The sequence below is a fragment of the Halosimplex halophilum genome (assembly GCF_004698125.1).
GTDB lineage: Archaea > Halobacteriota > Halobacteria > Halobacteriales > Haloarculaceae > Halosimplex > Halosimplex halophilum.
Genome location: NZ_ML214297.1, coordinates 605,451 through 717,469, shown reverse-complemented (window position 1 = coordinate 717,469; position 112,019 = coordinate 605,451). Strand labels below are relative to the sequence as shown.

104 protein-coding genes and 1 tRNA gene (2 of these 105 cut by a window edge) are annotated in these 112,019 nt (G+C 70.3%); 36 read left to right on the top strand and 69 right to left on the bottom strand.

Annotated features, from left to right (window positions below; translation table 11 throughout):
• On the top strand, positions 1 to 966 hold the 3' portion of the coding sequence (locus tag E3328_RS03625) for a mannonate dehydratase (RefSeq protein WP_135363260.1). It extends 120 nt beyond the left edge of the window; only the last 966 of its 1,086 coding nucleotides appear in the window; its start codon lies off the left edge, out of view; its stop codon occupies positions 964 to 966.
• Positions 967 to 1,319: 353 nt separating this feature from the next.
• Positions 1,320 to 2,093: an IclR family transcriptional regulator gene (locus E3328_RS03620; RefSeq protein ID WP_135363259.1), complete on the top strand. Its 774-nt coding sequence runs from the start codon at positions 1,320 to 1,322 to the stop codon at positions 2,091 to 2,093.
• A gap of 78 nt (positions 2,094 to 2,171) precedes the next feature.
• Here the strand turns inward: E3328_RS03620 and E3328_RS03615 are convergent, their stop codons facing one another.
• Both E3328_RS03615 and E3328_RS03610 read right to left on the bottom strand, forming a co-directional pair.
• Positions 2,172 to 3,254, bottom strand: a complete 1,083-nt coding sequence (locus E3328_RS03615) for an LLM class flavin-dependent oxidoreductase (RefSeq protein WP_135363258.1) — start codon at positions 3,252 to 3,254, stop codon at positions 2,172 to 2,174.
• A 128-nt stretch (positions 3,255 to 3,382) separates the two neighbouring features.
• Positions 3,383 to 4,003, bottom strand: coding sequence for a histidine phosphatase family protein (locus E3328_RS03610; protein WP_135363257.1), 621 nt, complete (start codon positions 4,001 to 4,003; stop codon positions 3,383 to 3,385).
• Between the two features lie 168 nt (positions 4,004 to 4,171).
• On the opposite strand from E3328_RS03610, the gene uxaC reads away from it, so the two are divergent.
• Both uxaC and gfo6 read left to right on the top strand, forming a co-directional pair.
• Positions 4,172 to 5,539 carry a glucuronate isomerase gene (uxaC, locus tag E3328_RS03605; RefSeq protein WP_167837287.1) on the top strand — a complete coding sequence of 456 codons (1,368 nt, stop codon included), beginning with the start codon at positions 4,172 to 4,174 and terminating at the stop codon, positions 5,537 to 5,539.
• 89 nt (positions 5,540 to 5,628) lie between these two features.
• Entirely contained in the window at positions 5,629 to 6,696 is a 1,068-nt protein-coding gene (gfo6, locus tag E3328_RS03600; protein WP_167837286.1) for a D-xylose 1-dehydrogenase Gfo6, read from the top strand.
• Between the two features lie 154 nt (positions 6,697 to 6,850).
• On the opposite strand, the gene E3328_RS03595 is transcribed toward gfo6, so the two are convergent.
• Positions 6,851 to 7,390, bottom strand: a complete 540-nt coding sequence (locus tag E3328_RS03595; RefSeq protein WP_135363254.1) for a GrpB family protein — start codon at positions 7,388 to 7,390, stop codon at positions 6,851 to 6,853.
• Between the two features lie 125 nt (positions 7,391 to 7,515).
• Positions 7,516 to 8,499, bottom strand: coding sequence for an endo-1,4-beta-xylanase (locus E3328_RS03590; protein WP_135363253.1), 984 nt, complete (start codon positions 8,497 to 8,499; stop codon positions 7,516 to 7,518).
• Between the two features lie 165 nt (positions 8,500 to 8,664).
• On the opposite strand from E3328_RS03590, the gene E3328_RS03585 reads away from it, so the two are divergent.
• Positions 8,665 to 11,133, top strand: coding sequence for a glycoside hydrolase family 31 protein (locus E3328_RS03585; protein ID WP_135363252.1), 2,469 nt, complete (start codon positions 8,665 to 8,667; stop codon positions 11,131 to 11,133).
• Between the two features lie 521 nt (positions 11,134 to 11,654).
• Positions 11,655 to 12,662, top strand: coding sequence for an LLM class flavin-dependent oxidoreductase (locus tag E3328_RS03580; RefSeq protein WP_135363251.1), 1,008 nt, complete (start codon positions 11,655 to 11,657; stop codon positions 12,660 to 12,662).
• Positions 12,663 to 12,696: 34 nt separating this feature from the next.
• On the opposite strand, the gene E3328_RS03575 is transcribed toward E3328_RS03580, so the two are convergent.
• Complete coding sequence (locus E3328_RS03575) at positions 12,697 to 14,451, bottom strand: glycoside hydrolase family 9 protein (protein ID WP_135363250.1); 1,755 nt, start codon at positions 14,449 to 14,451, stop codon at positions 12,697 to 12,699.
• Positions 14,452 to 14,628: 177 nt separating this feature from the next.
• On the opposite strand from E3328_RS03575, the gene E3328_RS03570 reads away from it, so the two are divergent.
• Entirely contained in the window at positions 14,629 to 15,378 is a 750-nt protein-coding gene (locus tag E3328_RS03570; RefSeq protein ID WP_135363249.1) for a ThuA domain-containing protein, read from the top strand.
• A gap of 41 nt (positions 15,379 to 15,419) precedes the next feature.
• Here E3328_RS03570 and E3328_RS03565 read toward each other — a convergent pair whose 3' ends face one another.
• Both E3328_RS03565 and E3328_RS03560 read right to left on the bottom strand, forming a co-directional pair.
• On the bottom strand, positions 15,420 to 15,662 hold the full coding sequence (locus E3328_RS03565; protein WP_135363248.1) for a DUF8074 family membrane protein: 243 nt from the start codon (positions 15,660 to 15,662) through the stop codon (positions 15,420 to 15,422).
• Between the two features lie 74 nt (positions 15,663 to 15,736).
• Positions 15,737 to 17,893: a periplasmic substrate-binding domain-containing protein gene (locus tag E3328_RS03560; protein WP_135363247.1), complete on the bottom strand. Its 2,157-nt coding sequence runs from the start codon at positions 17,891 to 17,893 to the stop codon at positions 15,737 to 15,739.
• Between the two features lie 88 nt (positions 17,894 to 17,981).
• Between E3328_RS03560 and E3328_RS03555 the strand changes: the two genes are divergently transcribed.
• Entirely contained in the window at positions 17,982 to 19,685 is a 1,704-nt protein-coding gene (locus tag E3328_RS03555) for a glycoside hydrolase family 2 protein (protein WP_135363246.1), read from the top strand.
• 345 nt (positions 19,686 to 20,030) lie between these two features.
• On the opposite strand, the gene E3328_RS03550 is transcribed toward E3328_RS03555, so the two are convergent.
• Both E3328_RS03550 and E3328_RS03545 read right to left on the bottom strand, forming a co-directional pair.
• A complete protein-coding gene (locus tag E3328_RS03550) occupies positions 20,031 to 21,185 on the bottom strand; it encodes a Gfo/Idh/MocA family protein (protein WP_135363245.1) in 1,155 nt (384 codons plus the stop codon).
• A gap of 3 nt (positions 21,186 to 21,188) precedes the next feature.
• The gene (locus E3328_RS03545; RefSeq protein WP_135363244.1) at positions 21,189 to 22,154 is read right to left on the bottom strand and encodes a sugar phosphate isomerase/epimerase family protein; all 966 of its coding nucleotides are present in this window, start codon (positions 22,152 to 22,154) and stop codon (positions 21,189 to 21,191) included.
• Between the two features lie 232 nt (positions 22,155 to 22,386).
• Between E3328_RS03545 and E3328_RS03540 the strand changes: the two genes are divergently transcribed.
• The 4 genes from E3328_RS03540 (at position 22,387) to E3328_RS03525 (ending at position 26,799) form a co-directional block, all read left to right on the top strand.
• Positions 22,387 to 23,247 (top strand): fumarylacetoacetate hydrolase family protein, encoded by an 861-nt coding sequence (locus E3328_RS03540; protein WP_135363243.1) that lies wholly within the window; start codon positions 22,387 to 22,389, stop codon positions 23,245 to 23,247.
• Positions 23,248 to 23,340: 93 nt separating this feature from the next.
• The gene (locus tag E3328_RS03535) at positions 23,341 to 24,105 is read left to right on the top strand and encodes an IclR family transcriptional regulator (RefSeq protein WP_135363242.1); all 765 of its coding nucleotides are present in this window, start codon (positions 23,341 to 23,343) and stop codon (positions 24,103 to 24,105) included.
• Positions 24,106 to 24,487: 382 nt separating this feature from the next.
• Positions 24,488 to 26,419, top strand: a complete 1,932-nt coding sequence (locus E3328_RS03530; protein WP_135363241.1) for a DEAD/DEAH box helicase — start codon at positions 24,488 to 24,490, stop codon at positions 26,417 to 26,419.
• 68 nt (positions 26,420 to 26,487) lie between these two features.
• The gene (locus tag E3328_RS03525) at positions 26,488 to 26,799 is read left to right on the top strand and encodes a CGCGG family putative rSAM-modified RiPP protein (RefSeq protein WP_135363240.1); all 312 of its coding nucleotides are present in this window, start codon (positions 26,488 to 26,490) and stop codon (positions 26,797 to 26,799) included.
• Between the two features lie 33 nt (positions 26,800 to 26,832).
• Here E3328_RS03525 and E3328_RS03520 read toward each other — a convergent pair whose 3' ends face one another.
• On the bottom strand, positions 26,833 to 27,060 hold the full coding sequence (locus E3328_RS03520; protein WP_135363239.1) for a hypothetical protein: 228 nt from the start codon (positions 27,058 to 27,060) through the stop codon (positions 26,833 to 26,835).
• Positions 27,061 to 27,203: 143 nt separating this feature from the next.
• Between E3328_RS03520 and E3328_RS21735 the strand changes: the two genes are divergently transcribed.
• From E3328_RS21735 to E3328_RS21730, 3 genes are all read left to right on the top strand, one after another.
• On the top strand, positions 27,204 to 27,371 hold the full coding sequence (locus E3328_RS21735) for a hypothetical protein (RefSeq protein WP_167837285.1): 168 nt from the start codon (positions 27,204 to 27,206) through the stop codon (positions 27,369 to 27,371).
• Between the two features lie 355 nt (positions 27,372 to 27,726).
• A complete protein-coding gene (locus E3328_RS03515) occupies positions 27,727 to 28,035 on the top strand; it encodes a hypothetical protein (RefSeq protein ID WP_135363238.1) in 309 nt (102 codons plus the stop codon).
• Between the two features lie 134 nt (positions 28,036 to 28,169).
• Positions 28,170 to 28,310 carry a hypothetical protein gene (locus E3328_RS21730; RefSeq protein ID WP_167837284.1) on the top strand — a complete coding sequence of 47 codons (141 nt, stop codon included), beginning with the start codon at positions 28,170 to 28,172 and terminating at the stop codon, positions 28,308 to 28,310.
• Positions 28,311 to 28,400: 90 nt separating this feature from the next.
• Here E3328_RS21730 and E3328_RS03510 read toward each other — a convergent pair whose 3' ends face one another.
• Positions 28,401 to 30,152, bottom strand: a complete 1,752-nt coding sequence (locus tag E3328_RS03510) for a MutS-related protein (RefSeq protein WP_135363237.1) — start codon at positions 30,150 to 30,152, stop codon at positions 28,401 to 28,403.
• A gap of 122 nt (positions 30,153 to 30,274) precedes the next feature.
• Here E3328_RS03510 and E3328_RS03505 point away from each other — a divergent pair, with 122 nt between their 5' ends.
• Positions 30,275 to 31,027: a zinc ribbon domain-containing protein gene (locus tag E3328_RS03505; RefSeq protein ID WP_135363236.1), complete on the top strand. Its 753-nt coding sequence runs from the start codon at positions 30,275 to 30,277 to the stop codon at positions 31,025 to 31,027.
• Position 31,028: 1 nt separating this feature from the next.
• On the opposite strand, the gene E3328_RS03500 is transcribed toward E3328_RS03505, so the two are convergent.
• Both E3328_RS03500 and E3328_RS03495 read right to left on the bottom strand, forming a co-directional pair.
• Complete coding sequence (locus E3328_RS03500) at positions 31,029 to 31,934, bottom strand: PLP-dependent cysteine synthase family protein (protein WP_135363235.1); 906 nt, start codon at positions 31,932 to 31,934, stop codon at positions 31,029 to 31,031.
• 218 nt (positions 31,935 to 32,152) lie between these two features.
• Positions 32,153 to 33,091, bottom strand: coding sequence for a hypothetical protein (locus tag E3328_RS03495; protein WP_135363234.1), 939 nt, complete (start codon positions 33,089 to 33,091; stop codon positions 32,153 to 32,155).
• 156 nt (positions 33,092 to 33,247) lie between these two features.
• Between E3328_RS03495 and E3328_RS03490 the strand changes: the two genes are divergently transcribed.
• Together E3328_RS03490 and E3328_RS03485 are read left to right on the top strand one after the other, a co-directional pair.
• Positions 33,248 to 33,685 carry a DUF488 family protein, N3 subclade gene (locus E3328_RS03490; protein WP_135363233.1) on the top strand — a complete coding sequence of 146 codons (438 nt, stop codon included), beginning with the start codon at positions 33,248 to 33,250 and terminating at the stop codon, positions 33,683 to 33,685.
• Positions 33,686 to 33,768: 83 nt separating this feature from the next.
• Positions 33,769 to 34,155 (top strand): thioredoxin family protein, encoded by a 387-nt coding sequence (locus tag E3328_RS03485; protein ID WP_135363232.1) that lies wholly within the window; start codon positions 33,769 to 33,771, stop codon positions 34,153 to 34,155.
• A 91-nt stretch (positions 34,156 to 34,246) separates the two neighbouring features.
• On the opposite strand, the gene E3328_RS03480 is transcribed toward E3328_RS03485, so the two are convergent.
• Both E3328_RS03480 and E3328_RS03475 read right to left on the bottom strand, forming a co-directional pair.
• Positions 34,247 to 36,442 (bottom strand): thioredoxin domain-containing protein, encoded by a 2,196-nt coding sequence (locus E3328_RS03480; RefSeq protein ID WP_135363231.1) that lies wholly within the window; start codon positions 36,440 to 36,442, stop codon positions 34,247 to 34,249.
• A 107-nt stretch (positions 36,443 to 36,549) separates the two neighbouring features.
• Complete coding sequence (locus tag E3328_RS03475) at positions 36,550 to 37,962, bottom strand: NAD-dependent succinate-semialdehyde dehydrogenase (protein WP_281275778.1); 1,413 nt, start codon at positions 37,960 to 37,962, stop codon at positions 36,550 to 36,552.
• Positions 37,963 to 38,073: 111 nt separating this feature from the next.
• Between E3328_RS03475 and purD the strand changes: the two genes are divergently transcribed.
• Entirely contained in the window at positions 38,074 to 39,483 is a 1,410-nt protein-coding gene (purD, locus tag E3328_RS03470; RefSeq protein WP_135363229.1) for a phosphoribosylamine--glycine ligase, read from the top strand.
• Positions 39,484 to 39,517: 34 nt separating this feature from the next.
• On the opposite strand, the gene E3328_RS03465 is transcribed toward purD, so the two are convergent.
• From E3328_RS03465 to E3328_RS03455, 3 genes are all read right to left on the bottom strand, one after another.
• Positions 39,518 to 40,033, bottom strand: a complete 516-nt coding sequence (locus tag E3328_RS03465; protein WP_135363228.1) for a plastocyanin/azurin family copper-binding protein — start codon at positions 40,031 to 40,033, stop codon at positions 39,518 to 39,520.
• Positions 40,034 to 40,182: 149 nt separating this feature from the next.
• Positions 40,183 to 42,825: a heavy metal translocating P-type ATPase gene (locus E3328_RS03460; RefSeq protein ID WP_135363227.1), complete on the bottom strand. Its 2,643-nt coding sequence runs from the start codon at positions 42,823 to 42,825 to the stop codon at positions 40,183 to 40,185.
• Positions 42,826 to 42,941: 116 nt separating this feature from the next.
• Positions 42,942 to 43,406 (bottom strand): GNAT family N-acetyltransferase, encoded by a 465-nt coding sequence (locus E3328_RS03455; RefSeq protein WP_135363226.1) that lies wholly within the window; start codon positions 43,404 to 43,406, stop codon positions 42,942 to 42,944.
• Positions 43,407 to 43,990: 584 nt separating this feature from the next.
• Between E3328_RS03455 and E3328_RS03450 the strand changes: the two genes are divergently transcribed.
• A complete protein-coding gene (locus E3328_RS03450; RefSeq protein WP_135363225.1) occupies positions 43,991 to 45,133 on the top strand; it encodes a methyltransferase in 1,143 nt (380 codons plus the stop codon).
• Between the two features lie 24 nt (positions 45,134 to 45,157).
• Here the strand turns inward: E3328_RS03450 and E3328_RS03445 are convergent, their stop codons facing one another.
• The 3 genes from E3328_RS03445 to E3328_RS03435 all read right to left on the bottom strand — a co-directional run bounded on the left by E3328_RS03445 (position 45,158) and on the right by E3328_RS03435 (position 47,206).
• Positions 45,158 to 45,754, bottom strand: coding sequence for a winged helix-turn-helix transcriptional regulator (locus E3328_RS03445; protein ID WP_135363224.1), 597 nt, complete (start codon positions 45,752 to 45,754; stop codon positions 45,158 to 45,160).
• Positions 45,755 to 45,836: 82 nt separating this feature from the next.
• The gene (locus E3328_RS03440; protein ID WP_135363223.1) at positions 45,837 to 46,532 is read right to left on the bottom strand and encodes a metal-dependent transcriptional regulator; all 696 of its coding nucleotides are present in this window, start codon (positions 46,530 to 46,532) and stop codon (positions 45,837 to 45,839) included.
• 107 nt (positions 46,533 to 46,639) lie between these two features.
• Positions 46,640 to 47,206, bottom strand: a complete 567-nt coding sequence (locus tag E3328_RS03435; protein WP_135363222.1) for a peroxidase-related enzyme — start codon at positions 47,204 to 47,206, stop codon at positions 46,640 to 46,642.
• A 100-nt stretch (positions 47,207 to 47,306) separates the two neighbouring features.
• On the opposite strand from E3328_RS03435, the gene E3328_RS03430 reads away from it, so the two are divergent.
• Complete coding sequence (locus tag E3328_RS03430) at positions 47,307 to 47,792, top strand: metal-dependent hydrolase (protein ID WP_135363221.1); 486 nt, start codon at positions 47,307 to 47,309, stop codon at positions 47,790 to 47,792.
• Here E3328_RS03430 and E3328_RS03425 read toward each other — a convergent pair.
• Positions 47,789 to 48,040, bottom strand: coding sequence for an MTH865 family protein (locus E3328_RS03425; protein ID WP_135363220.1), 252 nt, complete (start codon positions 48,038 to 48,040; stop codon positions 47,789 to 47,791). The genes E3328_RS03430 and E3328_RS03425 overlap by 4 nt on opposite strands.
• A 140-nt stretch (positions 48,041 to 48,180) precedes the next feature.
• On the opposite strand from E3328_RS03425, the gene E3328_RS03420 reads away from it, so the two are divergent.
• Positions 48,181 to 49,668, top strand: a complete 1,488-nt coding sequence (locus E3328_RS03420) for a PQQ-dependent sugar dehydrogenase (protein WP_135363219.1) — start codon at positions 48,181 to 48,183, stop codon at positions 49,666 to 49,668.
• Positions 49,669 to 49,753: 85 nt separating this feature from the next.
• Here the strand turns inward: E3328_RS03420 and E3328_RS03415 are convergent, their stop codons facing one another.
• From E3328_RS03415 to E3328_RS03360, 12 genes are all read right to left on the bottom strand, one after another.
• On the bottom strand, positions 49,754 to 50,338 hold the full coding sequence (locus tag E3328_RS03415; protein WP_135363218.1) for a DJ-1/PfpI family protein: 585 nt from the start codon (positions 50,336 to 50,338) through the stop codon (positions 49,754 to 49,756).
• A gap of 119 nt (positions 50,339 to 50,457) precedes the next feature.
• Positions 50,458 to 51,267 (bottom strand): HAD-IIA family hydrolase, encoded by an 810-nt coding sequence (locus tag E3328_RS03410; protein WP_135363217.1) that lies wholly within the window; start codon positions 51,265 to 51,267, stop codon positions 50,458 to 50,460.
• A 104-nt stretch (positions 51,268 to 51,371) separates the two neighbouring features.
• Entirely contained in the window at positions 51,372 to 52,838 is a 1,467-nt protein-coding gene (locus E3328_RS03405) for a hypothetical protein (protein ID WP_209452127.1), read from the bottom strand.
• Positions 52,835 to 53,620, bottom strand: coding sequence for an ABC transporter ATP-binding protein (locus E3328_RS03400; protein WP_135363216.1), 786 nt, complete (start codon positions 53,618 to 53,620; stop codon positions 52,835 to 52,837). The genes E3328_RS03405 and E3328_RS03400 overlap by 4 nt, the downstream gene beginning before the upstream one ends.
• 137 nt (positions 53,621 to 53,757) lie before the next feature.
• Entirely contained in the window at positions 53,758 to 54,681 is a 924-nt protein-coding gene (locus E3328_RS03395; protein WP_135363215.1) for an NAD-dependent epimerase/dehydratase family protein, read from the bottom strand.
• A 43-nt stretch (positions 54,682 to 54,724) separates the two neighbouring features.
• Positions 54,725 to 56,482, bottom strand: coding sequence for a PH domain-containing protein (locus E3328_RS03390; protein WP_135363214.1), 1,758 nt, complete (start codon positions 56,480 to 56,482; stop codon positions 54,725 to 54,727).
• On the bottom strand, positions 56,479 to 56,958 hold the full coding sequence (locus tag E3328_RS03385) for a PH domain-containing protein (RefSeq protein ID WP_394345907.1): 480 nt from the start codon (positions 56,956 to 56,958) through the stop codon (positions 56,479 to 56,481). The genes E3328_RS03390 and E3328_RS03385 overlap by 4 nt, the downstream gene beginning before the upstream one ends.
• 337 nt (positions 56,959 to 57,295) lie before the next feature.
• A complete protein-coding gene (locus E3328_RS03380) occupies positions 57,296 to 58,270 on the bottom strand; it encodes an aldo/keto reductase (protein ID WP_135363212.1) in 975 nt (324 codons plus the stop codon).
• A gap of 120 nt (positions 58,271 to 58,390) precedes the next feature.
• Positions 58,391 to 59,452: an ABC transporter permease gene (locus E3328_RS03375; RefSeq protein WP_167837371.1), complete on the bottom strand. Its 1,062-nt coding sequence runs from the start codon at positions 59,450 to 59,452 to the stop codon at positions 58,391 to 58,393.
• A gap of 106 nt (positions 59,453 to 59,558) precedes the next feature.
• Positions 59,559 to 61,571 carry an ABC transporter permease subunit gene (locus tag E3328_RS03370; RefSeq protein WP_135363210.1) on the bottom strand — a complete coding sequence of 671 codons (2,013 nt, stop codon included), beginning with the start codon at positions 61,569 to 61,571 and terminating at the stop codon, positions 59,559 to 59,561.
• Positions 61,568 to 62,467, bottom strand: coding sequence for an ABC transporter ATP-binding protein (locus E3328_RS03365; RefSeq protein ID WP_135363209.1), 900 nt, complete (start codon positions 62,465 to 62,467; stop codon positions 61,568 to 61,570). Before E3328_RS03365 ends, E3328_RS03370 begins: the two co-directional genes overlap by 4 nt.
• A 498-nt stretch (positions 62,468 to 62,965) precedes the next feature.
• Positions 62,966 to 63,397: a helix-turn-helix domain-containing protein gene (locus tag E3328_RS03360; protein WP_135363208.1), complete on the bottom strand. Its 432-nt coding sequence runs from the start codon at positions 63,395 to 63,397 to the stop codon at positions 62,966 to 62,968.
• Positions 63,398 to 63,533: 136 nt separating this feature from the next.
• Between E3328_RS03360 and E3328_RS03355 the strand changes: the two genes are divergently transcribed.
• Together E3328_RS03355 and E3328_RS03350 are read left to right on the top strand one after the other, a co-directional pair.
• Positions 63,534 to 64,172 carry a DUF8170 family protein gene (locus E3328_RS03355; protein ID WP_135363207.1) on the top strand — a complete coding sequence of 213 codons (639 nt, stop codon included), beginning with the start codon at positions 63,534 to 63,536 and terminating at the stop codon, positions 64,170 to 64,172.
• Positions 64,173 to 64,245: 73 nt separating this feature from the next.
• Positions 64,246 to 64,671, top strand: a complete 426-nt coding sequence (locus tag E3328_RS03350; RefSeq protein ID WP_135363206.1) for an SRPBCC family protein — start codon at positions 64,246 to 64,248, stop codon at positions 64,669 to 64,671.
• Positions 64,672 to 64,704: 33 nt separating this feature from the next.
• Here the strand turns inward: E3328_RS03350 and E3328_RS03345 are convergent, their stop codons facing one another.
• The 8 genes from E3328_RS03345 to E3328_RS03310 form a co-directional block, all read right to left on the bottom strand.
• Positions 64,705 to 64,944: an HVO_2901 family zinc finger protein gene (locus E3328_RS03345; RefSeq protein ID WP_135363205.1), complete on the bottom strand. Its 240-nt coding sequence runs from the start codon at positions 64,942 to 64,944 to the stop codon at positions 64,705 to 64,707.
• Positions 64,945 to 65,139: 195 nt separating this feature from the next.
• The gene (locus E3328_RS03340) at positions 65,140 to 65,865 is read right to left on the bottom strand and encodes a ribosome assembly factor SBDS (RefSeq protein ID WP_135363204.1); all 726 of its coding nucleotides are present in this window, start codon (positions 65,863 to 65,865) and stop codon (positions 65,140 to 65,142) included.
• Positions 65,866 to 65,982: 117 nt separating this feature from the next.
• Positions 65,983 to 66,750, bottom strand: a complete 768-nt coding sequence (gene psmA / locus E3328_RS03335; protein WP_135363203.1) for an archaeal proteasome endopeptidase complex subunit alpha — start codon at positions 66,748 to 66,750, stop codon at positions 65,983 to 65,985.
• A 2-nt stretch (positions 66,751 to 66,752) separates the two neighbouring features.
• Positions 66,753 to 67,229: an Rpp14/Pop5 family protein gene (locus E3328_RS03330; protein WP_135363202.1), complete on the bottom strand. Its 477-nt coding sequence runs from the start codon at positions 67,227 to 67,229 to the stop codon at positions 66,753 to 66,755.
• Entirely contained in the window at positions 67,226 to 67,906 is a 681-nt protein-coding gene (locus E3328_RS03325; protein WP_135363201.1) for a methyltransferase domain-containing protein, read from the bottom strand. The genes E3328_RS03330 and E3328_RS03325 overlap by 4 nt, the downstream gene beginning before the upstream one ends.
• A 51-nt stretch (positions 67,907 to 67,957) precedes the next feature.
• Positions 67,958 to 68,752 carry an RNase P subunit p30 family protein gene (locus E3328_RS03320; RefSeq protein ID WP_135363200.1) on the bottom strand — a complete coding sequence of 265 codons (795 nt, stop codon included), beginning with the start codon at positions 68,750 to 68,752 and terminating at the stop codon, positions 67,958 to 67,960.
• Between the two features lie 7 nt (positions 68,753 to 68,759).
• Complete coding sequence (locus E3328_RS03315) at positions 68,760 to 69,185, bottom strand: RNA-binding protein (protein WP_135363199.1); 426 nt, start codon at positions 69,183 to 69,185, stop codon at positions 68,760 to 68,762.
• Positions 69,186 to 69,193: 8 nt separating this feature from the next.
• Positions 69,194 to 69,376: a DUF1918 domain-containing protein gene (locus tag E3328_RS03310; protein WP_135363198.1), complete on the bottom strand. Its 183-nt coding sequence runs from the start codon at positions 69,374 to 69,376 to the stop codon at positions 69,194 to 69,196.
• A gap of 282 nt (positions 69,377 to 69,658) precedes the next feature.
• Between E3328_RS03310 and E3328_RS03305 the strand changes: the two genes are divergently transcribed.
• Positions 69,659 to 70,222: an NUDIX hydrolase gene (locus tag E3328_RS03305; protein ID WP_135363197.1), complete on the top strand. Its 564-nt coding sequence runs from the start codon at positions 69,659 to 69,661 to the stop codon at positions 70,220 to 70,222.
• Positions 70,223 to 70,283: 61 nt separating this feature from the next.
• Here the strand turns inward: E3328_RS03305 and E3328_RS03300 are convergent, their stop codons facing one another.
• The 5 genes from E3328_RS03300 to E3328_RS03280 all read right to left on the bottom strand — a co-directional run bounded on the left by E3328_RS03300 (position 70,284) and on the right by E3328_RS03280 (position 74,482).
• Positions 70,284 to 71,111 (bottom strand): alpha-amylase family protein, encoded by an 828-nt coding sequence (locus E3328_RS03300; protein WP_135363196.1) that lies wholly within the window; start codon positions 71,109 to 71,111, stop codon positions 70,284 to 70,286.
• A gap of 259 nt (positions 71,112 to 71,370) precedes the next feature.
• On the bottom strand, positions 71,371 to 72,210 hold the full coding sequence (locus E3328_RS03295; RefSeq protein ID WP_135363195.1) for a manganese catalase family protein: 840 nt from the start codon (positions 72,208 to 72,210) through the stop codon (positions 71,371 to 71,373).
• A 106-nt stretch (positions 72,211 to 72,316) separates the two neighbouring features.
• A complete protein-coding gene (gene pyrI, locus E3328_RS03290; protein WP_135363194.1) occupies positions 72,317 to 72,778 on the bottom strand; it encodes an aspartate carbamoyltransferase regulatory subunit in 462 nt (153 codons plus the stop codon).
• Positions 72,775 to 73,689 (bottom strand): aspartate carbamoyltransferase, encoded by a 915-nt coding sequence (pyrB, locus tag E3328_RS03285; protein WP_135363193.1) that lies wholly within the window; start codon positions 73,687 to 73,689, stop codon positions 72,775 to 72,777. Before pyrB ends, pyrI begins: the two co-directional genes overlap by 4 nt.
• A gap of 130 nt (positions 73,690 to 73,819) precedes the next feature.
• Positions 73,820 to 74,482: a helix-turn-helix domain-containing protein gene (locus E3328_RS03280; RefSeq protein ID WP_135363192.1), complete on the bottom strand. Its 663-nt coding sequence runs from the start codon at positions 74,480 to 74,482 to the stop codon at positions 73,820 to 73,822.
• A 196-nt stretch (positions 74,483 to 74,678) separates the two neighbouring features.
• On the opposite strand from E3328_RS03280, the gene E3328_RS03275 reads away from it, so the two are divergent.
• Positions 74,679 to 75,515, top strand: coding sequence for a sugar phosphate isomerase/epimerase family protein (locus tag E3328_RS03275; RefSeq protein ID WP_135363191.1), 837 nt, complete (start codon positions 74,679 to 74,681; stop codon positions 75,513 to 75,515).
• A 30-nt stretch (positions 75,516 to 75,545) separates the two neighbouring features.
• Here the strand turns inward: E3328_RS03275 and E3328_RS03270 are convergent, their stop codons facing one another.
• Positions 75,546 to 76,529, bottom strand: coding sequence for a hydroxyacid dehydrogenase (locus tag E3328_RS03270; RefSeq protein WP_135363190.1), 984 nt, complete (start codon positions 76,527 to 76,529; stop codon positions 75,546 to 75,548).
• Positions 76,530 to 76,633: 104 nt separating this feature from the next.
• Here E3328_RS03270 and E3328_RS03265 point away from each other — a divergent pair, with 104 nt between their 5' ends.
• Positions 76,634 to 77,377 carry an RraA family protein gene (locus tag E3328_RS03265; protein WP_135363189.1) on the top strand — a complete coding sequence of 248 codons (744 nt, stop codon included), beginning with the start codon at positions 76,634 to 76,636 and terminating at the stop codon, positions 77,375 to 77,377.
• 18 nt (positions 77,378 to 77,395) lie between these two features.
• Here the strand turns inward: E3328_RS03265 and E3328_RS03260 are convergent, their stop codons facing one another.
• The 3 genes from E3328_RS03260 to E3328_RS03250 all read right to left on the bottom strand — a co-directional run bounded on the left by E3328_RS03260 (position 77,396) and on the right by E3328_RS03250 (position 81,401).
• Positions 77,396 to 78,280 (bottom strand): NAD(P)-dependent oxidoreductase, encoded by an 885-nt coding sequence (locus tag E3328_RS03260; protein ID WP_135363188.1) that lies wholly within the window; start codon positions 78,278 to 78,280, stop codon positions 77,396 to 77,398.
• A 76-nt stretch (positions 78,281 to 78,356) separates the two neighbouring features.
• Entirely contained in the window at positions 78,357 to 80,612 is a 2,256-nt protein-coding gene (locus E3328_RS03255) for an NADP-dependent malic enzyme (RefSeq protein ID WP_135363187.1), read from the bottom strand.
• A gap of 123 nt (positions 80,613 to 80,735) precedes the next feature.
• The gene (locus E3328_RS03250) at positions 80,736 to 81,401 is read right to left on the bottom strand and encodes a metallophosphoesterase family protein (protein ID WP_135363186.1); all 666 of its coding nucleotides are present in this window, start codon (positions 81,399 to 81,401) and stop codon (positions 80,736 to 80,738) included.
• 252 nt (positions 81,402 to 81,653) lie between these two features.
• Here E3328_RS03250 and E3328_RS03245 point away from each other — a divergent pair, with 252 nt between their 5' ends.
• Complete coding sequence (locus tag E3328_RS03245) at positions 81,654 to 82,091, top strand: DUF1810 domain-containing protein (protein WP_135363185.1); 438 nt, start codon at positions 81,654 to 81,656, stop codon at positions 82,089 to 82,091.
• 58 nt (positions 82,092 to 82,149) lie between these two features.
• Here the strand turns inward: E3328_RS03245 and E3328_RS03240 are convergent.
• From E3328_RS03240 to E3328_RS03225, 4 genes are all read right to left on the bottom strand, one after another.
• Positions 82,150 to 82,224, bottom strand: a tRNA-Glu gene (locus tag E3328_RS03240).
• Positions 82,225 to 82,399: 175 nt separating this feature from the next.
• Positions 82,400 to 82,987, bottom strand: coding sequence for a helix-turn-helix transcriptional regulator (locus E3328_RS03235; RefSeq protein WP_135363184.1), 588 nt, complete (start codon positions 82,985 to 82,987; stop codon positions 82,400 to 82,402).
• Positions 82,988 to 83,072: 85 nt separating this feature from the next.
• A complete protein-coding gene (locus E3328_RS03230) occupies positions 83,073 to 84,125 on the bottom strand; it encodes a DUF7973 family transport facilitator (RefSeq protein WP_135363183.1) in 1,053 nt (350 codons plus the stop codon).
• Positions 84,126 to 84,335: 210 nt separating this feature from the next.
• Positions 84,336 to 87,494 carry an oligosaccharyl transferase, archaeosortase A system-associated gene (locus E3328_RS03225; RefSeq protein ID WP_135363182.1) on the bottom strand — a complete coding sequence of 1,053 codons (3,159 nt, stop codon included), beginning with the start codon at positions 87,492 to 87,494 and terminating at the stop codon, positions 84,336 to 84,338.
• Positions 87,495 to 87,675: 181 nt separating this feature from the next.
• On the opposite strand from E3328_RS03225, the gene aglG reads away from it, so the two are divergent.
• Together aglG and E3328_RS03215 are read left to right on the top strand one after the other, a co-directional pair.
• Positions 87,676 to 88,605: a glucosyl-dolichyl phosphate glucuronosyltransferase gene (gene aglG / locus E3328_RS03220; protein ID WP_135363181.1), complete on the top strand. Its 930-nt coding sequence runs from the start codon at positions 87,676 to 87,678 to the stop codon at positions 88,603 to 88,605.
• A 104-nt stretch (positions 88,606 to 88,709) separates the two neighbouring features.
• Positions 88,710 to 89,861 carry a glycosyltransferase gene (locus E3328_RS03215; RefSeq protein ID WP_135363180.1) on the top strand — a complete coding sequence of 384 codons (1,152 nt, stop codon included), beginning with the start codon at positions 88,710 to 88,712 and terminating at the stop codon, positions 89,859 to 89,861.
• A 42-nt stretch (positions 89,862 to 89,903) separates the two neighbouring features.
• On the opposite strand, the gene E3328_RS03210 is transcribed toward E3328_RS03215, so the two are convergent.
• From E3328_RS03210 to E3328_RS03185, 6 genes are all read right to left on the bottom strand, one after another.
• The gene (locus E3328_RS03210) at positions 89,904 to 90,134 is read right to left on the bottom strand and encodes a PLD nuclease N-terminal domain-containing protein (protein ID WP_135363179.1); all 231 of its coding nucleotides are present in this window, start codon (positions 90,132 to 90,134) and stop codon (positions 89,904 to 89,906) included.
• Between the two features lie 44 nt (positions 90,135 to 90,178).
• A complete protein-coding gene (locus E3328_RS03205) occupies positions 90,179 to 91,177 on the bottom strand; it encodes a zinc-binding dehydrogenase (RefSeq protein ID WP_135363178.1) in 999 nt (332 codons plus the stop codon).
• 95 nt (positions 91,178 to 91,272) lie between these two features.
• Complete coding sequence (locus tag E3328_RS03200; protein WP_209452126.1) at positions 91,273 to 92,031, bottom strand: YqjF family protein; 759 nt, start codon at positions 92,029 to 92,031, stop codon at positions 91,273 to 91,275.
• Positions 92,032 to 92,107: 76 nt separating this feature from the next.
• Entirely contained in the window at positions 92,108 to 93,655 is a 1,548-nt protein-coding gene (locus tag E3328_RS03195; RefSeq protein ID WP_135363177.1) for an alkaline phosphatase family protein, read from the bottom strand.
• Positions 93,656 to 93,764: 109 nt separating this feature from the next.
• Positions 93,765 to 94,847 (bottom strand): lysylphosphatidylglycerol synthase transmembrane domain-containing protein, encoded by a 1,083-nt coding sequence (locus E3328_RS03190; protein WP_135363176.1) that lies wholly within the window; start codon positions 94,845 to 94,847, stop codon positions 93,765 to 93,767.
• The gene (locus tag E3328_RS03185) at positions 94,844 to 95,707 is read right to left on the bottom strand and encodes a polysaccharide deacetylase family protein (RefSeq protein ID WP_135363175.1); all 864 of its coding nucleotides are present in this window, start codon (positions 95,705 to 95,707) and stop codon (positions 94,844 to 94,846) included. Before E3328_RS03185 ends, E3328_RS03190 begins: the two co-directional genes overlap by 4 nt.
• Before the next feature lie 157 nt (positions 95,708 to 95,864).
• On the opposite strand from E3328_RS03185, the gene E3328_RS03180 reads away from it, so the two are divergent.
• Positions 95,865 to 96,941, top strand: coding sequence for a DUF2304 family protein (locus E3328_RS03180; RefSeq protein ID WP_135363174.1), 1,077 nt, complete (start codon positions 95,865 to 95,867; stop codon positions 96,939 to 96,941).
• 81 nt (positions 96,942 to 97,022) lie between these two features.
• Here E3328_RS03180 and E3328_RS03175 read toward each other — a convergent pair whose 3' ends face one another.
• The 3 genes from E3328_RS03175 to E3328_RS03165 all read right to left on the bottom strand — a co-directional run bounded on the left by E3328_RS03175 (position 97,023) and on the right by E3328_RS03165 (position 101,363).
• Positions 97,023 to 98,261, bottom strand: coding sequence for a sulfatase family protein (locus E3328_RS03175; RefSeq protein ID WP_135363173.1), 1,239 nt, complete (start codon positions 98,259 to 98,261; stop codon positions 97,023 to 97,025).
• 2 nt (positions 98,262 to 98,263) lie between these two features.
• Positions 98,264 to 99,412 carry a sulfatase-like hydrolase/transferase gene (locus E3328_RS03170; protein ID WP_135363172.1) on the bottom strand — a complete coding sequence of 383 codons (1,149 nt, stop codon included), beginning with the start codon at positions 99,410 to 99,412 and terminating at the stop codon, positions 98,264 to 98,266.
• A 130-nt stretch (positions 99,413 to 99,542) separates the two neighbouring features.
• A complete protein-coding gene (locus tag E3328_RS03165; RefSeq protein ID WP_135363171.1) occupies positions 99,543 to 101,363 on the bottom strand; it encodes an ArnT family glycosyltransferase in 1,821 nt (606 codons plus the stop codon).
• A 191-nt stretch (positions 101,364 to 101,554) separates the two neighbouring features.
• On the opposite strand from E3328_RS03165, the gene E3328_RS03160 reads away from it, so the two are divergent.
• Positions 101,555 to 102,961, top strand: coding sequence for a lipid II flippase MurJ (locus E3328_RS03160; protein ID WP_135363170.1), 1,407 nt, complete (start codon positions 101,555 to 101,557; stop codon positions 102,959 to 102,961).
• 51 nt (positions 102,962 to 103,012) lie between these two features.
• On the opposite strand, the gene E3328_RS03155 is transcribed toward E3328_RS03160, so the two are convergent.
• Entirely contained in the window at positions 103,013 to 104,344 is a 1,332-nt protein-coding gene (locus E3328_RS03155) for a sulfatase family protein (protein ID WP_135363169.1), read from the bottom strand.
• Positions 104,345 to 104,480: 136 nt separating this feature from the next.
• Positions 104,481 to 105,878: a sulfatase-like hydrolase/transferase gene (locus E3328_RS03150; RefSeq protein ID WP_135363168.1), complete on the bottom strand. Its 1,398-nt coding sequence runs from the start codon at positions 105,876 to 105,878 to the stop codon at positions 104,481 to 104,483.
• 183 nt (positions 105,879 to 106,061) lie between these two features.
• Here E3328_RS03150 and E3328_RS03145 point away from each other — a divergent pair, with 183 nt between their 5' ends.
• Together E3328_RS03145 and E3328_RS03140 are read left to right on the top strand one after the other, a co-directional pair.
• Complete coding sequence (locus tag E3328_RS03145; RefSeq protein WP_135363167.1) at positions 106,062 to 107,048, top strand: alkaline phosphatase family protein; 987 nt, start codon at positions 106,062 to 106,064, stop codon at positions 107,046 to 107,048.
• A gap of 1 nt (position 107,049) precedes the next feature.
• Complete coding sequence (locus E3328_RS03140) at positions 107,050 to 108,390, top strand: sulfatase-like hydrolase/transferase (RefSeq protein ID WP_135363166.1); 1,341 nt, start codon at positions 107,050 to 107,052, stop codon at positions 108,388 to 108,390.
• Between the two features lie 59 nt (positions 108,391 to 108,449).
• Here E3328_RS03140 and E3328_RS03135 read toward each other — a convergent pair whose 3' ends face one another.
• Both E3328_RS03135 and E3328_RS03130 read right to left on the bottom strand, forming a co-directional pair.
• The gene (locus E3328_RS03135) at positions 108,450 to 109,358 is read right to left on the bottom strand and encodes a glycosyltransferase family A protein (protein WP_135363165.1); all 909 of its coding nucleotides are present in this window, start codon (positions 109,356 to 109,358) and stop codon (positions 108,450 to 108,452) included.
• Between the two features lie 87 nt (positions 109,359 to 109,445).
• A complete protein-coding gene (locus E3328_RS03130; protein WP_135363164.1) occupies positions 109,446 to 110,303 on the bottom strand; it encodes a TrmB family transcriptional regulator in 858 nt (285 codons plus the stop codon).
• 89 nt (positions 110,304 to 110,392) lie between these two features.
• On the opposite strand from E3328_RS03130, the gene E3328_RS21725 reads away from it, so the two are divergent.
• Positions 110,393 to 110,569, top strand: coding sequence for a hypothetical protein (locus E3328_RS21725; protein ID WP_167837283.1), 177 nt, complete (start codon positions 110,393 to 110,395; stop codon positions 110,567 to 110,569).
• Positions 110,570 to 110,693: 124 nt separating this feature from the next.
• Positions 110,694 to 111,746 (top strand): S-layer glycoprotein N-glycosyltransferase AglJ, encoded by a 1,053-nt coding sequence (gene aglJ, locus E3328_RS03125; RefSeq protein ID WP_135363163.1) that lies wholly within the window; start codon positions 110,694 to 110,696, stop codon positions 111,744 to 111,746.
• A 15-nt stretch (positions 111,747 to 111,761) separates the two neighbouring features.
• Here aglJ and E3328_RS03120 read toward each other — a convergent pair whose 3' ends face one another.
• Positions 111,762 to 112,019: the 3' portion of a DUF5789 family protein gene (locus E3328_RS03120; RefSeq protein WP_135363162.1), read on the bottom strand. Its footprint extends 72 nt past the window's final position; 258 of the gene's 330 nt are visible here — the last part of the coding sequence; its start codon lies off the right edge, out of view — the gene reads right to left on this strand; its stop codon occupies positions 111,762 to 111,764.

Here is a 112,019-nt window from a genome sequence, read left to right as displayed (position 1 = left end):
GACATCCTGCTGAACATGTACCAGGTCGACGAGCCGGACTACGAGCACATGCCCGACGACGAGCGGGTGCCGCTGACCGGCGACGGCGAGTGGTCCGCGGAGAACCTCCGGGAGCTCCGCGAGCGCGTCGAATCTGAGGGGGTGCGGCTCAACGCCATCGAAAACGTCCCCGTCTCCTTCTACGAGGACATCATGCTCGACGGGCCGAAACGCGACGAGCAGATGGAGAAGATGAAGCGGACGATCCGCAACATGGGGGAAGCCGGCATCCCGATCTTCGGCTATCACTGGGCGCCCGCGGGCGTCTGGCGGACGGGCTGGACGACCACCCGCGGCGGCGCCGAGGTCTCCGTCTTCGACGCCGACGAAGCGGACATCGACGAACTCACCCACGGCCGGGAGTACACGGAGGAAGAACTGTGGGACAACTACGAGTACTTCCTCGACGAGATCCTGCCCGTCGCGGAGGAGGCGGGCGTCAAGCTGTGTCTCCACCCGAGCGACCCGCCGATGGAGGAGCTGGGCGGGATCCCCCAGCTGTTCCGCAACTTCGAGAACTTCAAGCGGGCGATGAACTACCGCGACACCGACCACCACGGGCTGGAACTCTGCCTCGGCTGCTGGTCGCAGATGGGCGAGCCGCTGGACGAGGTGATCCGCTACTTCGGAGGGCGCGACGAGATATTCTACGTCCACTTCCGCGACGTGTCGGGCACCGTCCCCAACTTCTCCGAGGATTTCATCGACGAGGGCAACTACGACGAGTACGAGCTCCTCCGGCTGCTCGACGAGGTCGGCTTCTCGGGCATGATGATCCCCGACCACACGCCCCACCTGGAGGGCGACACCGACTGGGAGCACCGCGGCCGCGCCTACACCGTCGGCTACCTCCGCGGAATGTTGAAAGCGATGCGCGCCGAGCGAGCGGGCCGCGACGCCGGCGTCGGAGCCCTCGCTCAGGACTGAGCACCGACCCCGTCTTTCTACCGCCCGCCGACCCACCTTCGGCAGTCGCCGGAACGCGACGCGTTCCGGTCTCCTGAACGGGAACCGCCCGTCAGCGTCGATGACGGGCCGGGTGTTCGAGAAATGCGTCACTGTTTTACACAGTTCTATCCACTATCGATGGAACGGTAGCGGCACCAATAATTATTATAAACGACCCCGCCACAGACGGGGGATACTTCCCGGCGAGACTCCCGTGTGAGCGTCGATAACACACCAGATACCCGAGTTCGGAATACAGGTATACGACTGTAATGTGAGAGTGTCGTTCCAGCATCAGTGGATTTTATCACCGGCGAATCGAATGAACGGGTATGGGTATCACCGAACCAGGCGCGGACGACAGCGCGATCGGGGCCGTCGAGCGGACGTTCGCGGTCGTCGGCGTCGTGCGCGAGCGGGGGACCGTTCGGATCGACGACGTGGCGACGGCGCTCGACATCCCGACGAGCACCGCTCACTCGCACCTCAAGACGCTCGAATCGGTGGGCTACGTCGTCCAGGGGAGCGACGGCTACCGGTTGAGCTGTCGGTTCCTCCGCGACGGCGTCGCAGTCAGACAGCGTCGGACGGTCTACCGCGCGACCAGGACGGAGATCGACGCGCTGGCGGAGTCGACGGGCGAGGTCGCCAACCTCGGGATCGAGGAGAACGGCCAGCGGGTCATCCTCTACCAGGCCGAGGGCACGGAGGCGGTCTACGACAACGCGCCGATCGGCGAACACACCGAGATGCACTGGACCGCCCTGGGCAAGGCCATCCTCGCCCACCTCCCGGCCGACTACGTCGACGAGGTCGTCGACACCTACGGCCTGCCGCGCGCGACCCAGCACACGATCACCGACCGCGACCGCCTGGGCCGGGAACTCGCGCGGATCGAGGACCGCGGCTACGCCATCGAGGACGAGGAGCGCCGGGAGGGGATCCGCTCGGTCGCCGCCCCGGTCGTCGTCGACGAACGCGTGGTCGGCTCCATCTCGGTCTCCGGTCCGAAGGAGCGACTCGACGACGAGCGCATCGAAGCGGAGATCCTGCCGGAACTCCGGAACACCGTCAACGTCGTCGAAGTGAAGTACGCCTACGACTGAACCCGGGCGCGGCCGTCCCCGCCGCGGACGCGATGCGGTCGCCTCCCCGCCGCGGACGACTGGTTCGGTACGCCGACCTTACTCTCCGCGGAAGTGCGGGATGATCGTCTCCTCGTAGTGGGCCAGCGTCTCCTCGTAGTCGCCCACCGGGATGAGGACGACGTTGTCCAGTCCCGCCTCGACCCAGCGTTCCAGGTCCGCGATTGCTTCTTCGGGCGTCCCGGAGACGGTCACCGCGTCGACTGCCTCGTCGGGGATCCTCTCGGCCGCCGAGAGGAGCCGCTCCTCCTGCTCCTCGTCGAAGGCCATCTCGAACATGATCGGCGTCTCGTCGGCGATGTCCTCGTAGCCCATCTTCGCCAGAAGCGGCGGGCGCAGCGCCAGGCTCGTCCGGTTGCGCTCGATGGCCGCCTCGCGGGCCGCGTCGCCGTCCTCGGAGACCGTCGTCGGGATCATGACCGCGCGGTCGATGTCGTCGGGGTCGCGCCCGCGGTCCTCCGCCACGTCGAGGACCCGCTGGAGGTCTTCCTCGTACTGTTCGGGCGCGTGGATCCACGGGAACCAGCCGTCGCCGAGCGCGCCGGTGAACCCGCGCATACTCGGCCCGTACCCGCCGACCCACATCGGCGGCCGGGGCTCCTGCACGGGCTTGAGCCCCATGTGTGCGGCCTCCAGCTGGTAGAACTCGCCGTCGAAGTCGACGGGGTCGTCGGCGGTCGAGTCCCACAGCCGGTCGACCACCTTGAACGCCTCCGAGAACCGGCCGAACGGGTCCGACCAGTCGATGTCCTCGATGGGCGTGAAGTTGAACGCCTCGCCGGCGCCGATCCCCAGGCCGAACCGCCCGTCGGTCATCTGGTCGAGGGTGACGCCGATGTGTGCGAGTTCGGTCGGGTGGCGCCGCACGGAGTCGGTGACGCCGGGCATCAGCATCGCCTCGTCGGTGTGCTGGGCGACGGCGCCGAGGACGGTGAACGCCTCCCACGGCGGGTCGACGAGGAACTCCTCCGAGCCCGTCGGGTGAAAGAGGTGGTCCGGGACGGTGATGATGTCGAAGCCCGCCTCCTCGGCGCGGACCGCGTCTTCGATCGTTCCCTGCACGTCGCCGTACGTCACGACCTGGCACCCGAAGTTCAGGTCCTCGGGCTCTCTGTCGCTCATGCTCGTGTGGTCGCTCGATCGGAGTAAATATCTGACGCACCGTCCGTTCCGCGTCGGAGCGCCCTCCCACTCGGGGACCGCTGCGCCGTCGGCGTGGCGGTATCGATCCGGACCGCGAGCGCGGAGGGTCAACAGTGACTGGTGTCGTTCTCCCGGACGACCCTCGCGGTCCCGGTCTCGTGGTCGTACTCGACCTCGTTGATCGAGCAGTACCCCTGTGACTGTTCCACGATCGCCGCGACGATGTCGAGGGCGGTCACGTGTCCGAGCAGCAGGCGAATGGGGCCACCGTGCGTCACGACGAGGACAGTCTCGCCCGGTTCGGACTCCGCCAGCGTCGTCTCCCACCGCTCGACGACCCGTTCGCGAACGTCCACGAGGCTCTCGCCGCTCTCCGGGGACCTGTGCGCCGCCTCCGGACCGGACGCCGAAAGGTCGTACTCGGGGAACCGCTCCGGCATCTCGTCGAGCTGCAGGCCCTGGTGGACGCCGACGTCGCGTTCGCGCCACGCGGGGTCGAAGGTGACGGGCGCGTCGAGGTGGTCGCGCAGGACCTCGACCGTCTCCTCGGCCCGGCAGAGGTCCGACGACAGTATCCGGTCGACATCGTGTCGGTCCGCGAGTGTCGCGCCGAGCCGGTCCGCCTGCGCTCGGCCGCGGTCGGTGAGTGGAACGGGAGCCCACCCCTGCAGTCGTCGCGTCCGGTTCCACTCGGTCTCGCCGTGCCGGACCGCGACTATCGTCGTCATATCCGTCGATGGACGGAACGACGCCATGAGGGTTCTGATTCGGCCTGCCTCGACTCGCGTCGCACCGGCGACCGGCCCACGGCGTCGGTCGGAGGGGGTCTCGAACTGGACGCGCCGCGGCATCGGACAGCTACCTTTATGAGCGAATCGGGACTGGATCCGAACGACATGAGGTTCCTCGACGACGAAACCTATCTGCTCGAGACCGACGCGGCCAGAGAGCTGTACGCCGAGATCGCGGACCGGCCGATCCTCGATCCGCACAACCACGCCGACATCGTGGAGATCGTCGAGAACGACGGCTGGGCGGACATCTGGGAGGTCCAGGGCGCCACCGACCACTACGTCTGGTCGATGATGCGCAAGCGCGGCGTCGACGAGGAGCTGATCACCGGCGACGCCTCCAACCGCGAGAAGTGGGACGCCTTCGCCGAGGTCGTCCCGGAGATGGCGGGCAACCCCGTCTACGAGTGGCTCCACCTCGACCTGAAGCGCCGGTTCGGCATCGAGAAGCCCGTCTCCGCCGAGACCGCCGACGAGATCTGGGCGGAGACCAGATCCCAGCTCGAAGACGACGACATGCGCCCGCAGGAGCTCCTGCGGGAGATGAACGTCGAGGTACTGGCGACGACGGACAACCCCACGTCGCAGCTCGGATACCACGAGCGGGCCGTCGACGAGGTCGAGGGCGTCGACATCCGCCCGACGTGGCGCGCGGACCCGGCCGTCAACATCCAGAAGTCCGGGTTCGTCGACTTCGCCGACGACCTGGCCGACGCCACCGAGTTCGACACCGACGACTTCGCGGGCTATCTCGACGCGCTGGAAGCCACTCACGAGTACTTCGACGAGCACGGCTGCGCGGCGAGCGACCTGGGCATCCTCGAACCCGTCTCGCGGCCGGTCAGCGAGGCGCGGGCGGCAGAAGTGTACGCCAGGCGCCGCGCCGGCGAGTCCCTGTCCGAGCGGGAGATCGAGGACTTCCAGGCGTACCTGCTGGAGTTCATCGGCCGGCTGAACGCCGAGACCGACTGGGTCACGCAACTGCACATCGGCGCACTGCGGGACTACCGCGAACAGTTGTACGACGAACTCGGCGCGGCATCCGGTGGCGACGTGTCGACGGGCGACATCGAGATCGCGGAGGGGCTGGACTACTACCTCGACCGCTTCGACGGGGAGGGCGAGATCATCCTCTACTGCGTCGACCCGAGCCACTACCCGACGCTGACGACCATCGCGCGGGCGTATTCGGACGTCAGCGTCGGCCCGGCCTGGTGGTTCAACGACAGCCCGTTCGGGATGGACCACCAGCTCGACTACGTCGGCAGCGTCGATCTCCTGGCCAACCACGCCGGCATGGTCAGCGACTCGCGGAAACTGCTATCCTTCGACTCGCGGTTCGAGATGTTCCGACGCACGCTCGCCAACGTCGTCGGCCGGAAGGTCGAGCGCGGGCAGATGCCCCTCGACGTGGCCGAGGACCTGGTCGACCACGTCGCCTACGAGCGCCCGAAGGAGCTGTACGGGTTCTGAGCGGCCGTCCGGGGCGTGGCGGTGACGGGGTCGGCCCGTCGATGCCGCGACCGGCCCCCTTTTTGTCGGTGGATACAGTGAGTCGTCGTATGGATATCGAAGTCCCGAGTTCGTTCGACGAGCGCGACTGGAGCCGCCCGGTCGACGGCGGGCCCGTCCGGTTCGCCGTCCTGGGACTGGGCTGGTTCGGCCCGGACGTGGCGATCCCCGCGATCGAGGAGTCCGAGTTCTGCGAGACGACGGTCGTCGTCAGCGGCGACCGCGAGAAGGCCGAGCGCGTCGCCGACGAGAAGGGCGTCGACCACGCGCTGACCTACGACGACTACGCCGACGGCGAGGCGAGCGAGGCGTACGACGCCGTCTACATCGTCACGCCCAACGCCCTGCACCTCCCGCACGTCGAGGCGGCCGCGGAACTGGGGAAGGACGTGCTCTGCGAGAAACCCCTGGAAGCCGACGCCGAACGCGCCCGGAAGTGCGTCGAGGCCTGTGAGGCGGGCGGCGTCGAACTGATGACCGCCTACCGGATGCACGCGACTCGCTCGACCCGGTGGCTCCGCGACGTGGTACAGGACGGCGCAATCGGCGACCCCGTCCACACCCGCGGCGCGTTCTCGTACAACCTGATCGCCGCCGGCGAGGACATGGACCAGTGGCGGCTGAATCCCGACCTGGCCGGCGGCGGCCCGCTGATGGACCTGGGCGTCTACCCGCTGAACACGTCCAGATTCGTCCTCGACGCCGACCCGGAGGCCGTCCACGCGACCACCGTCGAGGGTCCCGAGGGCTTCGACGGCCTGGAGAAGTACTGCGCGTTCACGATGGAGTTCCCCGACGGCGCGGTCGCCGAGTGCGACACCGGCTACCAGGTCGCCGGCGACAACTACTTCGAGGTCGGCGGCACCCGCGGTCGGATCCGCGTTGACGTGCCGTTCAACGTCGACGGCGACCGGACGATCACCGTCCGGAAGGGCGGCGAGGAGCAGGTCGTCGAAGTCGAGGAACCCTCCGAGATGGTCGAGGAGTTCGACTACTTCGCGACGGGCGTCCTGACCGACATGGAGATCGGTCCGGACGGCCAGCACGGCTACGAGGACATGCGGATCGTCGACGCCATCTACGAGTCCGGCGAGACCGGCGGCCGTATCGAGCTGTAGCCACCGCCGTTTCGCCGCCCGATTCTCTTCGCGCCCCTCACCACCGGATGCTCAGTGCAGGGAAGACAGGTAACGCTCAATGTCGGTAGTGTCGTCGGTATCTCGCAACTTGGAAACATTCACACGTACACTACACGATGGTCAGACATTAGTCTCATTCGCCGTTCTTCGGAACAGTGATCGAATCGTCGGCACGGGCATCTTCGAGAATGGACTGTAGGCAGTCCGATTTGGCGCTGTTGTAGCTGTCGAGGTCTTCAGGATGGGCTGCTGCCGCCTCTCGTTTAACTGACTCGTACCGTTCTCGAGCTTCCGGATTGTTTCGGAGGTACTCTCGGAAGCGCAGGTTCCGTCGCCACTCCTCACAAGATTCGGGAATCAGATGCAGATTGAATGCCTGTGCGTCCTCATCCTCGCGCTGGAGCAGAAGCCAGTCACCCGGAACGTGGCTGATCTCGTAACCGAACCACGTAGAGAGGTGATCGACGTTCCCGAGCATCCCCTCGGCGTCGCTGACGACAGCCATGCAATCGATGATCGGTTTCGCGGCGAGTCTAGGAACGGAGGTACTTCCGATATGGTCAATCCGTGTCGTGCAGTCCTCAAGGATTGGAGTGATACGATCGCGCTCCGTCTGAAACCGGTCACGCCACTCCGAGTCGTGATCGACAATTTCGATCGGCGTTTCGTCCATCAGTTGTTATGTATGCGATATTATTGAAAAGTACTGGGATGTGGAACAGGCACATCGAACCGAACGGCAGTTTCGGACCGGGAACCGCCGAAAACGACGCCGAAAGACCCGCTACCGCGCCCCAGTTACGCCTCGTAGTTCGCGAGCGTCTCCTTGATGGCGTGGTAGGCGGGCTTGGGGTCGTTGCCCGAATCGAACAGCAGCGGGTCGCCGGTGAGGTCCTCGAACCAGTTGGGGATCCACGAGTCGGAGTCGCGGACGCCCCAGACGATCATCGTGTCGACGCCCTCGTCGAGACAGACCTCGGTGATGTCGCGGTAAAAGTCGGCCTGCTTCTCCCACCGCGCTTCCTGGTCGCCGGGGTCGTCCTCCGGCAGGTACGCCACGTCGAACTCGGTGATCTCTACGTCGAGACCGAGGTCCTTGAACCGGCGGATGTTCTCGGCGACGGAGTCGATACCGGGCTTCTCGTGGAGCGCGTGCATCTGGAGGCCGACGCCGTCGATGGGGACGCCCCGGTCCAGCAGCCGGGAGACGAGGTCGTAGATGGCGTCGGATTTCACGTTGACGCCGTCGGCGCCGTAGTCGTTGTAGTACAGGTCGGTGTCGGGGGCGACCTCGTTGGCCCAGCGGAAGGCCTTGTCGAGGTACTCCTCGCCCATCGCCTCGTACCAGAGGTTCTCGCGCATCGTCCCGTCGTCGGCGACGGCCTCGTTGACCACGTCCCAGGTGTCGACCGTGTCGCGGTAGCGACCCGCGGTCGTGTGGACGTGTTCGCGGGTGAAGTCCTCCAGTTGTTCCGTCGTGTAGTCCCACTCCTGGAACCACTCGGGCGTCTGGTTGTGCCAGACGAGGGTGTGGGCGCGGACCGACTGGTCGTGCGCGCGGGCGTAGTCGACGACCGCGTCGGCGTCGTTGAAGTCGTAGACGCCGGGGTCGGGCCGGAGCGGCCCCATCTTCAGGGCGTTCTCGGCGGTGACGTAGTTGAACTCGTTGCGCAGGGTCTTCTTGTAGCCGGCGTCGGTCCGCAGCGGCCGGGCGGCCACCGCGGCACCGATCTGGAAGTCCCGCTCCTCCGCTACGTCGCGCAGTCTGTCGTCGTCTGCCATACCCGAACAGGCGGGCACTCCCCGATAAAGATACCGGGGACGTTCTCGCAGATGATTCCGAGTCCGCGCAGCTGCGCCGCGGATCCGCCCTGAAACGTCCGGGGGATCCCGGCGCGGTCCGCCGTGAGGGGAACCCTCAAGACCGGTCCGGCTGAGGATGGGCGCATGCACGTGACGGCCCTCCGACGGGACGCCGACGGCCCGCTGTTCGACGCGGGCGACCAGCGACTCAAACTGCAGGTCCTCGCCGACGACATCGTCCGGCTGGTCTACACCGCCGGCGAGTCGGTCCCCGACCCCGAGAGCCCGATGGTCGTCGAACAGGACCCCGACGGCGAGTGGGACCTGGTCGAGCGCGAAGGCGAGTACGAACTGGTCACCGACGCCCTGCGCGTCGAACTCGACCGCGAGACGGGCGCGCTCACGTGGCGCGACGCCGAGGGCGACCTGCTCGTGCGCGAACCGCCCGAGGGCGGGAAATCGATAGTCCCCGTCCCGCCCGAGGACCTCACGGTCGGCGACCACGAGGTAGCGACACCCCGCGACAGCCTCGACCGGGAGGCGTACTCGACGCGGCTTGACCTGGAGTTCGACGACAGCGAGGCGATCCTCGGGCTCGGCCAGCACGAGGGCGGCGTCGCCGACTACAGCGGCGAGGAGCAGATCCTCTACCAGGGTAACACCAAGGTCGCGATGCCGGCCATTCTGTCGACCGGCGGCTACGGGATGCTGTGGAACACGGGGTCGCTGACGACGTTCCACGACGACCAGCACGGCTCGTACGTCTGGACGGAGTGCGACGACTCGCTGGACGTGTTCGTGGTCGCCGGCGACCCCGACGACGTGATCGCGGGCTTCCGCGAACTCACGGGCGAGGCGACGATGCTCCCGAAGTGGTCCTACGGCTACGTCCAGTCCAAGGAGCGCTACGAGACGGGCGAGGAACTCGTGGAGGTGGTCGAGGAGTACCGCGACCGCGAGGTGCCCATCGACTGCGTGGTGCAAGACTGGCAGTACTGGCCTGATACGGAGGACCACCATCCAAATTTCGAGGAGTGGGGCGGCCCCACGGGCGACTGGGGCCAGTGGGGTCAGAAGTCGTTCCACCCCGGCCGCTACCCCGACCCCTCGGCGACGATGGACGCGCTCCACGAGCGGAACGTCCGCCTGATGGTCTCCATCTGGCCGAACATGCTCGCCGGCGAGAACTACGACGAGATGAGCGAAGCCGGGCACATCCTCGACGACGCAGACGTGCCGGCGCCAGGCAACGAGCAACGGTACTACGACGCCTTCTCCGGGGAAGCGCGGGACATCTACTGGAACCAGGCGAAGGAGGGGCTGTTCGACCACGGCGTCGACGCGTGGTGGTGCGACTCGACCGAGCCCTACGATCCGACCTGGACGCTCCCGACGGCGCCCGACCCGTTCGCGCTCGCGAAGCACACCACCGACGCGTTCAAGCGCGTCCTCGATCCGGGCTACATCAACACCTACTCGCTCCACCAGGCGAAGGGGATGTACGAGGGCCAGCGCGAAGCCACGGACGACAAGCGGGTCATCAACCTCACCCGCTCGGGGTATCCGGGACAGCAGCGCTACGGCGCGATCACGTGGTCGGGCGACATCGAGGCGACGTGGGAGCGCTACCGGAAGCAGATCGCCGACGGCCTGCAGTTCACCGCCGCGGGCAACCCCAAGTGGACGCTGGACGTGGGCGCCTTCTTCGTCGGGGACGGCCCCTCGTGGATCACGGACGGCGACTTCGACGACGGCGTCGACGACCTGGGCTACCGCGAGCTGTACGTCCGCTGGTTCCAGTACGGCGCCTTCCTGCCGATGTTCCGCTCGCACGGCACCGACACCCCCCGCGAGATGTGGCGCTTCGGCGAGCCCGGCGACCGCACCTACGACACCCTCGTCAAGTTCGACCGCCTGCGCTATCGCCTGCTGCCCTACCTGTACTCGCTGGCGGGCTGGGAGACCCACCGCGACTACACGATGTACCGCCACCTCGCCGTCGAGTTCCCCGACGACGAGGACGCTCACGACGTGGGCGACCAGTTCATGTTCGGTCCCTCCCTGCTGGTCTGCCCGGTCACCGAACCGATGTACTACGGCCCCGACTCCGAGGAACTCGACGGGAAGGCGGAGGCGCGGGAGGTGTACCTCCCCGAGGGCGTCGACTGGTACGACTTCTGGACGGGCGAGCGCTACGACGGCGGGCAGACGGTTCTCGCCGACGCGCCCCTGGAGAAGTTGCCGCTGTTCGTGAAGGCCGGCAGCGTCGTCCCGATGGGTCCCGAAGTGCAGCACACCGGCGAGAAGTCCGATGCGCCGTGGGAACTGCGCGTCTACCCGGGCCGCGATGGCGAGTTCGACGCCTACGAGGACGCCGGCGACGGCTACGACTACGAGGACGGCGAGTACGCGTTCACCCCGATCCGCTGGGACGACACCGCCGACGAACTGACCGTCGCGGACCGGGAAGGTTCGTTCCCCGAACTCGTGGAAGAGCGCGACTTCGAGGTGGTCGCCGTCGGCGAGGGCGAGGGGACCGGCGTGGAACCGGCCGACCCTGACGCGACGCTGCAATACGACGGCAGCGCGGCCAGCGTCGAACTCGACCGATAAGCGGCCGGTTCGGCTCCGGTGTATCTGAGGGGGGAATTCGGTTGGGTGGAATCTGTTGCGGTGCGGTCGGCGCGCGCTGGAGCGCGCGTTCATGCGCGCGACGACACCGCGCGAGGTCTTCGTGAACGTGTGAACGAAGGCTCGTCAGCGCTTGCTCTGACGGTGGATTCGCGACTCGCGTGTCGCGAATCGGCTGGGGAGGCTCGTGGCCCTCTGCGGTGCCGTGCGGGGTGGTTGCCGTGCGGTGCTGTGCTGTCCCTGGCGGACTGAACGGGCGAGGCGCGCTCGCGTCCACTTTAGTCGCTGAGCGGGCACTATCCGCGGGGTGCGAGGCGCTGTGCGCCTCGAAGCGAACGGCTGTGCCGTGAGCGGGCGGTGCGGAGAGCGCGGATATCCCGCCTCAGCGACCGCGAGCGGGCCGAGGGCTTTCATCGCCCGCTGTCGAGAACGCCCACGGTCGTCCCCGTCCCTCCCACGACATCGACCCCCATACTCAAGTCGCTCGCATACACCGATCCGCTATGCAATTCGACTGGATGGTCGGCTGCTACGCGGGCGCGGGGGTCCACAGGGACACCCCGCTCCTGGAGCACGTCGACCGGGAGACGGTGATGGCGGGCGTCGACGCCGCAGTCGACGCGGGACTGGAAGGGCTGTGGGCGCCGGACCACTTCATGCTCGGGCCGCGACACGAGGAGTTCGAGGTCTGGACGCTCCTGTCGGCCATCGCCGAACGCACGCACGGGACCGACGTGGACATCGGTCCGCTCGTCGGCTCGATCACCTACCGCAACCCCGCGCTGCTGGCGAAGATGGTGACGACCGTCGACCACCTCTCCGGGGGCCGCGCCCGCCTCGGCCTCGGCTGCGGCTGGCACCGCGAGGAACACGAGGCCTACGGCTACGAGTTCCCGCCGGTCAACCAGCGCATCGGCATGCTCGACGAGGGGATCCAGGTGGTCAAAGCGATGTTCACCGAGGCCGAACCCGACTTCTCGGGCGACCACTACGAGATCGACGACGCCTACAACGAACCGAAACCGCTCCAGGATCCCCATCCGCCGGTCGTCGTCGGCGGCGCCGGCCCGCGGATGCTCAGACTCGCCGCCCGCCACGCCGACGAGTGGAACGTCGAGATATCCGGGCGAGCGCGGGGCAAGCCCATCGAGTTCAAAACTCGAAAATTCGACGAGTATCTCGAAGAAGAAGGCCGCGACCCCGGGGATGTCGAACGGTCGTGGCTCGCCCACTGTATCGTCCGGGAGGACCCCGACGAACTCGACCGGCTGTGCGATGAGATCTTCCCGCTGCCGTGGGGCGAGGAGGAAGACGTGGACGACCAGCTCAGTACCCCCGAGGAGGCCCGGGAGAAGGGCGACTTCCTCATCGGGACCCCCGCCGAGGTCGCCGAGCAGATCGAGCCGATCCGCGAGCTCGGCTTCGGGAAGCTCCAGCTCATCTTCCCGGACTTCCCGAGCACGCGCGGGATGGAGCTGTTCGGGGACGAGGTCGCGCCGCGGGTCGACTGACGGGTCGACGCCCTCGCTTGCCGGCGCTCTGCCGTCAGTCCGCCATCGTCCGGGCGTGACCGAGGGGGAGGAAGATCGGGGCGGTGTAGTCGATGGCCCACTCGTTGGCCGAGTACGACGCCGTGGCGTCGACGTAGCACTTCGCGGGCGGCGCGTCGGTCTCCGCGATGTACTCCGCGAGCGTCTCGTCGTCGCCGTTGCGGTTGGCGCCGCTGACGACCATCCCCGGTAGAGAGGTTCCGGTCCCCTCCACAAGGCGGTCGTGGGGGTTGCGCGGCGGGTGGGTGCCCTGGCCGGTCACGTAGCTGTAACCGGTCGGCGTCCGCCCGAGCGCGTAGTGCAACTGGTCGAGCGCGGCGGCGACGTAGCGCTCGTCCGGATCGATCGCGTCGGCGAGCAACAGCATCCCGCCCTTCGAGAGCGCCAGCTTGGTCGACGCCCAGTGGTAGTCGTCGGTGTCGAGCGCGCAGCGGTAGCCGTCGGCCTCGATGTCTTCCACCAGACGGTCCGCGTAGTCGACGAACGCCGATTCGAGGCGGTCGGCGCGGGCGTCGTCGGCGGCGTCGGCAGTCAGGTAGGCCCACTGGCCCAGCGAGAGCGTGTCGTCCCAGACGGGCGCCCGAACCCCCGCGTCGAACAGGTCGGCGAACCGGACCTCCAGGTGGTCGGCGTACCGGGTGTCGCCCGTGGTCTTCAGCAACTCCGCAGTCGCCCAGAAGCGCTCCTCGCGGTCGGTGTCCTTGCGATACGGCCCCGACCCGTCGTCCTGTCCCGGGTCGAAGCGGAACTCGGGTTCGGGGTTCGAGACGAGGTAGTCGTGGGCCGCCCGGGCGTTGTCGAGCGCGCGCTCGGCGAACTCGGGCGCCCAGTGGGCGTAGACGCGGGCGGCCATCGCCATCGCGGCGGCGTACCCCGCGGTCCCGAACGTCGATAGCCCGTAGACGTACCGCTCGCGGTCGTCGTCGGTCGGCGCCTCGTCGATGTCGGGCCACTCGCGGGCGGCGACCTTGTGGTAGACGGCGCCGTCCGCCCGCTGCATCCGTTCGAGCCACTCCAGCTCGAATTTCGCCTCGACGAGCAGGTCGGGCAGGTTCGCCTCGTCATCGGCCGCCGACCCCTCGCCTGTCGGCCGCTCGCCCTCCGACCGCTCGACCGGCAGGTCGCACTGGCCCGCCGCGAACGCGTCGGGATACTGTTCGTACGCCAGCAGCATCTGGCCGACAGTCACCGCGCCCGGGGGGACGTACTTCCCGTAGTCGCCGGCGTCGTACCAGCCGCCGGCGGCGTCAAGCCGGTCGCCCTCCTCGCGGACGGCGTCGCCGAAGTACATCCGGGCCTCGGCGTCCTGCGTGTGGCCGGCCGGCACGTCCAGCCCGGTGACGGGGTCGTCGATGGCCGTGTTCGAGCGCTTCAGCGTGTAGAGCCGGACGGTATCTGCGAGGGTCCCGTCGTACACGTCCGCACCCACACGGAACGGGGCCGATTCACCCGCGGTCTCCCGCAGACCGCCGCCGTCCGCCTCCCCGTACCCGACCGCGACGCGGTACTCGCCCGGCTCGGAGAGCGCCGAGAAGTCGGCGCGCCGGACCGTCTCGCCCGCGTCCGGGTCGTCGATCGGGTCGGAGAGCCCGCCTGAGAGGACGACTGACTCGTCCCCGACTTCACGGACGGCGAACCGCTCGGCGTCGACCGCGACGACGGCCCGTTTCGGCGCCGAGGGGCGGTAGCCGACCTGGTCGACGTGTACCCGCTGGGTGGGTCGTTCGGACCCGGGTTCGAACTCGCTCATTCGTTGACGGCCGTTGCCGACCGCCGACCAAAAGCGCGCGGTTGGTCGGGTAACTCTCCGGTTTCGGCGGTCGTCCGGGCGGTGCGGTAGCGGCCCATACTGCCGGATAAATCGCCCGCCCCCGAACAGTCTCGCCGGGACCCGAACCGGCAAGCGTGCGGGCGGCGAGGATCGAGTATGCCCGACACGCGCGTCACGGTCTGGAACGAGTTCGTCCACGAGCAGGAGTCCGAGACGGTCGCCGAGGTCTACCCCGACGGGATCCACGGCACCATCGCCAACGCCCTCGACGAGCGCGGCTTCGACACCGAGACGGCCACCCTGCAGGAACCGGAACACGGCCTGACCGAGGACACCCTCGAAGCGACGGACGTGCTGACCTGGTGGGGCCACGCCGCCCACGACGAGGTCGACGACGAGATCGCCGACCGCGTCGTCGAGGCCGTCCGCGACGGGATGGGGCTGATCGTCCTCCACTCGGCGCACTTCTCGAAGGTGTTCAAGCGGCTGATGGGGACGACGTGTTCGCTGAAGTGGCGCGAGGCTGCCGAGCGCGAGCGGCTGTGGGTCATCGAGCCGAGCCACCCCATCGCCGACGGCGTCGACGACTGCATCGAACTCGACGAGGCGGAGATGTACGGCGAGCGCTTCGACGTGCCCCAGCCCGAGACGCTCGTGTTCAACTCCTGGTTCGAGGGCGGCGAGGTCTTCCGCTCGGGCTGCACGTACCGCCGCGGGAACGGCCGGATCTTCTACTTCCGCCCGGGCCACGAGACCTACCCGGTCTACCACAACGAGGAGATCCGGGACGTGCTCGCCAACGCCGCCGAGTGGGCGGCGCCCAGCGACGACCGCGCCACCTCCAGCGGCGGCAACACCGAGCCCCGCGAGGACATCGACACCTCCGACGAGCGGACGGTCCACTGAGCGGCGGCCGGTGCGACCCCGACGGGGAGCGCCCCGACCGCCTACTCCTCGGCGGTCGGCGGCCGGGGCGTCTCCACCTCTTCGTCCTCCTCGTCCTCGTCGGGGACGAACTGCGGCGCGATCTTCCACTTGAAGTAGGCGGTCCAGCCCGCAGACGTGACGCCGAACAGGGCGAACACCCAGGCGTTCAGCGGCGGCGTCCCGGGCGTCGAGAGCCAGAGCGCGCTGAACATCACCCCGAAGGTGTAGATGAACACCGCCCCGTCGACCGGTTCGAGTTCCATACGCGCCCTCCGGGGCGGGAGTGCAAAGAACTGGCGTTCGACTCGCTTCGGCGCCCTCCGCGGCCGCGACCGGCTCAGCCGTCCGAGCCCCCGCTCCGGCGAAGCGTCCCCGCCTGGACGTGGTAGTGGACGGGCGCCGTCGGCTCCGCGCGACTCATTCCCAGCGAGCGGTCCTCCTCCGCTGCGACCGCGAACTCGCTCAGCTCCGCCCAGACCCCGACCCGGTCCCCGGCGAAGACGAAGTTCGGGACCGCGTAGTTGTACCAGCGGGCGCAACGCCGGGCCGCCTCGCGGAACCCCGCCTCGTCGGTATCGGCGTCGCGCAGCCGGTCGACCGCCTCGCAGAGCGCGACCGTCTCGCCGGCCTCGTGGTCGTAGCTCCCGCCGGCCTCGGCGTAGTCGACGCCGTCGACCGCGAGCGCGCCGGGCTCGCTCGGGAGCGTCACCGACGCCGGCACCGACGCCAGCGGCGGCTCCTCCCGGCAGCTCCCCAGCGGGTTGCCCGCGACGGCGATCGGCGGCATCGCCATCCAGCTCTCCCCGACGGAGAACCAGTCGCCGTAGTACGGCAGCACCGACCGGCCGGCCGGCACGTTCGAGACGAGGAGGTCGAACCCGCCCGCCTCGACGTTGCCCTCGTAGGAGATACCGCCGGCGAGCAGCTGTTCGACCTCGATCGCGATCCCGAACGACTCCAGCCCGGCGACGAGCGTCTGCACGTCGCCGACCTCCGACGAGAAGACCGAGAGCGTCAGCGACAGCCCCTCCCCGTCCGGCCCCGTCCACAGGCCGTCGACGCGCTCGTAGCCGGCCCGGCGCATCCACCGCGCAGCCAGGTCCGTGTCCGGATCGAGCGGATAGGTGTACAGCGACTCGACGAACGACTCGCCGAGCGCGCGCTCGGCGACCGACCCGAGCGTCCCGGCGTCGGACGAGGGTTCGATCGTCCCGCGACCGTACTGGTTGAACCGCATCCGTTCGAACGGCGCGGCGGCGACGATGGCCCGGCGCACCCACAGCCGGCGGAGGTGGTCGTTCGCCCAGTTGAACGTGAGCTGGCGGCCGCCCCCGGCGGGGTTGGGCCAGGTGGTCAGCTGCTCGATGTCGTCGGGGACCTGCTTCCGGAAGTAGTCGGCCTTCGACTCGGCGATCACGCCCCGTCCGAAGTCGATCTCGTCGCCGTTGACGAAGTCGCGCGGGTCGTACATCGAACCCGACGGACGGCCGCCGCTCCCACCGCCACTGAGGCCCGACATCCGCGGCGCGCTCGTCCCCGCCGCCCCGCAGACGATCCGGAGCGTCGGCCGGTCGGTCGGGCCGGGATACTCCGGCCTGGGTTCGGCGTAGACGACCTCGGTGTTCGTGCGCAGGGCGTGGGGGAGTTCGATCAGTTCGCTCGTCACGTCGTCGGCCGACCCGACCTCGTAGCGACCGGTCCCGTACCCCTCCTCGGCGAACGTCTCGGCACTCAGTTTACCCTGGCGGTAGTCGAGGTACCGTTGCCTGACCGCGTCCTCCGTCGTCGCGTCCTCGAACCGTTCGACCCAGGGTTCACTGTAGGCGGGCGGGAGCGGCGGCATCCCCGGGTGGGCGTTCGCCCGCGCGGCCCACGGGTTCGTCGGGCCGCCGAGCGGCGAGCGCCGGTAGACGGTGTCGCTCTCCAGTTCGCCCCCGAACGGTTCCTCCCGAAAGGCGCCGTTCGTCTCCAGCCACTCGATCCGGTCTTTCAGGTAGTACGCCCGGCCGTCGAGCGGTTCGCCCGACCAGTAGGTCAGCCGGTCGTCGAAGCGGTAGCGGACCGACCCGTCGTCGGCGACCTCGAAGGACTCGACGGCGCAGGGCACCGACAGCTCCGACCCGTCGACCGTCCAGGTGTGGCCGCTCGTGAGCGACCGGCCGGACGGCGCGTGCGTCGGGAGCACCAGGCTCTGGAGGAGCCCCTCGAAGTGCGGCCGGCCGGCCGGCGTGCTCGTGTTCGGCCCCATGTCGAGCGTACTGGGCTGTGCGCCGGTCATCACCGAGACGACCGGCCCGTCGACGTCGCGCCGCCGACCGGCCGTCGCCGTCTCGGCGTCGTCGGACGCGTTCGAACAGCCCGCCAGCGCCGCCCCGGCGGCCGCGCCGGCGAGCGAGATGAACCTTCGCCTGTCCACTCGCCCGGGATCCGCCTGTCTATCACCGCCACCGGCCCCACCGTCAGCCCCGCCGGGGGCGTGAGCGTCGCCAGCCATCGATGGTGGGTGATAGTGACAAATAGACTTAAATTTTCGGCCGGACGGGTAGCAACGTTTATTCGCCGTCGGCGGCCGAGAGACGGGTATGCACCGGACGTTCGAGACGACGACGGAACGGCGCCAGCGAACCCTCGACGGGATGTGGGAGTTCGTCACGGACCCCGACGACGAGGGACGCGAGGACGAGTACCACGAGTCGTTCCCGAGCGAGCGGGCCGACCGTATCTCCGTCCCGAGCTCGTGGAACGCCCACGCCGAGTACGCCGACTACGTCGGCCCGGCGTGGTACCGACGGACCGTCGACCTCCGGGAGCCGGGGTCGCTGCTGTTCACCTTTCACGGGGTCGCCCGCGAGACGACGGTCTGGCTGGACGGCGACGAGGTCGCCAGCCACGAGGGCGCGTACACGCCGTTCACCGCGCTCGGACGCGACCTCGACGCGGGGGAACACGAACTCGTCGTCCGCGCGGACAACACCCGCACGGGAACGACCCTGCCCCACGAGGACGCCGACTGGTTCCCCCACGGCGGGATCCACCGCGAGGTCGTCGTCGAGACCGTGCCCGGGGTCTACCTCCGCGACCTCGCGGTCGAGTACGACCTCTACGGTGACGAGGCCGCAGTCGAGGCGGAGGTGACGCTGCACAACACCGGCGCCCGTCCGGCCGAACCGGACCTGACCGTCTCGGTCGGCGACGCCTCGGTCACCGAGTCCGTCGAGGTCTACGGCATGGACGCCCGGACGACGACGCTCGCGCTGGACGTGCCCGAGGTCGACCGCTGGGACCCCGAGGACCCGACGCTCTACGAGGTCGAAGCCCGGCTGAGCGGCGAACAGGCCGACGAGCGCGAGGACGAGGTGTTTGCCGACGACCTACGCGACCGGATCGGCTTTCGCACGGTCTCGACGAACGGTCGCGAGATCCTCGTCAACGGCGATCCGGTCGAGATCGCGGGCGTCAACCGCCACGAGACCCACCCCGAGTGGGGGTCGGCCCAGCCGCTCCGCGTCCAGGAGCGTGACCTGGAGATCGTCCAGCGCGCCGGCTGCAACGCGGTCAGGTGCTCGCACTACCCGAACCACCCGCGCTTCCTCGACCTCTGTGACGAGGCGGGCGTCCTGGTGATCGAGGAGGTCCCGATGTGGCAGGTCGACGAGTCGTCGGTCGTCGCCTGTCAGGAGCGCGCCCAGCGCGTGCTGATGGAGATGGTCGAGCGGGACCGCCACCACCCCTCGATCTTCGCGTGGAGCCTCTCGAACGAGTGCGCCAACGAGGAGCCGACCGTCGCCGACGCGACCCGCCAGCTGAAGTGGGCCGTCGACGGGGTCGACGGCTCCCGCCTCGTCACGGCCGCCTCCAACACCGACTGGGAGGGCGAGACCGACGAGGTCTTCGAGGTCTGCGACTTCCTGTCGGTCAACGCCTACTGGGGCTGGTACCGCGACGGCGACTGGGGCGAGTTCCTCGACGGGATCGCCGAGAAGTACGGCGAGAAACCGGTCGTCGTCACGGAGTTCGGCGCGGGCGCCGTCCCCGGCGAACGCACCCACGAGGGTCGCAAGTGGTCCGAGTCCTACCAGGCCGACCTGCTGGCCGACTGCGTCGACCTGTTCCGCGAGCGCGACGACGTCGCCGGGTTCGCCGTCTGGCAGTTCTGCGACACGCTCACCGACCCCGACCAGGCGATGACCAGGCCGCGGACGCGCAACAACAAGGGCGTCCTCGACGAGTACCGCCGGCCCAAGGAGGCCTACCGCGTCCTCCGCGAACGGCTGGCCGACGACTGACCGGCCGGCTCGCGCCTTCCCCCGGTCCGCGTATCGGTGGTTCCACTCACCGCTACCGAACACGACCGAGCGCCGCCCCAGCCTCGAAAACATTTACTCGATATCGAGTGAGTATTATTACACTCGTAATCCTGTAATCCCATACCGTTCGAGCGAGGGCGTTCCGGAGAGGACTCCCGGAGTTCTGTCGGGATAGGCGTTCCTGTCGTACGGATACCCGGGACGGTCGTCGTATCACTCCCGAGCGTGGCGGATCTATCGGTGGCCCGGATCTGGGCGAGAGAGAACGGCTGCCGGACTCTGGAAAACGAGGGTGACCGCGACCGGGGACCCCGTTCGGTCCGTCTACACCTCGACCCACTCGCCGGCGTCGTCGGACGCCTCGACGGCCGCCAGCAGTTCCTGGACGCGGTAGCCGTCCTCGAAGGAGGGCGAGTGGGCCTCGCCGGCCGCGGCCGCCGAGAGGAACTCGTAGTTCTCGTGGACGAACGTGTGCTCCCAGCCGATGACGTGGCCCGGGGGCCACCAGTGGTCGATGTACGGGTCGTCGGGGTCGGTGACGTTGATCGTCTGGAACCCGCGGTCGCCCTCGGTGAGCAGTTCCAGTTCGTTCAGCCGTTCGAGCGAGAACGAGAGGCTGCCCTTCGAGCCCTCGATGGCGATGGTGTGGTCGTTCTTGCGGCCGTTGGCGAACCGCGAGGCCTCGAAGGTGGCCATCGCGCCGCTCTCGAACTCGGCCTGGGCCGTGTAGGCGTCGTCGACGGTCACCTCGCGAGTCTCGGTCGACTCGCCGCCCTCGCCCTCCAGCGAGCCCTCGTCGCCGCCGGGGACGGGCCGCTCGTCGACGAACGTCTGGAGGTGGCCGGACAGTCGCGAGATGTCGCCCGCCCGGTCACCGACGAGGAAGCGCGCCAGGTCGATGGTGTGGGCGCCCAGGTCGCCGAGCGCGCCCGACCCCGCCAGTTCCGCGGAGTTGCGCCAGCTCCAGGGCGCTTCGGGGTCGACCAGCCAGTCCTGGAGGTACTGCCCGCGGACGTGGTGGATCTCGCCGAGTTCGCCCGAGTCGATCAACTGCTTGGCGTACTGGATCGCGGGGATGAACCGGTAGTTGAAGGCGATGCCCGCGGTGGCGTCCGATTCCTGTGCAGCGTCGCGCATCCGCTCGGCGTCTTCGAGCGTGTGGGCGAGCGGCTTCTCGCAGAAGACGTGCGTGCCCGATTCGAGCGCGGCGATCGAGGGGTCGGCGTGGACGTTGTTCGGCCCGAGGTTGTAGAACACGTCCACGTCGTCGACGACGTCTTCCCAGTCGGTCGCGTAGCGCTCGAAGCCCAGCTGGTCGGCCGCCTCGGCGAGCGCCTCCTCGTCGCGCCCGACGATCACGTCGCGTTCGACTGCCGGCGCCTCCGGGAAGAACATCGGGAGGCGCGCCAAGGCGTTGGCGTGGGCCTTGCCCATGAAGCGGTACCCGAGCACGCCGACGGAGAGGGGTTCCTCCGACATGGTTCAGGCCCAGTAGGCGTCGCCCGGCGTCGTTTCGAAGACGGAGCGCTGGAGCACGTCGATGGCCTTCTCCAGGCCCTCGTTCGGCGAGGTCAGCGAGTCCTCGTGCTCGATGGAGAGGGCGCCGTCGTAGTCGATCATCCGCAGCGTCGACACCACGTCCTTCCAGAACTCCTCGCCGTGGCCGTAGCCGATCGATCTAAATAGCCACGAGCGGTCCGGTTCCTCGGTGTAGGGCTCGGTGTCGAGGACGCCCTTCACGCGGGAGTTGGCCTCGTAGACCTTCGTGTCCTTGGCGTGGAAGTGGTGGATCGCGTCCTCCTCGCCGAGGAAGCGGATGGCCTCGGTGATGTCGATTCCCTGCCAGAACAGGTGTGACGGGTCGAAATTGGCACCGACGTACTCGTTCGTGCGCTCGCGCAGTTCGAGCATGCCGGTCGGCTCGTAGACCAGCATGTTGGGGTGCATCTCGATGCCGACCTCCACGTCGTGGGCTTTCGCGTGTTCGGCGAGGTCCGACCAGTACTCCTCGGCGACCTCCCACTGGTACTGGTGGGCCTCGTGGTGCTCGTTGGGCCACGGCGCGGTGATCCAGTTGGGCACCTCGCCCGCGGGACTGCCGGCGGGCAGCCCCGAAAAGGTCGTCACGGCGTCGACGCCGAGCTGGTCGGCCAGTTCGATGGCCTCCCGGAGCTCGGTGTCGGCGCGGTCGGCCCGCTCGTCGTCGGGGTGCAGCGGGTTGTTGTGCGTCGCCAGCGCCGAGACGTACAGGTCGTGCTCGTCGAGCAGGGCCTGCAGTTCGGCCTGGGCGTCCTCGTCGTCGAGATACTCCTCGCGCGGGAGGTGGTCGTCGCCGACGAACCCGCCACAGCCCAGTTCGACGGCGTCGACGCCCTGGTCGGCCAGGTACGCGAACGCGTCGTCGAGCGATTCGCCGCCGAGTGCCACGGTCAGCACACCTACGTCCATGTGTGTTCACCTCTCTCGAACGCTCAAAAACTCTTGCGATGGCGGTACCCCTCGCCGCGGCCCCGGGCGGTCTTGGCGGGTGGATACGGCCCGTTCGCGGACGGTCGACGCTCACCCGGACGCCTCGGCGGTCGGGGCCGCCGGCCCCGCGACGGGGTCGTGGTGTCGCGATCCGCGGCGTCGACCGCGGCCCGGCAAAACTAAATACTGGCTGTCCATCACAGTGAGTAGCATGAGATACTTTCGAGTGACGCGCGGGGACGACGAGCGGCTGGTAGTGTCCGACGGAGACGACGCCTACGACCTGACGAGCGCGCCCGACGGCCCGTCGACGGTCGTCGAGCTGCTCGCGGCCGACGAGACGCGCCACGGCCTCGACGAGGCCGCCGAGGCCTATCTCGACGACGCCGAGGAGATCGACTTCGAGGACGACGACCTGGTCCTGCCCGTCGAACCGCCCGAGGTGTGGGCCTCCGGCGTCACCTACCAGATCAGCGAGGAGGCCCGCCAGGAGGAGAGCGACAAACCGGACGTGTACATCGACGTCTACGAGAGCGAGCGCCCGGAGGTCTTCTTCAAGGCGACGCCCAGCCGGACCGTCGGCCCGAACGACCACGTCGGCATCCGCGGCGACTCGACCTGGGACACCCCCGAGCCCGAACTCGCCGCCGTCCTCTACCAGGGGGAGATCGTCGGGTTCACCATCGGCAACGACATGTCCAGCCGCTCGATCGAGGGCGAGAACCCCCTCTACCTCCCGCAGGCGAAGGTGTACGACCGCTGTGCCGCGCTCGGCCCGTGCGTCACCTCCGCGGGCGCGGTCGACGACCCCCACGACCTGGAGATGACGATGCAGATCCACCGCGACGGCGAGGTCGTCTACGAGGGCGCGACCAACACCGGCGAGATGGTCCGCACCTGCGAGGAACTGGCCTCCTACCTGACCCGCCACAACGTCGTCCCCGACCTGACCGTTCTGATGACCGGAACGGCGCTCGTCCCCGAGGGCGATTTCACTCTCCGCGAGGGCGACCTCGTCGAGATCGATATCGAGGACATCGGGACGCTGATGAACCCGGTCACGACGGTCTGACGGCTTCGAAGATTGGCTCGGTTCCGAGTGAATTTCTGAACGACCGTTTGCGATTGCAGAACGGTTATTACCACCCAGTGTATTGGCCCGGGTATGGCGCAGACCGCGCGGAACACGGTGAAATCGGTCGAACGCACCTTCCGGATAATCGGTGGGCTGCAGGAGCTGGGGGGCGCGGGCGTGACGGAGCTGTCGACGCACCTGGACCTGCCCAAGAGCACGGTCCACAACTACCTGAGCACGCTCGAACAGGAGGCCTACGTCGTCAAGGACGGCGACGAGTACCGCATCGGCCTCCGGTTTCTCGAACACGGCGCGTACGCCCGCAACCAGTCGCAGATCTTCGAGATCGCCCGGCCGGAGCTCGACCGGCTGGCCGACGAGACCGGCGAGCTCTGCAACCTGCTCGTCGAGGAACACGGCAAAGGCACCTACCTCTACCGGACCCGCGGCGAGAACGCCGTCCGCGTGAAAGAACACGTGGGCAACCGGGTCTGTCTCCACAGCACCGCGCTGGGCAAGGCGATCCTCGCCCACCTCTCCGAGGAGCGCGTCGACGAGATCATCGACCGCCACGGCCTCCCCGAGACGACCGAGCGCACCGTCACGGACCGCGACGAGCTGTTCGAGAACCTCGCCGAGATCCGCGAGCGCGGCGTCGCGTTCGACGACGAGGAACGCCTGTCGGGCCTGCGTTGCGTCGCCGCGCCCGTCCTCAGCAACGATGACCGCGTCCTCGGCGCGATCTCCGTCTCCGGCCCCTCCCACCGCTTCGAGGACCACCGCTTCCGCGAGGAACTCCCCAAGCGCGTCCTCGAAACCGCCAACGTCCTCGAACTCAACGTCACCTACTCGTAGCTCCACGACATCCCAACTTTCCGTAACTTCGACGAAATAATCGAATCGCAATTACTTCCGCGCTCTGCGCGCTCCGCTGATACGCATATTCCGTAAATCCGCCTCAGACGCCGCTACGATGGTACCTAGTGATATCCGGGACCCGAAGCCGATACCGTCACGGCGTTTCGAAACGCGACCCGGATCTCCGGACGATACGGCGTCGCATCGGCTTTGAGTGGGACGTTCTTCTGTCCGGGTCGAGGCTCGAAATACACGCGGCCTCGGCGTATAACAGTAGCCTGTCTATGACAGTATTTATATGTTTTCGGGGTATGTCGAGTCAACGAGGGTCGCACGCGCAGACGAAACCCCCTTGACCCGCCGTCGCTAACCGGCGAGCGTGACAGACGACCAGGGGGAGCCGTCGCTGGACCGGTTCCACGAGGCGGTCGAGGCGGCGGGCAACCCCGTGTTGACGACCGAGGAGGTGGCCCGCAACGCCGAGGAGCCCCGCGAGGCGGTCGAGTCGTGGCTCGCCGACCTCGAACGGGAGGGGTCGGTGGTGAGCCGGGACGTGTCCCAGGACCCGACGGTCTGGTACCCGGCGGAGTGGACCGACTACGCCGACCGCGAGCGGTTCGTCGTCTTCCCCGACCGCCGCCAGATCGTCGTCGACCGGCCCGCGCAGTTCACCCGCGCCCAGCTCTCGCAGTTCGCGCGACTGGTCGACACCAACGGCGACGGCGGCTACGTCTACGAGATCGACGACTCCGACGTGTGGCAGGCCCCCTACGAGGACCTGGAGGGGCTGCTCGGGACGGTCCGGGACGTGCTGCCCCAGCGGTATCCCGACCTGGAGGAGTGGATCGGCGACCAGTGGAAACGCGCCCACCAGTTCACCCTGAAGACCCACGAGGACGGCTACGTCGTCCTCGAGGCGGCGACGGAGAACCTGATGGGCAACGTCGCCCGGCAGAAACTCGGCGACGAGCACCTCCGGGCGCCGATCTCCGACACCGAGAGCTGGGTCGCCGAGGAGGCCACCGCCGAGGTCAAGCGGATCCTCTACGAGGCGGGCTACCCCGTCCAGGACGAGCGGGACCTGGAGTCCGGGGACCCCCTCGATCTCACCCTCAACCTCGACCTGCGGGAGTACCAGCACGACTGGGTGAGTCGGTTCATGGAGACGAAATCGGGCGTGCTGGTCGGGCCCCCCGGGAGCGGCAAGACCGTCGCCGCGATGGGCATCGTCGAGCGGGTCGCCGGCGAGACCCTGATCCTCGTGCCCAGCCGCGAACTCGTCCGGCAGTGGCGCGACGAACTGCTCGCGCACACGACGCTCGACGAGAGCCAGGTCGGCGAGTACCACGGCGGCAAGAAGGATATTCGACCGGTCACGGTCGCCACCTACCAGACGGCGGGGATGGACCGCCACCGGCACCTGTTCGACTCCCGGGAGTGGGGACTCATCGTCTACGACGAGGTCCAGCACGTCCCCAGCGACGTGTACCGCCGGAGCGCGAACCTCCAGACGCGCCACCGGCTCGGGCTCTCGGCGTCGCCCGTCCGGGAGGACGACCTGCAGGAGGAGATCTTCACGTTGATCGGGCCGCCGATCGGCACCGACTGGGACGCGCTGTTCGACGAGGGGTTCGTCGCCGAGCCGACCGTCGAGATCCGCTACGTCCCCTGGACGGACGACGACCACCGCAACGAGTACGTCGGCAGCGAGGGCCACGAACGCCGCCAGATCGCCGCCTCGAACCCGGCGAAGGTCGAGGAGACGCGGCGGATCCTCCGGGAACACCCCGAGCAGAAGGCGCTGGTGTTCGTCGACTACCTCGACCAGGGCCGCGAGCTGGCCGCGGCGCTGGACGCGCCGTTTATCAGCGGCGACACGCCCCACCACGAGCGCGCCCGGAAGTTCGAGCAGTTCCGCGAGGGGTCGCTGGACACGCTGGTCGTCTCCAGGGTCGGCGACGAGGGGATCGACCTCCCGGACGCCTCGCTGGCTATCGTCGCGTCCGGACTGGGCGGCTCCCGCCGGCAGGGCACCCAGCGCGCCGGCCGGACGATGCGGCCGGCCGGGCGGGCGCTGATGTACGTCCTCGCCACGCAGGGCGCCCGCGAGGAGGAGTTCGCCCGCCGACAGATGCGCTACCTCGCCGGCAAGGGCGTCCAGGTCCGCGAACGCACCGTCGAGGGACCCGACGACGACGGCGACGAGGGGGACTCGGGGGAAGCGGGCGCCGGCGACGAGCCGGAACCCGACGGGCCCGCGGAGGAAGACGACGAACCGCCCGGGGAAGACGACGACCCGAGTCTCGCCTGAGGACCGACCCGGGACGAGGGAACATGTTCGGCGCCAGCGGTTCGCGTGAGCGACCCGTACGGATCGCTATGTCCGTCAGCCACGACGACGTGGAGCCGGTGACCGACCACGTCCACGACAACTCCTGGTCCGCGAACCTGGAGAAGCCCCACCACGGGGAGGACCGCGACCTCGTCGTCTCGCAGGCGCTCGACGCCGTCGAACACACGGCCCCGGGCAACCACGTCAACCTCGTCACCCACGGCGAGCACGGCCACCCGGAGACGTATCTCTACGAGGTGCTGGAGGAGTTTTTCGGCGACGCCGTCCGCTACGAGTACGTCGAACAGTGCGGCTGTGGCGGGCACGTCACCCGCGCACACGTCGAAGAACCGGTCTGAGCGGCGGGCGGCCGAACCGCCCCCTCGCCGCGGTCAGTCGTCGTCGAGCTCCTCGCGCTCGGCGCGTTTCTCCTTGACGTCGTCGATGAACGAGTCGACGGAGACCCGCTTCTCGCCGATCGTCGCGCCGACGATAGCGCCGAGAGCGCCGCCGGTACTGGCGGCGTTGCGGCCGACGAGACCCCCGATCCCGGCGCCGACGGCGGCGCCGATGGCTGCGTAGCGAGCACGGCTCAGGACGCGTTTGATCCGTTTCTGCATACCGGTTACTTCGGCGATGGAGGGGATAAATGTGACCCTCCCGAGGGGTATCGCGTGTCAATGACTGCCATACCTGCAAAAAATTTAATATAAATCCGTGTAGACGTATCGGGTACGCTCCCAGACGAGCGGTGATCCCGACCATGACCGAACTCAGCGCGTATCCGGCGTCCGCAGGGGCCGACGGCTCGGCCTGCCCCGACGCCGGGTCCGCCGTGTCCACCGATGCGCCGGTGGGCAACGGCATGCGGATTCCTGCGCGGGTTCGGTTCGACGGGGTCGACCGCACGCTCGAACCCATCGCCGCGTGAAGGTCCGCAGGCCGCCCGGGCTCCCAGTCCGGTGACGGCCGTCGGTTCGAGCCCATCTGGGCTCTTCCTGTGACAACCGCGTCGTGGCCACGGGTCCGTCCCGCCTGACGGCAGGCTCCGAAGTCCCGACGGTCCCGTCCCCGCGACGCCGCAGTCACGATACGCTCAGCCCCCCAGACTCGCGCCCGTCCGGCGGTCGTCGATCCGGCGGTGACCGGACGCGAGCCGGTCTCGTCGGCTCGCCGGTCGGGCGCGAGGGTGAACCAGCGCCAGCTGTGCCGGCCAGAGGCATCACTGCGCTCCGGACGCCCCTCGGAGGCAGCGGGCGGCGCGTTCGACTCGCGCCGGGCGTCGTATGGCAGTCCATGCCACTACCCAGGTGGAAGCGACGGCGGAGATAGACCTGTGGGTCCCCCGGGACACGATGGCGGACCTCGAGAGCGGCGTCCGGACGGTCGTCGCCGACGCGGCCGGCGTCGAGACGGCCGAGGTTACGGGCGTGACCGACGTGACGCCCCGTGCGACGGACATCCGCGTCACCGCGACGGTGTGGGTCGTCCTCCCCGACCACGAGGTCGACCCCGACGCCGTCCGGGAGACCCTCGAAGACGGCTTCGGCATCATGGAAGCGAGCGTCCCCGTGGCCGAGGCGGCCGAGGCGTGAACGGCGGCGACTACCGACGGCGACCCCGCGACGGGGTCGCCCCGGCCCTTCGCTCCCCGCGGTCACAGCGGCGTGACGCCGGCAGACGGCCGGAGCGGCGGGTTCGATCCCCGCCGGGGAGCCTGGTGAGAGCCATGTTGTGCATCATTGCGCCCGAGTACGCGTCGCGCGGCGACGAGACACGGGACCGATCGGCGGACGACGAATCGGAGGACGGGACGGAGTCCGAGGAAGACCCGTCGGACGGCGAACTACTGCCGACGATGACGGTCTGAGAACGGGTCATACGGATTATTGCAAGTCATTCCGGGATCGACCGCACGACTGCGTGCGGTCGACCCGGTAAACGCTTGCAATAATCCGTATCAGGCCGACCAGCGGGCGTCCGAGAGGGTGCGCTGGACGGCCTCCTCGCCGACCGCCTCGGCGAGCGTCTCGAAGCCAGCCCGCTCGCTCCGGTCGCCGGCGTTGGCGACCAGCCGCGAGACGATGAACTCCGGGGTCGAGCGGCCGACGGTCTCGAAGCGGGGCTGGTAGTCGACCTCCAGGTCCAGGTCCGGGGTCAGCCCCTCGGCGAAGATACCGTCGACGCGCGCCTCGGGCGGGAGCGGTTCCAGATCGTCGGCGAGGTGGGTGACGAACACGCCGAGCGCCCCGCGGTCGACGCTCAGGCGGACCAGCCCGTGGAGCAGGTCCGCGGCGCTGCCCGGTTCGGTGATGGCCTCGAACTCGTCGACGAGCATCAGCGTCCGGCCCTCGTCGGTCAGCGGCGGGACGACCGAACGCAGCGTCGACTCCAGGACGCCCGCGTTGAAACTGGCGTGGCGCCGGTGGAAGACGACCGTGTCGACGATCCCGACCTCCGCGCTGTCGGCGGGGACCGGCAGGCCCATCTGGGCGAGCAGTTGCACCTGACAGAGCGTCTCCAGCAGGGTGGTCTTCCCGCCGGAGTTCGCGCCCGTGAGAACCGCGACGCGGTGGTCCCGCGGCGGGGCCGACGCCGCCGCCACGTCGAGGTCGTGGTCGCCGACGGCGTAGGTGACCGGCTGGACCGAGGCCCCGCCCGCGACCAGCGAGAGATTTCGAGCGTTCTCGACGGCGACCGTCTCGCGGTCGACGAAGGTCGGCCGCTGGAGGTCGAACTCGTCGGCGAACCGGGCGAGCGAGACGTACAGCGCCACGTCGTCGACCGCCGTGACGGCCGCGTCGATCTCCTCGCGGGCCGATTCGAGCGTCTCCTCCAGCCGGTCGGCCACCTCGGCCTCGCGCCGCTCGACGGCGGTCCGCAGGTCGCCCGCGAGCGCCCGCAGCGTCTCGGCCACGAAGTCGCCGGCGTCGGTGGCCTCACCGGGCATCGCCTCCCGGACCCGGGCCACGTCCACGTCCGTCTCGCTCGTCACGTGGCGCACCAGCGTCTCCCGGAAGTCGTCGGCGCCGCGGGCCCCGGACTGGACCTCCTCGGCGACGCCCTGGGGCGTCGCGGCCATGTCCTCGACGCTCGCGAGCGTCGCCCGCAGCGAGTCCAGCCGGTCGTCGGCCCCCTCGCCGATGCGGTCGTCGCCGCCCCGCAGCCCGGCGAGCGCGGCCGCCGCGTCGTCCAGCGTCCCGTCGTCCAGTTCGGCGATCGGTTCGAAGACGCCCTCGGAGACGCCCGCCGCCGAGAGCGCGAGCGCGGTCCGGACCGCGGCGAGTTCGCCGCCCTCGTCGCCCTCCGCGAAGGCGTCCTCGACGGCCTGGCGGGTCGCGTCGTCGAGCGCGGTCCAGGCCGCGCGGGCTTCGAGCACCCGGTCGATGCGCTCGGCCATCTCCTCGCGGGAGCCCAGCGGCGTGAGGATGCGGATCCGGCTGGCGGCGTCCTCGGTCAGCGCGTACTCGCCGGCGAGGTCGAGGATCTCCTTGTAGACCTCGCGGGTGTCCCGCGTGGCGAGCACGTCCATCGCCTCGCCGCCCTGCGCCCGCCGGAGGATGCGCGTCGCCCGCCCCTGCGAGAGCCCGGCCGCGACCAGCGCGCGGGTGTCGGCCGTCTCGACGGCCTCGACCGCCCGCTCGACGCCCAGTTCGTCGGCCAGCAGGTCCCGGGTCTTCGGCCCGATACCCCAGTAGTCCTCCAGTCGCATGCCCGGTGGGTGGCTCCCCGCCGGTAAAGTCGTTTCTCGTCCGCTCGCCCGGCGAGTGCGAGCCCGACGGGGTCGGCCCACGGTGAGCGGGATTCTTGACGGCCGAGCGCGTAGCCGACGCCATGACCGACTCAGGGGACTCCGACGGCGCTGACGGCGACGCCCAGCCGGACGGTCCCCGGGCGGGCGACGGCGACCCGGTTGCCGGGGACGCCGGGGAGCCGCCGACGGGCGACGACGCCGAGGACACCGCCGCGGTCGACGCCGCGGAGTTCCCCTGTCCGGAGTGTGGCGACCCGCTGCCGGCCGACGCGCGGTTCTGCCCCCGGTGTGCGACACCGATCGGCGAGGACGGCGAGGTGGTCGCCCTCTCGGATCTGGACGACCGGTTCGACGGGGACCCGGCGGAACTGCTGTCCGTCGAGGGCGGCGAGCGGCGGGCCTCCGGGCGCGTCATGGTCGTCGCCGGCCTCGCGGTCGCGCTCCCGCTCGCGCCGCTTGGGCTCTTCCTCGCGAACACGGTCCGTCCGCTCTCGATATGGAACGCCGCGCTGGTCTTCCTCGGGTGCTGGCTCCTTCCGGGCGCGTACCTCGCCCGCGCCCGCGTCCCGGCCGAGGCGTTCGCGCGGAGCTGCTACCTGATCGCCGCCGGGACCGCGCTGATCCCGGTCGGCCTGCGCTTCGGCGGGAACGGGCTCGCCGCGGGCGACCTTTCGGTCTCGGTCACGGCCGTCGCAGCGGTCGCCCTGCTCGTCGCGGGGCTGGCCGCCCTGCTCGGGCGGTTCATGCACCGGCAGGCGAGCGGGCGGGTCAGCGGCGACCTGCGGGCGTTCGAGGACGCCCGGCCCGACTCCGAAGAGACGGGAGAGAACTGAGTCAGTCGAACATCCCGGTCGACATGTACCGCTCGCCGCTGTCCCAGTAGACGGTGACGACCAGCGGGTCCGCGACGCCCTCGTCGAGCAGGCGCTCGGCCACCCGTTTGGCGACGAGGTTCGTCCCGCCGGAGGACTGGCCGACGAAGATCCCCTCCTCGCGGGCGAGCCGGCGACACTCCGCCTCCGCGGCGTCCAGTTCGACCGTCTCCACGTCGTCCAGCAGGTCGCGGTCGAGGTTGTCGCTGACGAAGCCCGGCCCCATCCCCTGGAAGTCGTCGTCGCCGGCTTCCCCGGTCGAGAGGACCGCGTTGCTCGCCGGCTCGACCGCGACGATCTCGATATCGGGGAACTCCTCGCGCAGGCGGCGACCGATCCCGGAGATCGTCCCGCCGGTGCCGACGCCGGCGACGAAGGCGTCGGGCTCGCGGCCGTCGAGCTGTTCGAGGATCTCCGGGCCGGTCGTCCGGTAGTGGGCCTCTGGGTTGGCGGGGTTGTCGAACTGCCGGAGCTGGACGTGGCCTTCCTCGCGTTCGAGTTCGTCGGCGCGCTCTTTCGCGTCGGAGATGTCGCCGTCGACGAGTTCGATCTCGGCGCCGTAGGCGCGCATGATCTCCCGGCGCTCGGGGGACTTCGAGGCGGGCATGACGAGCGTCACGTCGTAGCCCTTCGCGGCGCCGACCATGGCCAGCCCGATGCCGGTGTTGCCGCTCGTCGGCTCGACGATGGCGTCGCCCTCCGAGAGCGTCCCGTCGCGCTCGGCGGCCTCGACCATCCCCTTCGCGGGCCGGTCCTTGGCCGACCCGCCCGGGTTGAACGATTCGATCTTCGCCGCGACCGTCGCGCCGTCGGGGGCGTCGACGGCGACCAGCGGCGACCCGATGGTGTCCAGGATGCTCTCTTTCACTACGCCCGCGTACGACACGAGCGCTTAAATGGCCCGTGACAGCGGCAGGGAGTGCGGGCGTCGGTGACGGGTCCAGCATCGGCTCCGCTGGCGGGGTGAGTCGTGTGATCTTCCGGGTTACCTATGCAGGCCGAACAGCCATTCGAGTGCCGAGTCAACGGACAGGTGAGCCGCTCGACGGCGACTGTCGAACGGTGACAGCACCGCGGTCTATCTGATCAACCATGCCCTACGACAACCAGAACAACCGACGACAGCAGAGCCAGCACAACCAGCAGCAGGGCCGATCCATCGGCGGCCAGCACTCTGCGCACTCCCAGCAGCGCGACCAGCAGGGCCAGTTCGCCGGCCACCAGGGCCAGCAACAGGGCCGCCAGCAGGGACAGCAGCAGCAGGGCCACCAGCAGGGACAGCAGCAGCAGGGCCACCAGCAGAGCCGTCAGCAGCAGGGCCAGCGAGGCCAGCAGTACCAGCAGCCCCAGCAGCGTCAGCAAGGTCAGCAGCCACAGCAGAGTCACCAGCAGCAGGGCCAGCGAGGACAGCAGCAGGGGCAGATCCCTGCCAGCCAGCAGCCCAGTGGGCAGCAGACCGGTTTCCCCGGCCAGCAGGGCCGCGGCGCGGACCAGGGCGCCCAGGACCAGCGCCACTCCCAGCAGTTCCGGCAGGAACACCGCCAGATCGCCCAGCAGCTGCCCCGTGACCAGTCCGGGCAGTTCGTGTCGCCGTCGCAAGGCGGGCACCAGCAGCAGGGTCGTCAGCAGCAAGGCCACCGGCAGGGCGGCCAGCAGTTCGGCGGCCAGCAGGGCCAGCAGGGCCAGCAGCACCAGCAACAGGGTCGTCAGCAGCAAGGTCGCCAGCAGCAAGGTCGCCAGCAGCACCAGCAGGGCGGCCAGCAGTTCGGCGGCCAGCAGGGCCGATCCATCGGCGGTCAGCACTCGGCCCACTCCCAGCAGCGCGACCAGCAGGGCCAGTTCGCCGGCCACCAGGGCCAGCAACAGGGCCGCCAGCAGGGACAGCAGCAGCAGAGTCACCAGCAACAGAGCCGCCAGCAGCGGCAGAGCGGCGGGAGCAGCGACGACCGGAGCAGCGGCCAGAGCGGCGGCCAGGGCAACACCCAGGGGCTGACCCAGGAGGCCCGCCGCCGCGGCGGCAAGCACTCCGCACAGGAGCAGGAGCGCGACGAGAGCGGCCAGTTCACCGGCGACAACAGCTAACGAGTCCGGCAACCCGGTATCGGCGGTCCCCGCGCGACTCCGGCAGTATCGGTACCGGCCGACGTAACTTTTTCCGGCCGTTCGCCCGTAGCGACGGGTGTGTCCGGAACCGTCGCGGAGACGTACGCCGCCGCGCTCCAGCACGACATCGCCGACCTGCCCGAGGAGGCCGCGCTCGTCGGCGTCGTCCGCCGGCCGACCGGGTGGTTCTCGGCGCTCGTCGACGAGAACCGGCCCGAGCTCGGGCCGCCGGAGTCGCTGCTCTCGGAGGCGAAGGAGCGCCAGGAGGACTTCCGCCGCCAGGGGCTGTGCGACGAGGAGGCCCACAACGCCGCCTGGGGCGAGGTCGACTTCGAGGCGCGCTACCGCGAGCACCTCGCGAACGGGGCGGCCGCCGAGGCGCTCTCGGCGCTGGCCGAACGGGTCGCCGACGGGGAGTCGGTCGCGCTCGTCTGCTTCGAGGGCGACGACAAGCGGTGTCACCGGCGGATCCTCGACGACGAACTCCGCGAGCGGGCGGCCGCGCTGGCGGAGTGAACCGTCGGTGACGCCGCGGAGGCGAGCGCAGCGCGCGTGAACGGAGCGTTGTCGTTAAGCCACCCCGTGCGCAAGAGACTGGTATGTCACTGGAGACCATGGACCCGAACCCGGTGTGGACCGAGGAGGCCTACGCCGAGACGGTGGACGTGCTCGCGGCGCTCGGCGACGAACTCACCTACAAGGTCTGGGGGGGCGACTGGTGTATCGACTGCCGCTCGCAGCTCCCGGACTTCGGCGCGGCGCTCGACGCCGCAGGGGTCCCCGACCACCGGATCGAGGAGTACGCCGTCGAGAAGGAAGAGGACGGCACGAAGGTCGGCCCGAAGGTCGAGGAGTACGACATCGAGTACATCCCGACGGTCGTCGTGGAGCGGAACGGCGAGGAGGTCGCCCGCTTCGTCGAGGAGGAACCGGTCCCCATCGCCGTCTACCTCGCCCGCGAGCTCGACCACCTGACCTCCGTCTGAGCGCGGTCGGTCCCACCGGACCCACACCTCTCCGCTCGCGCTCCCGCCTCTCCGTCAGTCCTCGCTCCTTCCCGTCGATCCTAGAGCCCCGTCAGTCCTCGAACCACGCCAGCGCCTCGTCGATGTCGTGGGTCGGCGGCGAACAGGCCCGCGACCGGCAGGCGTACACCGTGGGTTCGCCGTCGCGCGCCTCGCGGTTCGCCCAGATCGGCGGCGCCGCCGCGAGACCGAGCGTATCGAGCCAGGCGTCGAGCGCGTCGTCGGTCGGCGGCCGCGGCGCGAGCACCCGCCGCGGGACGTAGGTGTCGGCGAGCGTCTCGCGCCAGGAATCGGGCAACGACTCGGCGGCGAGCGTGAGTTCGTGGGCGCCCCGGCGGTAGGTGTCGGCGGCGAGCGCGAGCGACGGGTGCTGCTGGGGGTTCGACTCCACCCGGTTGCCGTGGGTGGCGAGCACGCCGGCGGCGACCGACTCGAAGCGGTCGTGGGCGACGAACCCGTCCAGCGCGAGTAGCAACTCGGCGGCCACGCCCGCGCTGGAGGGGGTCGACTGGTCGGCCAGCTCCTGCGGGCGGGCGACCAGCGACTCGCCGCTCTGGGGGGTGAAATACAGCGTCCCCTCCGAGTCGTCCCAGAACTCCGCCTCGACGGTCCGGGCGAGGTCCAGCGCGAACGCGAGGTGTTCGACCTCGCCGGTCACCTGATAGGTGTCGAACGCGCCGCGCGCGAGGAACGCGTAGTCCTCCAGGTACCCCTGGATCGCCACGTCGCCGTCCTTGTAGCGCCGGGAGAGCCGCCCCGAGTCGGCGTCCCACAGCTGTTCGCGCGCGAAGTCGAGCGCGTCGGTCGCCGTCTCGGCCCACGTCTCGTCGTCGACCAGCGCCGCCTCTGCGAACGCCGAGACCATCAGGCCGTTCCAGCCCGCCAGCACCTTCTCGTCGCGGGGCGGGCGCGGGCGTTCCTCGCGGGCCTCGAAGACGGCCGCTCTCGCCGAGTCGAGCAGTTCCTCGGCGTCGTCGGACGAGAGCCCGTAGTCGTCGGCGAGCGACTCGACGGACTCGCTCCGCGTGAGCACCGTCTTCCCGTCCTCGAAGTTGCCGGTCGCGGTGACGCCGTAGCGCTCGCGGAAGATGTCGGCCGCGAGGTCCGCCTGTTCGCCTGGGATCCCGTGCTCGGGGCCGTACTCGGCGATCGCGTCGTCGATCCCGTCGGGCGTCCAGACGTAGAAGGCGCCCTCCTCGCGCTCGCCGCTCCCGTCCTCGTCCGTGTCGTGGCCGCTCTCGTCGGTCGGGGCCACGCTCTCGGCGTCGAGCGTGCTGTAGAACCCGCCGTCGGGGTGGGTGAGTTCGCGCTCGACGAACGCGAGCGTCTCGCGGGCGGTGTCGCGGTAGCGCTCGCGCCCGGTGAACTGGTAGCCGGTCAGGAAGGCGCGGGCGAGCTCGGCGTTGTCGTACAGCATCTTCTCGAAGTGGGGGACGACCCACTCCCGGTCGGTCGTGTAGCGGTGGAAGCCGCCGCCGACGTGGTCGTAGAGCCCGCCGTCGGCCATCGCGTCGAGGGTCTCCCCGACGACCTCGCGGTAGGCGTCGCGGCCGCCGGCCCCGTGGGCGCGCATCAGGGCGCGCAGCCGTCCGGGCTGGGGGAACTTCTGGCCCTTGCCCCAGCCGCCGAACTCCCGGTCGGCGCCCCGGAGCGCGGCGCCCGCGACCGTGTCGAGCACGCCCTCGTCGGGCGCCTCGCCGGGCTGGTCGGGCGTCGACTCCAGGTCGTCCTCGATGGCCTCGGTCCACTGGCGGGCCCGGTTCTCCATCTCCTCGCGCTGCTCGGGGTCGGCCCACGACTCGGAGATGTCTTCGAGCAGTTGCCGGAAGCCGGGCGTGCCGCGCTTGGGCTCCGGCGGGAAGTAGGTGCCGACGTAGAAGGGCTCGCCGTCGGGCGTGAGCCAGGCGTTGAGCGGCCAGCCGCCGCGGCCGCTGACCTGCTGGCAGATGCTCATGTACACCGAGTCGATGTCCGGCCGCTCCTCGCGGTCGACCTTGATCGGGACGAACTGCTCGTTGAGCAACGCGGCGATGTCCTCGTCCTCGAAGCTCTCCTCCTCCATGACGTGACACCAGTGGCAGGCGGCGTAGCCGATCGAGAGGAAGATGGGCTTGTCCTGCTCCTCGGCGGCCGCCAGGGCCGCCTCGTCCCAGGGCTGCCAGTTGACGGGGTTGTCGGCGTGCTGGCGGAGGTACGGGCTCTCCTCCTCGTCGAGGCGGTTGCGGGCGGTGGGGTCCGCGTCGGTCATGGACGCCCGTACGCCGGGGACGCCGAAAAGGAACCGGGAACGGGACGGTCGGGACGACCCGACGCGACGACACCGAACTCCCTGTCGGGTCCCCGACGCCCCAGCGACTACTCGATCCAGACCGTCTTGCGGTTGAGGAACTCCTTCATCCCCGCCTCGGAGAGTTCGCGGCCGTACCCCGACTGCTTGACCCCGCCGAACGGGACTCGCGGGTCGGACTTCGTGAGCTGGTTGACGTACGTACAGCCGGCGTCGATCCGGCGGGCGACCCGCTCGCCGCGCTCGCGGTCCTCGGTCCAGACGCTCGCGCCGAGACCGAACTCGGTATCGTTGGCCCGCTCGACCGCGGCGTCCTCGGAGTCGACCTCGTAGACGGCCGCGACCGGCCCGAACAGCTCCTCGGTGTCGGCCGGGCACCCCTCGGGTACGTCCGTCAGGACCGTCGGCGGGTAGAACGCGCCCTCGCGGTCCAGCGGCTCGCCGCCGGTGACGACCTCGGCGCCGGCCGCGACGCTGGCCTCGACCTGCTCGTGGAGTTCCTCCATGAGGTCCTGGCGTGCCTGGGGGCCGACCTCGGTGTCCTCGTCGGTCGGATCACCGACGGAGAGCGACTCGACCTCGTCGACGAAGCGGTCGAGGAAGTCGTCGTAAACGGCGGTGTGGACGACGAAACGCTTGGCGGCGATGCAGGACTGGCCGCCGTTGAGGTTGCGCGCCCAGGCGCCGGTCTCGGCGGCGGCGTCCAGGTCGGCGTCGTCGAGGACGACGAACGGGTCGCTCCCGCCGAGTTCCAGCACCGTCTTCTTCAGCTCGTCGCCGGCGGCCGACGCGACGGCGCGACCCGCGGGGCCGCTCCCGGTGAGCGTCGCCGCCCGGACGCGGTCGTCCGCGATGATATCCTCGACCCGGTCGGAGGGGACGAGTAGCGACTGGAAGACGCCCTCGGGGTAGCCGGCCTCCAGCAGGATCTCCTCGATGGCTTCGGCACAGCCGGGGACGTTCGAGGCGTGTTTCAGCACGCCGACGTTCCCGGCGGTGAGATACGGCGCGAGGAAGCGGAACACCTGCCAGAACGGGAAGTTCCACGGCATCACCGCCAGCACGACCCCCAGCGGCTCGTAGACGGTCTTGACCTCGGTACCGGGCGGGCTGGGGTGGTGCTCCTCCGAGAGGTACTCGTGGGCGTGTTCGGCGTAGTGCTCGCAGACCCACGCGCACTTCTCGATCTCGGACTCGGCCTGGGAGACCGGCTTGCCCATCTCCCGGGTCATCAGCTCGGCGTACTCCCGTTTGTTCTCGCGGAGCACGTCGGCGGCCGACGCGATCAGCTCCTCGCGGTCGGCCAGCGGCCGCTCGCGCCACTCCGCGAAGGCCGCGTCGGCGTCGGCCAGCGTCCGCTCGACGGCTGCCCCGTCGGCTTCCTCGTAGGTGTCGATGCGCTCGCCGGTCGCGGGGTTGACGACCTCCATCGCTGGTCGAGTATCGGCCGCGACCCACTTATTTGCGAGCCCCGCGGGCAGTCGGCCGCGCTGACGGCGGCGGCAGTCGCTCGGTCCGCAGCCGGCTCGCCCGCGCGGATCGCGTCGCGCGAAAGGCAACCTTTAGGCTCCCACCGCGCCGGATTACCGGATATGACGGAGACAGTCCTGCTGGTGGGCGGCGGCGGCCGCGAACACGCGATCGCCCGGGCGCTCGCCGATTCGGACGCGGACCTGTACGCCTGTGCGGGCAACCGCAACCCCGGCATCGCTCGGCTCGCGGAGGGCTTCGAGTCGCTGGACACCACGAACCCATCGGCCGTGACCGCCTACGGTCGCGAGGTCGACGCGACGCTGGCGGTGATCGGTCCCGAGGCGGCCCTGGAGGCCGGCGTCGCCGACGCGCTGGACGACGCCGACATCTTCACGTTCGGCCCGCAGGAGGCCGAGGCGCGCATCGAGACGGACAAGGCGTTCCAGCGCCGGTTCATGGAACAGCACGACATCCCGGGCTGTCCGACCTTCGAGACGTTCGAGGACATGGACGCCGCCTGCGACTTTATCGACGAGTTCGACGGCGACCTGGCGGTCAAGCCGGCGGGACTCACCGGCGGCAAGGGCGTCCGCGTGACCGGCGACCAGATCACCAAGGCGGAGGCCAAGGAGTACGTCCGCGAGTCCGACTACGAGCGGATCGTCCTCGAAGAGCGGCTGGTCGGCGAGGAGTTCACCGTCCAGGCGTTCGTCGCCAACGGCGAGGTGCGCGTCACCCCGGCCGTCCAGGACCACAAGCGCGCCTACGAGGGCGACGAGGGGCCGAACACCGGCGGGATGGGCAGCTACTCCGACGCGACGCTGGAGCTCCCGTTCATGGACGAGGACGACTACATGGAGGCCGTCGACGTGCTGGAGGCGACCGTCGACGCGCTGGACGGCTACAAGGGCGTCCTCTACGGCCAGTTCATGCTCACCGCCGACGGCATCAAGGTCGTCGAGTTCAACGCCCGCTTCGGCGACCCCGAGGCGATGAACACCCTCCCGGTGCTCAACACCGACTTCCTGGACGTGCTGACCGCGGCGCGGGACGGCGACTCGCTCCCCCAGCTGTCCTTCGCTCCGCGGGCGACCGTCTGCAAGTACGCCGTCCCGGAGGGCTACCCGACCGACCCCGACAGCGGCGCCCGCGTCACCGTCGACGAGGACACCATCGAGCGCGTCAACGAGCGCTATCGCGGCGACGGCGGCGAGTCGAACGCGGTCGCCGACGGCGGTGAGCGAAACGCCGTTTCGCGACCCTCGTCGGGCCTGCGGTCCGACGGCGGGTCCCCGCCGGAGGTCCGGCTGTTCTACGCCTCGGTCGACGAGCGCGACGACGGCATCTACACGACCACCTCGCGCTCGTTCGCGGTCGTCGGGATCGCCGACACTATCTCCGTCGCCGAGGAGATCGCCGAGGACGCGCTCGAAGCGGCCGGCGACGGCGTCCGCATCCGCCACGACATCGGCAAGCCCGACCTGGTCCAGCAGCGCATCGACCACGTGGCCGAACTGCGCGGCGAGTGACGCGGTAAAACAACCGCAGCCGGCGTCCCCGTCTCTACTCGACGGAGATGCCGCCCTTCATGCCGGTCCCCTCGTGCGGTCCGCAGTAGTAGGTGTAGATGCCGGTCGTCTCCAGCGTGACCGAGTACGTCTCGCCCTGGTCGACGACGTCCATCTCGCCGCCCTCCGTCCCCTCGAGGGAGCCGCCGTCGGGCTGGCTCTCGGGCTTGACGTTGTGGCTGGGCGATTCGAACTCGAAGTTGACCGTCGTCCCCGAATCGACGCGCAGGTACACCGGGTCGTAGACGAAGTTGCCGTCCGGCCCGACCGCGACCGTGACCTCGCTCTGGCCGCGGGCGTCCTGACTGGTGTCGCCCTGGGCGTCGTCGAGGTAGGAGGGCCACGAGGGCGTGCCACCGCCGCCGTCGCCGCCGTCGCCCCCGTCACCGGCGTCTCCGCCGTCACCGCCGTCTCCGCCGGATGTCTCCGTCGAGCACCCCGCGAGGACGCCCGCGGTCGCCATCGCTCCGATACCACCGAGCAGCCGTCGACGTCGGATTCCGTCGGTCATGTCGCAACTCGACCCTTGGTAGCCCACGAAAAAGAGGGTTCGCAATACAGACCGTGATAGACCGCCTCGGTGCAGTCAACCGCGCGAAAACGCCCGATCCGGCCGAACCAGTTCGGGCGACCGGCGGCGACCCTCCCGACCGGTCGCCCTCAGCGCAGGAACCCGAGCAGCCGGTAGTCCTCGTCGGGCTCGTACCGGCGAAAGAGGAGGCTGTTGGTCAGCACGGAGACGCTGGAGACGGCCATCGCCGCCGCGGCGAGCACCGGCTGGAGCAGCCCCAGCGAGGCCAGCGGGATCATCGCCGTGTTGTAGCCCAGCGCCCAGAAGAGGTTCTGCTTGATCTTCGAGAGGGTCCCCTCCGAGACGCGGACGGCCTTCACCACGTCCAGCGGGTCCGACCGCATCAGCGTCACGTCGGCGGCCTCGATGGCAACGTCGGTGCCGCTGCCGATGGCGCAGCCGACGAACGCCGTCGCGAGCGCCGGCGCGTCGTTGACGCCGTCGCCGACCATCATCGCGCGGCGGCCGTCCGACTGGATGTCGTCGACGGCGTCGGCCTTGTCCTCCGGGAGGACGCCGGCCATCACGTTGTCCGGGTCGATGCCCACTCGCTCGGCGACCGCCTCGGCGGTCCGCTCGTTGTCGCCGGTGATCAGCCACACGTCCGTCCCGCGCTCGCGGAGCTCCGAGACGGCCGCCTCGGCCGTCTCCTTGACCGTGTCCGCGTCGGCGACGACGCCGAGCAGCCGGTAGTCGCCGGCGGCCCCGTCGGCGCCCTCACCGTCGGCGAGCGCGACCAGCATCGCGGTCTTGCCCTCGCGTTCGAGCCGATCCATCGCCTCGTCCGCGGGCGACACGTCGACGTCCGCCTCGCGCATGAGCTTCCGGTTGCCCACGAGGACGCGCCCGTGGCTCGTGGTCGCCTTCACGCCGTGGCCGGGGACGTTCTCGAAGTCCTCGGGATCTTCCACGTCGATGCCGCGCTCGCGGGCGCCGGAGACGATGGCCTCGGCGAGCGGGTGTTCGCTGCCCGACTCGGCGCTCGCGGCGACCTCGAGGACGAACTCCTCCGTCACCTCGGGCTCGGCGAGGGCGCCGCCGTCGGTCGCCGCGTCGCCCTCCACGGCCCCGCCGTCGGTAGCGGGCAGCGCGACCACGTCGGTCAGCTCCATCTCGCCTTCCGTCAGGGTCCCGGTCTTGTCGAAGACGACGGTGTCCACGTCGCGGACCCGTTCGAGGATGTCGCCGCCCTCGAAGAGCACGCCGTTGCGCGCGCCGATGGCGGTCCCGACCATCGTCGCCGCGGGCGTGGCCAGCCCCAGCGCGCAGGGACAGGCGATCAGTACCGCCGACGCGAAGACGACGACCGCGAACTCGAAGACGCCCACGGCCGCGGGGCCGCCCGCGGCGAGCCCCCACACCGGCAGGGAGTCGACGAACCCGGCCATCGCCTCGGGGAAGGCGTACCAGACGCCGCCCCAGAACAGCGCGTTCAGGATCACCGCGGGGACGAAGTAGGAGCTGATGCGGTCGGCGACGTTCTGGATCTCCGGCTGGCGGCTCTGGGCGTCCTTGACCCGGGAGACGATCTGCTGGATGGCCGTCTCCTCGCCGACCTTCGTGGCCTCGACGATGAGCACGCCGTTCTGGTTGACGGTCGACCCGATCACCTCGTCGCCGGGTTCCTTCGAGACGGGCACCGACTCGCCGGTGACCATCGACTCGTCGACCGCGCTGTCGCCCTCCACTACTTCGGCGTCGGTCGGGATCTTCTCGCCCGGGCGCACTTTGAGGCGGTCGCCGACCTCGACCTCCGAGAGCGGGACCTCCTCCTCGGTCCCGTCGTCGCGGACAAGCGTCGCCGTGTCGGCCTCCATCTCCAGCAGCGAGCGGATCGCCTCGGAGGCCTGGCCCTTCGAGCGGGCCTCGAGGTAGTTGCCCAGCGTGATGAACACGAGGATCAGGGCCGCGGTGTCGAAGTACAGCCCCTCGCCGGGGAATCCCAGTAGTCGGGCCACCGAGTAGAGGTAGGCGGTCGACGACCCCAGGGCTATCAGCACGTCCATGTTCGCGGTCCGGTTCTTGACGACCGCCTTGTAGGAGTTCTCGTAGAACTCCTTGCCGAGCGCGTACTGGACGGGCGTCGCGAGCGCGAACGCGCCCCAGCCGACCGAGACGCCCGCGACCTCCTCCGGCAGGACGCCGAGCCCGAACACGTGGTCGACCAGCATCACGAGCAGCGGTAGCGACAGCACCGCGCCGAAGATCGTCAGGTTCCGCTGGCGGCGGATCTCCTCGTCGCGCGCGGCCTGCTGGCGGTCCCGGGACGAGTCGGCGGTGTCTCCGGTGTCGCCGTCCTCGCCTCCCTCATCCTCCCGGACGGGCGTGTAGCCGGCCGACTCGATGGCGTCGTAGATATCGTCGAGCGACGCCTCGGCGGGGTTGTAGGTGACCGTCCCCTCGTCGGTCGCGTAGTTCACGTCGGCGTCGATCACCCCGGGCGTGTCCAGCAGCGCCGACTCGTTGGTCTCCGCGCAGTTCGCGCAGGACATGTCCGTGATCCCCACGGAGACCGTCTCGCTCGCCGCCTCGTAGCCGGCGTCCTCGATAGCGTCGTAGATCTCACGCAGGCTCGTCTCCTCGGAGTCGTACGTGACCGACCCCTCGTCGGTCGCGTAGTTGGCGTCGACCTCGGAGACGCCCGCCAGCGACCCCACCCGCTCCTCGATGGTTTGCGAGCAGTTCGCGCAGCTCATCCCGTGGAGTTCCAGCCTGGTCGTGCGCTCGCTCATGTTGGTTGTATATAGGGGCTACCCGTTCATGCGGTTTGTGCCTGTGTTTCGAAGGTAATCCCGACGGCAATTTTTCGATCCCAACTAGTTTCGGCGCTCAGTTGGCGGTTCGAACGTCAGTCGACCCGTCGAGCGTAGGTCACCTGTTTGGGTTCGAAACCGTTGTCCCGGTAGAACCGGCGGGCGCCGTCGTTGCCCCACTCGCAGGACACCTCGACGTAGTCGGCGCCCCGCTCGCGGGCGATCCGCTGGACAGCGTCGAGGGCGTCGCTGCCGTGGCCGCTGTCCCGATATTCGGGCGCGACGTACAGGTCGACGATCTCGACGTACTCCGAGTGGACCCGTGACGGGTGCTCACCGGAGCGGACGACGAGATAGCCGCCCTCGCCGTCGTCCACGGTGAGCAGATAGACCGTCGTGTCCTCGTCGGCCAGCAGGCCCTCGATCCCCGCCTCGGCGGGCTCGGGGCCGTCGTAGGCGACCTCGTTGAGTTCGTCGTACTGCTCCATCGCCGAGGCGAGGTCGTACCAGTACTCGGCGAGCGTCGCCACGTCGTCGCGGGTCGCTTCGACGAGTTCCATACGCGCCGGTCAAGCGGCGCCCGCATACGTGTTGTCCCGGGCCGGGTCGCGGTCCCACGCGTGAACGGGGTCCACGGCACGGAAACGAATTTGTAGGGCGGCCGAATACCGTCGGACAGGATGGACAAGGGCCCGAGGTCGGGCCGCGCCCTCCGACTCGCGTAGACCGCCGACGGCAGCGGCGGTCGCGCGGGCGGGGCGGGCTCGACCGGCTCGCCGGCTGTGCGCCGTCCGGACGCGCGTCCGAGTCGCTGTCGGACGCGTCTCTTCTCCGGGCGGTCGCGCTTTCGGTACCCGGTGCCGCGCTTCGCGGACAGCGGCGCCCGTCTCCTCGACGGCGTCTGTAGCGATACTCCCGAGGCGCGGCTCTGAGTCGGTCGACGACCGCCAGCCCTGCCGACCATCCGAATGCCACGCCACGCACGCCCACGACTGCATAGCCTCGATAACTGCCCGACTGTTCACCGCCCAGCCGTCCACCGTCCGGCCGCCTGCCGTTCGACCGCCCGCCGTTCGACCACACACCGTCCGGTACCGTTCCGCTCGCACACTCGCGACCGCGGCGCCGCCCGGGGAGGTCGCAGATGACCGCCGACCGGGAGCCGCTCGTCCTCGGGTCGAGAACGGACGCCGGCCCGGACCGGTTCGAGTTCCACACCGCCGACGGTGTCGCGGCGGCCGACGCGTTCTGCCCCGGCGAACTGCTTGCGCTCGAACACCTGTGGGGCCGCGACCTCGGGCGACTCCGAACGGTCGGCGCCCGCTACGGCGTCGTCGGCGTCGTCCTCGCCGACCGAGCGACGAGCGTCCGGATGACGACGGCGAGCGCCCGCGCGGCCGCGCTCTGCGAGCGCAACGCGGCCGAAAACGGCGCCGACGCGGCCGTCGAACTCGCGACCGGCCTCGCCTCGATAGACGGATCCGCCGACGAGCGCGCCGACACTGCCGTCTTCGTTCCCAGAGCGTACGCCCCCATCGAGGTCGGGATCCGGCGTATCCGATCCGCGCTCGATTCGCTGGTGAGCGGCGGGGCCCTCTATCTCGCAGCGAAGCCCGAGACCGGACTGGGCCGATACGAGGACGCGCTGGCCGGCGCCGCGACGACCGTCGAGACGGTCGCCGAGCGCGACGGCTGGTCGCTCTTGCGCGCCGAGGAGTCACCGGCGGCCGACGGTGGCCGCCCCAATCCACCTTTCGACCGGATCGACGCGACGGTCGACGGGACCGACCTCGAACTGGTGACCGCACCCGGGTTGTTCGCCGCCGGCGCCCTCGACGGCGGGACGCGCCTGCTCGCCGAGACGGCGATTGTCGAGGACGGCGACGCGGTCCTGGACCTCTGCTGCGGCTACGGCCCGCTCGCCGCCTGCGCGGGCCGCGCCGCCGACTGTTCGGTGTGGGCGACCGACGACGACGCGCTCGCGACCGCGGCCGCCGAGCGGACACTGGCCGCCAACGGCGTCGACGGTCGGGTCGTCACCGGTGACTGCACGGCCGGCGTCGCCCACGAGTCGTTCGACACGATCCTCTGCAATCCGCCGACCCACGCCGGGAGCGGGGTGCTCGCGGACCTCCTCCGCGGGGCCGCCGCCGTGCTCGCTCCCGGGGGTCGCTGCTGGGTCGTCCACCACCGGGCGCTCGACCTCGACGGGTACTTCGCGCCGTTCGACCGCGTGGAGACGGTCGCGACCGGCGCCGAACACGTCGTCCGACTGGCGAGCGACTGAGTCCGCCGGCCGGGCGCTCCGGCTTCAGCCCTCCGCGCCCTCCCGCAGCTCCTCGTACATCTCGACGAAGGAGGCCTCGCAGGACTCACAGCAGAAGTGGTAGGTCTCGCCGTCGATCTCGCGGGTCTCGCCCTCGGCGGTCACGGTGTTGCCGCACTCGTCGCAGGTCAGCGCCAGCTCGGCCTCGGCGACGGAGGGGCTCCACGAGCGGTCCGCGAGCAGCGACACCTCGTAGTCGCGCACGTCCTCCATGGGGACCGTCGAGTCGAGCAGCGAGAGCACGTCGCCCTCCGGGACGGTCGCGGTGAAGACGACGCGCTCCTCGGCGGTCGTGAAGACGTGCTCGACGGCGTCGGCGTCCCCGAGCGCGTCCGCGACCGCCGAGGCCGCCCGCGGTGTCACCCTCACGGTCACGAGCACGGGCGCGCCCTCGCGGAGCTTCGAGCGGTCCACGTCGACGGTGAACCCGCGGATGACGCCGATCTCTTCGAGGCGCTCGACGCGGTCGGCGACGGCCGGCGGCGACAGGTCGACGGCGTCGGCGATGTCCCGCCAGGAGCGGCGGGCGTCGTCGAGGAGGAGTCCCAGGATCGTCCGGTCGGTGTCGTCGAGGTCGCGCATACCACAGACGAGCGGGCCCCTGGCAAAACTGGTTTCGGCCGCTCGGCGCGCGCGAGCGGGCCGTCGCCGCAGGGCGACTGACTCAGGCCGCGCCGCTCGCGCTCTCGGCGGTCTCCCCGGGCGCGTCGACGAAGATGGTGCCCGCGACGCTCTCCGGGAGCGAGACGGTCTCGTCGGCCTCGACGAGCCGGACGGTCACCATGCCGATGGGCGCGACCTCCGCGACGACGAGTTCGGTGCCCGGCGTGATACCGGCCTCGTCGAGGTAGGCCAGCTCCTCCGGGTCGCGGTCGCGGACGCGCCGGACGACGACCGTCTCGTCCTCCGCACAGTCGTCGAGGGTGTCGCCGGCCGTCTCGTCGACCGGGTCCAGCGCGTCGGTCGGGATCGGGTCGCCGTGGGGGTCGACGGTCGGGTCGTCGAGCCGCTCGGCGACCCGGCGCTCGAACTCCTCGCTGATGTGGTGTTCGAGCCGGTCGGCCTCGTCGTGGACCTCCGCCCAGTCGTAGCCCAGCTCCTCGGTGAGGTAGGTCTCCAGCAGCCGGTGGTGGCGGACGACCTCCAGCGCCACGGTCTCCCCCTCGGGCGTCAGCCGGACGCCCTTGTACTTCTCGCGCTCCACGAGCTCCCGTTCCTCCAGCTTCTCCATCATGCTGGTCGCCGTCGGCGCCGTCACGTCCAGCAGCTCCGCGATGCGCGAGGTGGCGACCGGCTCCTCCCCCTCCCGCTGGAGCTCGTAGATCGCCTTCAGGTAATCCTCCATCTTGGCGCTGAGCATCACCCCGGATTAGACCCATCTAAACCTTAAGGGTGTTGCACCGAACGGTTGCACTATCGATCGGATCGACAGCCGGACCGATCGACGGCCCGTTCGGCCGCGGCGCGTCACCGACCGAGTTCGTAGAACTCGTCGTTCGGCCGCATGTCCGCGAGGTGGGCCATCCGGTTCGAGAGGTTGAAGAAGGCCGTGACGCTGCCGATATCCCAGATCGCCCGCTGCGAGAAACCGTGCTCGCGCAGTTCCTCGAAGTCGTCCTCGCCGACTTCGGCCTGGTTCTCGGTCAGCTTCACGGCGAAGTCGAGCATCGCCAGGTGGGCCTCGGAGACGTTCGCGGTCCAGTGGTTGCTCATCAACTGTTCGGCGATCTGGGGGTCGTCGGCGTAGATGCGGGCGAGCGCGCCGTGGGCGACGTTGCAGTAGAGGCAGTCATTGGCGCCGCTGACGGCGACGATTATCATCTCGATCTCCGCGCGGTCGAGTTCGGTGTGCTCGACCAGGGCGTCGTAGTACTGGAAGAACGCCCGGAAGTGCGACGGCCGGTAGGCCAGCGCGCGGAAGACGTTCGGGACGAAGCCGGCGTCGTCCTCTTCCGCGGCGATGCGCTCCTGGAGGTCGTCGGGCAGTTCGTCGACGTCGGGGACCGGGAACCGCGTCATCGCTGGGTCGCTCATACGGGATCGAGCGCCCGGCACGGCCTTCAGTGCTCGGGCGGCGAACGGCGCGAGCGTCCCGAGGGCGTAAGTACCGTGGCGAACAGAGCTACGAACGGCGATGTACAGGACCGGTCACTACGGGGCGGCGCTGCTCGTCTACGCGCCGGTCGGCGGCACGCTGCTGGCCGCCGGGTTCGACGCGGCGGCGCTGGTCGGCGGTGCGGTCGTCGTCGGGCTCTCCGGGCTCCCGGACGTGGACCAGCGGATCCCGTTCGTCGAGCACCGCGGCCCGACGCACACGGCGGGCTTCCTCGTCCTCGTGGGCCTCGCCGTCGGCGCCACCGGCGTCGCGCTCGGTCGAGCGGGCGCGCCCGGTACGGCCGCGGCACTGGGCGCGTTCGGCTTCCTCGTCGGCGGACTCGCCGTCGGGTCGCACCTGCTGGCCGACGCGCTGACGCCGATGGGGGTCACGCCGTTCCGGCCGTTCTCGGACGCTCACTACACGATATCGCTGACTCGCGCGGACAACGCGATGGCGAACTACCTCCTGCTCGGAGCGGGAGTACTGGTGACCGTCGCAACGGCGCTGGTGGCCGGGAGCTAGAGGAGGTCCTGGTCGTCGAGCTGCTCCATGATGTCGTCGACGAACGCGTCGACGCTGTCGTACGGGAAGTTGCCGCTGCCGAGCTTGGTGTTGAGCTCCATCGCGGTCATCGAGAAGTCGCCCGACTCGAACTTCGTGCCCGGCCCGTTCGGCAGCGCCGGCACCAGGTCCATCGGGCTGGAGATGGGGTAGTCCGCGCCCTCGAACGCCTCGGTGAACTGTTCGCGGAGGTCTTGCCTGTCAACCATACCCCTAGATGTCCGTATGACCGTAAAAAAGGTTCGAGATTCACATCTTCAAACCAGTTGCTCGTTTATCGCCCCGCCCCTCGCCCGTCGCTCCCCTGCCCGAACCCAAGATTCCTATCACTGGAGCGCAAAGTCGACCCATGACCGACGACAGACTGACGCGCCGGCGAGCACTCGCGGTGAGCGGGCTGGCGCTGACCGGAGGTCTCGCAGGGTGCGGGAGTGACTCTGACGGTGGCGGACCGGGAGGCGACCCGGCGAGCCCCGACGGCACGGCGACAGAGGGGCCGGGCGCGGACACCGACGGGGATACGGACGGCCCGACGGACGCCGGCGGATCCCCCACAGCCGGCGACGGCTCGCCGGGGACGGCCGCCTTCGAGGACCTGACGGTCCGGGCCGAGCGCGTCGCCTCGGGGTTCACCTCGCCGCTGGCGCTCGCCATCCCCGAGCGGGGGCGGCGCTTCGTCGTCGACCAGGCCGGCCAGATCTACCTGCAGGAGGACGGGAGCCTCCGCGAGGAGCCGTTCCTGGACGTGTCCGACCGGATGGTCGACGTGAGCGGCTACTCCGAGCAGGGGCTGCTCGGCGCCGCCTTCCACCCGGACTTTTCGGACAACGGGCGGTTTTTCGTCCGCTACAGCGCGCCGCCCCGCGGGTGGGTGCCCGACGACTACTCCCACACGTTCGTCCTCTCGGAGTTCCGCGCCGACCCGGGCGCGGCGACGGCCGACCCCGACTCCGAGCGGGTCGTCATGGAAATCGCCCAGCCACAGAGCAACCACAACGCCGGCGCCGTCGCCTTCGGCCCGGACGGCTACCTCTACGTCGCGACCGGCGACGGCGGGCAGGCCAACGACCAGGGCGTCGGCCACGTCGACGACTGGTACGACGCCGTCGACGGCGGCAACGGCCAGGACATCACCGAGAATCTGCTCGGGAGCATGCTGCGGATCGACGTGGACGGGGAGGGGTCGACGGCGGGGACCGCGACGGGCAGCGGGAACGGGAGTGCCGGCTCGGACGGCCCGGCCCGGAACTACGCGGTCCCCGACGACAACCCGCTCGTGGGGGGCGAGGGCCTCGACGAGCAGTGGGCCTGGGGGTTCCGGAACCCCTGGCGGTTCTCGTTCGGCCCCGAGGGCCGCCTGCTCGTCGGCGACGTGGGCCAGGGCGCCTGGGAGGAGGTGTCGGTCGTCGAACGGGGCGGCAACTACGGCTGGAACGTCAGGGAGGGGACCGACTGCTTCCGGGCCGACGACTGCCCGTCGGAGAGCCCGCGCGGTCGACCCCTTCGCGACCCGGTGATCGAGTATCCCCACGGCGGCGCGGCCGTGAGCGGCATCGCCGTCATCGGCGGGTACCTCTACGGCGGCGACGCGATGCCCGACCTCCAGGGTCGCTACCTGTTCGCCGACTGGCGAGCCGGCGGACGGCTGTTCGCCGCCCGCGAGGTCGACGAGGGCCTGTGGCCGACGACGACCGTCTCCATCGACGCGGACGAACAGTTCGGCCCGATGGTCCTCTCGTTCGGACGCAACCCGGACGGCGAGCTGTTCGTCTGTACCACCGCACAGGGACAGGTCACCGGCGAGAGCGGCGCAGTGTTCCGACTGTCGGGCGTGTGACGGCGTTTCGGCTGCCGGGGGCGTAGCAGCGGTCGGATCGGTGGGCGCGGAGCGGTCGAAGAAACGGTGAGCGACGGGGCCGCGGTCAGTCCGCGGTGACGGGCTGGCCGTGCTGGATGTCGGTGCCGAGCACGTCGAGGAACTCGGCGATCCACTCGGGGTGGTCGGGCCAGGCCTGCGCGGTGACGAGGTTGCCGTCGGTGACGACACCCTCGGCCCACTCCCCGCCGCTCGCGCGCACGTCTGCCTCCAGCGCCGGGTAGGCGGTGCAGGTTCGCCCCTCGACGGCGTCGGCGGCGACGAGGATCTGCATCGCGTGGCAGATGGCCGCGACCGGCTTGTCTTCGTCGAAGAAGTGCTCGACGGCGTCGATGACGGCGTCGTAGTTGCGGATGTACTCGGGGGCGCGGCCGCCCGGGAGGACGAGCCCGTCGTAGTCGGCGGGGTCGACCTCCGACAGGGTCGCCGTCAGTTCGAAGTCGTGACCGCGTTCCTCCAGGTAGGTCTGGTCGCCGCGGAAGTCGTGGACGGCGGTCTTGACCGTCTCGCCCGCCTCCCTGTCCGGGCAGACGGCGTCGACCTCGTGGCCGACCGCCTGGAGCGCCTGGAACGGTACCATTACCTCGTAGTCCTCCCCGAAGTCGCCGGTGATGAGCAGTAGCTTCGCCATGGTTGTGAACCCCCTCGGAGTCCACGTAGTGGTTGGTCTCCCGACAGCATAAGCGTATCTCGACCTGTCGGGATCCGGACCCGAGCGCGGTCGGTCCGGCGCGAGAGCGCCGTTCGCAGTTAATCGAGCAGCGCGGGCAGGTCGGCCAGCGAGTCGAGGACGGCGTCGGGATCGACCGCGCTGCCGGCGGCGTCGGCCCGGGTCGAGACGCCGGTGAGCACCAGCGCGGTGGCCATCCCGTGGTCGGCGCCCATCCGCAGATCCGTGTCGAGGCGGTCGCCGACGACCAGGCAGCGCTCGGCCGGGACACCGAGGCGAGCAAGTGCGTCCTCGGCGGTCTCGGGGGCGGGTTTGCCGAGCACTCGATCCGGTTCCCGCCCGACCGTGCGGGCGACGGCGCCGATGATCGCGCCCGATCCGGGGACGAACCCCTCGGCGGCGGGGATCGTCCGGTCGGGGTCGGTCCCGAGGAAGGCGGTGTCGTCGTCGATGCCGGCGAGCGCGTCGCGCATGTCGCCGTAGTCGAACCGCTCGTCCCACGAGGCGACGAACACCGAGGCCGCCCGCGGGTCGTCGACGAGGCGCTGGCCCGACTCCCGGAGGTAGTCGGCGAGCGAGTCCGACCCGAGGAGATAGGTGGGCTCGCCGGGATGGCTGTCGCGGAGGTAGTCCCGCGTGACCGTCGAGGCGGGGAGGACCGCCGACTCGTCGGCGTCGATCCCCATCCCGGCGAGGCGGTCGACGTACTCGGCGGGCGTCTTCGTCGGGTTGTTCGAGCAGAAGCAGACCGAGATACCGCGCTCCCGGAGCGCGGCGACCGCCTCGGCGGCGCCGGGGATGGCCCCCTCGCCGCGGTAGACCGTCCCGTCGAGGTCGAGGACGACCCCGCGGATGTCGTCGAACGTCTCGGAATCGGATGTGACGGACATCTAGTTCGGCCGGCGGTTGGGACCGTCACGGCAAAAGGGGGCCGGTCGTCGGGCGATGCCGCCCGGGGATGGTCTTCGGCGGTCAGCGGCCGGGAACCGCAGTCTCACCGCAGTTTCCGACCCCAGCGCGGACCGGCGCGTCGCGAGAGGACGACGCCGACGGCGGCGGCGACGAGGGAGACGCCCAGGGCGACGCCGACGGCGACGGTCGGCGCCTCGGTGTAGGCGAGCGCGGCGACGACCAGCGGGACGGCGACCGCCGCCAGCGCCGCGCCGAAGGCGACGAACAGCGGCGTGTCGAACAGTAGCTCGTTCGGTGAGAATCCAGTCACGTAGGCCGTCACGCCGAAGACGTAGACCGCGACGAGCGGGAAGACGACCGCGCCGACCGCGACCTGGACCGGCGAGAGCCAGACGAGCGACCCCACCAGGTAGACCAGCCCCGCGGGCACCGAGAGGACGAGGAACGCGGTCCGCTTGCCGGCGAACGCGGCCGACAGCGAGAGCGGCAGCCGTAGGTACTCCTCGGCGGAGTCGAACTGCGTGACCCAGCTGTAAGTCGTGAACGCACCAAGGCCGAGCAGGGTGCCGACGGCGATGCCGTAGGAGGGCGCGAGCGTCGTCGCCCGTGCGACCTCCCGGACGAGTAGGACGGTGACGCCGAACAGGACGCCCATCGAGAAGAGGACTTTCCACACCGAGCCCGACGAGCGGGCGACCTCCAGCAGCGTCCGCGTGGCGACCCCGTCGCGGTCGCGGATCGTGGACCGAACCCGTTCGTACCGCTGGGGCGCAGACCGCGCACCGCCGCTCTCGACCGGCTCGAACGCGAGCGGCCCGGCGACCGCCAGCGCGAGGGCGGGGCCGAACCCGGCGACCGCCGACCGGAGCGACGGGTCGAGGTAGAAGCCGTACGGCGAGAGCGCGACGGCGTCGAGCCGACCCGTGAGTATCCCGGCGGCGACCGCGAGGACGAGCGCGAGCACTGCCGCTCTACTCCGGGTTCCGACGCCGGTGAGGGTGAGGCTCGTCCCGACGCCGAGCGCGAACGCGCCGGTCGTCGTCAGCCACAGCAGGGCGACGCGAGCGGCCGGCTCGCCCGCCGAGAGCGCGACGGCGGCGTAGCCGACGGAGAGGGGGGCGAGGAACAGCGCCGAGTAGTACAGCAGGTCCTTGACCACGAAGACCGCGAGCAGGCGCCGCCAGGTGACCGGGAGCGTCCGCGCCGAGAACACGAGCAGCATCACGTCGCCCAGCACGTCCCGCAGCGCGTCGCGGCCCACGAGACCGATGGTGCCGGTCTGGAGCCCGAAGAAGAAGACCAGGCCGTGCAGCCCCGCCGCGACCGCGTCGATCGAGGTGCCCGCCACCGTCAGCAGCCAGACCCCGAGGCCGCCGAAGACGGCGATCACGAACGGGAACGCGGCGAACCGGTCACCGAACAGCTCCGCCTGGAGGCGCCACTCCTCGCGGATCATCCGGACGAGCAGCCGCGTCGAGAGGCCGCCCCGTCGGTTCGGCGTCGGCGAGTCCGTCGTCGGGTCCGCCGCGGTCGAGTCGGCGCCGCTCATGGGTCGGATCCGCCGGAGGGTCCCCCGGCCGAAGTCGCTGCCGGGCCGGCGGCGGCACCGCTCCCGGTCGCCGCCTCGGGCTCGACCTCCCGTCGGAAGTAGTCGAGCAGTTGCTCGCCGTCGTCGAGGTCGCGAGGGTCGCGCTCGGCGACGAGTTCGCCGTCGCGGACGATGCCGACGGAGGTGCACAGCTCCTCGGCGACCTCCAGAAAGTGCGTCGAGAGGAAGAGGGTGTTGCCCCGCTCGCAGTAGTCGCGCATGTGGTCTTTGACCTCGGCCTGCATGATCGGGTCGAGGTTGACCAGCGGCTCGTCGATGAACACGAGGTCGGGCTCGTGGATGAACGTCTGGGCGAGCATCACGCGCTGGCGCTCGCCCTCCGAGAGGTCCGTCGAGATTGTGTCGAGCGTGTCGGCGAAGCCCAGCCGGTCGGCCCACTCGGCGATGCGGTCGTCGACGGCCGACAGGTCGCGCACGTCGCCGACGAACTGGAGGTACTCCCGCGGCGTGAGGAAGCTCGGCGGGTCCTCCCGCTCGGGGAGGATCCCGACCGCCTCGCGGACGGCCAGCGAGTCGTCGACGGGGTCGTGGCCGAGGACTGCGGCGGTGCCCCCGGTAGGGTCGAGCTGGCCCGTGAGTATCTCGATGGTCGTCGTCTTGCCCGAGCCGTTGGGGCCGAGCAGGCCGAACAGTTCGCCCTCGGGGACCGACAGCGACAGCCCCTCCAGCGCCGTCACGTCCCCGTATCGCTTCGTCAGTCCGTCCGTCTCGATTGCGCCCATAGTGGTGTCCTCCGGCCGCTCGGCGGCCCGTCCGCCGGACGGCCCCTGTGTCTGGCGTACGTCTCGCGGCCGGTCCCTTAGTGGTTCTGGCGGGGCTGTCGACGTGGATATCCGGGCGCCAACCGCGGAGTCGGCTCTCAGCGCCAGTCGATCCCGGGCGACGGCGACTCGTCGGCCGCCCGCCAGGAGTAGGCCGGCTCCCAGCCGAGTCGCGCCTTCGCCTTCGCGTTCGAGAGGGCGGCCTGCTGGCCCTCCAGGTCGCACTCCGCGGGGAGTTCGCCCGCGACGGCCTCGATGATCTCGGCGGTCGGCTGGCCGAGGTAGTTCTCGTCGGCGACGCAGTGGTAGACCTCGTGGCCCGACTCGTCGGCGGCCAGCGCCGCCTCGACCATCCGGGCCACGTCCCGCACGTCGACGTACGACCAGAGGTTGCCGCTCAGTTCGCCCTCCTCCAGGTCGAACCCCTCGCGCTGCGGGCGGGCGCGCTCGGCCTCGGGCCCGTAGACGCTCGCCGGTCTGATGGTCGTGACCGGCACGTCGTAGCGCCGGGCGACCGTCCCGGCGACCACCTCGCCGCAGTACTTCGAGGCGCCGTAGGGGTCCTCGGGGCGACGCTCGTGGTCCTCCTCGATCGGCAGCGAGTCGGGCAGCCACGGCTCCTCGGCGAACAGCATCCCGTAGGCCGCCTGCGAGGAGGTCCAGACCACCTCGGCGTCGGCCCGCCCGGCCGCGACGAGCGCGTTGTACGTGCTCGTCGTGTTGTTCTCGAAGACGCGGGTCCCGGGGTCGTCCAGCGGGCCGGAGATTGCCGCCGCGTGGACGACCGCGTCGGGGTCGACCTCGTGGACCGTCTCCCAGGTCTCGCCCATGTCGGTCAGGTCGACGGCGCGGAACTGCGCGTTCGGCCGGTCGCCGTCGGGCCGGTCCAGGTCGACGCCGACGACTTCGACGCCGTCGTCGGCCAGTCTGTCGACGATCCACGCCCCGACGCCGCCGAGCGCACCGGTCACGACCGCGCAGTCGACGCCGTGGTCGAACTCGCCGGGTCCTGCGTGTGACATACGGTAGCGTGGAACGCCCTCCCCCGAAACCCTTTGGCCGAATTCAGTCGTCCGCCGGCGTCCCGCCCGGGCCCGGTCCGTCGGGGCGGGTGTCGGGGCCGGAATCAGGGCCGGAACCGCGGCCACGACCCTCGCGTCGGCGCCGTGCGAGCGCCCCGTAGAGCTCGTCGGACACCTCCTCGCGGATCTCCTCGGCCCGCCCGGCGTCGATGTCGACGGCCTTCGCGTCCTGGCCGGTGAGGCTCTGGGAGCCGGCGGTGTCGACGGTGACCGTCGCGAGGTCCCGCCGCCGCTGGAAGACCGTCTGGGAGCTGAAGACCGTCTGGACGCGGTGGTAGGGGACCACCTTCTGCCGGCGGACCCAGAAGCCGTTGCGGGTGATCACGTGTTCGTCGCCGAGCGCGTAGCCGCGGTTCTTCCACTTGTAGTGGGCGGCGACGGGGACGAGCGGCACGGCGACCAGCGGGACGTACCAGTACAGCCGGAAGTCGGTGAACGCCGTGCCGGCGTACAGCAGGGCGACGACGACGGCGAGCCCGATGGCGTAGCGGAAGCCGTAGCGCAGGCGCGCTCGCTTCGGCGGGCGTTCGAGCCCCGAGTCGTCGAACGGTTCGAGCGACCGCGCCAGCGAGACGACGCGGTCGCGCTCGGCGACGGGGATCGCCGACTGGGAGCCGTTCGACTCGCCGCTCGTCGGCGTGTAGCCCGCCGTCTCGATGGTCAGCGCGCCGTAGCCCAGCGCCCGCGCGAGGACGTTCTCCTCCAGCGTCAGCGTCTGGACCTTCGAGAGGGGGATCGTCCCGCGGAACTTCTGGAGCAGGCCCCGCTCGTAGCGCAGTTCCTCGTCGCCCCGGTCCAGCCGGAACCCGTAGTAGCGGGCGGCGTTGAGCACGCCCGAGGCGACCGCGAGCGCCGCGACGGCGGCCAGCGCCGCCAGCGGCCCGAGGAACGCGCCGACGAGGCTGTCGAGGCCGAACCCGTACTCCCACCAGTTGTCGGGCTGGGCCATCGAGACCGCCGACGGCGCGAAGATGGAGGCGCCGAAAAAGAGGAAGGAGGCGAGCCGGAGGTCCACCGAGATCAGCGCGAGGATCCCGAGCTCGCGGTCGGTGATCGAGAACACCGTCTCGAAGCGCTCCTCGTCGGTCGCGGTCGTCTCGCCCTCCTCGGCCTTCGCCGCGCGGCTCAGTCGGCTGATCTCCGACTGGAGCCGTTCGGCGTCGTCGACGCCGACGTACTGCAGTTGCGCCTCCGTCCCGCCGCCGCCGGCGGTCTCCAGGTCGACCTCGGCGATCCCGAGGACGCGCTGGACGACGTTCTGGCTGATGTCGACGTTCTGGATGCGTCGCAGCGGGATCTCGCGCACGCGCCGCGAGAGCACACCCGAGCGGATGTCGAAGGTGTCGGCGGTGAGTTCGTACTCGAAGCGGCGGTAGCGGGCGACGAAGTAGCCGACGAACGCCGCGATCCCGAGGACGATGGCGACGACCGCGCCGATCGCCAGCAGGCTCCGACCCGACCCGAACAGCGCCGACACGCCGCCCCCGCCGAAGATGAAGATGGCGACGACGATGCTGATCCCCTGCTGGGCGATCTGGTAGGGGACCGTCAGCGCGTTCAGCTTCTGTGGCCCCTCGATCCGGGGCGTCGCCGCCGAGGGACCGGCGCTCTCGGCCTCCTCGGCGGCGGCCTCGCCGACCGTCTCGCGGTCCGCGTCCGCCGGCCGGGCGTCGTCGGCCGCCGGGGCGTCGCCCGGCGGGATGTCGGCTGGCGAGTCGTCGGTCGGGCGGTCGTCGCTCATACTGCGTCTTCGTCCTCGGAGGCGATCGCGAGCCGTTCGAGCCGGGACTGCAGGTCCTCGGCCGTGTCGGGCGTGAGTCCGGGGATCGTCACGTCGGCGCCGCGGGAGCCGGCGGTGTAGACGACCAGCGTCGAGAGGCCGAGCACGCGCTCGAACGCCGAGCGGCGCGTGTCGATGTGCTGGACGCGCACGTAGGGCACCACGGTCTGGACCTTGGTGAGGACGCCCCGGGTGAGATACAGCGACTCCTCGCGGACGACGTAGCGCCACGACCGGTAGAGGAAGACGGCGCGCACGGCGCCGTACACCGCGAACAGGAGGAACAGCCCCGCTCCGACCGCGACGGCGCTTCTCGTCCGATCGTAGGGGAGGTACTCGGCCGCGACCGCCCAGGTGATGAACCCGGCGACCGCCGCAGTCAGGAGCGCGCCGAACAGCGGGCCGACGACCCACTCGATCCGGACCTTCGGGTGCAGCGTCCGCGGTTCGCCCGGCGTCTCGACGGACTCGGCGACCGGCCGGTCCGTCCCGTCGGCCGCCGAGCCGTCGTCGCCCGCCGGGGCTTCGTCGTCGACCGGCGACCGGTTCCTGTCTGTCGCCGGGTCGTCGGCCGTCTCCGTGTCGGCGGCGTCGCCCTCTACGGATTCCGCGTCCGCGGAGACGCCCTCGGCGGGCGGCGCGGCGCCGTCGGGGGGCGGGTCCGCCTCGTCGCCGTCGTCGCGGGGATCTGTCATCGCCTCAGTCGTGGGCCGGGCGCGGTTTAGTGGTATCGGCCCCGTACGCGGACCGCTCCGGCCCGCCGATCCGCAGTTCTCACTCGTGACCGGACACCCGGACCGGTTCGTACGGCTCCTCCAGATACTCGGTGTCGGACTCCGACAGCGAGATGTCCAGCGCCTCGACGGCCTGTTCGAGGTGTTCGATACTCGTCGTGCCGACGATCGGCGCGTCGACGGGCTCCTTGTCCAGCAGCCACGCCAGCCCGATCTGGGCCATCGTCGCGCCGTACTCGTCGGCCAGCTCCGCGACGCGCTCGTTGATCTCCTTCCCGCCCCCCTCGAAGTAGGGATGTTCCCGGGCGTAATCGTCGGTCTCGCCCCGCGTCGTCGCGTCGTACTCCTCGTGCGGCCGGGTGAGATACCCGCGGGCCAGCGGACTCCAGGGGATGACCCCGACGTTCTCCTGCTCGCAGTACGGCAACATCTCCCGCTCCTCCTCCCGGTAGAGGAGGTTGTAGTGGTTCTGCATCGTCTGGAACCGTTCGAGCCCCAGCCGCTCGCTCGTGTGCAGCGCGTCGGCGAACTGGCGGGTCCACATCGACGAGGCGCCGACGTACCGGACCTTCTCGCGGCGGACGGCGTCGTCGAGCGCCCGCAGCGTCTCCTCGACGGGCGTGTCGTAGTCCCAGCGGTGGATCTGGTAGAGGTCGACCGTGTCCATCCCCAGCCGGTCGAGGGAGTTGTCGAGTTCCTGCTCGATGGCCTTCCGCGAGAGTCCGCCCGAGTTCGGGTCGTCGTCGTCCATCTGGAAGAAGCCCTTCGTCGCGACGACGCTCTCCTCGCGGTGGCCCTCCAGCGCCTTCCCGAGGACCCGCTCGGACTCGCCCCGCGAGTACATGTTCGCGGTGTCGAAGAAGTTGATGCCGAGGTCGCGAGCGCGCTCGACCAGTTCGATGCCCTCCTCCTCGTCCAAGACCCACTCGCGCCAGTCCGACGAGCCGAAGCTCATGCACCCGAGACAGATGCGGCTGACCTCGACGCCGGTCGATCCCAGTGTGGTGTACTCCATACGCCAGGGATGGCGCCGCGGCGCAAAAAGGTGGGTTCCCCGGGTGCTGTCGCCGGCTCTCCCGGCGGGTACCCGGCGAGCGGGCGCCGGCAGACGCCCGGAACTGCCGCTGTCGACGGCTCAGAGCCCTTCGGGATCCGTCCGCGCAACGAGCCGGCGGGCGCCGACGAACAGGACGACCGCGGCGACGGCGTAGGCGGCGACGTGGAGCGTCGTCGTCGCCGTCGGGCTGTCGACGGCGAGTTTCGCGACGGTCGTCGCCGGGTGCTCGGGGACGAACGTCAGCAGGCCGAACCCGAAGATCACCAGCACCGAGTACAGTAGCTGTGCCTGCCGGCGTTTCGCTGTCAGGACGCCCAGCGAGAGCCCGAGGGTGACGACCAGCGTCGTCAGCGCGGTCACGACGAGCAGGATCTGGGGAACGTTCGACACGGCGATGCCGTTGAACCCGAGCAGGCCGATCCACAGCGCGGCCTGGGCGGGCGCGATCAGGATCATCGCCAGCGCCTTCCCGTCGACGATGTCGACCAGCGACAGCGGCGCGACCCGCAGCAGTTCCAGCGTGCCGCGCTCGATCTCCTCGGTCAGCGCGTCGACGGCGACGGAGCCGCTGATGAACGGGGGGAGAAACAGGAGCAGCGGGACCAGCACCGTGTAGGTGAACCCGAAGTAGGGGCTGGCGTCCACGTCCTCCGGCAGCGGCACCGGCGAGTTGTCGAGGTGGTCGGCGCGGGCGATCCGCTCGGTGCGCTCGACCGATTCGAGCAGGGTCCGGACCTGGTCGACGATCAGCGTCGTCTCGATGCTCTCCTGTGGGGCGATCACCGCCACGTCGATCCGGTCGCCCGAGTCCGTCGCCAGCAGCGTCGCGTGGACGCTCCCGTCGTGGTAGGCGTCGCGAGCGGCGTCGGGGTTCGGGTAGACGATCGCGCGGACGCCCTCCTGGTCGTTGGCCGCGCGGACGAGCGCGTCGTCGTGCTCGCCGGCCACGCCGACGACCACCTCGCCGGCCGAGACGGACCCGGGGCTGTACAGCGACGTGAGCCCGACGACGAGGAACGACGAGAACGCGGCGACGAACAGCTGGATCAGCAGCGCGAGGACGATCGTCTTCTCGCGGCTGAGCGAGGCGAGGTCGCGCTTCGCGATGGTGAGTCGCGGGTCGGCGAGCAGCGACCGCACCGCGGCGTCGTCGCCGTCGGACGGTTCGCCGTCGCTCGGCGCGTCGACACTCGGCCCGTCGCCGGACTCGGCGGCCGCCGACCCCGGCTGCGGGGCGGGCGCGTCCTCACCGGACAAGGGTACTCACCACCGTCAGGTTGTAGGCGACGTGAACGACGACCGCGACGGCGAGGGCGACCGCGTACGAGCGCGGCCCCCGGCGCGCGCCGAGCGCCGATATCGACGCCGTGACGACGTGCAGCGCCAGCGGCGCCAGCAACAGCGCCCCGACGAGCAACGGGAGCGGGACGCCGGTCGCCACGAGCGCCTGCTCGCCCATCGCGGCCTGGCCGACGGGGAGCGTCTGCAGGTCCGCGAGCCGGACGATCAGCGTGAGCTTCTCCGCGAGGAAGAAGCCCAGGCCGCTGAAGGCGCCGACGACCAGCGCCGTCCGCAGCCGGTCGTCGAACAGCGCGTGGGCGTAGCCGGCGTAGACGTGCAGGCTCTTGGCGAGTTCCTCGACGACCGCGATGCCGACGAGCAGGGCGACGACGATGACCCCGACCGGGATCTCCGCCTGCCAGAGCGGGTACGCGAACGCGACGACGACCAGCTCCGCCACGAGGACGAACGGCAGCAGGACCGCGGTCACGAGCGCGACGCTGCGGCGCCGTTTGATCGGCCCCGCCAGCGCGTCGAGCACCTTGTAGGGGATCGGCCGCTGGGTGAACATGTCCTCCTCGCGGTAGAGCCCCGCACCCAGGCCGAAACAGACCAGCGCCGTCAGCGTCGGCGGCAGCGTCGAGAAGACGAACTGGCCGAGGCCGATGGCCTGGCCCTGCAGGTCCCGGACCACGAGCGTCAGCGGCGAGATGAGCGCGATGGGCGTCACGTCCGTGAAGATCGCCGGGACGAACGCGTAGGAGGTGAGCGTGACGGTGATCGTCACCGTGACGAAGGTCAGCTCCTTGAACGACCGGGCGAACATCGCGCCGAGGAAGGTCGCGGCGAGGAAGAGCAGCGCCAGCGGGACGATGGCGAGCACGGAGACGACCGAGCCGGCCAGCCCGAGTCCGGCCTGGAGCGCGACGGTGATCGCCGCCGCGACGCCGATAGCGGCGGCGAAGTACGGCAGCGTCTTCCCGACGATGATGTCCCCGCGGGAGACGGGCGCGACCAGCAGGAGTTCGCCCCGGCGGTTGATCCGCTCGCTGAGTATCGTCGACCCGTAGGCCTGGATGACGAAGTTCAGCGGGAGGACGAACACGAACGCGAGCACGAGCGACCGGAAGGGGAAGGGGGGCGTGATGTCCGACGGCGCGCCGGTGGAACTCCCGCCGGTCAGCCGCGCGCCGATGCTCGACCCGGCGACGTTCGAGCCCTCGCCCGGCCGCGTGACGCCGCCGGAGCCGTCGCCGCCGTCCCCGCCGTCGCCGGAGTCACCGCCCGCCGACCCGTCGGTCTCGTCGGCGGCGCCGTCCGCGGAGTCACCGCCGGATCCGTCCCCGCCGTCGCCCTCGCCGGCCGAGCCGTCGCCGTCCCCGGCCTCGTCGTTCTCGTCGGTCTGAATCGGGATCGTCTGTGTCTGCGCGGCCGTGACGCGGGAGGATTCGCGGTCGACGTAGGTCAGGTTCACGACGACGGGGAACGCCGCCGACTGGTTGTCCTCGGTGTCCATGATCCCGTCGTTGTACCGCTTGACGGTCGACCGCAACTCGGAGACCGCGGCCCGGCCCTTCGTCGAGTCGGCGTACTCGCGGACCTGGGGGCCGACGACCATGACCTCCTGATAGCCCGCCTCGACGGCCGCCGAACTCGGGTCCTGCACCCGGAAGGTCGGGTCGAGGTAGACGGGGTCGTAGAGGGGGTCCTCCTGGACGACGCCGACCCGGTAGATCCCCTGGTCGAGCGCGACCCCCTGGCTGACGGCGACCGGGGCCATCGCGCCCAGCCCGAGCACCGCCAGCAAGGCGATGGCGGCCGTCCGCCGGTCGACGCCGCCGGCGTTCTTCGTCACCTCCCAGCGGGCGATCCGGGCGACGTTCTCGACGCGCGTGCGCAGCCAGCGGGCGAGTCGGCGACTGCGGGAGGCGTCGCTCTCGGTCCCGGAGTCCCCGCCGACCGGCGGCTGGCCGCTCACGGCCGCGGCCCCGAGGTCCGCTCGGCCTCGGGGTCGGACTCGGCGACGTTGAGGAACACCTCTTCGAGACTGGACTCCTCGGTCCGGATGTCGACGACCTCGCCGCCCGCGGCCTGGGCCGCCTCCCGGGTCTCGTCGACCGCGTCCATGCTCTCGACGACGCGCCGGTAGTGGCCGTTCTCGCGGGCGCTATCCGGCACTTCGACGGTCGTGTAGACGTGGTACTCGGTCCGGCCGTACTCCGCCTGGAGTTCGTCCAGGTCGCCCTTGGCGACGATGCGACCCTCGTTCATGATGGCGACGCGATCGCAGATGCTCTCGACGTGGTAGAGATTGTGCGCGCTGAAGACGATGGTCTTGCCCTGCTCGCCCAGCTCGCGCGTGAAGTCGATGATGTAGTTGGTCGTCAGCGGGTCGAGGCCGCTGCCGGGTTCGTCGTAGATCAGCACGTCGGGGTCGTTGATGAGCGACCGCGCGATGGCGACCTTCCGCTTCATCCCCTTGGACATGTCCCCCAGCGGGCGGTCGCGGTGGTCGAGCTCCAGCCGTTCGAGCGTGTCGTGGATGCGCCGGTCCGCGACGCCCTCCGGCACGTCGTACAGATCCGCGAAGAAGTGCAGGTACGAGACCGGCGTCATCTCCTCGTACAGCGGCGACTCCTCGGGGAGAAAGCCCAGCCGCTGGCGCATCTCCGTCTCGCCAGCGTCGTAGCCAGCGACGGAGACCTCGCCGTCGGTCGGTTCGACGAGGCCCGCCAGCATCTTCAGCGTCGTCGTCTTGCCGGCCCCGTTCGGGCCGATGATGCCGAAGACCTCGCCCTCCTCGACCGTGAACGTGCTCCCCTCAACCGCGACGAAGCCGCCGTACTCCTTGCGCAGGTCGCGGGCCGTGATCATTCGACCGACCCTTGCGGGTGGGGGATTGTATAGGTTCGTCCCCCGTTATCGGATCTGGGGATGGCACGAACGACCAACTGTGGGGCTCTCGGTGCCCGTGACGGACGGTTACGGTGCGGTCGGCGCGCGCTGTCGCGACTCTCGTGTCGCGACAGCACCGCGCGAGGGATTCGCGACTCGTGTGTCGCGAATCGGCTGGGGAGGCTCGTGGCCCCCTGCGGTGCGGTTGCGGTGCCGTGCGGTTGCGGCGCCTGGCGGACTGAACGGGCGAGGCGCGCTCGCGTGCAGTTTAGTCGCCTGAGCGGGCACTATCCGCGCGGGCGGTGCGGAGAGCGCGGATATCCCGCCTCAGCGACCGCGAGCGCGGCGAGGGCTTTCACCGCCTGCTGTCGAGTACGGTCGAGACGACTGCTAGCGAGCGCGTCGAAGGCTTTCACCGCTTGCCGCCGAGCCAAAACGAGTCGATCGCGAGCGATCGGCCCCAGTCACAGACTCCGTCTACTCATCCGGGCGGGGCATCGCTTCGAGCTCACGGATCTCGGGGGTCTTCTCGACGCGCTCGTACTGGCGTCGCCACGCCTCCGCGGGGAACAGGCCGTTGCGGTCGAACAGTTCCCGGGCCGCCTCCGTCACCCGGTAGAACTTGTAGGGGTAGCCCCGGGTCCGCTGGCCGGCGGGGACCGTCAGCTCCTCGACGACGCCCGCCTCCGCGAGGGTCTTCAGGTGGTTGCGGATGGTGTCGGCCTCCAGGCTGGGGTTGGTGTAGTCGAGCTCGTCGACGCTGGGCGCGCCCTTCGGGTGGCCGACCACGTCCGCGACGATGTTCGCCCGCGTCTCGTCGGTGACCCGCTGGAGCGCGAGCCACGGGTCGAACGCGTCGGTCGCCCCGTCAGCCCCGCCGTCGCTCGCCTCGACCGGTTCGGGCCTCATACTCGCCCGTACGACCCCCGCCGGCATAAACACTTGGACGCTGAGCGCGAGTAATTCTCGACTGTTCGTCGAACGATCGCACGACCGTCGCTCCGACTGTCGGAAGACACTTGCCACCCCCGGGAGTCGGGCCGGCATGGTCGACGACGGGAACGCGTCGGGGGACGCGAGCGGCGAGGCGGGAGCGGAGCGGCGAGGGGAGTACGTCGACGGCGTCGACGGCGGGGAACTCGTCGACACGAGCCCGGACTCGCTGACGCTGACGCCGGAGCAACACGAGCGACTCAAGACGCACCTCCACGGGGACCGGCTGAACGAGATCGAGTACAGCGACCGGCGGTACCTCGTCGTGGGACGGGGCGGCGACGGCGGCCCGGGGCGGCGCCGCCGGCGGGCCCGGGACCTGCTGGACGACCGCCGCGACGCGACGGCCTTCATGCTGGAGGACTTCGGGCTCTCGGGCGAGGAGATCGACCTGTGGGCGCCCGCCTTCGAGATCCTCTGCGAGCAGGCGACCCACGTCGTCGGCGTCCTGGAGGACTTCGACGGCGGCCACGTCTGGGAACTGGGGTACCTCTACCACGAGGGGAGCCGCGTCCGCGACGCGCTCTGGCTGCTGAAGCGGACCTACGAGAGCGACGAGCGGCGGCGCGAGCGCTACGACAACGGGATGGCCGCCGCCCACCTCGCGGCGCTCGAACGCGCGGCGGGCGACCGCGTCGTCCGCTGGCGCGACGAGTCGGACCTCCGGCGGGCCGTCGGCGAGATCCCCTGACGGCGATCCCGGGCGCCGCTCTCGCGACACTTCCACCCCGACACCCAAGACCGGGCGGCCCCAACGGGCACACATGGCACTGCCGCGGATCGAGCGAACGCCCGACGGACGGCGGCTGGTCGTGGACCGCGTCGTCGGCGCGGACGCCGGGGCCGCCTGGACGGTCCTGACCGACACCGAGCGGTGGCCCGAGTGGGGCCCGAGCGTCACGGCCGTCCGGTCCCGGGACCGCTACATCGAACCCGGGTCGAGGGGGGAGGTACAGGTCGCCGGCGGCCCGTGGGTCCCCTTCGAGGTCGAGACGTGTGCGGACTACCGCTGGACGTGGCGCGTCGCGAAGATCCCGGCGACCGGTCACGCGGTCACGCCGCTGGGCGACGACCGCTCGCGGGTCGCCTTCGAGATCCCGCTGCTCGCGGGCGGGTACGCCGTCGTCTGCCGCCGGGCGCTCGACCGGATCGCGTCGCTCGCCGAGCGCGACGAGCTATCGAAGCGGTAGGACAGTTCGCGAACAGTGTGACCGGGGTCGTCGTCAGACCGACTTCTCGAGGCGTACGTCGGTCACTTTGTGGATGTCCTCGCCCATGCCCTCGCCGTCGCAGTCGTCGCTGGGGCATCGATAGTGCCAGCCGTCCTCGGTGGCCGTTCGCTCCGCGAACCGCTCGCCGCACTCGTCGCAAAAGAGGTCGCCCTGCGAGCACGTGTCCCGGTGGAGTTCGAGTTCGAGCTCTGTACTGAACGTGCGTTTGCAGTTGCGGCAGACGTGGGTCATGATCGGAAGTTCGGGATCGCTCCATATATCAACACCGGAACGTTCACGTCCGCGGGAACCGCTCGCGCGATGGCGCGAACCGCGGGACGGCGGCCGGTAACCTCGGACAACCGGGGTGATCAACTCTCCAGAACCGGCGCCGTCCGGCGGTCCACACCGGCGGCACGAACTGCGGTCGCGAGCGGGGGAGGGAGGTTACCGGGTGTCGATGTCGTCCTCGTCTTTGAGGATGCGGGTCTCGGCCTCGCCGCTGGAGACCTCGTTGACGAGGTCGTAGAACTCGTTTTGCATCCCGGCGGGGAACTCGACGACGCCGACCCAGGAGCCGTCGGGCTGCCACTCCTCGCGTTCGAGGTCGCCGAACTCGCGGATCTGCGCCTGGCCGCTGCCGGCGTAGTCCGGCGGCAACTGGGCGGCGACCTTCACGGTGTCGAAGCGGATTGGGATCACCGGCCGCAGCGCGTCGAGCGCCTCGTCGACCTGCTGTTCGACGGGCTCCATCGGGTCGACCTTGAAGTCGGCCTCCTCCAGGGCGCTCTCGATGCGGTCGGGCGGGTGGGGCGCGTCGTCCATCTGCGGGTTGACCGCGTTGCGCGTGATGCGGTTGACCAGCTCCTTGTGCTTGCGCTCCTGCATCTCCTTGCGCTGCTCGGCGGTGATCTGGATCTCCCCGCGTTCGACGACCTCGGGGATGATCTCCAGCGGGTCGGTGGTGCCGAACACCTCCTCGAGCGCGTTCTCCGGCGGGCGGTCCCCGCGGGAGGCGTTCTCGAAGACGTCCTCGGCGGCGATCACGTCCTCCAGGTCCCCGTCGAACTCGCCGCGCTTCATGGCGAGGGCGGCGTCGGGTTCGACGAGCACTTCGAAGCGCTCGCCGTGGGACTCCAGACGCGCCGTCACGGCCTCGTCGAGCGATATCATACCCGGAGGTAACACCGTGTGGGTAAAAAGGTGTGTGGGGCCCGACTCCGCGCTGGCGACCCCGCGGCGGCGGGCCGCCCGGCCGAGCCCGGGAACGGGCGCCGACCGCGAACCGTGTTACTCCTCGCTGTCCGCCTCGTCGTCCTCGTCCTCGACGGCAAGCAGGTCGAGCTCGTCGAGGTGCGATTCCTTCTCGGCGTCGCTCATCTCGGTGAACGTCTCGTCGTCGACGCTGATGGTGGCGATGCCGATGCCCTCCGGGGAGAGCTCGCCGTCGTTGACCGACGCGAGCGCCTCCAGGGCGAGGCCGACGCCGCCGTCGAGGTCCATCTCCTCGTCGTAGTTGTCCTCCAGGTACTCCCGGATGTCCCCGCGGTCGGCGCCGACGGCCAGCGCCTTCCACTCGTAGGGCGTCCCCGACGGGTCGGTCTCGTAGAGGCGGGGCTCGCCGTTGGCGATGCCGCCGATGATGAGCGCGACGCCGAACGGGCGCGCGCCGCCGACCTGGGTGTACTGCTGGATGTGGTCGGTGACGGCCTTGGTGAGCGTCTCGACGCCGATGGGCTCGCCGTAGCGCAGCTGGTTGACCTGCGCCTGGCGGCGGGCGAAGTCGATGAGCTGGCGCGCGTCGGCGACGTGGCCCGCGCTGGCGATGCCGATGTGGTCGTCGGCCTTGTGGATCTTCTCGACGCTGGAGCGCTCCATCAGCGGCGAGCGGATGCGCTTGTCCACCGCCAGCACGACCCCGTCAGCTGTTCGGACGCCGATACTCGCCGTGCCGCGCTTGACGGCTTCGCGGGCGTACTCGACCTGGTAGAGCCGACCGTCCGGCGAGAAGATCGTGATCCCTCGGTCGTACGCCTGCTGTTGCGATTGTCCCTGCATATTTATAGATCGAGTTCGGTCGCCCCGACGAACGCGTCGTCGGCCCGCACGTCGATTCGGCCGCCGCGACCGACGGCACGCCGCTCGGCGTTCTCGAAGACGACGTTTCTCTGGTCCGTTGGTTCCGGCGGGCTCCGTATATACTTTTCTTCACAGGCCCGCACCGTGCCGCTAACCCCCCGCACGCGGACGCCCACCTCCGCCCCGTCGACCCCGTCCAGACAGGCCAGCACTGCCCGCGCGCGGTCGACCTCCCCCCGCCGCGCCCGTACGATGGCGTGGCCCGCTCCCGCCTCGAAGCCGAACCGGACCACCGACAGGTCCGCCTCGGCGCTCCCGGCGTCGCCCACGAGGTTCTGCGCCGCGAACCACAGCTCCCGCTGGAACGCCCGCCGACCGATCTCCGCGTCGGGCCACCCCTCCAGCCCGACCGCCAGGTAGCGCCACCGCGGCTGCAGGTGTTTCGGGAGGTGTTTCACGACTCCTCACCCGCCTCCGACGCCCGCTCGGCTTCCGACGGTCCCGTCCCTCTCCGGCCGCCCAGGGGTACCACGCGCTGGGCGACGAGCACGCCCACCTGGTCGTGGACCCGCTCGACCGCCGTCACCGGGTAGTCGGCGTCCGTGAACGCGTCCGCGAGCGCGCCCACCGTCGCCGGGTCGTCGACCTCGGGGCTGTAGAACGGCTCCTCGGGGTCGGGGCCGTCGAAGAACATCACGTCGCCCAGGACGATCCGCCGCGGTCCGAGGTCGGTGATCACCTCGATGGCCTCCCGTTTCTCCCCGTCCGAGAGGTGGTGCATCGCGAAGTTCGTCGTCACCACGTCCACGTCGGCGTCGTCGGGGACGGCGGGCTCGCGGAACCGCCCCTCGCCGAACTCGACGTTGGAGAGCCCGCGGTCGTCGGCCTTCGAGCGGGCCTCGTCGAGCATTCCCTCGCTGATGTCGCGGCCGATCACCCGCTCGGCCTCCTCGGCCAGCGGGAGGGCGATCGCACCCGTTCCGGTCCCCAGGTCGAGGACGGTGTCGCCCGGGCGGGGGTTGGCGTGCTCGACGACCAGCGACGCGCAGGCGCGGTACTCGTCGCTCTTCGAGTCGTCGTACTCGCCGGCCTTCTCGTCGAAGCGGGCGGCGTGCTCGTCGATGGAGCGTTTCATACCACCGCGTTCGCCCCGCGGGGGCAAGAACGCCTCGCTCCCGGCGGGAGGCTACCGGTCGTCGCTATCGGGCGACGCCTCCCCGTCGCCGTCGAGCGGCATCGCCTCGTCGCTGTCGTCGTCCGTGGACACCCGGTAGACACCGGGTTCGACGAACGCGTCGCTCGTCAGCCGGCGGTTGCGGTCGGCGATCCGGCCCCACTCGGCGAGCCCCGCCCGCACCTGCTGGGCGTCGAACCCGAGCACCTCGCCGACCGCGGCGAGTTCGCGGGGCGCCCGGAGCTGCAGGTGACTGCGCGGGTCGGCGCTGACGACGTAGGGGGCGTCGCAGGCCTCGACGATCTCCCGGAGTTTGCGCAGGTCCCGGATCGCCTGGACCCGTCGGCCGCCGTCGGCCCGCAGCACCCGCCGGAAGGAGAACTCGAAGCGGACGCCGTTCTCGGCGGCTGCCTTCGCGAGGACGTGGTTCACGTCGCCGTCGCCGACCATCGGGTGGGCGAGCACGTCGACGGCCGGCTGCTCGACGGCGAAGCGGTTGATCGCGGGCGTCCCGCCGTGGACCGCCACCACCGTCTTCGACCGGCGGTGGTTGCCGACGAATCCGCTCGCCCGCGAGGGGTCCTCGGCCCGGATCTCGACGCCCTCGACCACCTCGACGCCGTACTGGTCGGCGATCTCCTCGGCGTCGAACTCGGCGGGAGCGTCGCCGTGGTTGCGGACGACGACCCCGTCGAAGCCGTACTCGGCGGCGGTCAGCGCGTGGCGGGCGACGGTCGCCTCGCCGTCGGAATGGGCGTGGACGGCCTCGAAGGCCGAGTCGTCCGCCCTTCGATCCGTGTCGCTCATCGCGCGCTCAGAGCGCCTCGAAGACCTCGCGGGCGTTCTCGACGGCCTTGGGCTTTTTGGCGGGGTAGGCCTCGACCTTCGAGCGGAAGGTGATGCCGTCGCCGCGCTCGATTTCGCCGCGGAACGCCGCCTGCTTGTCCAGCGTCAGGTAGAAGGCGCAGTTGTCGTCGACCCGCTCGTCGAGCTCGTCGACGACGGCGTCGAGGTCGCCGAGGTCGCCGAGCGCGTCGAGGACGTGGCGGATCTCGTCGGCGCGCTCGACCCGTGCCGAGAGGACGACGATGCGGTCGCCGTGGTGGCCCTCCGAGACCGCCCGCTCGACCTCGAAGTCCTCCGGGAGGAAGGTCCGCAGCGCCGACTCGACGCGCTCCTCGTCCTCGGTGACGTAGCAGAACGCGCGCAGGTCGACGTAGTGCAGCGGGACGGAGGGCATCGGGCGGCTTACTCCTCGGCGGCTTCGAGGCTGTCCTCGGAGACGCCCGCTTCCTGGCCGTCCTCGAAGGAGACCGTGTAGTTCTCGTCGCCGAACATCGTCTCGACGACCTGCGTGATCGTGCCTTCTTGCCCGTCGTACTCGCTGTGCTCGTCGTGGAGGATGACGCGGTCGTCCTCTTCGAATGCCATGGGCGGCGATACTCGACCGCCCGTCAAAAAGGGATTGATCCGTCCCACGCGAGGGCGCTCGGGGCCCTCGCCGGCGGCCGCGGTCGTCCGCTCGCGGGCTCCCCGTCGCCCCTCGGCACCCTCGATACTCCACCGATACCCCACCGGGGTAGCCCGGGGCAACTGGCCAGGAGGTCGAAAACTTATGCCGGTGACCCGCGAACGTGTGGCCATGACCGAGCGAACGCGCGCAGGCCGGCGGAAGCGTTTGCCGAGCGGACCCCGCCCGCCGACACCGCCGCGATGACGGCCGTCGACAACCTCTGGTACCTCGCCACCGAGGCCCGCCAGGCAGCCGAACAGGTGTACCACCGCTTCGCCGACGAGTACGACGACTTCGTCGAATTCCGGACCACCCGGACGGTCTCCCGGGAGCGCTTCCGGACCGTCGCCGAGCGCATCGAGGCCCAGGGGCTCCCCTACGGCGCGCACACGCTCGCCTACCGCCCCTCGGGCGAACTCCTGCTCGTCAAGCAGGCGGCCATCGACACCTGGGTCCTCCCCGGCGGCGAGGTCGAACCCGACGAGTCCGTCCGCGAGGGCGCCCGCCGGGAGCTCGGCGAGGAGGCGGGAATCGACGTGTCCTACGACGGTCTCGGGGTCCTCGGCGAGGTCCGCTTCCGCGGCGACGGCCACGAGACGTGGGGCGTCCTCCCCATCTTCGAGGGCGAGGCCGAGTCGACCGACCCCGAAGTCGCCGACCCCGACGGCGAGATCACCGACGCTCGCTGGTTCGACGAACTGCCCGAAAACACCCGGGATCGGTCGGTCCTCCGCGAGTGGCGCCAGAAACGGTTCGGCGAGTGAGCGGTCGCCACGTCGGGTCGGTGGCGGCGGGCTGGACCGCCGAGCCGAGAGAGAGTCGCCGCTACTCCGGGCCGAACTGCTCGCCGTCGCGGGCGTCGGCACGCATCCGCCGGACCGTCGCGCGGGCGTTGCTGGCGTCGTAGCCGAACAGCACCGACTCGGCGTACTCCTCGGCGACCTCCGTCGCGTGGACGAGGTCGTCGATGTCGACCTCGACCGCGTAGAGCTCGATCGAGAACGGCGAGTCGAGTTCGTCGACGAACCCCTTCGCGAGGATCTCCAGCCAGTAGGTCGTCGAGTAGGCCATGTCGTACAGCGGGACGACGAACTCGTCGACGTACTCGGCGAGTTCGTCCACGTCGAGTCCCGCGCGGTCGTAGATGTGTCCCGGGTAGGGGTCGGGGTAGAGCGTGAGATACAGGTCGCCGGGGACGCGCTCGCGGGCCTCGGCGACGAACTCGGTGATGACCGACGCCCGCCAGGCGCGCCAGTCGTCGAACTCGCTGGCCGCGAAGGTCTCCTCGCAGCGGTCGCAGTGACAGTACTCCTCGCGGGGGAAACCCACGTCGTCGAGGCGCACGTCCTCGTTCGCCTCGGCTGCGTCTTCGATTATCTCCAGCAGGCCCTCGCGGTAGCGCTCGTGGGTGGGACAGACGTACGCCCAGTCGAAGTACGGGCGCTCGCGGGTCGCCTGTTCGCCCTCGTCGCTGACGGGGACCAGGTCGGGGTTGTCGGCGGCGGCCTTGTTGTCGCCGAAACAGGAGACCATGTTGACGCCGTTGTCGACGGGCTCGGCCGCGCGGCCGGTCACGTCCTTGACCTCGTAGAAGGCGCGGTCGAACTCCGCCCACTCCAGCTCGGGCTCGTTGCGCGTGACGACGCCGTACATACCCGTGGGTCGGGAGCGCGCGGTGTAAGTCGTTCGAAAAGGCGGTCGGAGAGCGATGCCTCGCCGGGGCGGTCGCGCCCTGGTACCCCCTTACTCGCCGAGCGCCGTCTTGTAGGCGACGGCGACTGCGACCAGGGCGACCAGCACGAGCAGTGATTTCTTCGACATCGAACGAACGTTCGTGGCAACCGGTTAAAGTGTTTCTGGTGCGAAACGACCGGGCGCCCGGTCGCCGGGCGCTCGCACCAGGAGCGACCGCTCAGTCGTCGCCGGCCACCTCGTTGTGGGTGTCGGGGTCGGCCGCGGAGATGTCCCGCATCGCGCCCTCCATGTCGCCCTCCCAGACGAACGAGAAGTCCTCCTTGCCGTCGACGGAGGGGCCCTGCGTCCACGGCGCCTCGTACTCCTCGCCGTCGCGGGTGGTGGACATAAAGGAGTAGTCGAACTCGTCGGGCATCTCCTCCTCGGGGAAGGTGTTGGGGATCGGCAGGTGGTCGAAGGGGTCTTCGGGGTCGCCCAGCGAGTGCAGCGCCTTCAGCCACTGGTTCTGGTGCATCGCGTCGCGGGCGACCAGGTACGACAGCATGTCCTTCATCCCCGGGTCGTCGGTCATCTCCCAGAGCCGCGCCGCGAGCAGCCGCCCGGTCGACTCGGCCATGACGTTGGCGTACATGTCCGCCGCGAGGTTGCCGCTCGCGACCACGTAGCTGGCGTTGAACGGGTTGCCGTTCGCGTCGACCGGCATCGCGTTCATCCCCGCCGAGAGGTACTGGCGGGGCATCATGCCGGACATCGCGGCGTTGACCGCGCCGTCGTTTTGCATCTCCTCGCGCAGTTCCGTCGGCGCGCCTTCGAGGTTCTTCGCGACCGCGGTCGCGAGCATCTCGATGTGGCCGATCTCCTCGACGGCCGTCTCCATGAGGAGCTTGCGGTACTCGGCGTGTTCGTCCGGCACGCCGAACGCCTGGAACATGTACTGCAGGCAGACGCGCATCTCGCCCTCGACGCCGCCGATGGCCTCCTGCAGCATCTTCGCGAACGCCGGGTCGGGCTCTTCGACTTCGACCGGGTACTGGAGTTTGTCGTCGTGGTAGAACACTGGAACGCCTCCACCGGCCACTCGGAGGGGCTGTCAATAGGTCGACTCCCGTCGATGGCAAGCAGCCGAGAATCGCCGGTACCCACCGTCTCGTGACGAAAGACGCTCAGGCCACGTCGATCTGCTCGGCGATGGAGTCGCGGACGATGGTGTCGCAGTAGGTACAGCGGATCCCGTCGTCGAGCACGTCGAACCGGGACTGGACGGGCTCGTCCTCGGTGGTGATGCAGTGGCGGTTGGGACAGGAGAGGACGCCGACGACCTCCTCGGGACGCTCGACGCGGTGTTTCTCGACCACGTCGAACTCGCGGACGATGTTGATCGTCGCCGCGGGGGCGATCAGCGAGAGCACGTCCACCTCGTCCTGGCTCAGCTCGCGGCCCTCGACCTTGACGATGTCCTTGCTGCCGAGGCGGTCGCTGGGGACGCGCATGCCGACGCTGACCGTCTCGCCGCTGTCGGCGTCGATGCCGAGGATGGCCAGCACGTTCAGCGCCTGGCCGGCGGTGATGTGGTCGACGACGGTGCCGTTGCGGATCTTCGAGACGCGGAGTTCGCGGTCGCTCATTCGTCACCTCCGAGCAGCAGGTCCAGCAGCGCCATCCTGACGGGGACGCCGTTGTGGGCCTGCTGGAAGTAGTGGGCGTAGTCGGTGTCGTCGATCTCGTGGGCGATCTCGTCGACGCGGGGCAGCGGGTGCATGACCGTCAGGTCGTCGCGGGCCGCCTCCAGCGTCTCTGCGTCGATCTGGTACTCGCCGGCGACCGCGCGGTACTCGCTCTCGTCGGGGAACCGCTCGGCCTGGATCCGGGTGACGTACAGCACGTCGAGTTCCGGCAGGACCGGTTCGAGCTCGGTGTGCTCGCGGATCGACGCGCCCTCCTCGTGGAGGTCGTAGCGGACGCTCCGGGGGAGCTGGAGGCTCTCCGGGCTGATGAAGTGCTGGTCGGCGTCGAAGTTCGTCAGCGCGTGGGCCAGCGAGTGCACGGTGCGACCGTACTTCAGGTCGCCCATGATCCCGACCGTCAGGTCGTCGAAACCCGCCGACTCGCGGATCGTGTAGAGGTCGAGCAGGGTCTGTGTGGGGTGCTGGCCGGCGCCGTCGCCGGCGTTGATCAGCGGCACGTCGACGAACTCGCTGGCCATCTGGGCCGACCCCTCGCTGGGGTGGCGCAACACCAGGGCGTCGGCGTAGCCCTCGACCACCCGGACCGTGTCCGCGAGGCTCTCGCCCTTCTTGACGCTGGAGGACTCGACGGTGCCCATGTCCACCACGTCGCCGCCCAGCCGCTTTATCGCCGCGGTGAAGCTCATCTTCGTCCGCGTGCTCGGCTCGAAGAAACAGAGCCCGAGCAGGGCGTTCTCGTGGCGGTCGGCGAACGACTCGGGGTCGGCGGCCACCTCCGCCGCCCGGTCCAACACCGCCTCGATGTCCGCCCGCGAGAGTTGTTTCGCACTGATAATGTGGTCGTGACGCATCGAGTAGAGTCGGGCCCTCGACTGTCTTGAAACTCCCGACACGGGGTCGGGCGCCTCGGCGGACCCTCCGCCGGGGCCTCGGCGGACGCTCGGATCGGCTCTTGGACCTCCCGGGCCCGCGACGGACCGGTCAGGCGCGCATCGCGGGCGCCCGCTCGTCGGTCTGGTCGGTCTCGTCGACGAACTCCTTGACGATCTTCTCCTCGGCGCGGTGGAGCGTCTCGCTGCAGGTCGACTTGGCGATGTCGGCCTCGTCGGCGAGCTCGGTGAGCGTACACTCCCGCGGCGTGTCGTAGTACCCCTCCTCGACGGCCGTCTGGACGAGCCGGAGCTGTTTCGGCGTCAGCAGCTGCTCGGTCTCCATCTCCTGGCGGACGGCCATGACCTCGAACTCGATGCCGAACTGCCGGAGCTGGTCGCCCAGCGTGGAGAGGCGGTCCCGCGGGGCCGTGACCTCCCACTCGACGCTCCCGTCGACGACCGTAAAGGGCAGTTCCAGCGGCGTCCCGGCGTTGCGCACCGGGAGCAGGAGGACGGGGTTGGAGGTCTCGAACTGCACGAGCCCGGTGTCGGCCGTCCGCTGGAGGAAGTCCGTGTTGGTCACCTCGTCGTACTCGTCCATCGCCAGGACGACCGCCTCGATGTCGTCGGCGGCGATCTCCGCCAGCGCGACCCCGCCGTCCTCCTTCGGGAAGACCGTCAGGATCTCGAACTGTGCGTCCGGATACTCGCGCGACAATTCGCCGATCCACACCGAGTCCGGCACGGTGATCTCCAGAGTGGCCCGCGGCATATCCGATCCTTACGAGCCGCGGGGACTATCAGTGTTCCCGAACATGTTCGGAAACCGGTCGGCGACCCGTCCCTTCGCCCGAACGATGTTCGGGGGTTCGGCCCCGGCGACCGGTGTCCGAGTCGGTCCGGGCCGACAACCGGACTGGACTGCCCGCTCCGGCAACGGTTTGGCCCCTGTCGCGGTACGGGTCGTCATGCGACTCGGCGGCCCGGTCTTCGCGGACCACGACACGCCCGGAGAGTGGATCGACGCGCTGGACGACCTCGGCTACGGGGCGGCCTACTGCCCGGTCGACCCCGACGCGGACCCGGAGACGGTCCGCGCCTATCGCGAGGCCGCCGCGGAGGCGGACGTGGAGATCGCCGAGGTGGGCGCGTGGGGAGTGAACCCCGTCAGCCCCGACCCCGACGAGCGCGAGGACGCGGTCGCGTCCTGCGCACGCCACCTCGAACTGGCCGACGCCGTGGGGGCGAACTGCGCCGTCAACGTCGCCGGCTCCCGCGGGGACTCGTGGGCCGGCCCCCACCCCGAGAACTTCGACGCCGACACCTTCGATCTGGTCGTCGAGTCGGTTCGGGAGATAATCGACGCCGCGGATCCCGATTCGGCCAGCTACACGCTCGAAGCGATGCCGACGACGGTGCCCGATTCCGTCGACAGCTACTGCCGCCTGCTCGACGCGGTCGACCGCGACGCCTTTGCCGTCCACTTCGACCCCGTCAACCTCGTCGCCTCGCCGCGCCGCTACGCCGACACCGCGGGCCTCATCGACGAGTTCGTCGACGAACTGGGCGAGCGGATCCAGTGTGTCCACCTCAAGGACGTGGCGATGGGGGGCGAGCCGCTCGTCCACCTCTCGGAGGTGCCGCCCGGCGAGGGGAACCTCGACTACCGCGCCCTGCTGCGGGCGCTCGACGATCTCGACGACGACCTGCCGGTCATGCTCGAACACCTCGACGGCCCCGAGGCGTACGAACGGGCGGCCGACCACGTCCGGAGCGTGGCCGACGAGGTCGGCGTCTCGGTCTGATCCGGAGTCCGCGACCGGACACCCGGTCGCTCACCGCGTCATCGTCGCCCACTGCTCGCGCGGGACGCGGTGTTCGAGCGACTCCCCGTCCTTCCAGCGCTCGACGTCGTCGAGGACCGCCGCCGTCAGCGGCGGCCGGATCTGCGACCCGCCGACGTGCGGCGTCGCGAGGACGCCGTCGAGGTCCCGGAGCTCGTGGTCGACGGGAAGGGGTTCCTCGTGGTACACGTCTAGCGCCGCCGCGATCCGGCCCGAGCGGAGTTCCGCCAGCATCGCGTCCTCGTCGACGATCTCGGCCCGGGCGGTGTTGACCAGCAGCGCCCCGTCCGGGACCTGTGAGAGTCGCCCGGCGTCGAGCATGCCGACCGTCTCCTCGGTCCGGGCGGCGTGGATCGAGACCACCGACGAGTCCAGCGCGGCGTCGAGGTCCCCGAGCGACGCGAACGGCCACGCCGACAGCGCCTCGGGGTCGACGTACGGGTCGTAGACCGTCACGTCCGGCTCGAACGGCGCGAGGTGGTCGAGCAGTTTCCGCCCGATCGTACCCAGGCCGACCAGTCCGACCTCGGCGCCGTGGAGCGTCCGGATGTCCGCGTCTTCCGGGACCCACTCGCTGTCGGCCACCGCGCGGTCGAGCGCCGGGACCGACCGCAGGTGACCCACCAGCAGCGCGAGCGTGTGTTCGGCGGTGTGGTCTGCCATCACGTCGTTGGCGCTGGCGACGGCGATCCCGGCGTCGTAGACGGCCTCGGCGACGACCGGCGCGACGCTCCCGCCGGTGTGCGCGACGAGCGCGAGGTCGTCGGCCGCCTCGGCGACCTCGGCGGTCACTTTCGGGCTCTCCCAGCCGGTCACGAGCACGTCGACGCCGCCGATCCGGTCGACGAGGTCCGCCTCCGAGAGCGACGCGTCGGGCCACTCGACGGTTCCCAGCGATTCGAGGCGGGCGCGCAGGTCCGGCGGGAAGAACGACTCGCGGAGGTCGCCCGGCGGGAGCGCGACGAGGATGTCCATGCCCCCGATACCCGCGCCGCTGGGGATAAATCCGACCCTTCGGGAGTCGCGGAACGTCCGACCGCCACCCCAGCGACTATGGGCGGACGGCCGGAAGCGCGGCCATGGCCGACCGACCCCTCTCCGAGGAGGACCGCGCCGAACTGCTCGACGCCTTCGAGGGCCTCCGGGTGCCCGACGTGACCGACGGGATGGACTTCCTCGGGTTCCACGACGTGAACCGGCTCGACTCGTCCATCGAGCCGCTCCACCGCGACTTCGAGGAGTTCTCCCACCGCTTCGTCGGCTTCGCCAACACGATCCGGTTCCTCCCCGCCCGGCGGCCCCGGGACCTGCCCGCCCAGTCCGAGCGGGACTTCGAGACGACGACCGAGTGGCGCGACGAGTGGTACGGCGACCTCTCGGGCGAGCCCGACGATATCCGGGAGGGCGACGTGGTCGTCGTCGAATCCCACGAGATGGACGTGGGGATCGTCGGGTCGGCGAACTCCCTGGACTGGGACGGCGAGGGCGCCGTCGGCGTCGTCACCAACGGCGGGCCCCGCGACACCGACGAGATCGTCAAACAGGGGACGCCCGTCTACGCGAAGGACCGCAACAAGACGATCATCCCCGGCCGCGCCGAACTCGACGACACGCACGTCCCCGTCAACGTCGGCGGCGCGCAGATCCGCACCGACGACGTGGTCGTCGCCGACGGCGACGGCGTCGTGGTCGTCCCCCGCGAGCACGCCCGCGCGGTCGCCGACGCCGCCCGCCGCGAGCAGGCCGACGACCAGGAGTACCGCCGTCAGCTCTACGAGAAGGCCGGCCTCGAACCCGATTTTACGCTCGACGGCGAGGACTGACGGGGCCCACGGCGTCTCTCAGTCCTCCGCGGGCTGGAACTCCCGGTCGGCGGCGTCGTTGAGCAGTTCCCAGTACCGCAGCAGCGTCGCGGCGTGACCCTCGTCCGGGCCGGCCCGGCGGGTCGTCGCCTTGTACGCCTCGTGGACGGCCGCGTTGATCGGGAGCGCGGTTCCGTTCTCCCGGGCGGCGTCGCGCGCGTAGCCGATGTCCTTGTGCCAGATCGCGAGCCCGCCGAGCCCCTCGATGTCCTGGGCGAACTCGCGGTTGAGGTAGTGCTCCCACACGTCCATGCCGAAGAAGTCGCGGAGGTGGGCGGGGTCGACCCCGTTGTCCCGCGTGAACTCGACGATCTCCGCGTCGAGTGCGTTCTGTCCGGCATAGCGCATCTGCAGCGCGAGCTTGAGGACCGTGGCCTTCCCGGCCGGGCCGACGTGGAGGTGGTCGTCGCTGAGGGCTTCGACCAGTTCGCGGGCCGACTCGTAGGCGTCGTCGGTCCCGCCGACCATCATGTGCGCGCCGTCGCGGGGCGCCGCGCGGGTGATCGGCGCCTCGACGAACGCGGCGTCGCGCTCCTCGCACCACCGCTCGCACTCGCGAGAGGTGTCCGGGTGGGTCGTCGTCGCGTCGACGACGGTCTGACCCCCCGAGAGCGCGCCGAGGACGCCGTCGTCGCTCTCCATGACCGCCTCGACCTCCAGCGTCCCGGGGAGCGCGAGGACGACGAACTCCGACCGGCGCGTCGCGTCCGCGGGGCTCTCGGCGGGGCTCGCGCCGCGCTCGGTCGCCGCTTCGACCTGTGACTCGTCCACGTCGTATGCGACGGTGTCGTACTCGGTGTCGGCCAGCCGGTCGAGGAACGTCTTCCCGATGTAGCCGACGCCGATGACTCCGACTGTGGGCATGGTCGTCCCGACGGCGACCGGGCGGAAAAACGTTCGAGTCGGCGACGACTCGTCCGGTTCTCCCGTGCCGTGACAGCTACTCGGACCCCTGCGCGTCGAGGGTCGCCACGGCGGCCAGGTTGACGATGTCCTTCACCTCGTCGTCGCGCTGGAGGACGTGGACGGGCTCGGCCATCCCGGCGAGCATCGGGCCGACGGCCTCCGCGCCGCCGAGCCGCTGGAGGAGCTTGTAGACGATATTACCGGCTTCGAGGTTCGGGAGCACGAGCACGTTCGCCGGCTCGTCGATCTCGGCGAACTCGTAGTCGCCGACGAGCAGGTCCTCGACGACGGCGGTGTCGGCCTGCATCTCCCCGTCGACCGGGAAATCCACGGTCGGGTCCTCGCGGAGCCGCTGCGCCGCGTTCCGGGGCTTGCGGGTCCCCTCGTTGTCGACGCTGCCGAAGTCCGAGTACGACAAAAGCGCCGCCCGCGGCTCCACGTCGAACCGCCGTGCGACGCCCGCCGCGTGGCGGGTCACCTCCGCCAGCGTCGCCTCGTCGGGGTCCTGGTTGACCGTCGCGTCGGCGACGAACACGACGCGGTTCTCGAAGGATAGCATGTACACGCCGGCGGCGTGGTCGACGCCGTCCTCGGTGCCGATGACCTGCAGCGGCGGGCGCAGGGCGGAGGGGTAGTGATGGGTCAGCCCGGTCAGCATCGCGTCGGCGTCGCCGCGTTCCACCATCACCGACGCGAAGTAGTCGTCGTCGCGGACGACCTCCGCCGCCTCCTTGCGGGTCATCCCCTTCCGCTGGCGCAGCTCGTAGAGCCGGTCGACGTACTCGTCGTACTCGCCCGCCCCCGGATCGACGACCTCGGGGTCGAAGTCGAGGTTCAGCCCGCCGACCTTCCGCTCGACTGTCGTCCGGTTGCCGATGAGGACGGGCTCGGCGACTCCTTCCTCCTCCATCTGGTGGGCGGCCCTGATGATCTTCTCGTTGGCGCCCTCCGCGAGGGCCACCCGCTGGGGGTCGGTCTTGGCCTTGTTCAGGACGATCCGCATCATCTCGCGGGACTTGCCCAGCCGGGCCTCCAGGCGCTCGACGTAGGTGTCGGGGTCGACCGTCTCGCGGGCGGCGCCCGACTCCATCGCGGCCTCCGCGACGGCCGGTGCGACCTCGAAGAGCACGCGCGTGTCGAGCGGCTTCGGGATGATGTACTCCGGGCCGAACTGCAGCGGCTGGTCGCCGTAGGCGCGCCGGACGGCGTCGGGCACGTCCCGCTTCGCCAGGTCGGCCAGCGCCTCCGCCGCCGCGACCTTCATCGCCTCGTTGATCTCCGTCGCGCGAACGTCGAGCGCGCCGCGGAACAGGAACGGGAACCCGAGCACGTTGTTCACCTGGTTGGGGTAGTCCGAGCGCCCGGTCGCCATGATGACCGTGTCCTCGCGGGCGCTCTTGGCCTCCTCGTAGCCGATCTCCGGCTCGGGGTTGGCCATCGCGAAGATGATCGGGTCCGCGGCCATCGACCGGACCATCTCCGCGTCGACGATCCCGCCCGCCGAGAGCCCGACGAGCATGTCCGCGTCGACCATCGCGTCCCCCAGGTCGCCCTCGGGCACGTCGCTCGCGAACTCGCGGTTGTACTCGTTGAGGTCGCCCGCCTCGGCCCGCTCGGTCGTCAGGATGCCGTCGATGTCGACCATCGTGATGTTCTCCTCCCTGACCCCCAGCGAGACGTAGAACTTCGCCGTCGCGATGGCCGCCGCGCCCGCCCCGGCGAAGGTGACCTCCAGCGTTTCGAGGTCTTTCCCGCTGATCTCCGCGGCGTTGAGCAGCGCGGCGCCGGAGATGATGGCGGTGCCGTGCTGGTCGTCGTGGAACACGGGGATGTCCATCCGCTCGCGCAGCCGCTCCTCGATGACGAAGCATTTGGGCGCCGCGATGTCCTCCAGGTTGATCCCGCCGAAGGTCGACTCCATGCCCGCCACCGCGTCGACGAACTCGTCGGGCTCGGTGTGGTCGACCTCGATGTCGAACACGTCGATGTCCGCGAAGCGCTTGAACAGGACGCCCTTCCCCTCCATGACGGGTTTCGAGGCCTGCGGGCCGATGTCGCCGAGGCCGAGCACGGCCGAGCCGTCGGAGACGACGCCGACCAGGTTGCCCTTCGAGGTGTACTCGTACGCGGCTTCGGGGTCCTCGTCGATGGCCCGGCAGGGACCGGCGACGCCCGGCGAGTACGCCAGGCTGAGGTCGCGCTGGGTGCTCGTCGACTTGGTCGTCCGTATCTCGATCTTGCCGGGCGGGTCCGCCCGGTGGTACTCCAGGGAGTCGTCTTCGAGAGTCATATCCCGAGTACGCGAGCGGGGCGGTAAAGATGTGGGTGTCGCCGTCTCGAAGGTGTATTAGGTCGACACCCTGCTCGACCCGGGGACGGAACCCCGCGGCTCGACCCAGGGCGACCGCCCGGACTACTCCCCGTCGAGCAGTCTCGTCCCGACCCGGGGCGGGAGCCCGGCCGACTCCACGCGGGTAATCACTGAATCGATGTCGTACTCAACCCGGCGGAGCGAAACGCTCGGTTCGTCCGTGTCGAGGACCGCGTACGCCGCTCGCGGGTCCCCGTCCCGGGGCTGCCCGACGCTTCCGGGGTTGACGACGAGCCGCCCGTCGATAGTGGCCTCGTGCTGGACGTGCGTGTGGCCGACGACGACCCCCTCGTAGTCGTCCAGATACGGTCGAAGCCGCGGGAAATCCGCGGGCCAGACGTACCGGTCCTGCTCTTCCGGGTGGTCGTGGACCAGCAGGAACCGACTGTCCCCGATCTCGGTCTCCCGCGGCAGGCCGTCGAGCCACGCGAGTTGCTCGTCGGAGAGTTCGTCGTTCGCGTGTTCGAGCCCGCGCTGAGCCTGCTCGTTGTGACTGTACCGCCCGGGCGTCCCGACGGTCCGGTCGTGGTTCCCCTCGACCGTCACCGCCGCGACTTCGCGGACCCGATCCACGCACTCGGCCGGCCAGGGGTTGTAGCCGACCACGTCCCCCGCACAGACGATCTTCTCGACATCCGGCATATCCGCGAGCACCGCTTCGAGCGCCGGGCGGTTCCCGTGTACGTCCGAGATGAGGCCGATCCGCATACCCGTCGTACCGTCTTGCCGAGTGTCAATGTACCGCCGGTCCCGCGAGGGTTCGGTCCCGGACAGTCGTTCGCTACTCGAAGGTCGCTCGGCTACTCGGAGACACTCGGTGATTCTCGCGTGTCCGAGGTGGTGGTCGGAGACGACGAAGCGACTCGTGACGCCCCCGTTTTCACCCCGAGCAAACGACCGCCGCAGGGGCGTGATCAGGGACCAACCGTTTTGTCGGAGGCCGTAGAAGCGGGGAGAAACGTGACGAACCCCGACGACCCCCACGATCTGCGGCGATTCGTCGAAGCGCAGGAGTCGGTCATGGACGCGGTCAAGAAAGAACTGCGCTCGGGTCGCAAGCGCTCCCACTGGATGTGGTTCGTGTTCCCCCAGATGGAGGGACTCGGGAGCAGCGAGATGGCCCAGCGATACGCCATCGGTTCGCGGGCCGAGGCCGAGGCGTACCTGGACCATCCGATACTCGGGCCGCGCCTGCGCGAGTGCACGGAGCTGGTCAACGCCGTCGAGGGCCGGACGGCCAGCGAGATATTCGGGTCGCCGGACGACCTGAAGTTCCGCTCCTCGATGACGCTGTTCGCGACGGTCGCCGACGACCCGGGCCCCTTCGAGACGGCACTGGAGCGGTACTACGACGGCGACCCCGACCCGAAGACGCTCGAACTGCTCGACGACGGTTGAACGAGGGGTTACGTGGCGGAGGAACTGGGAACGGGATACCGACTGAAGGAAAGTGGGATGCTCCGTCAGGGATTTGAACCCTGGTCCTTGCCGTGAGAGGGCAAGATGATTGGCCGGACTACACCAACGGAGCGCACACGCCCTCTGTGTGTACCAAATCGTTGCGCGGATACGGGTTTAACGGTTGCGCTTCGCGCCCGTATCGGTACGCCGTCGCACACTCTCCGGCGCCGGATCTCCGTACCGTCGGCTGGTCGTCGTTTCGGGGATACCCGGAAGGTCCGCAACGGGAAGCCGGGACCGGCCGCTCACTCGTCGTCGAACGGGGAGCCGGCGGCCTCCGGCTCGTTGCCGCTGAGGCTGATGATGTTCTCCCGGCCGACCCGGAGCTTGCTGATCTCCTCCTCGTCTTCCATCTCCGAGAGGAGCATGCTCACCTTGGACTTCGACCAGCCCGTCTCGTCGACGATCCGGGCCTGTTTCATCCGCCCCTCGTGGGATTCGAGGATGTCGACGATGAGTTCCCGGTCGGTCCGGCCCTCGGGTTCGTCGGGTTCGGCGGCCCCCTCGGCGGCCGGGTCCGGTTCGGGCGGCCGGTCGGTCGTCGCCGGCCCCTCCGGGTCGGTCGACGACTCGCCGCCCGCGGAGCCGCCGACCGACCGAAGCGAGGGGAGGCCGGAGTGCCAGGCGGCGACGCCCCCGAGGCCGAGCGCGACGAGGACGACGGCGGCGACCATCATCCCGCCGATGTCGCCCGAGGCCGACTGCAAGGCGCCGACCGACGGCTCGCCGGCGGTCGGGGACGACGGCCATCCCCGTGCGGCGATCGCCCGCGCCGTCCCGCCCCCGGCCGCCAGTGCTCCCCCGACAGCGTCGCCGACCAGCCACTGCTGCATCTATCGTAACATGCCGAGGTCGGTATAAAAACGCTGTGAAACCGCGTATCTCCCGTTCGCCGACCGCCGGACGCGAGCGGGGTCCTCAGGCGAGCCCGACCGTCGGGACCGCGGCCTGCTGGAACACGCCCGCCAGGTCCAGCAGCGCGACGAGCAGGGTCGTGACGACGATGGCCACCGAGGGCGGGTCGAGGTGGGTGTCGGCGTGGGCGTACAGGACTCGCTGGGCGAGTTCGCCGACCAGGCCGGCGAGGACGCCGAAGGCGCCGCCGACGAGGATCGCGACCGTCGGGCCGGCGCCCGGGACCGCGAGCGCGGCGATCCCGGCGGGCAGCGCCATGTGGTGGGTGACGGGGAACCGCTCGACGCCGGCCGTCAGGAACAGCAGCCCCGTGGCGGCGATGCCGAACGCGAGGAAGTAACTCCCGGTCGCGACGGCGAGGAAGCCGGCGAAGACGCCGACGACGAGGCCGAGCAACCCGACGGTCGCCCACTCGGACTGGTAGGGGAGCCACGGCTCGACGACGTAGCGGCCGGCGAGCGACCGGGCGCCGTCGCCGTCGGCGGCCATCCGCCGGTCGCCGTCGCGGTAGGGCGACATGTCGAGCAGGTCCGTGTCGAGGCGGCCGAGCAGCGGGTAGCCGAAGACGGCCCGGTGCAACAGCGCGGAGACGACGACGCTCGCCGCGACGGGGTCCCAGGGCAGCCCCAGCCGGAGCGACAGCCCGGCGAGCCAGTAGCCGAGGACGCCGAAGGCGCCGCCGACCGCGAGCGCGCCGGGGCGCGGCCCGAGCGGCGCCGCGAGGTGTTTGGCCTCGTGGTAGGGGAAGTCGGTGTCGAGGTGGCCCTTGCGGCCGGCGTAGGCCGCGGCCGCGGCGGCGCCCGCGAACGCGACGTGCGGCCCCAGAACGGGGCCGTAGCCGACCAGCCCGGTGACGCCCGCCGCCCCGAGGTCGGCCGAGTCGGCGACGAGCGGCGAGCCGCCCGCGCCGGTGGTGACCCGCGCGATCTCGCCGACCGTGACGACCAGGCCGGCGAGGCCGTAGGCCGCGTAGCCGCCCAGCGCCGCGCCGACCGCGCCGCCCGCGAACGCCACGAGCAACAGGTCGACCGCGAGCAGACCGCCGTCAACTGCCATCGGCCTCACCCTGCGGCTCGGTCGGTCGGCGACCCCGGTTGCGCCGACCGGACTGTCGTGTCATAGGGGACGGAAGTCGGAGCCAGTAGTTAGTACTGACGGATAGTCGCGCGCGGCGAGGCCGCGAAAAAGGGGTGGCGGAGCGGACCGGAACGGTCCGGAACGGCGTGGGCCGGAACGGTCCGGAACGGAATCGGCCGGCGGAGTCGGTCAGTCGCGCCGGCTCAGTCCGACCAGCGAGACCAGTCCGCCGCCCAGCAGCGCGACGAGCGTCGCCGGCGCCGCGGTGTCGGTCCCGGCGTCGCTGCCGGTCCCGGCGTCCGTCGCGGTTCCGGTATCGCTCGCGGTCGGCGTGGCCGTCCCGGCGTCGCCGGCGGGCGTCGCGGTGCCGTCCGCGCCCGTGTCGGTGCCGCTGTCGTCGGCCGGGGTCGGCGTGGCCGTCCCGTCGCCGGTCGCGCCGTCGTCACCGGCGGTGCCGTCGCCCGTGCCGTCGCCGCTCGTCCCGTTGTCCGGCTGGGCGGTCGGGAGCGGCTGCGCCTGGCCCTTCTCGAGGGTGACCGTCGAGGCCGACTCGTTCTCGCCGATGACCTGGCCCTCGGTCACGTCGACCGTGGCGCCGTAGCGGAACGCGTAGGTGCCGTTGGAGGTCGTGCCGGTGCTGAGCCGGTAGGAGCTGTTCGCGGTGACGCTCGGGTCCGTGTAGCCCTCCTCGGTGCCCCACTCGTCGTAGCCGGTCGTCGAGTAGGGGACCGTCATCGTGAAGGAGCCGTCCTGGCCGGTCTCGGCCTGCTGGCGGTAGACGAACGTGGAGTTCGTCGACGGAACCTCCATCTGGACGGCCGCGTTGACCGTCGCGTTCGCGGGCCCCTCGCCCTCGATGGTCCCGCCGGGGACCCGCTCGAAGGCCTTCACCCAGTTCGTGCTGGCCGGCTGGAGCGCGCCGAGCACGCCCGGCTGGCGCAGCGAGGTCTGGAAGGCGCCCTGGGCCTGCTTCCGCAGGCCGAGCTGGTAGCGGACCGAGTCGAAGGCCGTGGTGTCGCTGCCCTGGACCATCCGGTAGTGTTCGAGCGCGGGGACCCGTTCCTCGGGGAAGCCGCCGAACCCGCCGATCTGGGAGGTCGGGTCGCTCTCGACGTACTCGCGGGCCTCGGCCATCGACCCGAAGCGGCGCGTCCCGTTGCTGATCGGAACTTGCTCGCCGCCCACGTCCTCGATCGTCCAGTCGAGGACGACCGGGCTCGGCTCGGCGGCGCTCCCGTGGAACCGGTACAGCCGGACGGCCGTGGAGTTGTAGTACGGCTGCTGGTGGCGCCGGAAGAGGCGGTACTGCACGCGGTCCTGCTGGCCCGTCTGGTAGTACAGGCCCGAGTAGTAGTCGTTCTGGGAGATGTTCCCGTCGGAGTAGAACGCGAACGGCGCGAAGTACTTCCCGCCGATGTTCAGCGGCTGGGTCCCCGCCCGCTGGTAGTACTGGGAGGTCTCGGCCATCTTCCAGTCGACCGTCACGAAGCGGCTCTTGGCGTCGTCCTCGCTGAGGTCGGTCATCACCTCGTTGGCGTGGGACTCGTTGGTCGACAGCAGGAAGTTCGCGGCCTGGTTGGCCCCCTGCTGGAACGGGTTGGCGGTGGGCATCTGCTCGCCCATCACCGTGATCCAGTGGCCGTAGTCCCACCACGAGAGCGTCCCGTAGTACCCCTCGGGGTAGTCGAAGTCGTCGGTGTTCTCGAAGGTGCCGTAGTAGGGGACGGCGTCGGCGTTGTCGGCGCCGCCGTAGGTGCCCTGTGCGGGCGCGTTCGTCTGCATCCAGCCGAGCGTCTCGTTCCAGGCCGGCTGAGCCTGCCCCGGCCCGCCCTCCGCGGAGGTCATCTGCATCGCGAGCGGCGTCGGGTAGACCAGCGGGGCGAACACCACCAGGACGACGGCGGCGATCGTCAGCACCTGGTAGGTCTCGATGTCCGTGTCGGGCGTCGACAGCCCGGAGAACCGCGCGAGTTCGCCGAGCACGAGCGCGGCCATCGACGCGACGGCGACGGCGAAGTAGTAGTCGAAGCGCTGCTGGGTCAGCGTCGCCAGCAGGAGGAAGACGGTCCAGACGGCGACGAGCGTCAGCTCGGCGCGCGGCCGGTCGTAGAAGTGCCGGGCCGCGACGTAGGCGACCCCGAGCAGCGCGATGAAGACCGTGAAGCCGTACCGGGGGAACAGCTGGCTGAACGGCAGCGACTGCGCCTCGCCGACGGTCTGTGCCGTGTCCGTGACCGAGAGGCCGACGACGCGGGTGATCTGGTTGACCAGGAAGCCCCACAGGTCCGGGAGCAGGACCGCCATCCCGCCCGCCAGCAGGAGGAGGATGCCGCCCACCGCGAGCGGGAACTGGAAGTTGGGCAGGTCCCGGGACTCCCACTCGCGGGCGAACCACGCGAGGAAGACACAGCCCGCGGCGACGCCGAACGCGAGCATCGGCTGGAGGAGGTTGTAGCTCGTGGCGCTGAGCCCGAGTTCCTCGATGACGGCGAAGCTCAGCACGCCGGTCGTCGACAGCGTCACCGCGCCGGCGATCGCGACGTGTTCCGGGCTCTCGCCGTGGGCGTACTCCGAGACGATCTGGACGAGGAAGAAGACGCCGAGGATGCCGACGAGGAAGACGCCGGGCGCCCAGGTCCAGAGGTAGATGGCGATGGCGGCGCCGGCGACCAGCGACCAGCCGACGGGGCGGCGCAGGGCGGCGACGTCGCGCGCCTTGAACAGCTCCCAGACGGGTTTCTCCTGTTCGGCGACGGAGACGGCGACCATCGTCGCGAGGACGGCGCCGGTCATGAACAGCGCCTCGGCGATGTGGTGGTCGTAGAAGCCGACGGTCCCGCGCTGGGCGAAGGTCGAGCCCGCGAGCGCGAGGACGGCGACGGCGATCACGCCGCCGAACTTCCCGGCCAGTCGCTTGGCCAGGAAGTACGCGGGGACCGCAACCAGGGTGCCGAAGACGGCCGGCGCGAACAGGACGACCAGCCGGACGGTGTGGTCGCTCGGGTTGCCGAGGCCGACCACCAGCGCGGCCGTGGCGACCAGCTGGTCCATCACCGTACCGAACTGGCTGGAGTGAGTCCCGACTGGGAACTGGGTCCACGGGTCGAACGGACTCGTGCTCGGCCAGTTGCGCACCGTGTACTGGACCATCCGGTAGTGGTACCAGGGGTCGTTCCCGCTGAAGTACACCGTCCCGTCTACGAGGAACTGTTTCCAATCGCGGACGCGACTCCACAGCATGAACCCGAGGAGGGCGACCACCGCCGGGATGTGGTAGTACTCGCCCACGACCTCGGCGAGGTCACCGGGTTCGTCGATGTTTTCGATCTGACCACGCCACTGACTCATTGACGGAACCAGTCCCATCGCGCGCATAAGCCTTGTCATATCACGATAAATGGGGCCAGCCGGGACCCACCGATACCGCTGCGTTCCTGCGATCTCCGGGCCGGATCGCCGGGTCGGGACGCCGACCACCGCGGCACGGCAGACGGAAAACCTATCCCGGCCCCCGGTCCATTGGGGGGACATGCGCGTCTCCGTCGTGCTCTGCGAGCACACGATGGACCGCTACGACGCGGTCACCGAGGCCGCTCGCAGCGTCCTCGACCAGACCTACGAGGACGTGGAGCTCGTCTTCGTCAGCGACGGCAACCCGGAGGTCTACGAGCGGTTCGAGGCCGACTTCGGCGACCGCGGGAACGTCGTCACGCTCTGCAACGACGCGAACCGCGGCCTGCTCGTCAGCCGGAACAACGGCGCGAGGGCGGCCACCGGCGATGTGGTCGCGTTCCTCGACGACGACGCCGTCGCCCACCCCGAGTGGATCGAGCGACTCGTCGACGCCTACGAGGCCCACGACGCCCTCGCGGTCGGCGGCCGGATGGCCCCCATCTGGGTCGACGGCCCGGTCGACTTTCTCCCCGCGGAGTTCTACTTCCTGATCGGCGCCACCTACCGCGGGTTCGGCGAAGGGCGGGACACCCCCGCCGAGGTCCGCAACACCAACGGCTCGAACCTCTCCTTCCGCCGCGAGGTGTTCCTCGACCTGGGCGGGTTCGACGACGAGATCGGCGGCCGCAAGGGCGACAAGAACCTCCAGGGCGGCGAGACGGAGGTCTGCGCCCGGCTGCAGGCGGAGTACGGCCAGGGCGTCCGGTACGTCCCCGACGCCGAAGTGGGCCACAAGGTGTACGCCTACCGCACCGAGCCGAAGTGGCTGCTGGACCGGGCGTTCTGGCAGGGCTACTCCAAGCGCGGCATGCAGCAGTTCGTCTCCGGGTCGGCCGAGGAGGAGGGCGACTTCCTCGGGAAGATCCTCGGGGAGTACGTCCCGGGCCGGCTCGCGGGCCTGCTCCGCGACCCCGACGCGACCGCCGCGAAACAGCTCGTCTGGCTCGTCCTGCTGACGGGGGTCGTCGGCCTGGGCTACCTCTACGGGATACTCAAGTGGCGGTGACTTGCGATCGGGAACAGCCGGCGAGCGGAGATATCCGGCGGGGAGCGGTGACCTCCGACGGGGATGATCAGCGTTAAGCGTTCGCCGGGGCCACTCCACCAGTAATGGCGGATCTGCCCGACGTGTGCGTCGTCACGCACCCGCTGGCGGCGGCCGGCGAGAACGCCACGCGGAGCCTGCTGGACATCCTCTCGGCGGTGACCGGCGTCGCGCTCGTCACCGCGGACCTGCCCGCCGACTCGGAGATCCGCGACCGCCACGAACTCGTGGAACTCACGCGGAAGGGCGCCGGCGACTCGGTCGCGGTGGCGGCCGTCCGCTTCCTCCTGAACCAGCTCCGGATGTGCCGCGTCCTCGCCGGCCGCGACGAGGGGGTCGTCCTGTTCTACGGCGCCACGTCGTACCTCCTGCCGATCCTGTTCGCTCGCGCCGTCGGGAAGACGGTCCTCGTCGAACCCCGGGGGGACGTGCCGCTGACGCTCCGCATCGCCTGGGAGGAGTCGCTGCCCTCGCCGGTCGCGCGGACGCTCGCGGGGCTCGTCCGCGCGCTCGAACGCGCGGGCTTCGCGGCCGCCCACGGGGTCGTGACCTACACGCCGTCGATGGCCGAGCAACTCGACCTCGACCCCGACTCCCCCGACGTGTACCCCACCGGCGCCCGCTACGTCCGGACCGACGAGTTCCGGGTCCGCACGCCCCTGGCGGAGCGGGGCCGTCGGGTCGGCTTCCTCGGCCGGCTGGACGAGGAGAAGAACGTCCGCGAACTCGCCGCCGCGGCGAAGGACCTCCCCGACGACGTGACCTTCACCTTCATCGGTGACGGCGACCTCCGTGAGTGGCTGGAGGACGAACTCGCGGACGAGATCGAGGCCGGGCGGGTGGAGATGCGCGGCTGGGTCGACCACGGCGACGTGCCCGCGGAACTCGACCGGCTCCGGCTGGTCGTCCTCCCCTCGGAACCCACGGAGGGGCTGCCGACGACGATCCTCGAAGCGCTGGCCTGCGGGACGCCGGTCTACGCGACGCCGGTCTCGGGCGTGCCCGACGTGGTCCGCGACGGCGAGACGGGCTTCCTGATGGACAGCACCGACCCCGGCGACATCCGCCGGGAGCTGCTCGCGGTCCTCGACCGGGAGGACCTGCCCGCGATCAGTCGCAACGGGCGCGAGCTGATCGAGTCGGAGTACAGTTTCGAGGCCGCTCAGGAGCGGTATCGCGAGATCCTGCAGCGAGCCGTCCGGCGTCGGAATCGGTAGCGACCGGAAGAGGTCGGTCAGACAGCGGCCGGAATCGGCCCGTCAGTACTTCTGGTCGCGGCCGACCAGGAAGTACAGTACGAGTCCCAGCAGCGGGGCCAGGAAGACGACGATGGCCCAGAGGAACGCGGGGTGGCTGCTGTTCTTCTTGGCGTCGCTGTACGTCCAGAATATCAGCGCGATCCCGACGGCGAAAAACAGCAGGCCGAACAGGAGGACGAACGCCGCCTCGCCCATCTGTAGCGGTACCGCGGTGGGTATCGTGGAGGGCATCACTGCCGAGAAACCGGCCACCGCGACAAATGCTTTGTGTTCGTTCACTCGGTTTCGAGCAGGATCTTCCCGACGAAGTCGCCGTCCTCGCCGAGGCGGTGGGCGTCGGCGACCTCGTCGAAGGCGAACCGCTCGTCGACGTGGGGCTCGACGGCGCCGTCGTCGACGAGCGCCGCGATGTCGGCCAGTTCGTCGCCGACCCGCTCCTGGCGCTCGCCGAGCAGCACCGGCAGGATGACGAGCACGACCCCGAGTTCCAGCGAGTTGGCGTGCAGCGCCGATACGTCCTGGGTCGAACTCGACTCGGTGGTCACGACGGTCCCGAACGGGCGGACCGCGTCGAAGGCCGTCTGGAGGTGGTCGTCGCCGACCGGGTCGAAGACCACGTCGAAGCCGGCGCCGTCGGCGTGCTCGTCGACGTACGACTCGACCTCGGTCGCGGTGTAGTCGACGGTGTGGTCGGCGCCGAGGTCGGCCGCGAACGCCCGTTTCGCCTCGGTCGAGCCGGTCGCGGTCACGTCCGCGCCGAACCAGCGAGCGAGCTGGACGCCGACGTGCCCGACGCCGCCGCTGGCGCCGTAGACGAGCACGTCGTCGCCCACGTCGACCGTCGCCTTGTCGGCGAGCATCTCCCACGCGGTCAGCGCGACCACGGGGAGCGCGGCCGCGTCGGCCAGCGGGAGCGTCTCCGGCGCCGGTGCGAAGGTCCCGGCGTGGCCGACGACGTAGTCGGCCAGCGCGCCGTCCCGGCCCGCGCCGCCGGGCATCCCGTACACCTCGTCGCCCACGTCGAAGCGGTCGACGTTCTCGCCGACCGCGTCGACGACCCCCGAGACGTCGCAGTGGAGGACTGCGGGGAACTCCGGGGTGAAATCGGGGATGTCGCCCCGCCGGATCTTGTAGTCGACCGGGTTGAGACTGGTCGCCCGCACCTCGACGCGGACCTCCTCGGGTCCCGGCTCGGGCACCGCGACGGTCCGCTCGGTGAACACGTCCGGGTCGCCGTACTCCTCGACGACGTAGGCGGTCATCTCCGAAGTCATGTCACCCGGCGGTTGGGCGCCGAGCCGGGAATGGGCAACGGTTGCGAGCGGGACCAGCCAGACCTTCACCCGGGTCGGCCCTCGCCCCGGGGTGATCACTCCACCCGACGGCTCCCGGAGGCGGTCACGTCGACCCCGGGGCTGTAGAGTACGGTTGGTTCGCTCTCGGGCGTGTCGAACCCGTTGGTCTCGAAGACCTCGTTCTCGCGGAGGTCGACGCTGGCCTCGTAGAGGGTCCACGGCGGGTGGCGGATCTGCGCGTAGCGCAACTCGCCGCCGGGCGTCTCGGTGTAGAATCGGTGGCGCTTCGTGAGGAACCGTTCGAGCGACCCCGGATCCGAGCGGAAGCCGTCGCCGACCGGCTCGTACCGGGCGTCGAAGTCGCAGGGCCGCGCGCCGGGGTGTCGCCGCCGGCTCCTGAACTCGACGCCCGACGCGTCGGCCTCCAGGGACATGTCGGCGAGGTAGTACGGGAGGTGGTGGAACAGGCGCGCGCCCGTCACGCCCAGGATCCCGTCGGCGTCGAGGCTGAAGAAGTAGACGCCCAGGTCCTCGGCGGGGCCGTCGTCGGTCGGCCCGGCGCCCTCGGCGCTGCGCTCCCCCTCGCGGGTGACGTAGGTCCGGAGGTTCAGTTCGGGCAGCGGGAGGCCGGTCCAGGCCGGCAGGCCGCGCGGGCGAACCGCGACGTTCGTGAACGGGACGACCGAGAGCCAGGCCCGCCCGCCGTGGGTGTCGACCGTCAGCGCGTCGGGGACGTGCGCGTCGACGAGGCCGGGGTCGACCGGCCAGTTGGCGAACAGGAGGTGGCGCCACCCCATCGCGATCGGGAGGTCCAGCAGCGAGCGAAGCGACATTGTCGGTCGTCGCTACGGCCCGCGCGCACATCACTGGTCGGACCGGCGGCCCGGTGGGACGGCGGTCGCGTGCCGTTCACTCCATGTAGCCGAGTTCGGCCAGCCGGTCGGCCACTTCGTCGCCCGGCCCGCCGGCGCGGGCGGTCTCGTGGTCGATCGGGTCCTGCGTGCCCACGTCGGGGTCGTCGACGAAGATGTCCAGCACCTCGCCGTCCATGTCCGTCGGGGTGTCGACGCCGTGGGCGGCGAGGATCGTCGGCGCGATGTCGCGGATGTCGATCTCGGGGATCTCGCCGCGGTTCCGGAAGTCGGGGCCGTCCGCGACGAAGATGCCCGTGGGCGTGTTCTCGGCGGCCCAGCGGTCGGGTTCGGTCTGGACGGCGTCGCCGCCCATCCCGTCGTTGACGTGGACGCCCGGGCGCTGGTCGACGACCACGTCCGGCCCGATGTCGACGTAGGGGCCGTCGTAGACCTCCTCGGCGCGGTAGACGCCCGTGAACAGCGGCTCGCCGTGCTCGTCGGTGACCTCCCGGAGGTCGGCGATGAGGTCCTCGCGCACCGACTCCACGTCGAAGCGCGGGTTGACGTAGATCGGCCCCTGGCCGCTGGCGAGCGCCTTCGTCTCCTCCGGGACGATCAGCTCCATCTTGCGCTCGCGCTTGGCGCCGGCGCTCTGGGGGACCAGTTCCTGGACGCGCTGGGGGACGTTCTCCGCGAGGAAGTCGACGAGGCCGAACCGCTTTGCCACGTCCAGCGCCGTCTCGCGGGTGAGTCCGACCCGCTGGAAGTAGTCCTCGACGCCGCTCGCACGGGTGAGATAGCCGTTCTCGGCGAGCCACTCGTTGACGTAGAACTCCGTGGTCGTCGCCGCGGCGCCGTGGTCGGACATGACCACGAGGTTCGTGTCCTCCAGTTCGGCCAGTTCACCGAGCCACTCGTCGACGAGCTGCCAGCCGCGCTTCGTCGGCTCGTCGTCCCAGAAGAAGTGGTGCAGGACGTTGAGGTAGAACAGCGTGACGTGGGTGAACTCGAGGTCCTCCTCCACGAACAGGTCCTTCGCAACCTGGAGGCGCAGTTCGAACAGCCGCAGGATCTGGTCGACCTCGGCGCCGCGCTCGTCGTTCGACGACAGCAGCGGGTCGGGGTGGACCTGGTAGTCGTAGCGGTCGGCCAGTTCGTCCTCGAAGTCGGGCGGGTGGGTGTACCCGGAGTCGAGCGAGCGGTACTCGCCCTCGACGGCGTCGGGGCCGCCGGAGACGACGTAGCCGTCGATCTCCCGCGGGGGGTACATCGAGGGCATGTTGACGACGCCCGCCCGCTGGCCGTCGGCGTTGAGGTAGTCCCACAGCTCGGCGGTCTTGTAGTCGCTCCCGCTCATAATGTCGATGCGCTCGTCGGCGAGGTCGATGCGCTCCCACCAGTAGACGCTGTGCTTGCCGGGGTTCTTCCCGGAGGAGTAGCACTTCCAGTTGGGGTAGGTGACCGGCGGCAGGCAGCTCCGGCTGGTCGCGTAGGTGCCCGACTCGCGGAGGGCGGCGAGGTTGGGGAGGAGCCCGTCGTCGATCCAGGGCTCGGTCAGCAGCCAGCTGGCGCCGTCGAGCCCGACAACGAAGGTCCGCGTCATTGTCGGAAGGCCGTGAGGCCGCCGGAAATACGTTTCGTTCGGCCGGACGGTCGCCGCGCCGCAGCGGGGTTTCGTACCGCCGTCCGCCGATTCGACGGACCCGCAGCGGTCACCCGCTCCCCTCTTCGCCGCGAGCGAGCAGGTCCGAGAAGTCCAGCGTCGCGGCGGGGAGCCAGCCGAGCACGGCGGGGAGGTAGACGCCGAAGGTGCGGTCGAGGAGGACCACGACCGGCGCGATCTCCGGCGCGACGCCGAGGGCGACGAGGACGGCCGTCGCCGAGGCCTCCGCGACGCCGACGCCCCCGGGCGTCAGCGGCAGCACGGTCACGCTGTAGGCCGTCACGAGCACGACCGGCAGGGCGAGGACGGGCGAGAACTCCCCGCCCAGTCCCGTGAGCAGCAGCCAGACGCGCAGCCCGGGACAGACCATCAGCGTCCCCGCCCACCCGAGCGCGTACGGGCCGACGACCGAGGGCCGCGCCGACAGCCGGCGGAACACGCCCGCCGAGTCGGCGGTGAAGGAGGGCAGCGCGGCCGCGACGCCGGCGAGCCGGTCGCCGATCCGGGGGATCCGGCCCAGCAGCCCGCCTAGCCGGCTCGCCAGGCGGCCGGCCGCGTTCATCCGCCGGCCCGCGAGCAGGACGAGCACGCCGGCGACGAGGTAGACGCCCGTCGACAGCAGGATGACGAGCAGCCACCCGCCGCCGAGCCGGGGGGCGAACAGGCCGAGCCCAGCGAGCGCGACCAGCCCGTAGAGGGCGGCGTAGAGGCCGGTGTTGAGCCCCGAGACGCTCACGGCCTCGGCCCAGTCGACCCCCGTGTAGTGGCGGACGACCAGCGGCGCCACCGAGTGGCCCGAGGCCTTCGACGGGACGACGTGGTTGACGAACTTGATCACCAGGTCGACGTTCGCGCTCGTCCGGAAGTCCGTCGGGCCGAGCCCGTTCAACAGCGCGTACCACATCCCGAACCGCGAGCCGAACTCGACCGCGGTGACCGCGAGCACGCCGGCGACCACGACCGCGTCCAGCGTCGCCAGTTCCGCCCCCGTCGCCGACCAGTCGACCCCGCGGGCGACGTACCAGAACGCCCCGATCGCGACCGCCCACTGCAGCGCCGAGAGCGCCCGCCCCCGCCAGGACCGGCCCGCCGAGTCGTCGCCGGACGGACTTTCGGTTCCCTCGTCGCTCACGGTCGACCACTCCCTGCGGACGGCGTCCGTTCGTTCGACTCGACGCTGTCGGCGAGGTCGCGGACGGTGACGAACTCGAACGGCTCGGCGAGGATCCGGCGGATGGCCCGTCGCATGTACGCGCCCGTCCGGACGTACACGCGCTTCGGGACCCCCTCGACCGCCGGGAGGTCGACCAGTTCCCACGGGTGGACGTACAGCACCGGCGCGATCCCGCGCCGGGCGAGCAGCCGCATCCCGGCGAGCGTGTAGGAGACGCCGAAGAAGCGGATCCAGGTCCCCGTCAGCGGCAGGCGCAGCCGCGGCATCACCGAGGTCGGGACCTCGACGAACTCGTCCGGCGCGGTCGGGTCCACGGCGCTCGCCGGGACGGGGCGCTCGGCGTCGAACTCCCCGCCGTACCAGCCGGGGATCGACCGACACGGGACGACGCTGGAGTCGTACTCGTAGCCCAGATCCGACAGCGTCCCGAAGTGGTCGGGGCCGAGGTCGAACGACGGCGCGCGGAACCCGGTGACCGGTTCGCCGGCGACCGCGGACAGCCGCTCCTTCGAGCGCGCCAGTTCCTCGCGGCGCTCTGCCCCGTCGAGTTCGGAGAGGTGCTGGTGGGTGTGCGTGTGAGAGGCGACCTCGTGGCCCTCGTCGGCGACGCGCTCGACGACCCGCGGGTGGTCGTCGGCGATGTCGCCGACGGTGAAGAACGTGCCCGCCGCGTCGGCGTCGGCGAGGGCGTCGAGCAGCGCCGTGACGCCGCCGAGCCCGACCGCCGGGCGGTCGGTGACCCCGCGGGCCCCGCGGTAGGCCGGCAGGTGCGTGAAGAACTCGAGGTCGACGGAGAGCGCGGCGCGTGGCTGTGACATCGGCGGGGAGACTCGTCGTGGGGTACACCCCCGGCCTACTTGGGCGATGCGCTTCGCCCGCGACCGCCAGGACCGGATCTCCGAGAAGGGTATCGGGAGCGTCCGCGGGGGACCGGCAGATACAAATCGGGCGGCGTTCGTGATCCGTGGTGAACCAATGTCGCCGCTGGTGTCCGCCGACGCCCCCCTGGCAGCCCTCCCGGGGTTGAGCAACGAGGCGCTGACCCTGCTGTTCGCCGGGGTAGCGGCCGTCGTCCTCCTGTGGGGGTTCGAGCGCTACCGCACGACCTTCTCGCGGGCGGAACTCGCCATCGCCCTCGGGGTCGCGCTCGGGCTGCTCACCGTCGCGTTCGCGCCGGGGCTGTACGGCGCGCTCGCCGGCGTCCTGAACCTCGAGAGCCGCTTCATCCTCATCCAGATCTTCGCCAACGTCACGTTCCTCGTGCTCATCTTCTACCTCGTCTCGCAGGTCAACACCAGCCAGCGGACGATCGGCGACCTCACGCGGAGCCTGGCCGTCCAGCAGGCCGACCCGGACGCGGACCTCGACGAGCGGACGCTGTACGTCGTCGTCCCGGCCTACAACGAGGCCGACACGATCGGGACCGTCCTCGCGGCGCTGCCCGACCGGATCCACGACCACCTCGTCCGTGCGGTCGTCGTCTCCGACGGCTCCGACGACGCCACCCGGCGGGCCGCCGAGGAGTACGACGCCATCGTCGTCGAACACCCGATCAACCAGGGCCAGGGCGGCGCTCTCCAGACCGGCTTCGACATCGCCAGCGACCACGGCGCCGACATCGTCGTCACGATGGACGCCGACGGCCAGCACCCCGTCGACCAGCTCGACGACCTCGTCGCCCCCATCGTCGACGACGAGGCCGACTACGTGCTCGGCTCCCGGTACCGCGGCGAGGACAACTCCGGCAACTCGATCACCCGCCGGGGCGGCATCCGCACGTTCACCTGGCTGATCAACCGCCTCGCCAAGACCGACATCACCGACTGCACCAACGGCTTCCGCGCCATCCGCGGCTCCCGGCTCGCCGAGCTCACGCTCACCGAGGAACGGTTCTCCGCGCCCGAGCTCATCATCGAGTCCCGCAAGAACGGCCTGCGCATCGTCGAGGTCCCGGTGACCATCCACGAGCGGGAGGCCGGCGAGACCAAGAAACCGAAGCTCGGCTACGCGGTCGGGCTCGCGCGGACGATCTTCGTCACCTGGATCCGGTGAACGAAAGCGCAGCGAGCGGTCGAGTCGACCCGAACGGCCGACGGCCTCGGCGGCCGTGCGACCCCGACAGGCGGGACGCCCCTACTTGTAGCCCAGGTCCTTCAGGAGGCCGTCGATCTCCAGCTGTTCGCCGTCGCGGACGCCCTCCTCGGGGATCCGCGACCGGAGGTCGGAGGCGGTGGGTTCGTCCTCGACGGGGTGGAGTTCGAGCGGGTCCGCGTCGAGGTCGTACAGCTCGGGCTCCCAGTCGCGGTCGACGTACTCGACGTACTTGTGGCCCTCCGCGCGGACGGCGCGCTGCCAGTTGGCCTCGCGGACGAGCGACTTCCCGCAGGCGCGGATGTAGGCGTCGCGGTCGCTCACCGACTCGGGGGGCAGCAGCGACTCGCCGTCGATCGGCCGGTCGTCGGTCGGTTCGACGCGGAGGAGGTCGAGCAGCGTCGGCAGCACGTCGACCTGCCGGACCTGCGCGTCGACGGTGGCGTCCTCGACTCCGGGCCCGGAGAGGACGAACGGGACGTTCGAGACGAAGTCGAAGACGTTCTCGCCGTGGCCGTCCTCCATGAAGTGGTCGGGGACCGGCGGGTCGCGGTCGAACCGGCGCTTGAGGCGGCGTTCGAGCGCGCGCGTGTCGAGTCCGAGCCCGTAGCGGAGCCCGGTCCGGAGGAACTTCGTCAGCTTGTGCAGGTAACTGTCGCGGTAGGCGATGGCCTCGCCGTGGTCGCCGTGGAGGGCGGTCACGGTGTTGGCCGGGATGTGGTCGTGGAACCGTCCGAGCGCGCGGTCGAGCGCCGAGAGGGTTCGCGCGTAGGGGTAGCGCCCGTACTCCGGGTCATCGTAGCCGTCGGGGACGCGGACGGGGTCGTGGATCTCCCAGAGGTGCAGGTAACAGAAGAACGGCTCCTCCAGGCCCGCGACCGTCTCGACGGCCTCGTCGAACCAGTCGCCGACGAGCTCCTCGTTGCGGTCGCGGTAGGCGTACTCGTCGAAGCCGCGGTCGAGGCCGGTGTCGGCGACGATGGGCCCCGTGACCATCGCGGTCGTGTCGTAGCCGGCGGCCGAGAGGTGCTCGGCGAGCGTCGGGACCGACTCGTCGAGGCGGGCCTCCTCCAGCGAGTAGACGCCGTTGTGCTCGGAGTAGGTGCCGGTCATGTAGCTGGCGACGCAGGGCGTCGTCGTCGTCGCCGTGGCGTACATCTCGCGGTAGTCGGTCCCGTCGGCGACGAGGCCGTCGATGAACGGCGTGTCGGCGTGGTCGGTCCCGACGAAGTCGCCGCGGAGGCAGTCGACGGTGACGAGGAGGAGGTTCTTCCGCGACATGGCTACCCCGCGTCCGAGTAGCCCAGGTCGCGCAGTTGCGCCTCCACGTCCTCCGAGACGTCGGTCCGTTCGACCGTCGCCTCGCCCTCGTCGTCGGTGATCGACACGTCGGCGTCGCGCGCGACGAGCTTGCGGTCGAAGTCCTGCCAGCAGACCGTCGCGCTGTCGTGCCACGGCGCGACCGTGAGCGTCTCGCCCGTCTCGGTCTTCGCGAGGTCGTTGCCCTGCCACGCGGCCGGCGCCTCGGCGCCGACCGCGCCGGCGAGCGTCGGCGCGATGTCGAGCAGGCTACACCGGTCGCCGACGGTGTCGACCCCGTCGAGGACGACCGGGACGCGGATGATCGGGTCGGCGACCCTGCGGCGGTAGCCCTGGTGGTAGTAGTACCCCTCCTCGCCGAACTCGTCGCCGTGGTCGGCCGCGAAGGCGAAGATCGGGTCCTCGCTGTCGATCCCCTCGACCACCCGCTCGACCCGGTCGTCGACGCGGCCGAGCGCGTCCCGGTAGGCGTCGAGGATGGTGCGACGTTCCGCGTCCGTGACCTCCGAGGAGCCGAACCAGTGGCGGCCGCCGCTGGCCTCGGCCTTCCGGTCGACCGACCCCGGGATCGCGTCGTCGCCGCGGCCGTAGGGGCGGTGGCTCTCCATCTGGTGGACCCAGAGGAACCGGGGGCCGTCGGCGTCGTTGAACCGCTCGACGGCCTCGTCGACGACCGCGTCGTCGGCCGGGAGGTCGGCCATGTTCGCCTCCATCGGGTAGACCCGGCGGTAGACCTGCCGGACGATGTCGAACGAGCCGAGGAACTCGCGGAGGCCGCTGCGGCGGTTCTTCGCGGCGTTGCCGCTGCCGCTCATGTAGTTGTCGTAGTGGTCGAACCCGGCGTCGAAGCCGAAGGCGGGGTCGGCCTGGGCGGTCGGGACCAGCCCGATGGTCTCGTAGCCCGCCTCGGAGAGCACCTCGGCCAGCGAGGGCCCGATGACCCTGGACTGGACCGAGGCGCGCAGCCGCGACGACTGGAGGGCGGCGAGGCTGGGCCGGGTGTAGTGGCCGGCGGTCACGCCCGTCAGCACGTCGTGGCCGTCGACGAAGGGCATCGCGTCGACGAAGTCGCGGCGGACCGAGTCCGCGGTCAGGAGGACGACATCTCTCATTCGAAGCTCGTGCCGTCATTTTCCGGGAACCTATACAATCCCTTCGGAACCCGGTCCCGCCCGCGGCGCGAGCGAGGCCACGACTGTTCGAACGCACAACCGCTCGACGCAGAGCCGCTCTCCCTCGTGGTCACCCGCCCGAACGGACCTCGCGACCGCCGGCGTCCGCCATCGTCCCGGTCCGCTCCTCGTGGGCCAGGATCACCACGTATCGCTCCTGGCCCTCGACCTCGGGGCGGAACACGGCCCGCATGAAGTCGTCCCGGAGCGTCTCGGTCCGCTCCCAGTGGCCGAACGTCGCGACCACGCGGTAGTCGTACTCGCCGGCGAGCAGGCCCCGGACGTAGGCCCGCCGCTCGGGGTAGCGGTGGTAGTCCGTGTCCGTCGGGTCGACGTAGGACAGCTCGTTCGCGGTGAGTTCGATGTAGGCCGGTTCGCGCTCGGGCCCGCTCGTCATCCACTCGGTGAACCGCGACTCGTTCAGGACGAGCGAGGAGCTGGACGTGGCCCGCTCCTCCCGGTAGTCGAAGTGGACCGTCTCCCGGCCGTGGGGCGTCCCCACGTCGGCGATGGAGTTCTCGTAGACCTCGACGCGGTCGTCGGCGTTCGTGTTCGTCGCGATCCACTCCGTCGCGCCGTCACGCGGCTCCGTCAGGTAGCCGGCGCCGGCGACGCCGGCGATCAGCGCGCTCGACACGAGAACGAGCGCGAGCGCCGCGCGGACGCCGGTCCGGACCTTCGGCCGGTCGACGTCCCACCAGCGGCTGGCGGCCGCGCCGAACAGGACGAGCAGCGGCGGGAACGTGGGGACGACGTGGCGCAGACGGACGAACTCCCACCGCGAGTAGACCAGCAGGAAGACCGCTACCGAGGTGACAAGCAGCCAGTAGAGCGGTTCGATCCGGGAACGGCGGGTGACGAGGTGACGGGCGGTCGCGCCCGCGCCGGCGAGGGCGGCGACGAACAGCGGGACGCCGAGCCCGCGGACGTACTGGCGGACCAGCCAGTAGGAGATCGGGGCGGTGAGCCCGCCGGACTTGCCGGTCTTCGAGGCGATCGACCCGGTCGCCCGCGCGAACAGCTCCAGTGGGCCGCCGAGCAGCACGCTCGGGATCGCGACGTAGATGGTCGCGGCGCCGACCGCGAGCCCGCCCAGCACGACCCGCGGCCGGGCCAGTTCGCCGACCGGGTCGTCGCTGCGGGCCGCGCGGACGAGCAGCGCCACGCCGAGGACCACCGCGGCGACGCCCCCGGAGAGCTTGAACGCGACGGCGAGCCCGCCGGCGAACGACCCGAGCAGGAAGTCGGCCGCGCGCCCCACGGCGACGTACCGGTTGGCCAGCAGGACCGTCGCGAGCAGCAGGAAGATCATCGGGATGTCCTCGCCGATCATGTGGGTCTGGGCGAGGAAGCCGACCGAGAGCGCGAGCGAGAGCGCCGCGACGCGGCCGGCGAAGCGGTCGCGGAGCTCGGTCCCGAGGCGGTAGGTGAGGTAGACGCAGCCGACGCCGAGCGCGACGCTGACGAGGCGGCCGAGCAGGACGGCGAGCGTCCAGAACCACGCCGGCGCGGCGTGCCACAGCTCCCAGCGCGACTGGATCGTCCCGAGCGTCGCGAACTCCCCGAGCCGCCCGGTGGCGACGACGACCAGGAACACCGGCGCCAGGGTGGCCGCGTAGAGGTAGAACGTCGCGCCGAGCGCCCGGCCGTCGGTGACGCCGGCCCGGATCGACTCGAAGCCCGGGTCCGCGACGAACCGGCCGGCGACCTTCATCGGCTGGATGAGCCGGGAGTACTCGTCGGGCGCGGCGAAGTTCGGCAGCCGGAACCAGACGCCGAACCCGCAGGTCACCGCGGCGAGCGCGAGCAGATAGGGGAGATACGGGTCCGCCCCGAGGTCGGCCCGGACCCGACCGAGCGGGCGGCCCAGACGCTCCCGTACCCGTGACATACGCCCCGGTTGTTCGGTCGGTGTCGAAAAGATTGCTATCTCCCGGGCGCCGCGAGTCCGGAGCCGCCACGGGCGTCGGGCGGTCCGGTGCGGGCGCGTATCAGAAAGGTTCTGAACCCCGCCGGTCACAGTGGGCCCATGAGCGATCGTCGTTCAAGCACGCGCCGGGTCGACGGGGTCGGCGGGTAACGATGCGGCTCGGCCGGACAACCCTCTTTCACTTCGCCTCCCACGTCGTCGTCTCGCTCGCCGGGTTCGCGGCGACGTTCGCGATCGCCCGGCTCGGCGGCGCGGACCTCATCGGCCTCTACGCGCCGGCCGTGGCCGTCGCCTTCTGGCTGAACATCCCCGCGACGGCAGTCGGCGACTCGCTCACGAAGCGGCTGAGCGAGGGGAGCGACCGGGGGGAGTACCTCGCGACGGGCCTCGTGATGCTGGCCGGGATCGCCGTCGTCCTCGGGGTCGCCGTCGTCCTCGGCACGCCGCTGGTCAACTGGCTCGTCGGCGCCGAGGTCGGCGACGTGGTCGCGCTGCTGGTCGTCGGCAACGTCGCGTTCATCGGCGTCAGAGCCGTCCTCAACGGCGAGAAGAAGGTGGCCAGGGCCGCGGGCACGAAGTCCCTGGAGCGGATCGTCCGCTCGGTCCTGCAGATCGCGGCGGTCGCGGCCGGCTACGGCGTCACCGCGCTCGTCGCCGGCCACGCCGCCGCCCTGTTCGTCGGGACGCTGGCCGCCGTCGTCTTCGTCGACCTCTCGCCGGGGCGGCCGACCCGGCGGGCGGCGCGGAGCCTCTTCGACTTCGCCCGCTACACGTGGCTCAGCACGCTGAAGACCCGCGCGTTCAGCTGGATGGACACGGTCGTCCTCGCCGCGTTCGCGGTCGGGTCGACGCTGATCGGCGTCTACGAGGTGGCCTGGAGCCTCGCGTCGGTGTTCGCGCTCGTCGCCGTCTCGGTCAAGAGCACGCTCTTCCCGGAGATGAGCGAGCTCGGCGTCGACGACGAGCACGACCGCATCCACCACTACCTCAACGAGGGGCTGGTGTTCACCGGCGTCTTCGTCATCCCCGGGCTGTTCGGCGCGTGGGCGCTCGGCGAGCGCGTCCTGCGCATCTACCGGCCCGAGTTCACCCAGGGCGCGCCGATCCTGGTATTGCTCGTCCTCGCGCGGATGCTCGCGGCCTACGGCGAGCAGTTCCTCAACGTCGTCAACGCGATCGACCGCCCCGACGTGGCCTTCCGCGTCAACCTCGCGTTCGCCGGCTCGAACCTCCTGTTGAACGTCGCGCTCATCTACCTCTACGGCTGGGTCGGCGCCGCCGTCGCGACCGTTCTCTCGGCCGGCGTCGGCCTCGTGTACTCCTACGTCGCGCTGTCCCGGCTCGTCGGGCGACCGGACGTGCCGGTCCTCGAGATCGCCCGCCAGGCCGTCGCGGCCCTCGTGATGGTCGCGGCCGTCGTTTCGGTCCGCCCGGCCGTCCCGACCGGGAACTACCTGACGATCGGGCTGGTGCTGGCCGGCGCGGCGGTCTACACCGCGGTCCTGATCGCCGTCTCCGGCCGGATCCGGGCGAAGGTCCGGGGGCTCGCTGGCGTGTAGCGGGCGTCCAGAGCGAGGCGGAGCGGGTCGATGTTCGTCGGAAAGACGGGGTCAGACTTCCATGTAGCCGAGCGCCGCCAGCTGTTCCTCGTCGGCGGCGTCGTCGGGGTCGCGGGTGCCCAGCGACTCCGTCCGGAACAGCGGGTCGGGGATCTCGGCCTCGAACTCGTCGACGACGCCCGGACGGTCGTCCGCGAGGTCGGCCCGCTCGTCGGGGTCGGCCTCCAGGTCGAACAGGTGCCGGCGGTCGCCGTCGCGGATGTACTTCCAGCCGTCCCAGCGGCCGCCGACCACGGCCCTGTCGTCGATGGCCGCCGACCCCGTCGTGATCACCTTCCTGTCGCCCCCCTCGAAGAGGTTGGTCCCGAGGAACGGCAGGTCGTCCGTGTCGAGGCCGTGCTCCCGGCAGATCGTCGGGGCCAGATCGAGCAGCTCGCGGTCCGCCGCTATCGTCTCCCCGCCCGGTCGGGACGCGAGCTTGGTGAACAGCGGGACGTTGATCAGCTCGTCGTACGGGAGGTTCCGGTGGAAGTACATCCCGTGGTCGTAGAACTCCTCGCCGTGGTCGGAGGTGAAGTAGATGTCCGTCTCCGCCCAAAGGCCGGCCGACTGCATGAAGTCGAACAGCCGGTCGAGGTGCTCGGAGCAGTACCGGAGATCGGAGTCGTAGAGGTCCTCGATGAGGCGGTTCTGGCCCATCGTCACGTCGTCGGGCGCGGTGCCGGCCGTCTCCATGAGCTCCATGATCGTCTCGTCGTCGGGCTGCTCGTCGAGGTACTCCGGGTCGGGGTCGTGGACGCCGTAGGGGCGGTGGCCCTCCATGTAGTGGACCCACAGGAAGAAGTCGTCGGGGGCCTCCCGGAGCCAGTCGATCACCTCGTCGGTCATCCGCTCGGCGCTGGTGTAGCCCTTGAACTCGTGGGTCGAGAACAGGCGGTCGTGGACGGACTCGGCGGCCTCGTAGAGCGGCCGCGAGACGCTGACCACCGGCTCGACGGCCCGCTTCGCGGCGTCGAGGACGGGCGAGTGGTTGGCCTGCTCGTAGAACTCGTCGCGGCCGAGGTCGGCGTACTCGTCGAACACGAGCGCGCCCTCGTTGTCCTTGAACCCCGTCAGCGTCCCGAGGCAGGCGGTGTGGGCGCCCGCGTCGCTGAGGGCTTCGGCGATCGTGGGCGACTCGCCGATGAGCTCGTGACCGCGGTACTGCGACGTGTGAAAGGAGGGGATCGACATCCGCGTGTACGGCGCGTTCGAGAAGGCGTTGGGGAAGGTCGTGCCGTCGGCCGCCAGCCGGTCCAGCGCGGGCATCGTGTCGCGGTGGTAGCCGAACTGTCCGAGATGGGACTGCCTGACGGCGTCGACCGTGATCAACAGGGAGGGCATACCAGATGTCAGCGATATCCTAACTTAATGGATGCGGATCGTTCCGGCCGACGGGTCCCGGTCCCGCGGTTCCGGACCGGTGGGGCCGGAGTCCGGCCGGGGGCCCGAACCGCCGGCTCGGGTCCGCGGCGTCGACTCAGAGGTAGCCGAGCCGCTTCAGCCGGTCCTCGGGGATGTCGTCGCCCCAGTCTTTCTCCTGGGCGTCGCCGAACCGGCTCTTGAACTCGGCGAGCGGGACCTCGAACAGCTCCTCGACGCTCTCGTCGAAGGGCTCGTCGACCTCCTCCTGGCGGCAGGGGCGGTCGCGGTCGACGCGGTAGACCGACCGCTCGCCGAACGAGTCCCAGACGTACTTGCGGTCGCCGTCGTAGACCGCGCGGATCATCCGGTCCCAGTAGTCGTAGTTCTCGACGTGGTCGGGCGGCGCGCCGCCGACGACCTCGGCGGGGACCCGGTCCCTGTAGGTCGTCGGCAGTTCGTCGTCGGCGAGCCCCGCCAGGAGGGTCCGCAGGTCGAGGTGCGAGAAGTAGGTGTCGTCGGGCTCGCGGACGGACTCGGGGGCGTTGAACACGAGCAGCGGCACGTGCAGCAGCGACTCGGTGACGTTGCCGATGTGGCCCAGCATGCCGTCGTCGTCGGGATAGCAGAGGTTCTCGCCGTGGTCGGCGGTCACGACGACCGTCGTCTCTTCCTCGGTCTCCCGCCGGAGCCGCTCGACGAACGGGACGAGCTTGCGGTCGACGTAGTCGATCGACGCGGCGTAGGTGTCGCGGTAGTGCTGGACGTGGTCGTCGTAGCCGTCGGGGTCCTCCAGGAGGCGGTTGTTGAACGGCACCGTCCGGTGCTTGTCGGACCACCAGTCGTTCGGCACGTCCTCGGCCCGGTAGAAGACGTTGTTCGCGTGGGGGTTGTGCGTCTCCATCAGGTTGATGAAGCCGAAGAAGGGTTCGCGACCGGCCGTCGCGAGGTCGGCCGCGTGGGAGAGCTGCGTCCGGGTGCCGTAGTCCCACAGCCGCGGGACGGGCACGCCCTCCAGGTAGTCGTTGGTCTTGAGCATCAGCCCGTTGGCGATGCTCCTGACGGTCTCGTCGTGGCCCAGCGCCTGCCTGAGGAACTCGTAGTAGCGGCGGACCCCATCGGCGTCGACGTCGTGGAGGAACGAGTCGATCTCCTCGCCCTCGGCGAAGACGGCGTGGCGCGAGACGCTGGTGAACTCGTCGAAGTACTCGTCGAACCCGTACGGCCGGGCGACGAAGAGGTTGCTGCTGACGGCGAAGCGGTAGTGGTCGCGGAACGCGTCGAACAGCGTGTCCTCGATGGGGATGTCGTCGTAGCTGGGGTCGTGGCTGTGCAGCCCCGAGACGTGCGGGAGCTCGCCGGTGAAGATGGCGCCGTGGCTGGAGGGGCTCCAGTTGCTCGCCGCGCGGCAGTGTTCGAAGGACACGTCCGCCGCGTCGGCCAGCCGGGGGGCGTGCTCGTCGAAGTAGTCTTTCCGGACGGAGTCGAGGACCACGAGGACGACGTTCCGCGCCATGTCCGCCCTGAGTTCGGCGGTGCAGTAATGTCTAACGGGTCGCTCGCGGTCGACCGGCGAGCGCGGGGGAGGGGAGCTACAGCCGGAGACCGACGAGAGCGCCGCGGCGGGAAACCGACGAGAGCGGGCCACGGTGGGGAAAACGACAAGATACTTGAGCGACGGCGGACTCCGGGACGGTAGATGACGCTGGTCGTGCTCGGCGTGGACGCGCTCGACCCGGACCTGGTCGACGCCGACGCCCACCCGAACCTCACCCTGGCGGCCCACGGCGCGATCGGGACGATCGACAGCCACGCGGGCGAGCCGAGCACGCACGAACTCTGGCCGACGATCATCACGGGGTTGCCCCCGTCGGAGCACGGGCTCGAACTCGGCGACGACGGCGTGGCGTGGGGCAACCCGGTGCTGGAGTTCGGCAGCGCGGTCGCCGACTACCTGCTGCCCGACTCGCTGCAGACCCGCCTCGGCGCCTGGCTGCTGACCAACACCGACACCGACGCCTTCCGGACGCCGGCCACCTACTACGCCGACAACGGCCTCACCACCGTCTTCGACGGGCGCGAGGCGGAGCCGATCGGCGTCCCGAACTACGTGGTCGACCCGGACAGCGAGGACCGCGAACACGCCCTCCGGCGGAGCCTGGGGGACCTGTTCGAGCGCGACCCCGAGGCGACCGGCGGCCACACCTCCTCGGACCCCGAGACGTTCTACGAGCAGTGCATGGAGATGGCGATGATACGGGTCGCCCGGGCGCGGCGGGCCTACCGCGGCGGCCGCCACGAGCTCGTCTTCGCCTACACCAGCGGCCTCGACCTGATCGGCCACGTGACCTACGACCGCCCCGAACTGCAGCGGGCCGCCTACGACGAACTCGACGAGTTCGTCGGCGAGCTCCGCGCGGACCTCGGGGACGACGACGAACTCCTGCTGGTCAGCGACCACGGCCTGCAGGACGGCGTCCACACCCACGAGGCGATGGTCGCCGCGACCGACGGGTCGCTCGTCGAGTCGATCGAGAGCGTCACGGACGTGCGGGCGGCCATCGACGCGGAACTCGACGGGACCGACCACTCGGGGACGCCGACCCACCGGCCGGCGGCCGGCGAGGGCGGCGGCGTCGGCGGGGACCGCGTGAAAGAGCAGCTGGAAGACCTCGGGTACATGTGACATGACGAACATCGCACTGGTGGTGATGGACACGCTGCGGAAGGACTCGTTCGACGAGCACTTCGACTGGCTGCCGGGCGCGCGATACGAGAACGCGTGGTCGCCCGGCGGGTGGACCGTCCCGGTCCACGCGACGCTGTTCGGCGGGCTGTACTCGAGCGAGCTCGGCGTCTACGCCAAGACCACGGCGCTCGACTGCGAGAAGCCCGTCCTCGCGGAGCACCTCTCGCGGGCCGGCTACACGACCCGCGGGTTCAGCGCCAACGCCAACATCGCGGACGCCTTCCAGTTCACCCGCGGCTTCGACGAGTTCCACCACAGCTGGCGGGGCCGCCGGCGCGACCCCGACATCGTCGACTGGGCGGAGTTCATCTCCGAGACGCGCGGCGAGGGACCGACGCGGTTCCTCAGGGCGGTCCGGCGCTGTTTCGCCGACGACGTCGACACCGTCGAGTCGCTGAAGTTCGGCGTCAGGATGAAGGCCCGCGACCTGGGCATCGCCTCCATCGCCGGCGAGGACGACGGCGCCAGCGAGGTCCTCGACCTCGTCGAGTCGACCGACTTCGGCGACGACGAGTTCCTCTTCGTGAACCTGATGGAGGCCCACGGGCCGTACAACGCCCCGGAGGAGTACCGGACCGTCGACGTCTCGGCCAACCCCAGTTTCGAGGAGACGGTCGGCGACGGCCCCGAGGCAGACCCGGCGGACGTGCGCCAGGCCTACGAGGACTGCGTCCGGTATCTCTCGGACGTCTACCGGGACATCTTCGCGGAGCTCCGCGAGGAGTTCGACGTGGTCGTGACGCTGTCGGACCACGGGGAGATGTTCGGCGAGGACGACGTCTGGGGGCACAACCACGGCCTCTACCCCGAGCTGACCCACGTGCCGCTGACCGTCTGGGATGGCGGGGACGCCGTCGAGACCCGCGAGGAGACGGTGGGGCTGCTCGACGTCTACCGGACGGTGCTGTCGGCGGCCGGCGTGGCGGACGACGAGGCGCGCGGCCGCGACCTGCGCGCCGACCGCGGGTCGCGCTCGTATCTCACCGAGCGCCACGGCCTCCGCTCCGAGCGGATCTCCCACCTCCGGAACCAGGGCTACGACGAGGCGACCGTCGAGCGCTACGACGCGCCGCTCAACGGCGCGGTCGTCGAGGACGGATCCTACGGCTGCGAGACGCTCGACGGCTTCCGGACGTGGGGCGACACGGACGAGGCGACGGTCCGGGCGGCCATCGACGAGGTCGTCGACACGCTCGCCGTCAGGGACGTGGCGCTCGGCGAGGGCCAGGACCTCCCGAGCGACGTGGAGGAGCGGCTGTCGGAACTCGGCTACGTCTAGACGGATTCTGGCGGTGCCGGTGAGCGCCTGCTACGGCGACAGCGGTCGCCGACCGCGCGCTACAGCGGCGGCCGGCCCTGGAGCTTGCGGACGAACTGCCGCGCGTCGGTCACCTTCGCCTGCAGTTCGAGGGGAAGCCGCGTCAGCAGTCGCTTCGCGAGCAGTTCGGCGACGCGGCCGTCCGAGGGGAGCCGGTCCTGGGTCTCCAGCCACTCGAGCTGGCCGTAGACGATCTGGCGGTAGCCCCACTTGTCGAGGAAGTACTCGCGGGCGTCCATCAACCGTTCGCGCTTGTTCCGGTTGGCGGTGTAGGAGCTGCCGCCGCCGGGGTAGTGGGGGAACTGCACCGCCGGACAGCAGCCGAACCGCCAGTCGGTCCGGCGCTTGTGGCCGACGTAGAAGTCGAGGTGGGGTTTGCCCTGCTGGAGCTGGGGGTCCCAGGCGTAGTCCTCGACGCACTCGCGGCGGAAGGCGGCGACGTTCTGGAGGAAGTCGAACTCGACGAGCGGCTGGCCGGCGACGAGCTCCGCGTCCTTGCCGCGGATGTCCCGGACGAGGAGGTCCCCCCGCTCGTAGAGGTCGTGGCAGGTCCCGCGGAGCCCGCCGTGCTCGAAGAGGAGCCCGCAGACGCCGCCGAACTCGGGCCGGGCCTCCAGCTGGTCGACGAGCGTCGCCACGTTCCCCGGGATCGTGTGGTCGCTGTCGGCGATGACCAGGTAGTCCTCGTCGAGCCGGTCGACGATGCTCCGCCGGCAGTTCCCCAGCCCGGAGTCGTACTCCACGTCGATGGGGACCAGCTCGAACCCGAACTCCGAGTCGTAGAGGTCGCGCCGCTCCTCGGTGTGGCCGTTGTCGGCGACGTAGACGGTGTCGACGGGGACGTTCTCGGCCGATTCGAGGAGGTTCCGGAGCTTCTCGGTCCGCTCGTAGACGGGGACACCGAGGGCGACTGACGCGCCTGCGATCATTGCGGACTCACCGTTCTCGCCAACCCGTTCCGCGGGCCCGCCAATGAAGATTCCCTTTCGTCGCGGCCGCGTCGCCGCCCGGACCCGTCACCCCTCGCGGTCGGCGACGCTCTCGTGGTCCCAGATGAGGTCGAAGTACCGCTTCAGGCCGGCGACGAACGCGCCGTTGTCGGTGATCGCGGCCTGGCGCATGTGGTTGGGCACGTCCTCCTCCTCGACGAGGAGGATGGCCGAGCCGGTCTCGTAGTCGGGGCTCGGGTCGGCGACGTGGCCGCGGAAGGGGAGCTTGCCCGTCGAGAAGCGGATCTCGACGGCGGGGTAGTCCTCGCGGATCCGCTCGACGATCTCCCGCTGGATGGCGGGCTCGTCGCGCGGGTCCGTCGAGAGGAAGTCGGGGACGAGCATCAGGACCGAGACCTCGACGCCCCGCTCCAGGGCGTCGGCGAGGGCGGGCTCGACCGAGTCGAAGTACTCGAAGCTCTTGGTGACGACGTCGACCTCCTCGTCGGCCTCGTGGTAGAGCCGTCGGGTCTCGCGCTCGCTGGGTTCGCCCACGTCGACGACGTGGAACAGCTCCTCGGTCGGGGTCACGTCCTCGCTCGCCCGCTCGTAGCGGGGCCGGAACGCCGCGAGGAACTCCTCGCGCAGGTCGTCGATGGCGGCGGAGAATTCCTCGTAGTCCTGGCGGCGGTTCTCGACGGCGCGGTCGAGGATCGCCTCCGGCGGCTTGGGCTGGTACTCTTTGGGCCGGCCGGGGATCACCTCGACGAACCCCCGGTCCGACAGCGAGTCGAGGACGCCGTAGATGCGGGCCTTGGGGATGTCCGTCGCCTCGGCGAGGTTCGGCGCCGTCGTCTTCCCGAGCGAGAGCAGCTCCCGCAGCGCCGTCTCCTCGTACTCGGTCAGCCCCAGCCGGTCGAAGACCGCGCTCCCGTCGCCGCTCATGGTACCGGCCGGTTCGCCGCCCGGGCTTAAAATGCCCCCGAAAGGTACTTACCTGTCGCCGTCGTGAGTTACTCACAAGCCGAGTAACTATGGTCGAACTCGACAACGCGGACGGCGACGCGGCCGACGGTAGCACGGACGACCGGGTCGACGAGGAGCCGGCCGACGGGGACGCTCGCGCCGACGCCCACCTCGACGGCGTGGCCGACGGCTGTGGCTGCACCGAGATCTGGGAGCACCTGAGCGAGGAGCGCGCCGACGACTGAGCCGTCCGCGCCGTCATTCTCCCCGCTCTCTCGTCCCACAGCCGCGGCGGTGGGGTCCGCTCGGGGCGGGCGAGCCCGTGTCCAACGGGGAACCTTTTTCTCCCGGAGCGTCAAAGCGCGGACGATGGATTACGACGACGTCTGCGTGCTGATCCCCACGCTGGACGAGTCCGAGACGATCGGGCCGGTCGTCGAGTCGTTCGCGGCCGAGGGGTTCGACGACATCCTCGTGATCGACGGCGGGTCGACCGACGGGACCCCGTCGATCGCCGAGGAGAAGGGCGCGCGCGTCGTCGCCCAGCGCGGCTCGAAGGGGAAGGGCCAGGCGCTCCAGGAGGGGTTCGAGCGGACCGACGCCCCGGTCGTGCTCATGCTCGACGGCGACATGACCTACCGGGCCGAGGACGCCGCGACGATGCTCGAACCGATCTTCGAGGGCCGGGCCGACCACGTCATCGGCGACCGCTTCGCCGACATGGAGGACGGCGCGATGACGCGGCTCAACCGGTTCGGCAACGGCGTCATCAACCGCGCGTTCTCGCTCATCCACGGCCGCGACTACGGGGACATCCTCAGCGGCTACCGGGCGCTGACCCGCGAGAGCATCGACCGCATCTCGCTGACGGAGGATCACTTCGGCATCGAGACGGAGATGGCCGTCGAGTGCGTCAAGCACAACGTCCGCACGGAGGTCGTCCCGATCCGCTACCGCGCCCGGCCGGACGACTCCGAGACGAACCTCCGCCCGTTCCGCGACGGCGCCGACATCATCCTCACGCTGTACAAGATGGCCAAGACGAACAACCCGCTGTTCTACTTCGGGAGCGTCGGCGCCGTCAGCCTCGTCGTCGGCCTCGTCCTCGGTACCTACGTCGCCGTCGAGTGGATCACGGCCAACACCTCCCACGAGGTGATCGCCTTCCTCGGCGGTCTGGCGATCATCTTCGGCGTGCAGCTACTGATGTTTGGCGTCCTCTCGGACATGATCGTCACGGTCAACCGCGAACAGACCCGGCAGCTGGAGGACCTCACCGAGCGGCTGAGCGATGACCGGGCGCGCGGGACCGCTCGCGTCGACGAGTCCGGGACCGGGCGCGACGCGGGGGGAACCGCGGGCCGCGCGGACGGCGAGCGCCCGTCCGATCCGGAGCCGTCGGCGGCCGAACGGCAGGGGTGACGGGCCGGGACCGGCTCAGAAGGGGACGAGCCCGCGCAGCTGCTTGACGAGGCTCGTCGAGGCCGCCTGGCGCTTGCGCTCGAAGACGGGATGCAGGGCGTTGAGCAGCTCGTCCTCGGAGTCGAACGACTCGCCGTCGGCCTCGGCCAGCGCCTCGGCGACGGGCATCTCGTTGCCCGAGGCGTCGTACGGGACGGTCGCGTCCCCGAAGTACTCGCGCAGCTCCTCGGCTGTCGCGGGGAAGGACACGTCCGCGTCGGCCAGTCGCGCGTC

Bases quoted from the DNA above. Each gene is read 5' to 3' on its own strand.
- E3328_RS03620 (WP_135363259.1), top strand. From the start codon at position 1,320: ATGGGTATCACCGAACCAGGCGCGGACGACAGCGCGATCGGGGCCGTC.
- E3328_RS03615 (WP_135363258.1), bottom strand. From the start codon at position 3,254: ATGAGCGACAGAGAGCCCGAGGACCTGAACTTCGGGTGCCAGGTCGTG.
- E3328_RS03610 (WP_135363257.1), bottom strand. From the start codon at position 4,003: ATGACGACGATAGTCGCGGTCCGGCACGGCGAGACCGAGTGGAACCGG.
- uxaC (WP_167837287.1), top strand. From the start codon at position 4,172: ATGAGGTTCCTCGACGACGAAACCTATCTGCTCGAGACCGACGCGGCC.
- gfo6 (WP_167837286.1), top strand. From the start codon at position 5,629: ATGGATATCGAAGTCCCGAGTTCGTTCGACGAGCGCGACTGGAGCCGC.
- E3328_RS03595 (WP_135363254.1), bottom strand. From the start codon at position 7,390: ATGGACGAAACGCCGATCGAAATTGTCGATCACGACTCGGAGTGGCGT.
- E3328_RS03590 (WP_135363253.1), bottom strand. From the start codon at position 8,499: ATGGCAGACGACGACAGACTGCGCGACGTAGCGGAGGAGCGGGACTTC.
- E3328_RS03585 (WP_135363252.1), top strand. From the start codon at position 8,665: ATGCACGTGACGGCCCTCCGACGGGACGCCGACGGCCCGCTGTTCGAC.
- E3328_RS03580 (WP_135363251.1), top strand. From the start codon at position 11,655: ATGCAATTCGACTGGATGGTCGGCTGCTACGCGGGCGCGGGGGTCCAC.
- E3328_RS03575 (WP_135363250.1), bottom strand. From the start codon at position 14,451: ATGAGCGAGTTCGAACCCGGGTCCGAACGACCCACCCAGCGGGTACAC.
- E3328_RS03570 (WP_135363249.1), top strand. From the start codon at position 14,629: ATGCCCGACACGCGCGTCACGGTCTGGAACGAGTTCGTCCACGAGCAG.
- E3328_RS03565 (WP_135363248.1), bottom strand. From the start codon at position 15,662: ATGGAACTCGAACCGGTCGACGGGGCGGTGTTCATCTACACCTTCGGG.
- E3328_RS03560 (WP_135363247.1), bottom strand. From the start codon at position 17,893: ATGGCTGGCGACGCTCACGCCCCCGGCGGGGCTGACGGTGGGGCCGGT.
- E3328_RS03555 (WP_135363246.1), top strand. From the start codon at position 17,982: ATGCACCGGACGTTCGAGACGACGACGGAACGGCGCCAGCGAACCCTC.
- E3328_RS03550 (WP_135363245.1), bottom strand. From the start codon at position 21,185: ATGTCGGAGGAACCCCTCTCCGTCGGCGTGCTCGGGTACCGCTTCATG.
- E3328_RS03545 (WP_135363244.1), bottom strand. From the start codon at position 22,154: ATGGACGTAGGTGTGCTGACCGTGGCACTCGGCGGCGAATCGCTCGAC.
- E3328_RS03540 (WP_135363243.1), top strand. From the start codon at position 22,387: ATGAGATACTTTCGAGTGACGCGCGGGGACGACGAGCGGCTGGTAGTG.
- E3328_RS03535 (WP_135363242.1), top strand. From the start codon at position 23,341: ATGGCGCAGACCGCGCGGAACACGGTGAAATCGGTCGAACGCACCTTC.
- E3328_RS03525 (WP_135363240.1), top strand. From the start codon at position 26,488: ATGTCCGTCAGCCACGACGACGTGGAGCCGGTGACCGACCACGTCCAC.
- E3328_RS03520 (WP_135363239.1), bottom strand. From the start codon at position 27,060: ATGCAGAAACGGATCAAACGCGTCCTGAGCCGTGCTCGCTACGCAGCC.
- E3328_RS21735 (WP_167837285.1), top strand. From the start codon at position 27,204: ATGACCGAACTCAGCGCGTATCCGGCGTCCGCAGGGGCCGACGGCTCG.
- E3328_RS03515 (WP_135363238.1), top strand. From the start codon at position 27,727: ATGGCAGTCCATGCCACTACCCAGGTGGAAGCGACGGCGGAGATAGAC.
- E3328_RS21730 (WP_167837284.1), top strand. From the start codon at position 28,170: ATGTTGTGCATCATTGCGCCCGAGTACGCGTCGCGCGGCGACGAGACA.
- E3328_RS03510 (WP_135363237.1), bottom strand. From the start codon at position 30,152: ATGCGACTGGAGGACTACTGGGGTATCGGGCCGAAGACCCGGGACCTG.
- E3328_RS03505 (WP_135363236.1), top strand. From the start codon at position 30,275: ATGACCGACTCAGGGGACTCCGACGGCGCTGACGGCGACGCCCAGCCG.
- E3328_RS03485 (WP_135363232.1), top strand. From the start codon at position 33,769: ATGTCACTGGAGACCATGGACCCGAACCCGGTGTGGACCGAGGAGGCC.
- E3328_RS03480 (WP_135363231.1), bottom strand. From the start codon at position 36,442: ATGACCGACGCGGACCCCACCGCCCGCAACCGCCTCGACGAGGAGGAG.
- purD (WP_135363229.1), top strand. From the start codon at position 38,074: ATGACGGAGACAGTCCTGCTGGTGGGCGGCGGCGGCCGCGAACACGCG.
- E3328_RS03465 (WP_135363228.1), bottom strand. From the start codon at position 40,033: ATGACCGACGGAATCCGACGTCGACGGCTGCTCGGTGGTATCGGAGCG.
- E3328_RS03460 (WP_135363227.1), bottom strand. From the start codon at position 42,825: ATGAGCGAGCGCACGACCAGGCTGGAACTCCACGGGATGAGCTGCGCG.
- E3328_RS03455 (WP_135363226.1), bottom strand. From the start codon at position 43,406: ATGGAACTCGTCGAAGCGACCCGCGACGACGTGGCGACGCTCGCCGAG.
- E3328_RS03450 (WP_135363225.1), top strand. From the start codon at position 43,991: ATGACCGCCGACCGGGAGCCGCTCGTCCTCGGGTCGAGAACGGACGCC.
- E3328_RS03445 (WP_135363224.1), bottom strand. From the start codon at position 45,754: ATGCGCGACCTCGACGACACCGACCGGACGATCCTGGGACTCCTCCTC.
- E3328_RS03440 (WP_135363223.1), bottom strand. From the start codon at position 46,532: ATGCTCAGCGCCAAGATGGAGGATTACCTGAAGGCGATCTACGAGCTC.
- E3328_RS03435 (WP_135363222.1), bottom strand. From the start codon at position 47,206: ATGAGCGACCCAGCGATGACGCGGTTCCCGGTCCCCGACGTCGACGAA.
- E3328_RS03430 (WP_135363221.1), top strand. From the start codon at position 47,307: ATGTACAGGACCGGTCACTACGGGGCGGCGCTGCTCGTCTACGCGCCG.
- E3328_RS03425 (WP_135363220.1), bottom strand. From the start codon at position 48,040: ATGGTTGACAGGCAAGACCTCCGCGAACAGTTCACCGAGGCGTTCGAG.
- E3328_RS03420 (WP_135363219.1), top strand. From the start codon at position 48,181: ATGACCGACGACAGACTGACGCGCCGGCGAGCACTCGCGGTGAGCGGG.
- E3328_RS03415 (WP_135363218.1), bottom strand. From the start codon at position 50,338: ATGGCGAAGCTACTGCTCATCACCGGCGACTTCGGGGAGGACTACGAG.
- E3328_RS03410 (WP_135363217.1), bottom strand. From the start codon at position 51,267: ATGTCCGTCACATCCGATTCCGAGACGTTCGACGACATCCGCGGGGTC.
- E3328_RS03405 (WP_209452127.1), bottom strand. From the start codon at position 52,838: ATGAGCGGCGCCGACTCGACCGCGGCGGACCCGACGACGGACTCGCCG.
- E3328_RS03400 (WP_135363216.1), bottom strand. From the start codon at position 53,620: ATGGGCGCAATCGAGACGGACGGACTGACGAAGCGATACGGGGACGTG.
- E3328_RS03395 (WP_135363215.1), bottom strand. From the start codon at position 54,681: ATGTCACACGCAGGACCCGGCGAGTTCGACCACGGCGTCGACTGCGCG.
- E3328_RS03390 (WP_135363214.1), bottom strand. From the start codon at position 56,482: ATGAGCGACGACCGCCCGACCGACGACTCGCCAGCCGACATCCCGCCG.
- E3328_RS03380 (WP_135363212.1), bottom strand. From the start codon at position 58,270: ATGGAGTACACCACACTGGGATCGACCGGCGTCGAGGTCAGCCGCATC.
- E3328_RS03365 (WP_135363209.1), bottom strand. From the start codon at position 62,467: ATGATCACGGCCCGCGACCTGCGCAAGGAGTACGGCGGCTTCGTCGCG.
- E3328_RS03360 (WP_135363208.1), bottom strand. From the start codon at position 63,397: ATGAGGCCCGAACCGGTCGAGGCGAGCGACGGCGGGGCTGACGGGGCG.
- E3328_RS03355 (WP_135363207.1), top strand. From the start codon at position 63,534: ATGGTCGACGACGGGAACGCGTCGGGGGACGCGAGCGGCGAGGCGGGA.
- E3328_RS03350 (WP_135363206.1), top strand. From the start codon at position 64,246: ATGGCACTGCCGCGGATCGAGCGAACGCCCGACGGACGGCGGCTGGTC.
- E3328_RS03345 (WP_135363205.1), bottom strand. From the start codon at position 64,944: ATGACCCACGTCTGCCGCAACTGCAAACGCACGTTCAGTACAGAGCTC.
- E3328_RS03340 (WP_135363204.1), bottom strand. From the start codon at position 65,865: ATGATATCGCTCGACGAGGCCGTGACGGCGCGTCTGGAGTCCCACGGC.
- psmA (WP_135363203.1), bottom strand. From the start codon at position 66,750: ATGCAGGGACAATCGCAACAGCAGGCGTACGACCGAGGGATCACGATC.
- E3328_RS03325 (WP_135363201.1), bottom strand. From the start codon at position 67,906: ATGAAACGCTCCATCGACGAGCACGCCGCCCGCTTCGACGAGAAGGCC.
- E3328_RS03320 (WP_135363200.1), bottom strand. From the start codon at position 68,752: ATGAGCGACACGGATCGAAGGGCGGACGACTCGGCCTTCGAGGCCGTC.
- E3328_RS03315 (WP_135363199.1), bottom strand. From the start codon at position 69,185: ATGCCCTCCGTCCCGCTGCACTACGTCGACCTGCGCGCGTTCTGCTAC.
- E3328_RS03310 (WP_135363198.1), bottom strand. From the start codon at position 69,376: ATGGCATTCGAAGAGGACGACCGCGTCATCCTCCACGACGAGCACAGC.
- E3328_RS03305 (WP_135363197.1), top strand. From the start codon at position 69,659: ATGACGGCCGTCGACAACCTCTGGTACCTCGCCACCGAGGCCCGCCAG.
- E3328_RS03300 (WP_135363196.1), bottom strand. From the start codon at position 71,111: ATGTACGGCGTCGTCACGCGCAACGAGCCCGAGCTGGAGTGGGCGGAG.
- pyrI (WP_135363194.1), bottom strand. From the start codon at position 72,778: ATGAGCGACCGCGAACTCCGCGTCTCGAAGATCCGCAACGGCACCGTC.
- pyrB (WP_135363193.1), bottom strand. From the start codon at position 73,689: ATGCGTCACGACCACATTATCAGTGCGAAACAACTCTCGCGGGCGGAC.
- E3328_RS03280 (WP_135363192.1), bottom strand. From the start codon at position 74,482: ATGCCGCGGGCCACTCTGGAGATCACCGTGCCGGACTCGGTGTGGATC.
- E3328_RS03275 (WP_135363191.1), top strand. From the start codon at position 74,679: ATGCGACTCGGCGGCCCGGTCTTCGCGGACCACGACACGCCCGGAGAG.
- E3328_RS03270 (WP_135363190.1), bottom strand. From the start codon at position 76,529: ATGGACATCCTCGTCGCGCTCCCGCCGGGCGACCTCCGCGAGTCGTTC.
- E3328_RS03265 (WP_135363189.1), top strand. From the start codon at position 76,634: ATGGCCGACCGACCCCTCTCCGAGGAGGACCGCGCCGAACTGCTCGAC.
- E3328_RS03260 (WP_135363188.1), bottom strand. From the start codon at position 78,280: ATGCCCACAGTCGGAGTCATCGGCGTCGGCTACATCGGGAAGACGTTC.
- E3328_RS03255 (WP_135363187.1), bottom strand. From the start codon at position 80,612: ATGACTCTCGAAGACGACTCCCTGGAGTACCACCGGGCGGACCCGCCC.
- E3328_RS03250 (WP_135363186.1), bottom strand. From the start codon at position 81,401: ATGCGGATCGGCCTCATCTCGGACGTACACGGGAACCGCCCGGCGCTC.
- E3328_RS03235 (WP_135363184.1), bottom strand. From the start codon at position 82,987: ATGCAGCAGTGGCTGGTCGGCGACGCTGTCGGGGGAGCACTGGCGGCC.
- E3328_RS03230 (WP_135363183.1), bottom strand. From the start codon at position 84,125: ATGGCAGTTGACGGCGGTCTGCTCGCGGTCGACCTGTTGCTCGTGGCG.
- E3328_RS03225 (WP_135363182.1), bottom strand. From the start codon at position 87,494: ATGAGTCAGTGGCGTGGTCAGATCGAAAACATCGACGAACCCGGTGAC.
- aglG (WP_135363181.1), top strand. From the start codon at position 87,676: ATGCGCGTCTCCGTCGTGCTCTGCGAGCACACGATGGACCGCTACGAC.
- E3328_RS03215 (WP_135363180.1), top strand. From the start codon at position 88,710: ATGGCGGATCTGCCCGACGTGTGCGTCGTCACGCACCCGCTGGCGGCG.
- E3328_RS03210 (WP_135363179.1), bottom strand. From the start codon at position 90,134: ATGCCCTCCACGATACCCACCGCGGTACCGCTACAGATGGGCGAGGCG.
- E3328_RS03205 (WP_135363178.1), bottom strand. From the start codon at position 91,177: ATGACTTCGGAGATGACCGCCTACGTCGTCGAGGAGTACGGCGACCCG.
- E3328_RS03200 (WP_209452126.1), bottom strand. From the start codon at position 92,031: ATGTCGCTTCGCTCGCTGCTGGACCTCCCGATCGCGATGGGGTGGCGC.
- E3328_RS03195 (WP_135363177.1), bottom strand. From the start codon at position 93,655: ATGACGCGGACCTTCGTTGTCGGGCTCGACGGCGCCAGCTGGCTGCTG.
- E3328_RS03185 (WP_135363175.1), bottom strand. From the start codon at position 95,707: ATGTCACAGCCACGCGCCGCGCTCTCCGTCGACCTCGAGTTCTTCACG.
- E3328_RS03180 (WP_135363174.1), top strand. From the start codon at position 95,865: ATGTCGCCGCTGGTGTCCGCCGACGCCCCCCTGGCAGCCCTCCCGGGG.
- E3328_RS03175 (WP_135363173.1), bottom strand. From the start codon at position 98,261: ATGTCGCGGAAGAACCTCCTCCTCGTCACCGTCGACTGCCTCCGCGGC.
- E3328_RS03170 (WP_135363172.1), bottom strand. From the start codon at position 99,412: ATGAGAGATGTCGTCCTCCTGACCGCGGACTCGGTCCGCCGCGACTTC.
- E3328_RS03165 (WP_135363171.1), bottom strand. From the start codon at position 101,363: ATGTCACGGGTACGGGAGCGTCTGGGCCGCCCGCTCGGTCGGGTCCGG.
- E3328_RS03160 (WP_135363170.1), top strand. From the start codon at position 101,555: ATGCGGCTCGGCCGGACAACCCTCTTTCACTTCGCCTCCCACGTCGTC.
- E3328_RS03155 (WP_135363169.1), bottom strand. From the start codon at position 104,344: ATGCCCTCCCTGTTGATCACGGTCGACGCCGTCAGGCAGTCCCATCTC.
- E3328_RS03150 (WP_135363168.1), bottom strand. From the start codon at position 105,878: ATGGCGCGGAACGTCGTCCTCGTGGTCCTCGACTCCGTCCGGAAAGAC.
- E3328_RS03145 (WP_135363167.1), top strand. From the start codon at position 106,062: ATGACGCTGGTCGTGCTCGGCGTGGACGCGCTCGACCCGGACCTGGTC.
- E3328_RS03140 (WP_135363166.1), top strand. From the start codon at position 107,050: ATGACGAACATCGCACTGGTGGTGATGGACACGCTGCGGAAGGACTCG.
- E3328_RS03135 (WP_135363165.1), bottom strand. From the start codon at position 109,358: ATGATCGCAGGCGCGTCAGTCGCCCTCGGTGTCCCCGTCTACGAGCGG.
- E3328_RS03130 (WP_135363164.1), bottom strand. From the start codon at position 110,303: ATGAGCGGCGACGGGAGCGCGGTCTTCGACCGGCTGGGGCTGACCGAG.
- E3328_RS21725 (WP_167837283.1), top strand. From the start codon at position 110,393: ATGGTCGAACTCGACAACGCGGACGGCGACGCGGCCGACGGTAGCACG.
- aglJ (WP_135363163.1), top strand. From the start codon at position 110,694: ATGGATTACGACGACGTCTGCGTGCTGATCCCCACGCTGGACGAGTCC.